This is a genomic window from Mesorhizobium sp. Ca11 (genome assembly GCF_020165275.1).
GTDB lineage: Bacteria > Pseudomonadota > Alphaproteobacteria > Rhizobiales > Rhizobiaceae > Mesorhizobium.
Genome location: NZ_JAIUHU010000001.1, coordinates 672228 through 782430, shown reverse-complemented (window position 1 = coordinate 782430; position 110203 = coordinate 672228). Strand labels below are relative to the sequence as shown.

Sequence of the window (110203 nt, the reverse complement as noted above, 5' to 3'; positions counted from 1 at the left end):
ACTCGATCGACCATCGCGAATCCCTCCTCGCCGGATATCCGCATGGAATCACCGATCCGATTCTGTGCAAAGCCCTTCTTGTGGGAGAAGGTGGCCGAGCGAAGCTCGGACGGATGAGGGGTGTTCCAGGGAATGCCAACGTCACACTCCGATGGAGCACCCCTCATCCGTCTCGGCGCTTCGCGCCGATCCACCTTCTCCCACAAGGGGAGAAGGAAAAGCCGCGCTACACCGGCCGATACACCTTCGCGGCCGTATTCCAGAAGATATCCGCCTCGGCCTTGGTGCCATGCTTCGCCACCGCCGCGCGGTGCGCTTTGATCAGCTCGGCATGGCTGGTCCACAGCTTCTCGATCGGGAAGTTCGAGCCGAACATCAGCCGGTCGCTGCCGAGGATCTCGATCGCGTTGTCGACGATGTAGGCGATGAGCTCCGGGTCGTTGCGGTGGACGAAGGTGCCGAGCCCCGAGAGCTTGGCGTAGACATTGGGCGCTGCCGAAAGCGTGCGGAGGCCCGCCTTCCAGGCTTCGGTGGTTTCCGGCTCCATGCCGGTCAGCATGCCGGCATGGGTGAGGATGAAATTCGTCTGAGGGTTTTCGCCGACTAGTGTCAGCCCGTCCTTCATCTGCGCGGGAAAGAGCTGCAGGTCGAAGGAGAGGCCGTAATCCTTCAAACGCGCCACGTTCTTCCGCACTTTCGGATCGATCACCTGGTCGGCCGAAGCGGCGAAGCGGAAGGCGGGCGTTTCATGCCAGTGAAGCTGCATGCGCACGCCGCGCAGCAGCGGATACTTTTTCAATCGGTCGATCTGCGGGCGGACGTCGTCGACCGTCATGTCGGCATAGCCGACGATGGCGTGCGGCCAGCCGGTTTCATCCGCGGTCTTCTGCAGGAAGGCGACTTCCTTCTCGAAATCCTCCTTGGCCCAGTTGGTCTGGACATAGACGGCCTTCTCGACGCCTGAGCCTTTCTGGTCCTCGAGGAACTCGGTGATCGGATAGTCGCGGCGGATCGGCTCGTAGGGGCCGAAGATGCGCGGCACCATCGGCCCGACCAGCCAGGGCTGATCCTTCTGGCGCCAGATGTGGAAATGCGCGTCGATGGCTTTCTGCATCACGATATCCTTTTCCAGATGGAAGCGGCCGCAGGCGCAGGACGGGCGAGCGACAGGATGAAATCGGTCAGGCTCTTGGCCGACGAGCCGTCGACCAGATCGTCAAGCGCCGGCAGGATGGCGCGGAGCGCCGCAGTTTCCGGGCGGAAGCGCGGATCGCCGGCGAGCGGGCTCGCCAGCGACAGCCGGAAGGCGCGGGCGCTCAACCGCCGCATCGCGATCTCCAGCTCGGCATGGCTGCCGCGTTCCAGCCCGTCGGACAGCATGACGACGCAGGCGCCGCGCGCGAAGGCGGAGAAGCGCGGCACCGACAGGAAGGCCAGCAATGTCGGCCCCATGCGGGTGCCGCCATCCCAATCCTCGACGAGTGCTGCGGCGCGGGCGAGCGCCTGCTCGCGGTCGCGGATGCGTAACGCCGAGGTGACGCGGGTAAGCCGCGTGCCAAAGGTGAAGACTTCGGCGCGGTCCGCGCCTTGCACCGCCGCATGCGCCAGCTTGAGGTAGTCGGCCGTGTGCAGCTTCATCGATCCGGAGACATCGATGAGCAGGAGCAGCTTTCGCGGCACTGGCTGCCGGCGGCGTAGCAGCGGCGAGGGGATGTCGCCATCGGCGCTGACGATTTCGCTGAGCGAGCGCCTGAGGTCGAGCGTGCCGCGCGAACGCGTGCGCATGGTGCGGAAAGAACGGCGCGCGGGGAGGGCGGAGGCGAGCTTGCGGCGGAACTGGCCGAGACCATCGGGATCGCGCTGGAAATCGCGACTGCTCAATCGCTCGAGCACCGAGGAGAGCTCGCCGCCTTTCCCCTGGCGGGCGATCTGCTTCTCTTCCTCGCGCGTGCCGCGATCGTCCTTGACGCGGGTCTCGTCGTCCTTCTCGCCTTCGATCGAAGGCTTGGCGTCGCCGTAGAAATGGGCGCGGAAATGCGCCTCGAATTCGTCGCGGCGATCGGGCGAGGGCGCAAGCGTCGCGAGCGCTGCTTCGCGGATGTCGTTCATCGAGCGCGGGCCGAGCAGGGTCACGGCCTGCATGAAGCTGGTGATTTGTTCGGGCGCGATGGCGAAGGCGTGATGACGGAGCAAACGGGCGAAGCCGAGGAAGAGTGCGGCGGCGCGAGGCAGGTTTTCCGGACGCCTCATTCCTTCGCGCCCCCCTCTGTCCTGCCGGACATCTCCCCCTCTAGGGGAGAGATTGGCAGCTTGGACGCTCTGCTCAATCCTGCGAAGTCGAGGATTGGCGAAAGCCGGCGTGACGTCTGATCTCCCCCCTTGAGGGGGAGATGTCCGGCAGGACAGAGGGGGGTGCTGTCCCGCCAGCGCTGCGCATTAGCCCTACAAGATAGCGCTAGCGCGTTGCGATTGCTCATCACCCTAGCGCCTCCTCGACAATCCTCCCCAGTTCCGGCGCAATGGCAGTCAAATCCTCCTCGTCCTTGATCAGCACGCCGATGGCCCGCCGGAAGGCCTCCGGCCACGGGCTTCCGCCTTTTTCGAGGATGGTCGCGGCATTCGCCCATTCGACCGCCTCGGCGATGCCGGGCGGCTTGGCCAGGGGCCGCGCGCGGATCTCCTGGACGGCATTCGCCACCGCTTTTGCCGTCGCTTCCGCAACATGGCCCGCGCGCAGCATGATGATCTCGGCCTCGCGCTGGGCGTCGGGATAGCCAATCCAATGATAGACGCAGCGGCGGCGCAGCGCCTCGGCCAGCTCGCGCGTGCGGTTGGAGGTGAGGATGACGATCGGCTGCGTCGCGGCACGGATCGTGCCACGCTCCGGGATGCTGATCTGGAAGTCTGAGAGGAATTCGAGCAGCAGCGCCTCGAACTCGTGATCCGAGCGGTCGATCTCGTCGACCAGAAGAACGCGCTGCTCCGGCGCTCGCAGCACCTGCAACAGTGGCCTGGCGATCAGGAAGCGGTCATCATAGATGTCGATCTCGTGCTCGCCGGCGTAGCGGATGGCGAGCAACTGGCGCTGATAGTTCCACTCGTAAAGCGCATGCCCGGCGTCTATGCCTTCGTAGCATTGCAGCCGCACCAGCTCGCGGCCAAGCAGTTCGGCGACCGCTTTGGCGGCCTCGGTCTTGCCGACGCCCGGCGTGCCTTCGAGCAGCAGCGGCTTGCCGAGGCGGATCGCGAGGAAGATCGCCGTCGCAAGGCTGTCGTCGGCCAGATAGCGCGAAGCGGCAAGGCGCGCGGCGATCGCCTCCGGCGAGTCCGCGACCGCAACGGCGTCGGCGCTGGTCATCTCCCCTCAGCCCGCCGCCTGCGCCTTCAGCGCGCGCAGGATGCGCTCGGGCGTGATCGGCAGCGTGTCGATGCGCACGCCGACCGCGTCGAAGACGGCATTCGCGACGGCCGGGATCTGCGGGTTGGCGCACATCTCGCCCGGTCCCTTGGCGCCGAACGGTCCATCGGCGGAAGGACGCTCCAAGACAATGATCTCGGTCTCCGCCAGATCGCCGGGACCGGGCATCAGATACTGGTTGAAGTCGGTGCCGCCATGGTCGCGGTTCGGATAATAGGGCTCCGTCGTTTCGTAGAGCGCGTGGCTGATGCCCATCCAGGAGCCGCCGACCAGTTGCTGCTCGACCATCTTCGGGTTGAGCGCACGGCCGATCTCGAAGACGTTCTTGACACTGAGCACCGTCACCTCGCCGGTCTCGTCGTCGACCTCGACCTCGGCCACCGTGCAGGCATGGGCGTAGCAGGTGGAGGGCTTCATCGCGCCGGTCTCCTTCTCCGGGTAGGAGCGCGGAATGAGAAACATGCCGCGCCCCGAGATCGAGCGGCCGCGCTTGAAATGCGCCGACAGCGCCACGTCGAAGATCGAGATCGATTTCTGCGGCGCGCCCTTCACCTGGATGTTGCCCTGACCGTCGGTCTCAAGGTCGGAGGCGTTTACCTCCAGCTCCTCGGCCGCCACTTCCAGCATGACCTGGCGCGCCTCCTTGGCCGCCTGGATGACGGCGTTGCCGGCGCGGTGCGTGCCGCGCGAGGCGAAGGTGCCCATGCAGTGCGGGCCGGTGTCGGTGTCGGCGGTGTCGATGACGACACGGTCGGTCGGCACGCCGATCGTCTCGGCGCAGATCTGCGCCATGATCTGCTTCATGCCCTGGCCCAGATCGACACTGGACAACGTCACCATGAAGTTGCCGGTCGGGGTCGAATGGACCAGCGCCTGGGTCGGGTCGCCGCCAAGATTCATGCCGGTTGGATAGTTGATCGCGGCGACGCCGCGTCCACGCCGGATCGCCATCTCAGGCTCCCTTCCTGTAGGAGGACATCGCCATGTACTTTTCCGCCACCGGCCAGTTGGCGACGCGCGAGGCCTCCTGCATGCATTCGATCAGCGCCGCACCCTCGGTCGGCTGGCGATGCGCCTTCATGTCGCCGTCGCGATAGGCGTTGATGAAGCGGAACTCGAGCGGATCCATGCCGATCAGCCGCGCCAGCTTGTCCATCTGCACCTCCAGCGCGAAGTCGCCGATGGTGACGCCGAAGCCGCGCATGGCCGACGAAGGGGTGCGGTTGGTGTAGACGCAATAGGTGTCGATCCAGACATTCGGGATCGTATAGGGGCCTGGATAGTGGGCCGCGCCCTTCTGCGCGCCATAGGGCGAGTGGCGCGAATAGGCGCCGGCGTCGGTATAGCCGGTCATCTTGCGCGCGACGATGCGGCCGTCCTTCATGACGCCGTCCTTGATGATCACCTTCTCGGCGGCGCGCGGCGAGGAGATCTGCATTTCCTCCTCGCGGCTGTAGATAAAACAGACCGGGCGTCCGGTTAGCTTGGCCGCGAGGATAGCGATCGGCTCGACGATGACGTCGACCTTGCCGCCAAAACCGCCGCCAACGGTGCCGCCGACGAAATGCAGCTTCGAGCCGGGCATCTGCAGGATGATCGAGGCGTTGTCGAGGGTGAAGAACATCGCCTGCGTGTTGGTGTAGCAGGTGAAGCGGTCATTGCCTTCCGGCGCCACCACGCAGCCCGTGGTTTCGGTCGGCGCATGCTCGATCGGCGAGGACTGGTAGGACTGTTCGAGGATGTGGTCGGCCTGGGCAAAGCCTGCCTCGACATCGCCGAAGCGCACCTTGCGGCACTCGCCGCTGTCATAGAGATAGTAATTCTGGCCGTGATATTCGTTGACCAAAGGCGCGCCGGGCTTCAGCGCCTCCTCCATGTCGAAGACTGCCGGCAACACCTCATAGTCGACCTTGACCTTGGCGGCGGCTTCCTGCGCGGCGCGCTCGGTCTCGGCCAGCACCGCCACCACGGCCTCACCCTTCCAGCGCACCTTGCCGTCGGCAAGCACGGTTTCGTCCTCGGGGCCGATCTGGATCAGGATCAGGATGGTGTAGACATTGTGCGGCACATCCCTGGCGGTCAGCACGCGTACGACGCCTGGATGCTTTTCCGCTTCCGACGTATCGATCGAGCGGATGCGGGCATGGTGGTGCGGGCTGCGCACCATCTTCAGATGCAGCATGCCCGGGAAATTGCGGTCGGCGAAATAGGCGGTCTTGCCGGTGACATGTCCAGGCGAGTCGAGCCGTGGGCGACCATGTCCGATCTCGTGCAGGCCGTCCTTGCGGACATCGGCAAAATAGTCCTTGCGCAGTTCCATGGCTCGTTCCCTCAGGCGGCGTTCTGCGAGTTGGCGCGCGCGGCGGCGAGCACCGCCTGGATGATCGGCTCGTAGCCGGTGCAGCGGCAGATGTTGCCGGACAGCGCCTCGACCACGTCTTCGCGGCTGGGGTTGGGCGTGCGGTCGAGCAGCACTTTTGCAGCCACGATCATGCCTGGCGTGCAGAAGCCGCATTGCGTTGCGAAGGCATCGAGGAAGGCGCGCTGCAGCGGATGCAGCACACCGCCTGCGGCGAGGCCGGCCGTCGTTTTGATGTCGGCGCCGCCGCAGGTCTCGGCCAGCGTCAGGCAGGAGAGCCGCAATTCGCCGTCGATGATGACCGAGCAGGCGCCGCAGGTACCTTGGTGGCAGCCGCCTTTCGGCGATGTGTCGCCAATCTTGTCGCGCAGCGCATTGAGCAACGTCGTGCCGCTTTCGACGAACTCGGCTTTCTCCGAGCCGTTGAGTGTGAATTGAACCGGGACCTTCGCCATTTTTCCTCCCTGCGCGCCTGCCCGGATCGGCCGGACAGACGCGCGTCCCCCACGGATATTAGTCAAGCAGCAGCCGGCCGAGATGGACCGGCAGAACCTCGGCGCGATACCAGGCACTGGCGATCGGGTCGGTGATCGGCGCGATGCCTTCGCTCGCGGCGGTCAGGGCCGGCGCGATCTCCTGCGGGGTGAGCTTGCAGCCGAGCAGCGCGTTTTCGGCCGCTAAAGCGCGCATTGGACGATCGGCCATGCAGCCCAGCGCGATGCGCGCCGAGGCCACCGTGCCGTCCGATGCGAGCTCCAGAAGCGCGGCGATGCTCAGCACGGACACACCCTTGGGCTTGACCCGCGATACTTTCAGGAAACGGAAGCTCTCGGCTTTAGGCAATGCAATATTCACCGCGGTCAGTATGGCTCGGCTGGTGTCCCGACCGGCCAAAAAAGTCTCGACCGGCACTTCGCCGTCTTCGATGACGACGGTCGCGTCCAGCGCCAGCAGCGCCACCGCGAAATCCCCATAAGGGGCAGGGGCGAACAGATTGCCGCCGACGGTCGCCATGTTGCGGATCGCCGGTCCGCCGACGGCGCGCGCGGCCGGCGCAAGCGCGGCGAGCTCGGGATGGCGGGCAATCGCGGCCATGGTGACCGAAGCGCCGAGCCGGACCTTGCCGCCGGAAACCGCGATCTGCGAGAGGCCGGGATCGTTGACGCGGATCAGGTTGGAGACGGTAACATCGCCTTCATTGGCCGCGCGGACGACAAGCGTGCCGCCGCCGAGATAGCGTGTCCCAGCGGCCTGCAACGCGGCGTTGGCGTCTTTCACGCTCGAAAAAGTCTGCAGCGCAAGCGACATGGCGCGCTCCCGTCAGCTCTGGCCGGCGAAATGGGCCTTCAGGGCGTTGAAACCGCCCTGGAAGACGTTGGCGCCCATGCCCTCGGCCAGCTTGTCGGCCTCCTCGGGCGCGGCGTCGAAGCTCGCTGTCCATTCGGCATAGGTGCGGTTGCCGTCGGTGACGCGCCGCAACTGCAGCGTCGCCTTGTGATTGGTGAGCGGCTGCGGCGTCTCGAGGATCGAATAGCTGACCAGGAAATTCTCATCCGAGAAATCGAGCAGCTTCTCGCGCAGCCGCGCGCCGCTGGCCAGTTGGAAGTTGCGCACGCAGCCGATCGCGGTGGCGTCCTTGCCGTCCTCGATATGGCTTTCCACCATGCGCGGATGCCAGCTGGGCAAACCATTGAAGTCGCGGATGCGCGCCCAGACCTGCTCGACCGGCGCGTCGATGACGCTGGAAATGGTGACTTTCGCCATAGACTGGTTCCCTTGCAAAGATCGGGAGCATGCTAGGGCGGCCGACGGGCCGGCGTTTATCAATGCGTCTTGAGCGCATATCAACCAGTCGGAAAACCGGCGCGTCGATATTTCAGGTGATGCCGGCCTGCAAATGGCGGCTTCCTGCGCTTCCGGTGCTCACGTACTTAAAGTACGCTCCGCTCCGGTTCTCGGAAGCCATCCAGTTTGGTCGCTTCGCGCCCGTCTTCGACTCCGGCTCGGCCTGACCTGAATCTCAAAGCGCCTTACGCTGTCGCCCGCGCGGCTTCGCGGTAGAGCGTCGGCGGCACGCCGACATGGTCGCGGAAGAAGCGCGAGAAATTACCCTGGGTGGTGAAGCCGAGATTGCAGGCGACCGAGATCAGCGGTTCCTGCGACCACTGCAGTTGCCGCACGGCTTCCTCCATGCGCAGCGTGTTCCAGTAGACGTTCGGCGTCAGATTGGTCTGTTCCTTGAACAGCGCGAAGAAATGCGGTCGGGAGAGCCCGACCGAACGAGCGACGTCGTCGAAGGAGATGCGCTCGCAGACATTGGCCTTCATCAACTGGATCGCCTTGCGGACACGGAAATCGAGCATCGTGTTGATGCGCGCGCGGGCTACCTGTGGCGCGGATGTGTCGGCCGCGTCGAGCACGCTGTCGATGAAACGCTCGATCTCGTAATTGGCGACGTCGTCGATGCTCTCATTGTCGGCGAGGTGATCGAGCAGGTTCGCCGCCGCCTGGTGCAGCCAGGGCTCCAGCGTGATCGCCGCTTGCGTGAACAGCGGCGCGGAGGAGGGCAGATCGCGGCGCCGGCGCGCCCAGTCCGGGTCGATGTAGAAGGCGAGGAACAGGCCGGGCTTGCCGTCGCGGGAAAGGGCGTGGCTATGCGGCTGGAACGAATTGATGCCGGCCGCGGTGCCAGGCCCAAGCCGCACCGTCTCGCGGCCGATGGTCATTTCGCCTGCCGTGCCTTCCAGCCAGATGATGAGATGCGCCTCGCCATGGGCATGGGTGACGAAGTCGTTGGCGACATTCAGCACGGAAACATGTCCGAACCGGCCCCAATAGAGCCTGATCGCGTCCGTCATGGGTATCGTTCCTCCCGCAGGCGACTGGCCTCCCTTCGCCTGCCGGGCAATAGTGCGGCTGAGTTTGCGGTTGCGTCAAGGCGCGCAATGATGACAGACGTTTGGAGGCGGCCGTCGGGGCGGATTTTCAGACTGGGCGATAGGAGCGCGTTCCCTTCTCCCCTTGTGGGAGAAGGTGTCGCCGAAGGCGACGGATGAGGGGTGCTCCAGGGAAAGCCAGCGTCTCACTCCGCTGGAACACCCCTCATCCGTCTCGGCGCTATCGCGCCGATCCACCTTCTCCCACAAGGGGAGAAGGCGAGGCGGCCCACTTCAGTCACTACGCCTGAAATTGCGGATGCGGTCGAACAGGACCGCCAGGATGATCGCGCCGCCGATGAAGGTGCCTTGCCAGAAGGCGTTGATGCCAAGCAGGCCGAGGCTGTTGCGGATCACCTCGATGAGGGCGGCGCCGACGATGGCGCCGAGCGCGGTGCCGACGCCGCCGGCGAGATTGGCGCCGCCGATGACGGTGGCTGCAATCACCTGCAGCTCCATGCCGTTGCCGAGATTGGTGGTGACGGCGCCCAGCCATCCGGTCTGGATGATGCCGGCAAGCCCTGCCGACAGCGCCGAGATCATGTAGACGACGACCTTGATCTGCTTGACGGGAACGCCGGTCAGCGTCGCCGCATGCTCATTGCCGCCGATGGCGAAGATGTGCCGGCCGAATTTGGTCCAGCGCAGGATGAAGCCGGTGATCCCCGCCAGGAGGATCATGTAGAGCACCGGATTGGCGATGCCGAAAACCCAGGCGCCGCCGCCCAATGACAAAAGCTTCTGGTGGTCCGGCCCGAACTGGAACACCACGGTGTTGTTCGAGGCGACCATGGCAAGGCTGCGCGCCACCGACAGCATGCCGAGCGTGACCACGAAAGGCGGGAAGCCGAGATAGGCGATGAGCAGGCCGTTGAAGGCGCCGATCGCAAGCGCGGTGGCGATCGAGGCCAGGATGCCCACCTCGATCGAATAGCCGGCATGCATGGTGACGGCGAGCACCATCGAGGATAGGCAAAGCACCGAGCCGACCGAAAGGTCGATGCCGCCGGTAATGATGACGAAGGTCATGCCGAGCGCGACGATGGCGACGAAGGTGATGTTGCGCGTGATGTTGAAGATGTTCTTCGACGTGGCGAAGGAATCGGTGGCGACGGACAGGAACAGGCAGGCCAGGATGACCGCGATCACCACCCAGAAAGTCTGGTTGGCAAAAAGCCGCGACAGGAAGGTGTGCTGCTTCTGCGCGATCGTCTGGTCAAGTGTGACTGCCATTATCGACCTTTCCTGAGTGGCGGGGCGCGGGGTTCCGCGCGACTACGCAACCTGTTCGATGGCGCCGGTGATCAGCCCGGTGACTTCCTCGGGCGAGCTCGAGGCGATTTTCTTGTCGGCCACCTTGCGGCCGCGCCGCATGACGATGACGCGGTCGGCGACGTCGAAGACGTCGGGCATGCGGTGGCTGATCAGCACCACGGCGATGCCCTGGTCGCGCAGGTGGCGGATGAGGTTGAGCACTTCGGCGACCTGCCTGACCGAAATCGCCGCCGTCGGCTCGTCCATCAGCACGATCTTGGCCTGCGACAGCATGGTGCGGGCAATCGCCACCGCCTGGCGCTGGCCGCCCGACATCTGCTTGACGAGGTCGCGCGGCCGCGTCTCGGATTTCAGCTCGGCAAAGAGCTGGCCGGCGCGCTTGTACATCGCGCCATAGTCGAGAATGCGCAGCGGACCGAAGCCGCGGCGCAGCTCGCGGCCGAGATAGACGTTGGCCGCGGCCGTCAGATTGTTGCAGAGCGCAAGGTCCTGGTGGACGATCTCGATGCCGTGCTGGCGCGCATCCGCCGGCTTGTGCATGACAAGGTCCTTGCCCTCCAGCCGCATGGTGCCGTGGCTCGGGTGGAAATTGCCAGCGATCATCTTCACCAGCGTCGACTTGCCGGCACCGTTGTCGCCCATCAGGCCGACGACCTCACCAGCTTCAAGCGAAAACGAGACATCGTTGACCGCCTGGATGGCGCCGAAATGCTTCGAGATGTTGGCGAGTTCCAGAACCGACACCAGCCTTAAGCCTCCCCGTTGTTGGCGCAACTGGCCACCGAACCCGGCGGCGCCGCTTGCGTCTTGCCCCGTCCATCTCCTCCCGAACGGTGCGTCCACGCATTTAGGCAAAAGCGGACGGGGGCGTCAATCAATTGTCTGACGATTAATTTCGAGACTCGACGAAAAATCGGTTTTGTAGGACAAATAGCAATTGACGCTGGCGAAAAGCCGATATTAGCTAAGCTTCGGAACAAGACTTTGCCAATCGTCCGTCTATCCGGCGGAGGCAGGCAGATGGTTTGAGGGTAAAGGATTCGGCTGCATCGGTATTCGGGCGGACGGATCGGCAAATGCTTATCAGCCCGGCGCGGGGCGCGAACATCATGAGATGCTCGTCGTGGTTCTTGTGTATCCGGGTTGATCAGTGTGGCGGGCACGCGGTGTCCGTCTGTTTCAAGGGAGGACTGACATGAGGAAAACACTTTTGCTTGCCGCCGTCGCCGCCATGGCGTTGGGCGCCGGGCCGGCTTTGGCCAAGAAACAGCTCGTCATCGTTGTGAAGGGTCTCGACAATCCGTTCTTCGAAGCCATCCATCAGGGCTGCGAGAAGTGGAACAAGGAAAACGCCAGCTCGGAATATGAATGCTTCTACACCGGCCCGGCATCGACTTCCGACGAGGCCGGCGAGGCGCAGATCGTGCAGGATATGCTGAGCAAGCCAGACACGGTGGCGATGGCGATCTCGCCGTCGAACGCGCCGCTGATCGCGCAGACGATCAAGAGCGCCAATCCGTCGATCCCGATCATGACGGTCGACGCCGACCTTGCCAAGGAAGACGCCGCCCTTCGCAAGACCTATCTCGGCACCGACAACTACCTGATGGGCAAGAAGATCGGCGAGTACATCAAGAAGGCCAAGCCGAATGGCGGCACAATCTGCACGATCGAGGGCAATCCGGCGGCCGACAACATCCTGCGTCGCGCGCAAGGCATGCGCGATGCGCTGACCGGGAAGGAAGGTCTTGCAGCACTTGCCGGCGAAGGTGGCTGGACCGAAGCTCCCGGCTGCCCGGTGTTCACCAATGACGACGGCGCCAAAGGCGTGCAGGCGATGACCGACATCCTCGCCGCCAACCCGAAGCTCGACGCCTTCGGCATCATGGGTGGCTGGCCGCTGTTCGGCGCGCCGCAGCCTTATCGCGACCTGTTCAAGCCGATGGCCGACAAGATCGCCAAGAACGAGTTCGTCATCGGCGCCGCCGACACGATCGGCGACGAGGTGGCGATCGCCAAGGAAGGCTTGGTGACCGCGCTGGTCGGCCAGCGGCCGTTCGAAATGGGCTACAAGGCGCCTTCGGTGATGATCGACCTCATCGGCGGCAAGAAGGTCGACGATCCGGTCTTCACCGGCCTCGACGAATGCACCAAGGAAACGGCCGATACCTGCATCCAGAAGTAGGCGCCGGCTGCATCCAGAAGTGACAAAAAGGGGCGCCCGGTGGGCGCCCCATCTTTTCCAGCGCCTGCTCCCGCCGTCGAACAGGGCAGGGCGGCTCCCGCCTAAATCTTCTGCTTCACGCCGTCCTTCGAAGGCATCAGGTCGACGCCGTTAAGCTTGCCGATATGCGTGGCGAGCATCGGCACGTACTGTTCCGTGGGACCGGCGGCGAAGGCTGTCGCAAAGGAATTCTTGGTCGCGTTGCCCAGAGGATTGGCGATGCCGGCCGCGCCCGCCATCGATTCCAGATAGGTCAGGTCCTTGAAGGCATTGGCGATGGTGAATTTGTGGGCGTCGCGGTCGCCCTCCAGCGTCCAGCGCATGAAGGTCTGGTAGAAGCCGCAATCCATGCGGCCGTTGCGAATGACGCTGTCGAAGCGGGGCGGCGAGATGCCGACCTTCTCGGCCAGCGCCAGCGCCTCGGAATAGATCGCGGCGTAGCCCAGCGAGATGAAGTTGTTGAGCAGCTTCATGCGGTGGCCGTCGCCGGTATCGCCGATATGAACGATGCGGCCGGCCCAGGTCTCGAGCACCGGCTTCAGCCTGGCGAACACGGCGTCCGGCGCGCCGACCATGGCGTCGAGCGTGCCTTCCCAGGCCTCCTTCGGCGTGCGGCTGAGCGGCGCATCGACATAGTCGACGCCGAGCGCCTTGAGTTCGGCGGCCAGGGCCACTGTCGAGACCGGATCGGAGGTCGAGCAATCGACGACGACCGAGCCTTGCTTCAGGCCCTCCTTCAGCCCGTCGGGGCCGCGGATGATCGCCTCCACCTCGCGCGAGCCGGTGACGCAGATGAAGACGATGTCGGAGGCCGCGGCCACCTCCTTGGACGTGGCAACTTCCTTGGCGCCGCGTCCGGCCAAGTCTTCCGCCGGCTTGCGGTTCTTGCGACCGAGGAAGGTCAGCGGATAGCCCTTGTCGACGATGTTCTTGGCGATGCCGTGCCCCATCAGGCCAAGGCCGATGAAACCGATGTTGTCGCGGGCAGCGGTGGTGCTCATGTCGTCTCTTCCCTGTCTTTCATGGTGATGGGCGCCCGCGCGGCGGGCGATTGTCCAGAAGGTTTCCGCGGATCGCGGGTGGCGGGCGATCGCGGAATGTCATATTGTCTGACAATACACATAATTACCTAGCATTGTGGAGAGCAAAATGACGAAGCGGATCATGTTCACCGGCGGCAGCGGCAAGGCTGGCCGGCATGTCGTGGAATATCTGGTCGAACATGGCTGCCAGGTGCTCAACATCGACACCAAGCCGCTCGACAATCCGAAGGTGCGCACTTTGGTCACCGACATCACCGACAGCGGCCAGGTTTTCAACGCGCTGTCGAGCTATATGGGTCTGCACGAGTTCGACCCGTCGTTGAGATCGCAGCCTGTCGACGCCGTGGTGCATTTCGCGGCGATCCCGCGCATCATGATCACGCCGGACAACGAGGTGTTCCGCATCAACGCGATGGGCACCTACAATGTCATCGAGGCGGCGGTGAAGCTCGGCATCCGCAAGGTTATCATCGCTTCCAGCGAGACGACCTACGGTCTTGTCTTCGCCAACGAGCCTCGCAATCCGACGCATTTCCCGCTCGACGAGGATTATGACGTCGACCCGATGGACTCCTATGCGCTGTCGAAGATCGTCAACGAGAAGACTGCGCGGGCTTTCGCGTTGCGCAGCGGCTTCGACATCTATGCGCTGCGCATCGGCAATGTCATCGAGCCGCATGAATATTCGCTATTCCCGAAATGGTTCGCTGATCCCGGTTTCCGCAAGCGCATCGCCTGGAGCTATATCGATGCGCGCGATCTCGGCCAGATCACCTTGCGCGCCATCGAGAAGGACGGCCTGGGCTATCAGGTGTTCAACGCGGCCAACGACGACACCTCATCGGACCTGCCGACGGCGGAGCTGTTGAAGCGCTTTTATCCGGGCGTGCCGGTCAAGGCCGAGCTTGGCGAATATGAGACGCTGCTTTCGAACCGCAAGGCGCGCGATGTGCTCGGGTTCCGGCCCGAGCACAGCTGGCGCAAATACGTCAAGACGGCGTGAGCCGGCGGCAAATGCCGGTTGATCTGTGCACATCCTCGCGCATTGCGGCAAAGCGGGCTTGCCCTGCTTGACAGCTTCTGAAAACGGGATTTTGTGGAACCATGCGGGACGCTAAGCCGAACAACGAAAAGAGGCCGACAAAAATGGCAGCGGCCGAGCGTCCGTCCGGCGTTCGCCGGGCCAACGCGTCACGCATCCCGGGTGCCAGCGTGCATGCTTCGCTTGCGAGCGAAATCGGCCTTCGGATCGTGCGCGGCGACTATCCGCCGGGCACCATCCTGCCCAATGAGGCCAAATGGTCGGAGACCTTCGACGTCAGCCGCTCGGCGGTGCGCGAGGCGATCAAGATGCTGATGGCAAAGAGCCTTCTGGCCTCGCGACCGAAGATCGGCAGCTGGGTCGAACCGAAGGAACGCTGGAACCTTCTCGACCGCGACGTGCTCGCCTGGTACGCGACCTCGCCGGACCGCGAGGTGTTCCTCAAGACCGTGCAGGAGTTCCGCCACATCATCGAGCCGGAGGCGACGGCCTTCGCGGCGATGCGGCGCACCCGCGAGCAGATGGCCGAGATCAGCCAGGCCTGTCGCGAGATGGGCGAGGCGACCAACCTGCAGGAGCGCACCCGGGCCGACACGCGCTTCCACCTTGCCATCCTCAGGGCTTCAGGCAACGACCTGCTGGTGCCGCTGGGCGTCTTGATCGAATCTGCCTTCGACCATCTCTTCACCTATACGACGCGCGAGCTCGACAATCTGCAGCACGCCCAGAAGCTGCATGAGGCGATCGAACGCAGTATCCGCCTGCAAAGGCCGGACGCGGCGCGCAATGCGGTGCGCAAGCTGCTGGCCAATACCGACGAAGTGATCCAGTCGCGTTAGGGTCTTGTACCGGACCAGTTCGCCAGCACAGAAACTTTGATCGCTGCCCGTGCGTGCGTTGGCAGATCCCATGCCTTGGCGATTGGCCAAGACGCCTATCGCGGTCGTCATCCACGGGCGGAGCAAGGAGCGAAGCGACGCGCGCAGACCCGAGGATCCATGCCGTGACTTGGAAGCGCCGCGGCGGTTCAGAATTCTGCACCGTTGCACACTTCGGTCGATGTAACGGCATGGATTCTAGGGTCTACGCTCCGCTTCGCGTAGCTCCGCCCTAGAATGACGAGGTTGGGGGGCTTCAGCTCATCGCCAGCGTTTGCGCTGAACACCCCAAACGGATGCTGATAGCCTTGCCCGACAAGCCTGCAATCTTTCCAGATCCCTGTGTTGAGGAACTGGTGCTAGCGCTCCCAGCAACCCTTAATCCTGCTTTTCGCGACCGAAGGCGACACGCAGCTCGTCCTTCGCCTTTTCCAGCACCTTCTTGCGCTCGTCAGGCAGATTCTTGCCGGCACGGTTGATGTAGAAATTCAACATCGACATGGCGGATTGGAACGGCTCTGCCTTGCGGCGGTGGCTGTGCTCGGCCGAGCGCTTGAGCGAGGCGGCGATCTTCTTCGCGTCATCGGATTCGAAGACGTGCTCCTCGAGATCGAGGGCGTCGCTGTGTTCGGTCACGTCGGCCGACCATTTCTTCTTGGCGGTCATGACAAACTCCTTCCTTCAGAGAAACCCCATGAGGTGAGGCGGGTTCCCGGTTCTGGAGCCACGGATTTGCCGGTCGTGGCGCTGCTCGGCTCAGGAAGTGGGCCGATAGTGCGCTCAAACGCGCGATCTCGAAGAAATCGCGAACAGGAGACGCCGTGACGACAGTTCCAGGAAACGCGGCAAACAACGCGGGCATAGACAGCTTCTACGCGTGGACGCGGCTCGGGATCTCCTTGCTGCTGGCGACGATCGGCGGCGTCGGCATGTGGGCCGTAGTCGTGGTCCTGCCCGCCGTGCAGGCCGAGTTCGGCGTCGATCGTGCCGCCGCCTCGATGCCTTACACCGCTACAATGGTGGGATTCGCCGCCGGCAATATGCTGGTCGGCCGCGCCATCGACCGTGTCGGTTACTGGATCCCGGCGCTGGTTTCCTCGATGGCCCTGGTTGCCGGCTTCGCACTGGCGTCGCTCTCCACTTCGATCCTGCAATTCACGCTCGCCCAAGGCTTGCTCATCGGGGTGGGGACATCGGCGATTTTCGGACCGCTGATCGCCGATATCTCGCACTGGTTCAACCGCCGGCGAGGCGTTGCCGTGGCTACGGCCGCGGCCGGCAGCTATCTCGCCGGAACGGTCTGGCCAGCAATCATACCGCCGCTGATGAAGGCGGAGGGTTGGCGCTTCACCTATGTGGCTATCGGCATCGCTTGCCTGGTGACTATGGCGCCGCTGGTCATAATGCTGCGACGTCGCGCCCCGGTGGTCGTCGCAGGCTCGCCAGGCGCACGCCCGGTCCAGCCGATCTCATTGTCGCCGGCCGCCCTTCAGGCGCTGCTCGTCATAGCCGGTCTTGGCTGTTGCGTGGCGATGTCGATGCCGCAGGTGCATATCGTCGTCTATTGCATGGACCTCGGCTATGGCGTCGCCCACGGCGCCGATATGCTGTCGATCATGATGGCCGCCGGAGTCGTCAGCCGCCTTGTTTCCGGCTTCGTCGCCGACCGTATCGGCGGGGTGAAGACCTTGCTGATCGGTTCGGTGCTGCAGTGCCTGTCGCTGTTCTTCTACATTCCCTTCGACGGTCTTGCCTCGCTCTATGTCGTCTCGCTGGTGTTCGGCCTGTCGCAAGGCGGCATCGTGCCCTGTTATGCGATCATCGTGCGCGAATACATGCCCGCCAAGGAGGCCGGCCAGCGCGTTGGCATCGTCATCATGGCGACCATTTTCGGCATGGCTATCGGCGGCTGGATGTCGGGCTGGATCTACGATCTCACCGGATCTTACGCGGCCGCGTTCCTCAACGGAATTGGGTGGAACCTGCTCAACATCCTGATGATGGTCGTGGTGTTCTGGAGGGCAAGGCGCAGCGGCGTCGTCATGGCCTGACGGCTCGCGCCGGCGCTTCTCCTGAAATGCCCTCAGCTTGACAACAAATCGCGGCTGCGCGACGCCAAGGGCAGGGAATGTGGTACAGGCCTGCGAGATGGCGACACCAGGGTCAATGGCATTGCAAGCGCGCAGCAGGCGGGATTTGACGCACGAGGCTCGCCCTTGACCAAGCCGCGCTCCCGTCGTGGCGGCGGCCGTCCGACCATTGCCGACGTGGCGCGCAAGGCCGGTGTCGGCGCGATCACGGTGTCGCGCGCCTTGCGTGAGCCCGGGCGGGTGTCGGAAGACCTTCGACGGCAGATACAGGCCGCGGTCGACGAGCTCGGCTACGTGCCCGACCCGAACGCCCGCGCGCTTGCCTCGGCGCGCGCGGAGGTGTTCGGCGTGCTGGTGCCATCGCTGACCAACAACGTCTTCGCCGAGGTGGTGCGCGGCATCTATGACAGTCTTTCCGACAGTCCGTTCCGCATCCAGATCGGCAACACCCATTATTCAGGCCTGGAGGAAGAGCGGCTGCTGCAGGTCTTCGGATCGCAACGCCCGGCGGCGCTGATCGTGGCCGGCATAGACCAGACGCCCAGCGCGCGACGACTGCTGGAGAATGCCGGCTGCCCGGTGGTGCAAGTGATGGAGACCGGGCCGGACCCGGTTGACATGATGGTCGGCTTCTCGCATCTCGACGGCGGCAGGACCGCCGCCGAACACCTGCTGCAAGCCGGATACCGCAAGATCGGCTTCATCGGCGCGCGGATGGATCCGCGTTCGCAGCGGCGCCTTGCCGGCTACCGCGCCGCGATGGAGGCCGCCGGCCTGTTCGACGCGCGGCTGGTCACCACAACGCCGGTGCCGTCAAGCGTGACGCTCGGGCGCGAGTTGTTCCGCGACGCGCTGGCCAAGATGCCGACGCTGGACGGCGTGTTCTGCAACAATGACGATATCGCGCTTGGCGTTCTGTTCGAATGCCATCGCGCATCGATCGACGTGCCGAAGCAGATCGGCATTGTCGGTTTCAACGATCTCGACATGATGCAGGTGTCGTTTCCTTCAATCACAAGCGTGCGCACGCATCGCTATGAAATCGGCACCCGTGCCGTCGCCATGGCGCTGTCAGCGATCGCCGGAAACCGGCCGGAACAGCGGATCGTCGATCTCGGTTTCGAGCTGATGCGGCGCGAGAGCACCGCGCGCTGACGCGGTACTGTTGGTTCCTTAAGATGATTCTTTACAGCCTGAGATGGTAGCGCTACCATTTGCATGCCGGTAAAGGCTCGGCGAGGCGGGAAGGCTGTTTATTATACATAAGCAACAGCTCGTACTTGTTTATTATGTATAATATGATAGTTTTCTAAATTGCCAGAGAGCTGAGGGGGACGAGGAGGATCTGGGCGGCGCGGCCGTCCTGTGTGGGTGTCTGGTTGGCCGGAGGGTTGCCGACCGTATCGCCAAAGATTCATAACAAGCAGAACTGCAACTGGGAGGAATATCGATGATCAAGTCACTCGTTGGCGGCGTCATTGCCGCCACCGCATTTGTCATGCTGAGTTCGTCGGCGATCGCCGGACCCGAGGTCGTCAAGGGGCCCGCGGCCGAGCCGGACTGCTTCGCGCCGTGGTCGGCCGACACGCAGTTTTTCAAGTATCCGAAGAAGGACGGTCCATACCGCATCGCGCTTGCCAACGGCTACATCGCCAACACCTGGCGCATCCAGATGATCCAGACGGCCAAGGCCTATGCGGCGCAGCCGGATGTCGCCAAGAAGCTCAAGGAATTCAAGGTCGTGTCGACCGGCGAGGATGTGCCGGCGCAGATCTCGGCGATCAACAACTTCATCGATTCCGGCTTTGACGCGATCGTCGTCAACGCGCAGAACCCGACCGCATTCGGGCCGGTCATCAAGCGCGCCAAGGAAGCCGGTGTCGTGCTGGTCGCCTTCGACAACATCCTCGACACCAAGGACGCCATCAACGTCAATGTCGATCAGAAGGGCCTCGGCGAGCTCTGGGGCAAGTGGCTGGTCGCGCATGTGCCGAATGGCGGCAAGGTGCTCGAGGTGCGCGGCGTCGCCGGTACTTCGGTCGACACCGACCGCCACAATGGCATCCACGAGGTGCTTGACGGTTCCGGCAAGAAGTGGGCCGTCACCGAGGTGGTCGGCAAGTGGGATGACGGCGTGGCGCAAAAGGCCACGGCCGACGCGATCGCCACCAGCGGCCCGTTCGACGGCATCACCGGGCAGGGCGGCGACACCGGCATCGTGCAGGCGATGATCGACGCCAAGCATCCGTTCGTGCCGTTCGGCGGCGAGACGGAAAACGGCTTCCGCAAATTCTGCGCCGCGCATGCGGCCGACGGGCTGAAATGCTCGTCCGCCGGTACCGGCCCGGCCCAGGTGGCGGTTGCCATCAAGACGGCGATTGCCGCGCTCGAAGGCAATGTCGTGCCGCAATCGGTCAAGCTGCCTTTGGCCATCGTCGAGGATCCGAACTTCAAGGCGGGTCAGGATTTCTTCCCCGACCAGTCCGACAATTTCTTCGTCGGCAATTCCTTCCCGACCTGCGGCATCAATTTCACCGCGCAGGAAATCATGGGCCAGACCAAGGAAAACAAATAGTCTGACTGGACAGTGCCGCGGCGAGCCCGCGGCACTGTCTCCTCAATCAAAACCGGCCGGGGAGGGCTGATGGACGGCACGGCTCCGCTCTTCCGCATGGAAGGCATATCCAAGCGCTATGGCGGCGTGCGGGCCTTGGAGAAGGCCGAGCTGACGGTCACCGCCGGCAGCATCCACGCCATCCTCGGCGAGAACGGCGCCGGCAAATCGACGCTGATCAAGGTCATGGCCGGCGTCGTGGCGCCGGACGAAGGGCGCATGACACTGGACGGAAGCGAGGTCACCTTCGCTTCGCCTGCCGCCGCCAACCAGGCCGGCATCGTCTGCATCTTCCAGGAGCTGTCGCTGATTCCGGAACTCAGCGTCGCCGACAACATCGTCATTTCCAATCCACCCAAGCGTTTCGGCATGATCGACCGCAAGGCGCAGCGGAAGATCGCTGAGGAAGCGCTGGCACGCGCCGGCGCTTCCGACATTCATCCCCGCGCGCTGGTCAAGGACCTGCCGCTGTCGCGCCGGCAGATGGTGGAGATCGCCAAGGCGCTGGCTCGGAAGCCGCGCATCCTGATCCTCGACGAGGCGACCTCGGCGCTGACGGCGGCGGACGTCGCCAAGGTCTTCGAGGTGTTGAAACGGCTGCGCTCGGAAGGGCTGGCGCTGCTCTACATCTCGCACCGCATGAACGAGATCGCGGAACTCGCCGACCATTGCACGGTGTTCCGCAACGGCCGCAACGTCGCCAGCTACCCCGCCGGCTCGAAGAGCGACAATGAGGTGGTCGAGCTGATGATCGGCCGCGAATACAGCCATATCTTCCCGCCGAAACCCGCTTCCGCCCCGGCCGCTGCGACGGTGCTCGAGGCGCGCAATCTCTCCTGGGCCGACCGGCTGGACAATATCTCGCTGAGTGTCAGGGCAGGGGAAGTCGTGGGCCTGGGCGGTCTCGACGGGCAGGGTCAGCGCGAATTGCTGCTTGCCTTCTTCGGCGTGCTGCGCGGCCTGCGCGGCGAGGTGCTGATCGACGGCAAGCCGGTTTCGATCGCCAGCCCGACCGCGGCCAGCCACGGCCGCATCGGCATGGCGCTGATCCCCGAGGATCGCAAGACCGAAGGACTGATGCTGCCGATGACGGTGCGCGAGAATCTCTCTTTCGCAGCCCTAGACCGGCTGACCAAGGCCGGCATCATCGACCGCGCCGCCGAGCAGCGCCTGATCGACGACATGGTCGGGCTGCTGGCGATCAAGACGGCGGGCCTGGACATTCCGGTCGGCGCGCTTTCCGGCGGCAACCAGCAGAAGGTGGTGATCGCCAAATGGCTGATGCGGCAGCCGCGCATCATCCTGCTCAACGATCCGACGCGCGGCATCGATGTCGGCACCAAGCAGGAGCTCTACCAACTGATGCGCAAGCTGGCGGATGCGGGTGCTGCGATCCTGTTCTATTCGACGGACTATGACGAGCTGATCGGCTGCTGCGACCGCGTGCTCGTGCTCTATGACGGCGCGGTCAAGCGCGAGCTGGTCGGCGCGGGGCTCACCGAGCACGCGCTTATCGCCAGCGCGCTCAACATCCACGGCGATGACGTCCGCATCGGGCAGGGAGAGCACGCGTGAAGGATTGGCGCTACCGGCTGGCCGAACAACGCGGAACGCTTTTGGCCTTCGGCATCTTCATCGTCATGTTCGCAATTTACAGCGCGAACCATCCGGCCGGCTTCACCGCCAATGTCGTGCAGACGGCCGCCAACAAGGGCGTGCTGCTCGCCTTCGTCGCGATGGCGCAGACATTGGTGGTGATCACCGCCGGCATCGATCTGTCGGTCGGCATGATCTTCACGCTGACCAACTGCATGGCTTCATGGCTGGTGGTCGGCACCGGCCTGGAAACGGCGTTCGGCGTCCTGGCGGTGCTGGGCACCGGGCTCATCTGCGGGGCGATCAACGGTGCCATCGTCATTTACGGGCGGCTGCAGCCGATCGTGGCCACCATCGCCACGGGCGCCGTCTATTTCGGCCTGGCCTTGCTTTTGCGACCCGTTCCGGGCGGATCGGTCAACGAGGATCTTGCCGATTTCCTGACCGGACGTTTCTTCGGCGTCGTGCCGGCGAGCCTCGTGGCGCTGCTCGTCATCGTGCTTGTCGTCTGGGTGCCGTTCAGTCGCTCCGAACTTGGGCGCGCCGCTTATGCCGCGGGCTCGTCGGAGACGGCGGCCTACATGTCCGGGGTGCCGATCCGCAGAGGCAAGTTGCTGGCTTATACGCTTGCCGGCCTGCTTGCGGCGATCGGCGGACTGTTCCTGACCTTCTTCACTTATACGGGCGAGGCGGCCTATGCCAGCGGCAATGCCTACACGCTGTTTTCGATCGCCGCCGTCGTGCTCGGCGGCGTGTCGCTGTTCGGCGGCAAGGGCAGCGCCATCGGCGCGATCTTCGGCGCGCTTGCCTTTCGCACCATAGGCGACCTCTTATTCGTCTTCGATTTCGATCCGCTCTGGCAGCCGTTGTTCCAGGGCGTTATCCTGTTGATCGCGGTCAGCCTTGGCGCCTTCGCGCTGTTTCGGGTACGCAACCGGCTGGAGTGGTTCCTGTGAGCGAAACGACGCATGGCGGCATCATGGGCGGCATCGCCGGCCGCATGCCCAAATTCATCCGGCGCGCCGACCCGGCGGTGCTGACGGCCTTTGCCTGCATCGTGGTCCTGCTCCTGCTCGGCAGCCTCTATTCGCGCAACTTCCTGTCGCCGGAATATCTCCTGCAGCAGTTGAAGGTCGCGTCTTTCCTCGGCGTCATCGCCACCGGCATGATGCTGGTCATCCTGCTTGGCCAGATCGACCTTTCCGTGCCATGGGCCGTGGCCGCCGGCGCCATGATGGCCTGCGCGGCCGCGGCTTACGGGCCGGTCGGCGTTGCTCTCGCCATCCCCTTCGGCGTCCTGTGCGGCGTGGCGGTAGGCATCGTCAACGGCATCGGTGTCGCCTATCTGCGCATCCCCTCGATGATCATTACTTTAGCCACCAATGCCGTGGCGCAAGGGCTGATGGTGGTCTACACAGGCGGCTTCTCGCCACAGGATTCGGCGACCGCCGCGATGCGCTACCTGGCAACCGGTTTCACCATCCCGGGCGTTCCCAATGCCGTCATCATCTGGGTGCTGATCGGCGCCGCGATGGTCTTCGCGCTGACCCGCACAAGCTTCGGCCGCGCCGTTTACGGCATCGGCAACCGTGAGCGCGCCGCCTACCTGTCCGGCATCGATACGCGTCGCATCGTCATGATCGCCTTCGCCGTCTCCGGCGGGCTGTCGGCCTTTGGCGGCGTGCTTCTGGCGGGCTATGCATCCAAGGCGGCGCAGTCCATGGGCGATGCCTATCTCCTGCCGTCGATCGCGGCGGTTGTCCTGGGCGGCACATCGATCCTGGGCGGGCGCGGCTCCTATCTCGGCACGGTGGCCGGCGTGATCCTGATCACGCTCCTGCAATCCATCCTCTCGGTCATGCAGATGCCGGAAGCGGGGCGGCAGATCATCTATGGCGTCGTCATCGTCGCCATGCTCCTGCTTTACGGGCGCGCGCCGGCAAGCCGCTGACGGTAAATGAGGCGAGCGCAAGACCGCAGACCCCGGAGCCTGGCATGAACGATCTTCGGACGGCGCCCGCCATCGTCGTCATGGGCGTTGCCGGCTGCGGCAAGACCGCCGTCGGCGAGGCGCTCGCCAAGGCGCTGGGCGCCGACTTCATCGAAGGAGACCTGCTGCATCCGCCGGAGAACGTGGCGCGCATGGCGCGCGGCGAGCCGCTGACCGATGCGTTGCGCGCCGGCTGGCTCGACGCCATAGGCGAGCGTATCGCGACTTCGGTTGCCGATGGGCGGAAGGCGGTGGCGGCGTGCTCGGCGCTGAAGCGAAGTTATCGTGACCGGCTGAGCCGCTTCTGCCCCGGTATGGTCTTCCTCTATCTCAGGATCGATCGGGAGACCGCCTGGCGGCGCGTCGCCGATCGCAAGGGCCATTTCATGCCCGCCAGCCTGGTCGACAGCCAGTTCGCCACGCTGGAGGAGCCTACGGCGGACGAACAGGCGGTAGCGGTCGACGGAACGCGAAGTGTAGCGGGAATCCTGCAAGAGATCATCCGCTAGATCAGTTGGTAATCAGGCTTCGTCGTTGCCGATCGCGGCTTCGGCTGGCTGGTCGGTCAGCCGCACGGCGCTCGACCAGGCCATCATCTGTTCAGGACAGAGTTTGAGCGTCTCCAGCATCCGGTCGCGCTTCGACAGGATAAATCCTGCCTGAACGACGAGGTTCTTCCCTGCCGTGTCCTTGGCAGGCGATGCGGGCGCCTCTGGCGTCGCGCTCAGTTCTTTGACGATCGCCCTATACTCGCGAAAGGGCGCCGTCTCGATGGTCGCCATATGAAACAGCGCAGCGCCGGCGCGCGCGGCGAAGTTTGCCGGCGCCGAGGCGAGGTGGGTCCAGCCGCGCTCGCCCATGGCGGCCTCGGTGAAGGCGGAGCCGGCATAGACGGTGTTGGTCATCAGCACCAAGCCGTTTGCTTTCAGCACCTTCTGGATACGCGTGGTGACCTGATAGGCGTCGGTGCGCTCAAAGACGATCCGGCTTTTCAGGAACCGGTTCTCGAGCCTGACCAGCGGCGGGTTGATCACGCGCAGGCCGAACTTGCTCGGCGAGAAGCCGTGGTAGCGCGCGCTCACCTGATGGGCATCGACGCCGGCCTCATGCAGGGCGCGCTTGCCCATGATCGTCTGCGCCGTGAACTGGTCGCACCACACGATGGCGCCGCGCCCGTTGCGCAGGGCTTGTTGCAGAGCCTCGAGGCCTTCGAGTCGGATCGCCGGCGACCAGCGCCAGCCGGCGACGAGATGCGCCGCAAGCGTCAGCCGCCGGCGGTGAACGGCGGCGAGTTGCGCCTCGAACATGCTTTTCGTGTCGACGGCATCGCCGAGCACGGCCTTCACCGCGACGTCGTAACGGGCAAACTCCTTGCGGAAGTGGCGCTTGCGCCTGAGCCTGGACACCCAGCCGCAGATCGAGCTCCACCAGGAGACCGGCAGCATCGCCGCGACGCCGAGATAGAAACAGGACAACAGGCTCTCGCGCGGATCCCGATTGGTGAAGCGACGCAATTTGCCGGGGCGCACAACCTTGCGGCTGAAGAAGCGAACGGACTCGCCGCGCTCCGGCACCGGCACGTCGGCCGTGATCTCGGTGTGATAGATGTCGTTCGACGATGGTTGCCGGCTGGCCTTACGGGAATTGCCAAGCCAAGGCAGCCTCATGCGTCAGAGCCCCGTTTCATCCTCCAGCCGCTTTACTGCGTGGAAAGCAGACAAGCAACCGACGGGACTGCCGTCAGGGCCGGGTCGCTTCAAATCTGAGACGTGAGCTCCGCCGGGAAATCGTCGTTGTCGGCGTCGCGCATGGCGGCGAGGCTGCGGTTGTCGAGCACCTCGGCGATCGCCTGGCGCACTTCCAGCATCATGTGGCGGACCTGGCAGGTTGCCTCGTCGCAATCCTCGCAGCGCTGGTATTGCGTGCGGCTGGCGCAAGGGATCGGCGCCAGCGGCCCGTCGAGCACGCGCACGACATGGCCGATCTTGATCTCGGAAGCGGGACGGGCGAGGCGGTAACCGCCTTCCTTGCCCTTGCGGCTCTGGACGAAACCGGCATTGCGCAACTCGCCCAGGATCGCATCCAGGAATTTCTTCGGGATGTTGTTGGCGACGGCGATGTCGTTGACGAATGCAAGCTGGCCAGCCGGCAGGCCGGAAAGATGCACGAGGGCCTTGAGGCCGTATTTGCCTTTTTTGGTCAGCATGCCCGATTCAGTTCATCAACCCCAATGCGCCTGCATCTGGCGGTTGTTTGTGTGCAAATCATGACAGTTTGACCGCCTGACGCCGCCTGGCCCAATAATTCGCACCACAGCTTAGGCACAAACGCGTTGATTCTTCGTAACGTTTTTCACATTGGGGGTTGGGATTTCCCCGCGAACTCATGCAGCCCCGCTTACATGAAGAAAGCCGGCAAAGCCGGCTTTCTTGCTCTTTCTGATTGCGGAGCTTTTCAACGGCTGCCGTAGGCCTGATCGAGCAGCCCGCCGGCGGCGAAATGCTCCTTCTGCACCTTGTCCCAGCCGCCAAAGACGTCCTCCACGGTCAGCAACCGGACATCGGGGAAGTCCGCCTTGTGCTTGGCGGAGACCGTCGCGTCGCGGACCCGCAGGCCGTTCCCGGCGGCGATCTCCTGGCCCTCGGGCGTATAGAGGAAGTCGAGATAGGTCTTGGCGAGATCGCGGCTGCCATGCTCGTCGGCAACCTTGTCGACGACCGCTACGGGGAACTCGGCCAGCAGGCTGACCGAAGGCGTGACCTGCTCGAACTTGTCGTCGCCATACTCCTTGCGAATGCCGCGCGTCTCCGACTCGAAAGTGATCAGCACGTCGCCGATCTCGCGCTGAACGAAAGTTGTGGTGGCGGCGCGGCCGCCGGTGTCGAAGATCGGCACGTTGCTGAAGAGCTTGGTGATGAACTCCTTCACCTTGGCGTCGTCGCCCTTGAAGGCTTCCTTGGCGTAGGCGGTGGCGGCGAGATAGGTGTAGCGCGCATTGCCTGATGTCTTCGGGTTCGGGAAGATCACCTGCACGTCGTCGCGCACCAGATCGTTCCAGTCCTTGATGTGCTTGGGATTGCCGGCGCGCACCAGAAAGGACGGCAGCGAATAGAAGGGCGAGGCGTTGTCCGGAAAATCCTTCTGCCAATCGGCTGAGATCAATCCCTTCTTGACCAGGAAGTCGACGTCGGTGACCTGGTTGAAGGTGACGACATCGGCGCCAAGACCTTCGGCGATTGCGCGCGCCTGCGCCGAGGTGCCGGCATGCGACTGATCGACTGTGACGCCGGGGTGCTTGGCGATGAAAGCCTTATTGATGTCGGCGAACAACTCGCGGCCGACATCATAGGATGCATTCAAAAGCTTGTCGGCCGACCAGGCTTGGGAGGACGCGAGGACGAGACCGGCAACAGCCGCGATGCCGAGCAACAGACGCTTCATGAAAACGGACTCCGAGGAAAATATGGCAATGGCCGATGATAGCCGTGGCGCTGTTGAGCGGCGAGACACGCGCGCCGGCTAGACGGCGTCAGGTGAAAAAAGTCACCGCCGGAACAGTCGGTTGTTAGTATTTATTTCCAACAAGAGTCATTGTGGAGCGATATCCATAGGCAAAAAGATTGCGCTTCGGCGCCTTGGCATATACATATGGCATATACAAGGGAATACCGTGATGAGCCAACAACGCCATGCAGCGACGCCGCCGAAAGAGGCAAAGCTGTTCCGCAACAACCGCAGCCAGGCGGTGCGGATTCCAGTCGAGTTCGAACTCCCCGGCGACAAGGTCCTGATCAGCCGCGAGGGCGACCGTCTTGTTATCGAGCCCATTCGTAAATCAGGTCTCACGGCACTGCTCGCCCAGTGGGCGAAGGAAGCCCCGCTGGGTCCTGAGGATGACTTCCCCGAGATCAAGGATAGTCCTGTCGGACCCGAGGACATTTTTTGATGCGGTTCATGCTCGACACAAACATCATTAGCGACATGATCCGAAACCCAGGCGGCAAAGCCGCCGGCGTCATGGCGCGCGAGGGAGACGCTGCCGTGTGCACCAGCATCGTCGTCGCTTCGGAACTGCGGTACGGCTGCGCCAGGAAGGGATCAGCCAAGTTGCTCAAGAAGGTCGAGGAACTGCTGGCCGAGATTCCGGTGCTGCCGCTCGATGTGCCGGCGGATGCCGAGTACGGCGCGCTGCGCGCCGAACTGGAAGGCAGGGGCGAGACCATCGGCCACAACGACCTCTTTATCGCTGCTCATGCCTGCGCGTCAGGTTCCACGCTGGTGACAGCCAACATGGCCGAGTTCAGCCGGATCGGCAAGCTGAAGCTCGAGAACTGGTTGGAGTAGCGCTCGACGCGACGATCACGACGCCGGAAAAAGCTTCCAGCGTCGCGGCCTGAAAGCCACCCGGCTCTTCTGCGCCGCAGGATGGTCTACGGGCAGCTCGATCTCGACGCGCTGGCGCTCACCGCCGATCTCGAGCTCGACGCGCCTGGTGCCGGCGACGCGGCGGCTGGCGGCAACGGTGCCGGCGATGCAGCCGCTGCAGCCGTCGACCAGGTCGACGTCATGCGGACGGAAGTGGAGGATCGCCTCACCGGAAGGCGCATGCGGCGCCGAGAGCCCGATCGGCCGGTCGGCGATCCACACCTCGCCGTTCTCGACCTTGACCGGCAGTGAGCTCGACTCGCCGATGAAGGAGTAGACGAAGGGCGAGTTCGGCGTGTCGTAGATATCGTCGGCGGTGCCGACCTGCTCGATGCGGCCCTGGCTCATGACGACGACGCGGTCGGCAAGCTCCAGCGCTTCTTCCTGGTCATGCGTGACGAAGACGGTCGTGTGGCCGGTGCGGTCGTGGATCTCGCGCAGCCAGCGGCGCAGCTCACGGCGAACCTGTGCGTCGAGCGCGCCGAACGGTTCGTCGAGCAAAAGCACCTTGGGCTCGATCGCCATGGCGCGGGCGAGCGCGACGCGCTGGCGCTGGCCGCCTGAAAGCTGAGCGGGGTAGCGTTTCTCCAGGCCCGACAGCTGGACGAGATCGAGCAATTCCAGGGCCCGGCGGCGGATTTCCTGCCCCGACGGCCTTGCGGCGCCGTGCCGGACCTTCAGGCCGAAGCCGATGTTGTCGGCAACCGTCATGTGGCGGAACAGCGCGTAATGCTGGAAGACAAAGCCGACATTGCGCTCCTGGATCGACTTCTGCGAGGCGTCCTCGTCGCCGAAGAAGATCGCGCCCTTGGTCGGCCGTTCCAGGCCGGCGATCAGCCGAAGCAGAGTCGTCTTGCCGGAGCCGGATGGCCCGAGCAGCGCGATGAGCTCGCCAGACCTGATGTCGAGCGATACGTCGTGGAGCGCTGGAAACCGCTCGAACTCCTTGCGCACGTTGACGACGCGAACTTCCATGCAAATCCCTCAGTCCGTTGATGCTGTCGTTGTTCCTAAAATTGCCAGGCACTCTTCGGCGACAGATAGTGTTCAGTGTCCGCGCGTCGCGGCGATCTCGGCGCCGTAGCGCATCTCGAGAAGCGTTTTCAAGACCAGCGTCACCAGCGCCAGACCGGCGAGCAGCGAAGCCACGGCAAAGGCGCCGACAGCGTTGTATTCGTTATAAAGGATCTCGACATGCAGCGGCATGGTGTTGGTGAGGCCGCGTATGTGGCCCGACACCACCGAGACTGCGCCGAACTCGCCCATGGCGCGCGCATTGCACAGAAGCACGCCGTAGAGCAGTCCCCATTTGACGTTGGGCAGCGTCACATACCAGAAGGCCTGCCAGCCGCCGGCGCCCAGCGATAGCGCCGCCTCCTCGTCGCCATTGCCCTGTTCCTGCATCAGCGGGATGAGCTCGCGGGCGACGAAGGGGAAGGTGACGAAGATGGTGGCCAGCACGATGCCGGGCACGGCGAAGAGGATGACGATGCCATGCGCCTTCAACCAGGCGCCGAGCAGCCCTTGCGCGCCGAAGAGCAGCACATAGACCAGGCCGGAAATGACCGGCGAGACCGAGAAGGGCAGGTCGATCAACGTGGTCAGGAACGCCTTGCCCTTGAATTCGAACTTGGCGATGGCCCAGGCGGCAGAGATGCCGAAGACGACGTTGAGCGGCACCGAGATCGCCGCCACAAGCAATGTCAGACGGATGGCGGAGCGCGTATCGGGGCTGGAAAGGGCTTCCGTGTAGGCGCCGATGCCTTTGGCAAGCGCCTCATGAAAGACGACGATCAGCGGCAAAAGCAGGAAGACTGCAAGGAAGGCGAAGGCGATTGCCATCAGCACGGCCTTGACGGGCCGGCTTTCGGTCACCGCAGCCGACTGGCTCTCGTGATGCGGCTCGTAGGATTTGATCTCGGGATCAGCCATAGCGCTTGCGGCTCCATGTCTGGACGAGATTGACCACCAAAAGCATCACGAAGGACAGCGCCAGCATGATCGCGGCGATCGCAGTCGCCGCCTCGTAATTGTATTCCTCGAGCCTGATCACGATGAGAAGCGGCGCGATCTCGGACTTGAAGGGCAGGTTGCCGGCGATGAAGATGACCGAGCCGTATTCGCCGACGCCGCGCGCGAAGGCGAGCGAAAAGCCGGTGATGATCGCCGGCGCCAGGCCTGGGAAAAGCACGCGGGTGATGATCTGGAAACGGCTGGCGCCGAGCGTGGCGGCTGCTTCCTCGACCTCCTTGTCGATCTCTTCCATGATCGGCTGTACCGTGCGCACCACGAAGGGCAAGCCGATGAACACCAGCGCGACGACGATGCCCAGTGGCGTGTAGGCGACCTTGAGGCCGAGCGGCATCAGAAGCTGGCCGATCCAGCCGTTCGGCGCATAGAGCGTGGTGAGCGCGATGCCGGCGACGGCCGTTGGCAGGGCGAAGGGCAGGTCGACCATCGCGTCGGCGATGCGGCGTCCAGGGAAGCGGTAGCGGACCAGCACCCAGGCGACGATGGTGCCGAACACGACGTTGACGACAGCCGCCAGGAAGGCGGTGCCGAAGCTTATCTTCAGCGCGTTGAGGGTGCGTCGGTCGACGGCGATCGCCCAGAAATCGGCCCAGCCGAGCGCTGCCGAACGCCAGACCAGCCCCGAAAGCGGGATGAGGATGATGAGCGTGAGGTAGGCAAGTGAGAAGCCGAGCGTCAGTCCGAAACCCGGAATGACACTCGGCTGCTTGAATCGCCACCCCGCCTTGACGGGTGCTGTGGTCATGCTGTCCTGGATCGTCCTTCTATTCAAACCGGAATGGCTCCGCGCAGTAGCATTCGGCCGGGACGCCCGTGAGGCTCCGGCCGTCCGTCCTCACTGCGCCGGTTTGTAGATCTGGTCGAATATACCACCGTCGCCGAAATGGTAAGGCTGCGCTTTCTTCCAACCGCCGAATTGCGGGTCGTCGATGGTGACCAGCTTGATTGCCGGCAGCTTGGCAAGGTCCTCGGCTGGCACCAGGTCGGGCTTGGCCGGGCGATAGTGGTTCTTGGCGATGATGGTCTGCGCTTCCTTGGAATAGAGCCAGCCCAGATAGGCCTCCGCGACCTTGCGCGTGCCCTTGGCCTCGACATTGGCGTCGACGACCGCGACCGGCGGTTCCGCCAGGATCGAGGTCGGCGGGTAGACGATGTCGAAATTGTCGGCGCCGAATTCGTCGAGCGCGAGATAGGCTTCATTCTCCCAGGCGATCAGCACATCCCCCAGGCCCTTCTGCGCGAAGGTCACCGTCGAGCCACGCGCGCCGGTATCGAGGACCGGGACGTTCGCATAGAGCTTGCCGACGAACTCCTTGGTCTTGGCTTCATCGTTGCCGTCATTGGCGTTTGCGTAGGCCCAGGCGGCAAGATAGTTCCAGCGGGCGCCGCCGGACGTCTTCGGGTTCGGCGTGATCACCTGGACGCCGTCCTTCACCAGATCGCTCCAGTCGTGGATGCCCTTGGGATTGCCCTTGCGCACCAGGAAGATGATGGTCGAGGTGTAGGGTGCGGAGTTGTTCTCGAACTTCGTGCGCCAATCCGGGTTGATCTTCTTCGTCTTTGAGACGATGGCGTTGATGTCGCCTTCGAGGGCCAGCGTGACGACGTCGGCGTCGAGGCCGTCGATCACCGCCCGGGCCTGCGCGCCGGAACCGCCATGCGCCTGCTGGATGGTGACGGTTTCGCCGGTCTCAGCCTTCCAGTGCGCGGCGAACGCCTCGTCATAGGCTTTATAGAGCTCACGTGTCGGGTCATAGGACACATTCAAAATGGTCGTGTCGGCAAACGCGAAACCGAGCGTGCCGAACTGGACAGACGTGGCGACCAGCGCGCCGAGCAGTTTCCTGAAATGAGGTTTGGTCATTCCGGCCTCCGTTGAACTGCTGCGAACTCTACCGAGTTTATAGAATTTAGATGCATTGAATGTTGCCTTTTTCATCTCCTCGAAGCAATTTTTCGCCGAGCTTGGGCCGGTTGAGGAAATAACTTCCTCAGCCAGCGGCCGCAGGGCTTCATCCGCGGGCCCTAATTAGAAGCGGTCAGGGTGATGACAACCCCGGGCGCCTCAATTGGCGTTAACCGGGAAATCGAAGCGCTGTTTTGGGAAAGGCTCTTTTGCCAGCGTGAAGTGCCACCATTCGCGCGCATAGTTGCGAAAGCCGGCGGCGCGCATTGCGGTCAGCAGCGTCTTGCGGTTTGCGGTGGCTTCGGCGCCGATCAAGGCGCTGGCGGTTTCGCTCTTTGGGTCAAAGCAGTCGAAACCGGTGCCGAAGTCGAGCGTGTCGCCGTCCGGCGCACCGCAGGCCGGATGAACCGCGCTTTTATTGCCGGGGTCGGCGATGGCAAGGTCCACCGTCGAACCTCGAGAATGGCTGGAGAACTCGCCGATATAGCCTTTGGCGATGAGATCGTTACGCTCGGCGGTCGGATACCATTTAGGGTCAGGCCGGCCGCCTTCTCTTGTCCACCTGCCCATATCGGCAACCGCTCGCGCGGGGCGGTAGCAGTCGAAGACGACCAGCGTCAGGCCTTTGGCGGTCATGGCTTTCTGGACGCTGGAGAGCGCCTTCGCGGCCTGCGCGGTCAGGATGCAGACCGGCGCCTCATAGCCATCGGCTTTGCGGTGCAGGAAATTTTCCAGGCCGGCGTAGCGGATATCCTGGCGAATGGTCGGGTCGATGTCGGCCAGCCTGACGAAGCCGGCGGGCAGGGGATCGGCGGCAGCGGGGGAGGTTGCTGGAAGGAGAGCCAGCATTGCGAGGAATGCAGCCGCTGACTGCGAACGTCGGTGCGAGGCACCCCCCTCTGGCCTGCCGGCCATCTCCCCCGCAAGGGGGGAGATTATTGGCTTCGCTGCCTTCGCTATCCTCCGACGTTGGAAAGATGGGCGCAGCGCTGAAACTGCCAATCTCCCCCCTTGCGGGGGAGATGCCCGGTAGGGCAGAGGGGGGTGCCTCGCGCCGTACATTAGGCAAAAAAGCGCAATCCCCTGAATCGTTTGCCGCATCCTATTCAACGAAAACCTTCACGCTTGCCGCTCGCCCCACAGCGTCGATCACCGTCAGCGTCGAATAGCCGGTGCCGTCGGGTTGCCAGGTCGCGGTGCGGCGGCGGTCGATGCCGGCGAGCGGCTTGCCGTTGGCGAGCCAGCGGAACGGCGCCCGGCCGCCCTGCAGTTTCAGCACCAGCGGCGTGGCATCGGCCGAATTGGTGCCGAGGTCGACGCGCGCGCCATTGGGCGGGAAGATGATGGTCGGCGCCGGCTCGGTGGCGGTGGCCTGCACCAGACCGTCGGCGCCGGCGCCGAAGCGGGCGAGCGTCACCGGCAATTCATCGCGCTTGGGGTTGAAGACGCCCGGCGGCCGGCCGGGCAGCGGCACGCCGGCAAGACCGGAACGGACGAAGCCTTCGAACAGGATGGGTGCTGCCGAGACATAGCCCGACAGGCCGGGGATCGGGCTGGCATCGGCGCGGCCGACCCACACACCCAGCACGTAGCGGCCGTCGAAGCCGACGGACCAGGCATCGCGATAGCCGTAAGAGGTGCCGGTCTTGTAGGCGATGCCGCGTTGCATGGCGCCTTCCGGCGGCTTCACCCCGGACAGGATGTCGTTGATCTGCCAGGCCGCCTGGTCTTCGAGGATGGTGGCGGTGATGCGCTCGGCATTGGCGGGCTCGGTGCCGTCATGCAGCGTATGCATCTTGCCGCCATTGGCGAGCCCTGTATAGAGCTGCACCAGGTCGCGCAAGGTCACGCCGACGCCGCCAAGTCCGATCGCCAGGCCCGGCGCTTCGTTGACCGGCAGGATCGGGTTGACGCCTGCCTGGCGGAAGCGCGCGGTGAGCCGCGCGGGGCCGACCGCGTCGAGCACGCGGATCGCCGGCACATTGAGCGACAATTGCAGCGCCTGGCGGATCGAGACGTCGCCCTGGTAGCCCATGTCGAAATTCTTCGGACGGTAGCCGCCGAAATCGGCGGGGCTGTCCTCGATGATCATCTCCTGCGCCACCAGCCCCTGCTCGAAGGCCAGCCCATAGATGAAGGGCTTCAGCGTCGAGCCGGGTGAGCGTACCACCTTGGTCATGTCGATCCAGCCGGAGCGGCTGGCATCGAAGAAATCGGCCGAGCCGACCTCGCCCAGAATGTCGCCGGTGCGCGCATCGGCCATGACCATGGCGACGGAAAGTTTCGGCCCGAGCTTCCTGGCGGCATCCCTTGCCACCTGTTCCAGCCCCTGCTGCACGCTTTTGCGGATGGTGAGCTGCAGCGGCTTGCCTGGCACGGCCCTGGGCAGCATGGCATAGGAAGCATGCGCGGCCAGCGCCGGCAATTTTCTGCGCAGGCCGGAGACGTCGTCCAGCGCGGCGCGCGCGGCTTCGCGTTCGCCGAGCAGACCGGCCGAGACCATGCGGGTGAGCACGCGGTCGCGTGCGGCGTGGGCGATGTCGAGGTTGCGGTCGGGCCGGCGCTTTTCCGGCAATTGCGGCAGGGCGACGAGCAGGGCCGCTTCCGACACGGTGAGCCGCTTCGGCTCCTTGCCGAAATAAGCAAGCGATGCGGCGCGTACGCCTTCGAGATTGCCGCCATAAGGCGCCAGCGTCAGATAGCGCTCGAGGATTTCCTGCTTGGTGAGCCGCCGTTCGATCTGGATGGCGCGCAGCATCTGCTTGATCTTGGAGTCGAGGCTGCGGCTGTCGCGCGGTTCGATCAGCCGGGCGAGCTGCATCGACAAGGTCGAGCCGCCGGAAACGATATGGCCGCTGGTGACGAGCTGGCCGGCGGCACGGCAAAGCGCCAGGACATCGACGCCGCGGTGATCCCAGAAGCGCTTGTCTTCGTAAGCCACTAGCATGTCAACGAATTGCCGGTCGACCTGGTCGAGGCGGGTTTCGAGCCGCCAGTAGCCGCCGGGCGTGGCGAAGGCGCGCAGCAGCTGACCGTCGCGATCCTGCACCTCCGTCGAGACCGTCAGCTTTGCCGGCAGCGGCGGCGGGAAAGCGCGGTCGAGCTCCCAGAGCGCGGCGACGGAAAGCGCTGCCAAGCCGGCGAGGCAAAGACCTGCGATCGCGGTGCGTCTGAGAAATTTCCTGGAAAGCATGGCGCTGACCCTCACCCGCCTGCCCGTCCTTCGCAGCAGCTACGCTGCAGCTTCGGAGGGTGAACCGGCCCCTTCTCCCGGTATGGAGACGGGGAGAAGGGAGATATCGGCGACCTTGTCATCGCTACTCGGCCTTCACCTCCATCACGCCGGTGGCGGTGCGGGCCGAGTATTGCGGCCGGTACATGTCCTCCACCGTCGCCGCCGGATGGGCGTAGGTGCCCGGCGTCACGGCGCGCACGACGTAGGCCAGCGTGATGTTGCGGTCGCCGTCGCCTTCGTTCGGATTGAAAGCGGCGACGAAGCGGTCGTTGCGGAACTCAAGATGTGCGGCGTCGGTTTGCGCCAGCCAGGAGAAGTTCGACAATTGCGCGCTGGAAACCAGGCTCGGATTGTCGATCTCGAAGCCGGCCGGCAACAGGTCGGTGATCAGGAGCCGCGACGGCCATTTGTTCTGCTCATAGACCTTGAGCACGACCACGTAGCGCTCGTTCTGCTTGGCCTCGGTGACATTGGCCTCGGTGCCGTCGAGCTTGTAGTAAGTGCGCGCGATGGTGAAACCGTCGCCGCCGGCCGGCAGCGGCTCGACCGGCGCGGCGACCGCGGTCACCACCGCCTGCAGCGGCGTCGCGCCGGTATTGGCGATGGTGAGCGGGCTGTCGACAAGGTTGCTGCCGGCGACCTGGTCGGAATAGCCGCCCGAGTGCGGCGCACCGTTGACGGAAAGCGTGATGGAATCATTGCCTTCCTTCAGCGCCCGCGCGGCCAGTAGCATCCAGGATTCGTCCTGCGTGCTCGTCCAGCGGGCGTCGGCGCGTGCCACTCCCACCAGCTTGATGAGCTGCGGCATGATGCTCGGCACCGGCTTCGATTCCGCCGCCAGCGCCAGCATCGCCGCGCCGTCACGCAACCGCGAGCCATAGTCCGAGCGGTAGTAGTCGTAGTCGGTTTCCGACTGCGCCAGCCTGAGCGCCGTCTGGAAGGTGGCTTCCGAACGCTGCGCGTCGCCGTAGAGCGCCAGGCTCGCCGCCAACTGGGCGACGGCCATCGGGCTGGAGAAGGCTTCGAGCTGCGTGTCGGCATAATAGCGCAGGTCGCCGATCGAGGCCTTCTTGTTGCGGGCGAGCACGTAGAGCGCATAGGCGATCTCGCTGCCCTTGTCCTGGACGTCCTGGTCGTAGCCGAGTGCGTTCTGCAAGTTGTTGAGCGCCTGGTTCATGGCCAGCGCCGGCACATCGTACTTCTGCTCACGCGCCCGGGTCAGGAACTCCGTGACATAGGCGTCGAGCCACAGATCGCCGGAGCCGGGGCCCCAGAGGCCGAAGCTGCCGCCTGCCGCCTGGTAGGACAGCACCTTGTAGATGGCATCCTGGATGCGCCCATGCAGGTCCGGATCGCTCTCCATGCCGATGCTCTTGGCCATGTCGTTGACGTAGAGCAGCGGCATGGCGCGGCTGGTGGTCTGCTCGGCGCAGCCATAGGGGTAGCGGTCGAGCGACATCAGAAGCGACGGCACGTCGAGCGCGGACGACTGCGAGACGCCGACGCTGACCGAAGCGCCGTCGAGCACGCTTGCGGCAAGCAGTTCCTTGTCGACGCGCAGCGAGCCGCCATTGGGCTTCAGGTCGACAACCATGCGGTTGGTGACCGGAAGCTGCGCCGGGCGCACCGGCAGATAGAGCGTCTGCTCGACTTCCGTGCCATCGGCATGCGCGAGCTTGACCGTGACCGAGGCGTCGCCCGCGGTCTTGGCGACCAGCGGGAAGCTGAGCGACTGCCGCTTGCCCTGGGCGAGCGTCAGCTTCTCGGGCAGTGGCGTGTCGCCGGTCGACAGGTCGCCGGTCGTGGTGACCGAGAGTGCATAGTCGCCGGCCGGGCCGTCGGTGTCGGCGATGTCGAGGCGCATGGTCGCCGCATCGCCCGGCGCCAGGAAGCGCGGCAGGCCGGCGGTGATCACCACCGGATCGCGAACGATGACGTCGGTCTGGGCATGGCCGACCGCATCCTTGGTCCAGGCGACGGCCATGATGCGCACGGTGCCGTTGAACTGCGGAATGTCGAAATCGACCCGGGCCTTGCCATTGGCATCGAGCTCGACCGGGCCGGAGAAGAAGGCGACCAGCTTTTCCGTCGGCGGGCTGCCTTGCGCCTGCATGTTCGCCCCATCGCCGCCGGTGCGTATCTTGCCCATGGCGCCGAGCGAGCCGTCGATCAGGCGCCCGTAGAGGTCGCGGATCTCCAGCCCCAGCATGCGCTGGCCGAAGAACCAGTCCTCCGGATCGGGCGCCTTGTAGTTGGTGAGATTGAGGATGCCGACATCCACGGCAGCCACCATCACATAGGCATTGCTGCCGGCCTGAGCGCCGCTGACGGCGACCGGGATCGACAGCTGCTGGCGCGGCACGGTCTTTTCCGGCGGCGTCAGGCTGACCGCCAGCTTCTTCGAGCCAGGATCGACTGACAGCCATTGGATGCCGATGGCGCGGGCAGGCATGCGCGATTCCTGCGCGTCGCCGGGCCGGAACAAGGTCGCCGTGACATAGGCGCCGGCGCCCCAGTCATCGCCGACGGGGATGTCTACGGTGCTGCCGCCGGCCGGCACCGAAGCGGTGACGGTCTTCAGCAGCTTTTCGGCACCGATGGTGACCAGAAGCTCGCCGGCAAAATGCGGCGAGACCTTCAGCTTGGCGACTTCGCCGGCGACATAAGTGTCCTTGTCCAGCGCGATCTCCAGGCCGTCCGGCGTCTCGGTGGTGGTGGAGGCGACGTACCAGCCGGCGTCGAACTCATAGCTGGTCGCTGGACCGTCGGGATCGGCGGTCTCGACCTCGAGCCGGTAGCGGCCCCAATCGACGGGCAGCGACACCGTCGCCTCGCCATCGGCCTTCAGGTCGACCGCGCCGTTGGCGACGGCCTTGGTGAGGCTGACCGCTTCGTAGTTCCACGAATTGTTGGAACGGTACCATTGATAGTTGCGCTCGACCTTGACCAGCGACCACTGCGCGCCCTTCAGGTCTTCGCGCTTGCCGTTCGGGTCGACGGCAATGATGCTGAACTTGGCGGTGCCGCCCTGCGGCACCTCATCGCCCTCGAAATCCGGGCGAATGCCGATGACGTCGCGCTGCGGGCGAACGCCGATGTCGAGCGAGCGCTCGACGGCGCGGCCGCCGGCCTCGCGCATGCGGACGGTGACCTTGGCGTTGACCAGCTTGGTGGTCGACGGCAACTGGGCGATCGTGACCGGGAAGGTCGCCTTGCCGTCGTCGCCGACCAAGGGAAGGTTGGCGAGAGGCGTGACGGTCGGCTCGCTCGACTGCTCGTCGGCCAGGCCGAAGGTGAAATCCTTGAAGCTGTCCCAACTGCTTGTGGTCGACAAAGTCAGCTCGCCTTCAAGCGCGAGGCCCGCGGCCGGCGCGCCATAGAGGAAGCGGCCGTCGACGGTGGCGTTGGCGGTCTCGCCCTGGGCGATCTCCTTCTTGTCGGCGGTCAGGTCGAATTCGATGCGATCCGGCACGAAGTCTTCCACCAGGAACATCTGGCTGGCGACCGGTGACTGCTTGGGATCGGTGTAGATCGACACCGTCCAGGTGCCGCGCATGGCGTTGGCCTCGAGCGGCAGGTCGACGGCGTGGCCGCCGGCGGACTCGCCATTGCTGATGATGCGGCGGTTCTCGACCCCGTCTGGACGCGTGAAGATGAAGGTGAGCGGCAGGTTCTCGACCGCTTTTGCCGCGCCGTCGCGGGCAAGGGCCGCGACGTGAACGTCCTCGCCGGCGCGGTAGATGCCGCGCTCCGTCCAGGCATAAACGTCGAGGGCGCCTGGCGAGGCGCGCCCCTCGACGCCGCGATCCGACAGGTCGAAGCCGGCCTTGCCCATGTCGAGGAAGACGAAGTCGTTGTCGCCCTGCTTGGCCATCAGCACGGCCGGCACCATGCCGTTCTCACCGCGGGTGAGGCCCGGATTGAAGACGGCGTGGCCCTCGGCGTCGGTCGTCGCCGTGCCGAGAATCTCGTTGTTCCTGGCAAGCAGCGTCAATTCGGCGCCGGAGATCGGCTTGGCCGAGCCCAGCGAACGGGCAAAGACGTTGAGGCCGTCCTGGCCGGTATAGGTGGAAAGGCCGATATCGGAGACGACGAACCACTGCGTGGCGCGTGAACCATAGTCGTCGCTCTTGTCGTCGACCGGCTGCGCGGTCAGCACATAGACGCCGGGCTTGCGCTGTGGGATCGCCTCATCCACCGGGAACGAAGTGGTAACCTCCTTATTGAGATCATTGGCGATTTCGAGCGTGCCCGACCAGACGGGCGCGCCCATCTGGTCGGAAATGGTGGAAATGTCATAGCCGTCGAGCTGATGCAGGAACTGATAGCCGGACAGAAGCTGCGCCAGCGAACGATCGCCGATACGGTAGAGCGTCATCTTGGCGGCGTTCATGTTGACAGTGACGACCGGGATGCCGCGGCGCGCCCCGGCCGGCAGCACGAAGCTGTCGCCGGTGAAGCGGGCGGAGGGAGCGCGGTCCTGGACGTAGATCGACAGCACGACGGGCGCGGCGATCGTCTCGCCGATCGCCGACGGCAGGCCGGCGCGGAAGGTCACGTCATAATGCTGGCCGTGTTCCAGGCCTTCGACGCAGATCTGCTTGTCCTTGGCCTCGACGGCCTTGGGCGCGGCGTTGTCCACCGTCACGAATTGCGAATAATCGACCCCGGTCTTGACCAGTCCCTCGGAAAACTGGGCGCAGATGCGCGGCGAGGAGGAATCGGCATCGACAGTGTGCTCGACGACGCGAAAGCCCTTGCGCGCCTTGAGATCGGCATAGTCGGCCTGGACGGCCGGCGAGCTCACCAGCGCAAGGCTCGCCTCATAGGCCTGCAGCGAGGGCCGGTAGAGGTCGCGCTTGTCGAGGCCGGCGCCAAGCAGCGCCAGCGCCTCGGCACGGGTCTTTGCCGTGCGCACCAGCTTGTAGGCGTTGAAGGCCGCCGAGGTGACATTCATCGGCAAAGTCGAAGGTTCAGTGGTGTTCGACGCCGGCTGCACGGCGAGCGTCTCGCGCGCCAGCGCCAGCCACAGCGCGCCGTCATCGGGCAGCACCGAGACCGCGGCCTGGTATTTCTGCATGGCAAGACGATGGTCGCCGGTAAGCGATGCCTGCTCAGCGGCGGCCTGCAGGGCGGCAAGCCCTTCGGTCGGCTTGTCATAGGCCGGATCGGTCAGCTTGTTGCGGAACTGCTGGGCCTGGTCGGCCATCCAGTTGGGGAAAAAAGCCAGTGCCGGCGGAGCGCCGATATCGGGATCGCCGTCGACATTGGCGACCTTGCCGGCGACTGCGCCGGTGAAGGATTTCAACTGGTTATAGTCGGATTTGAGAAAACACCATTTGGCCTTGGTGTTGTAGGTGAAGGCGCGGCAGGCGGGATCGCCGAGACATGCGGTCTTGCACTGGTCGAGGCTGACATTCTGCTCCGACCTCAGGTCGAAGCCGAAATAGTCGGAATTATCGGTCGTCACGATTCTCCGGGCTTCGGCCGCAAAGGCCGCTCCGCCCAGGGCGAAAAAGATGAGAAGAAGCAAAGAGAGACCACGAGCCGCGCGCATTGCCATACCACCCTCCAGACATCGCCAGCGTCCGGGCATGATCAAGCTTCGTGCAGGCTTGTCAACGCCGGAGCGCCGCAGGTTTACCACCCGCGAACGGTTTCCATGCCGGCCAAAGGCCGGTATTTCGACAGAACCTCTGTGAGACGGATCACACATTCTTGCGAAAATGCAAAAGGTGTGAATTCCAAGCCCGGTCTATTTCAGACAATTGGATTGTGGCCCCTTTACGAACGTTGCGGAACTTCATTCCAATTTTAGTTTTGTCGACTAGGTTGTCTTAATGCCGGCGCATGAAACGCAGATGTCAAAGGGGATCGCGCCAGGGCGCGGGCTCCCGCGCGCCCTGCTTTTCGCGCTCGTCTGCTCGACCGTGCTGACCGTAGAGGTACGGCAGGCGGCGGCTTTCGAGATTTTCGGCATCAAGCTTTGGGGCTCGTCCAAGGACGAGGATGCCGACATCGTCGATCCGCTGCGCTACTCGGTGACGATCAATGCGCCTGATGCCGACAAGGATCTGCTCAAGAGGCTCGAAAACGCCTCGGCGCTGAAAAATGACGAGGATCATCCGGTGTCGGGGTCGCTCGGCCTGATGGCCAAGGCACGCGGCGACCGCGAACAGCTCGTCGCCGCCCTCTACGCCGATGCTCGCTACGAAGGCGTGGTCACCATCACGATCGAGGGCAAGTCGATCGACGAATTGCCGCCGGATGCCGAGTTCAAAGGGCCACAGCCCATTCCGGTGGTCATTACGGTTTCCCCCGGGGCGAAATTCACGCTTGGCAACATCCGGCTGAAGGGCGATGCGGCGGGGTTGGCGGCAGCCGATTTCGGCCTGATCGCCGGCGGCGATGCCGGTTCAGGCGCGGTGCTCAAGGCCGAACTGCTGATCGTGCGGGCGCTGAAGGAAGAGGGCAGGCCGCTTGCCAAGGTCACGAACCGCGAGATCGTCGCCGAGCACACCAGCTCGACGCTGGACGTGACGTTGACGGTGGCCGCCGGCCCGGTCGCCGGCTATGGCGACACGACGGTCGAGGGCACGGAAAAGGTCGATCGCGACTTCACCGAATACATGACCGGGCTGAAACGGGGCCAGCAATATTCGCCGCAGGAGATCGACGATGCGCGCGACCGGCTGCTCGGGCTCGAGGTCTTCAACAGCGTGACGATCAAGGAAGGCGACAGGCTCGACGCCAACGGCAACATTCCGATCGGCGTCCAGGTGAGCGAGCGCAAGCCGCGCTATTTCGGCGTCGGCGGCAGCTTCTCGAATACGGAAGGCCTGGGGCTCGAGGGCTATTGGGGGCATCGCAATCTGTTCGGCCAGGCGGAGAAGCTACGCATCGACGGATCGATCAGCGGCATCGGCAGCAACAGCCTTTCCGCACTCAACTACAATGCCGGCGTCATGTTCGAGAAGCCGGGCGTGCTGGGGCCGACGTCGAAATTCTTCACCGGCGTAAAGACGGTGTTCGAACACCCCGATGCCTACGACCATTTCTCGGTCAAGGGCGACGTCGGCGTTTCCTACGACCTCGACAAGAAACAGCGGGTGTCGGCCGAATTCGATCTCGATTATTCGAGGATCACCGACGCCTTCGGCAAGCATACCTATCTGATCGCCAGCGTGCCGCTGCAATATGTCTATGACAGCCGCGACAACAAGCTGAACCCGACCAGGGGATTCCGCTTCTTAGCCTATGCCGAGCCGAGCTACGACATATTGAATGGCGCGACGTTCCTGAAGCTGAAGGGCGAGGGCTACACCTACCAGTCGCTCGACACGGCAAGCCGGTTCGTGCTCGCCGAGCGCGCGACGCTGGGCTCGATCGTCGGCACCGGGCTGCAGAACGTGCCGGCCGACCGTCGCTTCTATTCCGGCGGCGGCGGCTCGGTGCGCGGCTATGCATATCAGGGCATCGGCCCGAAGGATATCAACGGCCAGCCGATCGGCGGTCTCTCCTTCTTCGAAACCTCGGTCGAGATGCGCATCGGCGTCACCGACACGATCGGCATCGTGCCCTTCGTCGATGCCGGCACCGTCTCGACCAAATCCTTCCCCGATTTCTCGAATGTGAAGGTCGGCGCCGGCGTCGGCCTGCGCTATATTACTCCCTTCGGGCCGTTGCGCATCGACGCTGCCGTGCCGCTCAACCGCGATCCGGGCGATCCGCATTTCGGCATTTATGCCGGCATCGGCCAGGCGTTCTGACGATGAAGATGGTCTGGCGCATCCTCCGTATCTGCCTCTACGCGCTGCTTGTGCTGCTCGTGGTGGCGATCGGCGCGCTTGTCGTTCTGACCGACACCGAAGGCGGCCGGCAGAATCTTGCCGGCCTGATTTCGAAGGTGGCTTCGAGCGAGGACCGCAAGGTGACGGTCAGCGGCATCGAAGGCATCTGGTCGGGCGCGCTCAGGGTCGACCACATCGTGCTGGAAGACCGCGCCGGCCCCTGGATGGTGGCGCGCAAGGTAGCGCTCGACTGGTCGCCGGCGGCGCTGCTGTCCTGGAATTTCAATGCCGATCACTTAGCCGCCGAGCGCATCGAGCTGGCGCGGCTGCCGCAGCCGAGCCAGCAGCCATCGCAAGGTGGCTCATCCAGCCTGCCGGTGTCGATCGACGTGAAGCAGATCGACCTGCCGGAGATCGCGCTTGGACAGGAGCTTGCCGGCAGCGGCATCGCCGAACTGGCCGCCAAGGGTTCGCTCAAGGCCGATCCGTCGCCGCTGGCGATCGAAAGCGTGCTCAACGTCAGCCGCCATGACGGCAAGCAAGGCAATGTCGACGCCAAGATCCACTTTGCGCCGGCCGACAACAAGCTCGACCTCGACCTCAAGGCGTCGGAACCGGCCGGCGGCATCATCGCCAATTTGCTCAAGCTGCCGGATGCGCCGCCCGTCAACATCGTCGTGTCCGGCGGCGGGCCTTTGGCCAACTGGAGCGGCGTCGGCACCTTCATGGTCGACGGCCGGATCGTCAGCCAGTTGACCGGCCGGCACCAGCTCACTGACAAGGGCCACCGCATCGAGGCCAAGGGCGACGGCCAGTTCGAAGAGTTCCTGCCGGAGAAGATAAAGGCTCTGTTTGCCGGCAAGACGAGCTTCGACCTCGCCGGAACGGCGACCGCGTCGGGTGGGATCGATATCGAGCAGGCCATCATAGAGAGCGATGCGGTGCACGGCACTGCCACCGGCAATATCGATCCGAAGGGCGCCAGCGACCTTGCGGTCGAGCTCTCCGCAAAGGACAAGCCGGTCACCGTCGATGTCGGCAACAGCTCGGTTCCGATCCTGGTCGCGGTCGAAAAGGCCACGGTGCGCGCCTTCGGCGAGGGCAAGGCGCCGATGCTCGATATCGGCACGTCGCTTACTTCGGTCGCCGTCGGCGGCACGCAGCTCAACAATATTACGGGCGAGATCCATTCCGACGGCTTCGACGTCGAGACCGTTAGCGGCCCGGTCGCCATCAGGCTCGCGGCCGCCGGCCTGAAGACCGATGTCGCGACGCTGGCGCCGCTGGTGACCGGCAAGCTCGCCGCGGATCTTTCCGGCACGATCAGCCGCGAGACCGTGACCATCGACAAAGGCACCTTGCGCAGCGATGCGCTCAATGCCGGGCTGACGGCAAATGTGGCGCTGGCCGACCTTTCGATGACGCTGAAGATGAATGCCGACACCGTCTCGAAGGCATTGCCGCCGCAGATCAGCTCGCTGCTTGGCGAGCGGGTGAAATTCTCGGCCACCGCCACGCGCGATCCGCAAGGCGCGTTCGCCGCCAATTCGCTGGAGATCAGTTCCGGCTCGCTCAGCGCCAGCGGTACCGGCAGCATGCAAGGATCGGATATCCAGGCCAGCGTCAAAGGCACATTGGGCGATGTCTCGCCACTGTCGTCGCTCGCCGGCACGCCGCTTGCCGGCGGGGTCAATTTCGCGCTGACCACGAGCGGCCCGCGCTGGGCGCCGGATTTCTCCGTTTCAGCAGACAGCGCCAGCCTGACGGCCGCCGGCCGCACCGTGAAGGACATCAAACTCTCGGCCAAGGGCAAGGCCGACATCGCCAACCCGTCCGCCGAAATCTCGCTGACGGGCAGCGCCGAGGGGCAGGCGCTGGACATCGAAGCCTCGCTGGTGACGGCCGACGGCAAGCGCTCGATCAGGGGTCTCAGCCTGGCGCTGGGCGACAACAAGGTCTCGGGCGATCTCGCGCTCGACGACAAGTTCCTGCCGCTCGGCACGCTGACGCTTGCCGTGCCCGACATCGGACCGCTCGCGGCGCTCGCAAATCAGAGCGCGACCGGCGATATCAACGGCACGATCGCCTTCGCCAAGAACGGCGAGGCGCCGACCGTCACCGTAAATGCGACCAGCACGTCGATCGCCCGCGGCGATCTGGCGGCGAAAGCCATCACCGTCAACGCGCTGATCGCCAACTATCTGAAAGGGCCGGCGATCTCAGGCACGATCAAGGCCGATAGCGTGACCTCCGGCGGCACGGTCATCAGCGGCATCGGCATCGACTTGAAGCGCGACGGCGAGTGGACGAACTTTACCGGCGGCGCCACGGCGTCCGGCATTCCGGCCACTGCCACCGGCCGGGTGAAGATCGCCAACGGCACGACGAGCGTGGAAATCGCTTCCGGCGAGGCGACGGTGCGCGGCATCAAGGCGGCCATCGCCGAGCCTTCCAGCCTCTCCATCGCCAATGGCGTGACCGCCATCGAGAAGCTCGCGCTCAATCTCGGCGGCGGCTCGGCAACGGTTTCCGGGAGCGCCGGTCAGGCACTGGACCTGACGGCCAATCTCGCCAACCTCCCGTTGGCGCTCGCCAATGATTTCGTGCCCGGCCTCGACGGGGCCGGAACGCTGGAAGGCACGGCACACGTCACGGGTCCATCGTCCAATCCCGACATTCAGTTCGACGCGAAGTTGGCGGGCGCCGAGACCAGCCAGACCCGGCAGGCGGGGCTCGGGCCGCTGGATCTGGACGCTGCCGGTACCTACACGCTGGCGGGCGGCGTCGCCCTGGACCACGCCACGCTTTCGGGCGAAGGGATTTCAGGCAAGGCCGCCGGCACCCTCAACCCGAACGGCGCCAGCGATTTCTCTCTCGACCTTACCTCGTCCGGAGCCAGCCTGCCGTTGACGGTCGGCAGCGCCCAAAGCCCGGTCAAGATCGCTGTCCGGTCCTTGTCGGCAAAGATGGCGGGCGAAAGCACGCAGGCGCGGCTCGATGTGTCCGCGATCCTGCCTTCCATTGCCGCCAGCCAGGCGACGGTCGACGGCCTCACCCTAGCGCTGCATTCGGATGCCTTCGACCTCAAGGGGCGGGCAGGTCAGGTTTCCGGCACGGTGTCGGTGGACAGGATCGGCCTCGACAATCCGACGATCGCGCCGCTGATCGCCGGCAAGGTCACGGCCAAGGTCAATGGCCGCCTGACGACCGATGCTGTTGCCGTCGACAGCGGCTCCTTGAGAAGCGATGCGCTCAACAGCCAGGTCGCCGGCCGGATATCGCTGGGCGACGGTTCGGTCGACCTCAATATGAACGCCAATGTCGCCTCTTCAGCCTTACCGGCGACGGTGCGCGGCATGCTTGGCGAGAGCGCTGCGTTGAGCGCCTCGCTGAAGCGCGATGCCAATGGCAATGTCAATGTCGACGGGCTGAAGCTGAATTCCGGCGCGCTCAGCGCCGACGGGCAGGCGAGCCTTGCCGACGGCAGGTTGGCCGCCGGGATCAGAGGCGCATTGAGCGATGTTTCGGGGCTGTCGAAAGACGCCAAGGGCGCCATCGCCTTTGTCTTGAACGCGCAAGGCCCGGTCACCACGCCGGACCTGTCGATGACGGTGAGCAGCGACCGGCTTTCCGTGGCGGCGCGCGAGATCACGGGACTGAGGCTTACGGCCAGCGGCAAGGCCGATGCCGCCAATCCGGCGGCCAATGTTGAACTCACCGGCAATGTCGCCGGGCAGAATCTGCAAGGCAGCGCAGTGCTCGCCACGACCAATGGCAGCCGCGCGATCAATGGGCTTTTGCTGTCGCTCGGTCCGAACAAGATTGCCGGCGATCTCACTCTCGACGATGCCTTCGTGCCGGTCGGCACCGTTTCGCTCGACCTGCCCGATATCGGGCCGCTGGCCGCGCTGGCGCTGGAAAAAGCCGAGGGCAATGTGCGCGGCACGATCGCTTTTACCAAGGCAGCCAACGGGCCCAATGTCGCCGTCAAGGCGAACACCTCCGAGATCAAGCGCGGCGATCTTTCCGCCAGGAATGTCGCCATCGACGCGCAGATCGCGAATTACATGGCGGCACCGGTTATTGCCGGCACGGTACGCGCCGAGAGCGTGACTTCCGGCGGAACCGCCATCACCGGCATCGATGTCGACCTCAAGCGCGACGGCGACTGGACCGGCTTCTCCGGCGGCGCCACCGTCAAGAATATCCCGGCGAAGGCAGCCGGCCGGGTAAGGATCGCCAACGGCACGACGACCGTCGAGCTCGCGTCGGGCCAGGCGACGATGCAGGGCATCAAGGCCGCGATCGCGCAGGCCTCGACCGTGACCATTGCCAACGGGGTGACGACGCTCGACCGGCTGGTGCTGAATCTCGGCGGCGGCACGGCGACGGTGACTGGCAAGGTCGCGCAGACGCTCGACATCAACGCCAATCTGGCTCGGGTGCCGATCTCGCTCGCCAACAGTTTCTCGCCGGGTCTCGACGCGGTCGGCTCGGTCTCGGGCACGGTCAAGGTCACCGGCGCGCCGGCGACCCCATCGGCCGCCTTCAACATCGATGCGTCCGGCGTGCAGACCTCGCAGACGCGCGGCGCCGGCCTCGGCGGCATGAATGTGTCGTCGTCGGGAACCTTCGCCGGCAACAAGCTCGCCTTCGACGCCAACATCAGCGATGGCGCCGGCCTCGGCCTCAAGGGTGGCGGCACGGTGGCGACGACAGGCACGCCCACCTTGGCGCTCGACTTCAAGGGCAAGGTGCCGTTTTCCTTCCTTGCCGCCAAGCTCGCCGCGCAAGGTCTGGCGCTCAACGGCACTGCCAATGTCGATGTGCAGGTGCGCGGCCCCGCATCCGCGCCGGTGATCAGCGGCAAAGTCACGACATCCGGCGCGCGCCTTATCGATGCGCGTTCCGGCCTGGCGGTCAACGATATCGACGCCGACGTTTCGATCGGCGGCGGCATCGCCAGGATCAATCGCTTGACCGGAAAGCTGTCGACGCGCGGCAGCCTGTCGGCCAGCGGCACGGTGGGCATCACGCCGGCGCAAGGCTTCCCGGCCGACCTGTCGATCAAGCTCAGCGATGGCCGCTACACCGACGGCCGGGTGGTGACCGCCAATCTCGGCGGCGACCTGACCGTCAAGGGGCCGCTGGTCTCGGCACCGGTGATCGCCGGCACCATCAATCTGGCGAGGACGGTCATCACCGTTCCGGACAAGCTGCCCGGGTCACTCTCGGAACTCAACGTCAAGCACAAGAACGCGCCACGCGCCGTGCGGGCACAGGACAAGGCGCTGCGCCCGCCAACGTCCAGCGGCAGCAGCAAGGGCGGCAGCGGCCTGACGCTTGACGTGACGGTCAACGCGCCGAACCAGATCTTCATCCAGGGCAGGGGCGTCGACGCCGAGCTCGGCGGCTCGCTCAAACTAACCGGCCCGGCGTCGTCACCGCAGGCCGTGGGCACTTTCACCTTGCAGCGTGGACGGCTAACGATCCTTGCAAAACGGCTGACATTCACGGAGGGCACGGTCGGGTTCCAGGGATCGCTGGTGCCTTACCTCAATCTCACCGCGACCACCACGACAAGCAGTGCCACCGTGACAATCGTGGTTTCCGGCGAGGCGACCGATCCGAAATTCAACTTCTCCTCGGTGCCGGCGCTGCCCCAGGACGAGGTCCTGGCGCAGCTCATCTTCGGTCAATCCATGTCCAGACTGTCACCGCTGCAGATCGCTCAGCTCGCCGACGCCGCCGCGCAATTGGCAGGCGCCGGCGGCACGACCTCGCTGCTCGACAGCCTGCGCAACGCAATCGGCGTCGACGATCTCGACGTGACGACGGACGAGAAGGGCGGCACCGCGGTTTCGGCCGGCAAATACCTTAACGACCGCACCTATGTGACCATACAGAAGGGCGATAAGCCGGGCTCCGGCAAGGCCACGATCGACCTCAATGTCGGTCGCGGCGTGAAGCTGCGCGGCGAGGCCAATGATGCCGGCGAAGCCAAGGGCGGCGTCTTCTACGAACGCGAATATTGAGGCCGCGCCGGCGCTTCTGTGTCTGCCCAGCAGGCTGGCCGCCGCGAGGACAGGGCCGTTATCCGTATAAAATGTATTGATTTAATCGCCCGCAACGATTTTTTTGGAAATCCGCCTCGCGATAACAAATTTGCGTCAAGACTGTCGCTAACGCGCGAACCGGGTTGTAGCCAAAGATGCACATTCCCTGGCATGTTCCTACTCCACACCGTGTTTTGACATCACGGTCTGGATGCGGAATGTTAAAAGGCGGAAAGCCAACAATGGGAGTAAGTCATGGCAATCTATAAGAGCAATGGTGATCGTGTTCCCGATCACATCCTGAAAATGGCTGAAGAAGCCAAATCGGGCGGCGTGGACCGCCGCGAATTCCTGGCTATGGCCAGCGTCTTCGGCGCTTCGACGGCAATGGCCTATGGCATGCTCGGCCTCGCCGCGCCGACCCCGGCCCGGGCCGAGGACGTGCAGGGCAAGAAGGGCGGCGTGCTCAAGGTCGCGATGTCGATCAAGGATCCGAAGGATCCGCGCACCGCCGACTGGTCCGAAATCTCCAATGCCGAGCGCCAGGCGCTCGAGCCGCTGGTGAAATACACGAAGGAATATACTTTCGCGCCGTATCTGCTGGCGAGCTGGGACATCAACGACGACGCCACCGAATACACGCTGCATGTGCGGCCGGGCGTCGAATGGAACAACGGCGACAAGTTCACCGCCGACGACGTGATCTACAATTTCACGCGCTGGGCGGATAAGGGCGCGGAAGGCAACTCCATGCCTGGCCGCCTCGGCAGCCTCGTCGACGACACGACCAAAAAGCTGCGCGAAGGCTCCGTCGTCAAGGTCGACGACATGACCGTCAAGCTCAAGCTGACCAAGCCCGACATCGCCATCATCCCGAACCTTTGCGACTATCCGGCGCTGGTCGTGCACAAGACCTTCGACGAGAAGGGCGCCAACTTCAAGAGCTGCCCGATCGGCACCGGTCCGTTCGAGCTCGTCTCCTACGACGTCGGCCAGAAGGTGGTCTACAAGCGCCGCGAGACCGGCAAGTGGTGGCAGGGCGAGGCCTTCCTCGATGGCGTCGAGTTCATCGATTACGGCACCGATCCGGCCGCGACCGTCTCGGCCTTCGAGTCGGGCGAAGTCCAGACCAACCACGAAACGACCGCCGACTACATCAAGATCATCGCCGACGTCGGCGCTCCGGTCTCGGAAGTCGTGACGGCTGCCACCGTGGTGTCGCGCTTCAACATCACCCACAAGCCCTATGACGACCAGAAGGTTCGTCAGGCGATGTTGCTTGCCGTCGACAACGCCACCGTGCTGCAGCTCGGCTACGGCAATGCCGGTACGCCGGCCGAAAACCACCACGTCGCGCCGATCCATCCGGAATACGTCAAGCTGCCGGAGGTCAAGCGCGACATCGCCAAGGCCAAGCAGATGCTGACGGAGGCCGGCGCGATCGATTTCGAGCACGAACTGATCAGCAACGACGAGGACTACCACAAGAACACCACGGACGCGATCGCCGCCCAGCTGCGCGAAGCCGGCATCAAGGTGAAGCGCACCGTGCTGCCGAGCTCGACCTTCTGGAACGACTGGACGAAGTATCCGTTCTCGGAAACCAACTGGAACATGCGCCCGCTGGGCATCCAGGTGATCGCCATCGCTTACCGCACCGGTGAAGCTTGGAACGAGACGGCCTACGCCAATCCGGACTTCGACAAGAAGGTGAACGAGGCGCTCGGCATTGCCGATGCGGAGAAGCGCAAGGTTGTGATGAAGGATATCGAGCAGACCCTGCAAGATTCCGGCATCATCATCCAGCCTTACTGGCGCAAGCTCTACATCAACATCAAGCCCGAGGTGAAGAACCACTCGATGCACCCCACCTACGAGCACGACTTCGGCAAGGTCTGGCTCGAGCAGGCATGATCCATAGCGCGATGGATACGAGGGGCCGCGGCCCCTCGTATTTGCAGCTTCGTCGCCGTTGCATATCCTGCAGCGGCGGCGGGGCGTCATCCGCTTTTCGAAACAGGGTTGAGCGTATCTGACCCCAACCCGGCCGGCAGGGGGGCACATGTTCTCATTCATCGCCAGACGCATCGGCACGATACTGCTCACGATGCTGTGCCTGACGCTGGTCGTCTTCTTTCTCGTCAATCTCGAGCCCAATCTGAAGAAACTGGCGATCAGCCAGACCGAGATGCACACGCCAGCCGACCAGCTCGAAAGCTGGCTGGTCAATCATGGCTACCGGCAGAACTTCTTCGTGCGCTACGGCCAGTGGCTGGGGGTCCTGCCGAAGCATCCGATCACCGATCCGGCGACCGGCAAGACGACGCAGCGCTTCTCGTTCTGCAACGACCCGGCCGAGCCGCAATTCTCCGGCGTCCTGCAGGGCGATTTCGGCTGCTCGACCAAGTTCAAGACGACGGTCGCGGCCAAGCTGTTCCCGGCCCTCGGCGCCACCGGATTGTTGATGTTCTGGGTGCTGGCGGTGATGGTGCCGATCTCGCTGCTGATCGGCATTCTCGCCGGCATGCGCGAGGGCTCGCGCACCGACCGCGTGCTGTCGGTGGCCTCGATCGCCTCGACGGCGACGCCCGAATACGTGTCGGGCGTCATCTTCACCGTCATCTTCGCATCTTGGCTCGGTTGGCTGAACGGCTCGGCGGCGTCCGCCAGCCAGGGCATAACCTTCTACAATTTCACGCTGCCGGTGATCACCCTGGCGATCTACGGCATCGGCTATATCGCGCGCATGACACGCGCCTCGATGGTCGAGGTGATGACGCAGCAATATATCCGCACCGCCCGGCTGAAGGGCCTGTCCTTCAGCAGCGTGGTCATCAAGCATGCGTTGCGCAACGCGCTGATTGCGCCCTTCACCGTCATCATGCTGCAGTTCCCGTGGCTGCTCACCGGCGTCGTCATCGTCGAGGTGATGTTCCGCTACCAGGGTTTCGGCTACACGCTGGTCGAGGCCGCCGGCAACAACGACATCGACCTGCTGCTCGGCTGCTCGCTGGTCTCGGTGTTCATCGTGCTGATCACGCAGCTGATTTCCGACGTCGGCTACGCGTTTCTCAATCCGCGTATCAGGGTTCAGTAGAGGCAGGGGCCGATGCAAACCGAATATATCAGCGCCTTCAACGTGGTTATCGGCGTGCTCTGGCGGTTCTGGCCGGTGTGGGTCGGGCTCATCCTGGTGATGGGCGCCAGCTTTACCTACAAGAAGCGGCTCGGGCTCTACGGCCAGCTCTTCGACAGCGGCGTCGGCATTGCCGGCGTCTTCATCTGCCTGTTCTGGCTGTTCACGGCGATCTTCGCCTCCACCATCTCGCCCTTCGATCCGCTGGCGCAGGTCTCGGTGATGAAGGACACGCTGCCCGGGGCGATCGAGCCGGCGTCGAAGCTCGTCTATTATTTCGGCGGCGACAAGCTCGCCCGCGACGTGTTCTCGCGGATGGTCTATGGCAGCCAGATCGTGCTGATCATCGCGCCGGCCGCCACCGGCTTCGCGCTGATGGTCGGCATCACGCTCGGCCTGCCGGCTGGTTATTATGGCGGCAAGATCGACACGCTCTTGTCGTTCCTTGCCAATCTGGTGCTGGCCTTCCCGGTCATCCTCCTGTTTTACCTGCTGGTGACGCCGGGCATCATGGACACGCCGATCCCCTATGGGATGGCGGGACTGTTCTTCCTGTTCCCGATCATCTTCTTCTGCGTGCTGTTCTGGACCCGCTACAAGAACCGGCCGGACCGGCTCTATATCCTGCTCGGCATCACGCTGGTCCTAGGCGGCTGGATCTATACGGGCCTCGTCTTCGACAAGGATCCGCTGCGCATCGTCCATATCGATCCCAACCAGCTCAACATCTTCGTGGCGGTGGTGTTCGCCTCCAGCCCGGGCGTGTTCCGCATCGTGCGCGGGCTGACCATGGACATCAAGACGCGCGACTACGTGGCGGCGGCGCAGACGCGCGGTGAATCGCCCTGGTACATCATGCTGTGGGAGATCCTGCCCAATGCGCGCGGTCCGCTGATCGTCGATGCCTGCCTGCGCATCGGCTACACGACGATCCTGCTCGGAACGCTCGGCTATTTCGGCTTGGGCCTGGCGCCGGAAAGCCCCGACTGGGGCACCGCGATCAAGGACGCCAGCCGCCTCTTGCGGTCCTTCATCCACCCGGCGCTGCCGCCGACGATCGCGCTGATGTCGTTCGTGCTGGGGCTGAACCTGTTGGCGGATTCGCTGCGTGAACAGTCGATGAAAGATTGATGGCGGGGTTTTCGGCCCCATCTTCCAAGGACCAAGGATTGGAGCGACCCATGAACGAGGCAGTTCGAGATCCAGCCAAGGCGACCAGTCAGCCGATCATCGAGATCGAGAACCTCTCGATCTCCTTCTTCACCCGCAAGGGCGAGATCCCGGCCGTGATGGATTTTTCCTGCACGGTCATGCCCGGCGAGGCGATGGGCATCGTGGGCGAATCCGGCTGCGGCAAGTCGACCGTGTCGCTCGGGATCATGCGCGACCTCTCCAACATCGGGAAGATCGTCGGCGGAAAGATCAAGTTCCAGGGCAAGGACATGGGCGAGCTCTCCGAGGATGAGCTGCGCTCGATCCGCGGCAACAAGATCGCCATGATCTACCAGGAGCCGATGGCGAGCCTCAATCCGGCGATGAAGATCGGCCAGCAGCTGATGGAAGTGCCGCTGATCCACGATAAGGTGTCGAAGGAAGAGGCCTACAACCGTGCCCTGGAGATGGTGCGGGCGGTGAAGCTCCCCGACCCGGAGCGCATGATGCGCTCCTATCCGCACCAGCTGTCGGGCGGGCAGCAGCAGCGCATCGTGATTGCGATGGCGCTGCTTTCCAAACCGGCGCTCTTGTTGCTCGACGAGCCGACGACGGCGCTCGACGTCACGGTCGAGGCCGGCATCGTCGAGCTGGTCAAGGGTCTGGGCGAGAAGTTCGGCACCTCGATGATCTTCGTGTCGCACAATCTCGGCCTCATCCTCGAGACCTGCGACAAGATCACGGTGATGTATTCCGGCGAAGCGGTCGAGACCGGCAAGATCGAGGACGTGTTCGACCGGATGCGCCACCCCTACACGCAAGGGCTGTTCCGCTCGATCCCGCTGCCTGGCGCCGACAAGAACTCGCGGCCGCTGATCTCCATTCCTGGACAGTTGCCGCTGCCGCATGAGCGGCCGAAGGGCTGCAATTTCGGGCCACGCTGCCACCATTTCGTCGAGGGCGTCTGCAACGCCGCGGAAATCCCGATGATCCCGGTCGAGGGCCATGAGGGCCATTTCTCGCGCTGCGTGCGGTTCAACGAGATCGACTGGGAGGCGCTGCCGCCCGGTGCCAAGAAGGTCAACGAAAAGGTCGAGCCCGGCGCGCCGGTGCTCAAGATCGACGATCTCAAGAAATACTACAAGGTCGGCGGCAGCGAGGTGTTCGGCTCGAGCGAAGGCCGCGTCGTCAAGGCCAACGAGACGATCTCGTTCACCGCGCGCGAATCCGAGACGGTCGCGATTGTCGGCGAATCCGGCTGCGGCAAGTCGACGCTCGCCAAGGTGTTGTTGGGCCTCGAGACCGCAAGCTCCGGCACCGTGACGCTGGGCAACAAGGAGATCCAGTCGACCGGCATCGAGCGCCGCAATGTCGAGACGGTGTCTTCGATCCAGATGGTGTTCCAGAATCCGTTCGACACGCTGAACCCCAGCCACACGGTCGGCTCGCAGATCATCCGCACGCTGGAGAAGTTCAAAGTCGGCAGGACAGTCGCCGAGCGGCGCCAGCGGATGCTGGAACTGCTCGACCTGGTGAAGCTGCCGCGCGCCTTCGAAACGCGCAAGCCGCGCCAGTTGTCGGGCGGGCAGAAGCAGCGTATCGGCGTCGCGCGCGCTTTTGCCGGCGACGCCAAGGTGGTGGTGGCCGACGAGCCGGTCTCGGCGCTCGACGTCTCTGTGCAGGCGGCGGTGACCGAGCTGTTGATGGACATCCAGCGCAAGAACAAGACCACGATGCTGTTCATCAGCCACGATCTGTCGGTGGTGCGCTACATCGCCGACCGCGTCGTCGTCATGTATCTCGGCTACATCGTCGAGCAAGGCACGACCGATCAGATATTCTCGCCGCCTTACCATCCCTATACAGAGGCGCTGCTGTCGGCTATCCCGATCGCCGACACCAGCGTGGTCAAGAAGCACATCGTGCTGGAAGGCGACATCCCGTCGGCGATGAACCCGCCGACCGGCTGCCCGTTCCAGACGCGCTGCGGCTACAAGAGGCTGGTGCCCGACAATCTGTGCGAGACGAAGGTGCCGCCGGTGAAGAATCTCGGCAACGGCCATATGAGCCTGTGCTGGCTCTCGGACGATGTCCTGGCCAAGATGGAACCGGTCATCAAGTTCGACAAGGAACATGCCGCGCGTGAAGGCGTGCCGGATGATGCGCCGCACGGCGAGGGGCCAGGCTTTGCCGGTTCGCCGCCGCAGCGTCCCGACGGCAAAAACGCCAGCGCGGAGGCCGATGCGATCGGAAAGGGCATCGAGGAGAACGACGAGGTGCTCAAAGCCCGTCGCCACGAAGTGCGCGACGAGGATTCGGAAACCGGTGTCTCAAGGCCGAAGGACACGACAAGGCGGCACTAGACCCGGTTCCTTAACATAGAAGTTTTGACCGGTTGGTTATGTGTGCGTTGGCAAAGCCCATGCCTTGGCGATTGGCCGAGGCGCCTATCGCGATCGTCATCCACGGGCGGAGCAAGGAGCGTAGCGACGCGCGCAGACCCGAGGATCCATGCCGTGACATGGAAGCGCCGCGGCGGCCCAGAAATTCTGCACCGTTGCACACTTCGGTCTAGGTAACGGAATGGATTCTAGGGTCTGCGCGCGTCGCTACGCTCCTTGCTCCGCCCTAGAATGACGAGGTTCAGGAGCCTTCAGCTCATCGCCAGCGTTTGCGTTGATAGCCTTGCCCGACAAGCCTTCAATCTTTCAAAATCACCGTGTTGAGGAACTAGTTGCCGCACTGCCGCATCTGCGCGGCGTAATCGCGCGCCATCTGGTCGGTGGCGCGCGCGTAGTTTTGAACGCCGCCATCGCCCCGGTTGCCGCGGCCATAGGCGGTCCAGCCGAGATAATAGGCCAGATAGAGATTGTAGGTGTCGTTGCGGGCGACGCCGAACGTGTCGGCCGTCTTTGAGTGGTACCAGCCGACGAAATCGATGGCGTCGGCAAAGCGCGTACGGCGCGCCGCCCAGTTGCCGGTCTCGCTTTGATATTGCGACCATGTGCCGTCGAGCGCCTGCGAGTAGCCGGTGGCGCTCGAGACATGCGTCCACGGGATGAAGCCGAGCAGCTTGGTGCGCGGCGGGCGGGCATTGCTCTTGAAGCCGGATTCCTTGCGCACCGTCGCCATCAGCACGGGGACGGGAACGCCGTATTTCCGCTCGGTCCGTTCGGCGGCGGACTGCCAGTTGTCGAACCAGCCGTCATTCTGGTCGAAGACGGCGCAGACATTGTTGATGTGACTGGGCGCCGTCGCGCAGGCCGAAAGCGCCAGCAGCACGGAGACAGCGACAATTTTACTAAAACTCGACCTACGCATTGGAAGACGAATAGGCCGAAATCATAAAAGGAGTGTTGCGCGCTTTCTTAACGAGGGGTGGGAAGCGCGAAAAGCTAAGTATCGATATAACGACTACTCGTGTCGCTATTCTTTTCCTCGATTTTGAAAAATGCCGCCTTGGCTAAAATCACGCCGGCAAATGGCGAATTCCTGACAGCTCGCATGCGATGCCGGCGCTCTGATGCGCGCATGAGCGAACCAAGACGCAAGCGCGGCGCCGAGCGCACCAGCAACCGGGGACCAGCCGCCATCCCGCAACTGCCGGCGCGGCGGGTGGAGAATCCCTATCCGCCGATGGCGCTGCTGTCGGCCGAGCAGATCGAAGCCATCCACCAGGCATCGATGCACATATTGGAGAATTTCGGCATCGAGGTGATGAGCGCACGCGCCCTGTCGCTGTTCGAGCGCGCCGGCGCCAAAGTCGACCACGGCTCGATGAATGTGCGCATCGATCGCGGCATGGTCGAGGAGGCGCTGAAGTCGACGCGCTCGGCCTATACGCTGACGCCCCGAAACCCAGACCACGCCATCCATCTTGGCGGCAGCACCATCAACTTCACGCTCGTCGCCGGGCCGCCCAATGTGCATGACATGGAACGCGGCCGCCGCGCCGGCAACCTCGCCGACTACTCGGACCTCGTCCGGCTGGCGCAGCATTTCAACTGCATCCACATGCTGGGCAACCAGGTCTGCGCCCCGGTCGAGCTGCCGGCGAACACCAGGCATATGGATACCTATTTCGCCAATCTGACGCTGACCGACAAATGCTTCCATGTCTCGGCGATCGGGCGGGGCAGGGCGCTGGACGGCATCGAGATGATGGCGATCGCGCGCGGGCTGACGCTTGAGCAGATGGGAGAGGACCCCGGCGTCACCACCATCATTTCGGTCAACTCGCCGCGCCGCTTCGACGAGATGATGGCCGAAGGGCTGATGACCATGGCCGAATACGGCCAGTCGGTGGCGGTGACGCCGTTCACGCTGATGGGGGCGATGAGCCCGGTAACGCTGGCCGGCGCGCTGGCGCAGCAGAATGCCGAAGCGCTGTTCGGCATCGTGCTGACGCAGCTGGTGCGTCCGGGTGCGCCGGTGATGTATGGCGCCTTCACCTCCAATGTCGACATGAAGTCGGGCGCGCCCGCCTTCGGCACGCCGGAGAACACCAAGGCCAACATCGCTTCCGGGCAGTTGGCGCGGCGTTACAAATTGCCTTACCGCACGACGCCTGGCTCGGCCTCCAATGCCGCCGATGCGCAGGGCGCCTACGAGACGCTGATGGCGCTGTGGGGCGCGGTGCTCGGCAACGGCAATCTCGTCTACCACGCCGCCGGCTGGCAGGAAGGTGGGCTGACGGCGTCGTTCGAAAAGCTCATCATCGATGTCGAGATGATCCAGCACATGATGGAGTTCCTGCGGCCGATCGTCGTCGACGAGGCGGAACTTGCGGTCCAGGCGCTCGGCGCGGTGCCGACCGGCGGCCACTTCTTCGGCGAGCCGCACACGCTGGAGCGCTACGCCACCGCCTTCTACCAGCCGATGCTTTCCAACTGGCAGAATTACGAGGCCTGGCAGGAGGCGGGTGCGCTCGACACGACGGCGCGCGCGACGCGGCTGTGGAAGAAGGCGCTGGAGGAATATGTCCAGCCGGCCATGGATCCCGCGGTGCGCGAGGCGCTCGAAGCCTATATGGCGCGCCGCAAGGAAGCGATTGGGCAGGGTGAGCCGTGAGGGAACAGCTTCCCATCCTGATTCATTTCAATCTCTCAACTCACTGAACCAACGAGAAAAGTCCATGAAGTCGCATGCAAAGGTCGTGGTCATCGGTGGCGGTGTCGTCGGATGCTCGGTGCTGTTCCATCTTGCCCGCCATGGCTGGACCGACGTCGTGCTTCTGGAGCGCGACGAACTGACGTCGGGGTCGACCTGGCATGCGGCCGGCGGCATGCACACCATCAACGGCGACCCCAACGTCGCCAAGCTGCAGAAATACACGATCTCGCTCTACAAGGAGATCGAGGAACTGTCGGGGCAGGCCACCGGCGTGCACCTCACGGGCGGCGTGCTACTAGCGGCGACCGAAGCGCGGCTCGACTGGCTGCGCGGCGTGGTGTCCAAGGGCCGCTATCTCGGCATCGACCTCGAAGTGATCTCGGCCAAGGAAGCGGCGGAACTGATGCCGCTCATCGATCCCAGCCAGTTTGTCGGCGCCGTCCGCAACAAGGAGGACGGCCATCTCGACCCGTCCGGCGTGACGCATGCCTATGCCAAGGCGGCGCGGAAACTGGGGGCTGAGGTTGAGCGCTTCACCAAGGTCGAGGACATCGTGCGCCGTCCCGACGGGCTGTGGCGGATCATCACCAACAAGGGTGATATCATCGCCGAGCATGTCGTCAATGCCGGCGGGCTGTGGGCGCGGGAGGTCGGCCGCATGGTCGGGCTCGAGCTGCCGGTGCTGGCCATGGAGCACATGTATCTGATCACCGAGGACATGCCGGAGGTCGCCGACTGGAACAAGAAGACTGGCACCGAGATCATTCATGCCGTGGACTTCGACGGCGAGCTCTATCTGCGCCAGGAGCGCGGCGGCATGCTGATGGGCACTTACGAGAAGGCCAACAAGGTCTGGTCCGAGTTCCAGACACCCTGGAATTTCGGCCATGAGCTCCTGGAGCCGGACATCGACCGCATCGCGCCGTCGCTCGAAGTCGGCTTCCGCCATTTCCCCGCTTTCCAGAAAACCGGCATCAAGCAGATCATCAACGGCCCCTTCACCTTTGCGCCGGACGGCAATCCGCTGGTCGGCCCGGTGCGCGGTCTGCCGGGCTTCTGGGTCGCCTGCGGCGTCATGGCAGGCTTCAGCCAGGGCGGCGGCGTGGGGCTCGCGCTTTCCAACTGGATGATCGAGGGCGATCCGGGCGCCGACATCTGGGCGATGGACGTGGCGCGCTACGGCGACTGGGCGACGATGGCTTACACCAACGCCAAGGTGCGCGAGAATTATTCGCGCCGTTTCTCGATCCGCTTCCCGAATGAGGAACTGCCGGCCGGTCGGCCGCTGAAGACGACGCCGGTCTATGACACGCTGTCGGCCAAGGGCGCGCAATGGGGCGTGTCCTATGGGCTCGAAGTGCCGCTCTGGTATGCGCCGGACGGCACCAAGGACGAGTTCTCGTGGCGGCGCTCGACCGACTTCGAGCATGTCGCCAAGGAAGTCGCGTCGGTGCGCGACGGCGTCGGCCTGTCGGAGATCTCGAACTTCGCCAAATACAAGGTGACGGGCGAGGGCGCGGCCGCCTGGCTCGACCGCATGCTTGCCTGCAGGCTGCCAAAGCGCGGCCGCATGACTCTTGCGCCGATGCTGAAGGACGACGGCAGACTGATCGGCGATTTCACTTTGGCCAACATCGACGACGCAGAGTGGTTCATCGCCGGCTCCGGCATCGCCGAGCAGTACCACATGCGCTGGTTCGAGGCGCATCTGCCGAAGGACGGCTCGGTGCAAATCGAGGCGCTGGGACAGAAGCTCACCGGCCTTGCGATCGCCGGACCGAAGGCCAGGGAAGTGCTCGCCAAGGTCACCCGCGCCGATGTCTCCAACGCGGCGTTCCCTTTCATGGCGGTTGCGCGGATGGATATCGGCATGGCGCCGTGCCTGGTAGTTCGCGTCAGCTACACCGGCGATCTCGGCTACGAGATTTGGGTGGCGCCCGAATATCAGCGCGCCGCATACCAGGCGCTGCTGGCCGCGGGCGAAGCGTCAGGCATCGGCCTGTTCGGCTCGCGCGCGCTCAATGCGCTGAGACTCGAGAAGAACTATGGCTCATGGGCGCGCGAGTACCGGCCGATCTATGGGCCGCTTGAGGCCGGGCTCGACCGCTTCGTCGCCTATGGCAAGGACGCTGATTTCATCGGCAAGGAAGCAGCACTTACCGAGCGCAAAGACGGCGGCAAGCTCAGGCTGCGCAGCTTCATCGTCGACGCCACCGATGCCGATGTGATCGGTGACGAGGCGATCTGGCATGACGGCGTTGTGCGCGGCTGGGTCACCTCGGGCGGCTATGCGCATCATTCGAAGAAGTCGGTCGCTATGGGCTATGTGCCCAAGGAGATCGCCGACAGACCGGACGGTTTCGAGATCGAGATCCTCGGCAAGCGCCATGCGGCGCGCATCCAGGCGGCGCCGCTGTTCGACGCCAATTTCGAGCGGATGCGCGGCTAGAGCAGGATGACGTTTCGTTGAATCGTCATCCTGCTCTAACTCTTTGTTGGAGCATGATCTTTTCCGAAAACCGGTTCCCACTTTTCGGGATCATGCTCTAGAGCAATTCCAGGAAAAGTGCGAAGCGGTTTCCGATCCGGAATTGCGTCAAAACAAAAAACCTCCAGGCGCACACCCTTCGATGCTTCAGGCGCTGCGGCGGTTATCCAGCGCGAAGGCGCCGGCCCCGGCGAAGATCAGATAGAGGAAGATGAAGCAGAAGGAGATCGCCGAGTCGCCGCCGTTGTTGACGGGGAAGAAGTCGCGCGGCATGTGCGCCATGAAATAGGCGATCGCCATTTCGCCGGCCAGGAGGAAAGCGACCGGGCGGGTGAAGAGGCCGAGCGCCACCAGGATGCCGCCGGCGAATTCGAGAATGCCGGCAGCCGTCGTCAGCCCGGTGAGGACGTGCGGCTCGGCGCTGACCGGGAAGTTGAACAGCTTCTGCGAGCCGTGTTCGACGAACTGCAAAGCGGTCATGATACGCAACACACCCAGCGCCTGCGGGCTGTACTGAGCTAGGTTTTCGAAAAGCTTCATCTAGAACTCCGTTCTATCCCGCTCGGCCTTAGATTATCGCCCGGCGACGGACCACTCACTTCCCGTGGCCCTGCCATCAACAATCGGTGAGTGGAAATGGCTTCAATCCCCATATTTCTTCTCCCTATGGTTGCATATGTACCCTTATGGTTGTATGAATAGGGGTGACGCATCAAACCAGGCAGGTCCCTTAACCATGAGAAAAGTCGCCCTCAGCCTATTCGCAATCCTTGCAGGCACCAGCTTCGCCGCAGCCGCGGATACCGGCTGCGACGCCTTCAAATGGCCGGTTGAACGTGAGCAGGCCCTGTTTCCGGCCGCGCCCGCCGCCCAGTCCGGCGCCACCCTGACGGTCGGCCAAGCGGTGGATTTCTCGCTCGCGGCTGTCGACACGGTCAGCTTTGAAGTGCCGCCTGACCGTGCACCGAAAGCCGGCACCTTCGGCGCGACGGCAAATGTGACCGTGCCGCCTGAAGGCGAGCTGCAGTTCAGCCTGTCCGACGAGGCCTGGATCGATGTCGTGCAGGATGGCAAGATCGTGAAATCGGCGGCTTTCAGCGGCGTGAAGACCTGCCCGGGCATTCGCAAAAGCGTGCGTTTCAAGCTCCAGGGCGGAGCGGCCGTCGTCCAGCTCAGCGGCGCCAAGAAAGCCGATCTGAAGCTGGCGGTACTGACGCCGGAATGATCCAGCGCCAGACCGCCGAGTGGTGCTATTATCGAACCGGTGCCAGCAGCGCGAAATGCGCGCCTTGCGGGTCCTGGCACTGGATGATCCACTGGCCGCTCGGCACGTCCATCGGACCCATGATGACTTTGCCGCCATTATCGGTGACGCGCTTGGCGGCGGCGTCAATGGCGTCGACGTTGAAATAGAACTGCCAGACGGGAACCGGGATCTGCGGCGGCTTGTTCATGATGCCGCCGCCGGATTCGGGGCCGGCGCCAAAAGTCTGGTAGATGCCCATCTCGCCCATATCGAACTGGCCGGCGCTCTCCCAGCTGAACTGGCTGGAATAGAAATCGAAGGCGGCTTTCCAGTCCGATGTGTAGAGCTCATGCCAACCGACATGGCCGGGCGTGGTCGCCGGCACCGGCGGCTGCTCGGCCTGATTAGGCTGCAGGAACATGAAGGAAGCTCCTTGCGGGTCGGCGACGACGGCGAAGCGGCCGACGCCCGGAATATCGTCCGGCGCGCGGTGGACGGCGCCGCCGGCGTCCTTGAGCGCTTGCGTCGAGGCGTCGGCATCCTTGGTGTAGATGTAGCCCATCCAGGCTGGCGGCATGCCCATCTTGGCGGGTTCTTCCGGCATCGTCATCAGCCCGCCGACGCCGCGCATGGCGGAGTTCACGACGATGTAGCGGGGCATGCCGGGCGCCTTGTCGAAGGGCTCGGCCCGCCAGCCGACAACGGCGGTGTAGAAAGCCTCGGCGGCGTCGAGGTCGGTGGTCATCAACTCGTACCAGAAGAAAGGTTGCGGGGATTTCGGCATGGTCGGTCTCCTCACCGGTTCAGGCAGCGATCGTTGTTCGATCCAGTCCTAAGGTATGTTGATATTCAGGTGATGCCGGCCTGCAAACGCCGGTTTCCTGCGCTTCCGGTGCTCACGTACTTAAGTACGCTCCGCTCCGGTTCTCGAAAACCGCCGTTTTCGGCGCGGCCTGACCTGAATCTCAACACACCTTAGGACGATCCTGACGACAGGAATCCGACATCTGGGCCAGAATTCGAGGACGGCAAGCGGCTTAAATCGCGTCGCGCTGAAACGGATTCAGGCGGCGCGCTTTAAGTCCTTGTCTTGATGCATGTCGTTGTCACCCAGAACCGCTGCACACTTCTCGCTGACATGCATTAGGCCCACGATCTTGCGTATCCGGCGCTTTTCGACTTTGCTGGCCTCAAAAAGGGGGCTGTCTTCATGCGTCGAATGTCACTCACGCCTGAGCTCGTGGCCTTGTGCCATCGCGACGAGGTCGACCCTGGTCCCGATGGCAGCTGGACACAGCTAAGCGATGATGATTTCCGGACGCTTGCTATGCGCCTGTCCGGCGAAGCCGACGACGGTCCGCTGTGGGTGTTCGCCTATGGCTCGCTGATCTGGAAGCCGGCCTTCGAGTCCATTGAGCAAAGGCGCGCGGCCGCGCATGGCTGGCACCGCTCGTTCTGCCTCGACATAAAGCGCTGGCGCGGCAGCCGCGAGCAGCCTGGATTGATGATGGCGCTGGAACGGGGCGGGCGCTGCGACGGGGTCATCTATCGTTTGCCGGAGGGCGAGAAACCAGCCCAGATCGAGCGATTGCTGCGGCGTGAAATCGACGACCACGAAAGCGTCAGCTCGGTCCGCTGGGTTCCGGTAAGAACGGCGCAAGGGTCTTTGCGGGCGCTCGGCTTCTGGGTCGGCGTGACCGGCAAGGGCACTTCGCTCGGGCAGCCGCTGGAAAGCGTGGCAAAGATACTGGCACGCGCCTGCGGCCATGTCGGCTCCGGCGCCGAATATCTCTACAACACCGTCAGCCACCTCGAGACCTTTGGCATCCATGACCGCAATCTGTGGCGGCTGCAGGAACTGGTGGCGGACGAGATCCGGTCCATCCATGGCCACAGCGTCACAAGCCATGACACAGCAAAGGTTGCCGAGCCGGCTATAACATGACTACATTCATCATGTTTTTGCGCAAACAATACAGTGGCTTGGCCGAAAATTGACCAATTGATAAAAAAATAAAACGTGCTAGCCTTCCCCAAAACGACAACAAGGGGAACTGGAATGGCGACTGGTCATTTCATCGAAGGCATTGCCGGCGGCCGGCTGTCTTCCGAGCAATATGCCGACAATTTTTCCGACCTGCATCCGCCGCTCGATCATCACGAGGCGCTGGTCGAGTCCGATCGCTGCTATTTCTGCTACGACGCGCCGTGCATGAACGCGTGCCCGACGTCGATCGACATCCCGCTATTCATTCGGCAGATCGCGACGGGCAATCCGCTGGGTTCGGCCAAGACGATCTTCGACCAGAATATTCTCGGCGGCATGTGCGCCCGCGTCTGCCCGACCGAGACGCTGTGCGAAGAGGCCTGCGTGCGCGAGGTCGCCGAAGGCAAGCCGGTTCAGATCGGCCGCTTGCAGCGCTACGCCACCGATGTCGCGATGGGCGAGGGCAAGCAGTTCTACAAGCGCGCCGAACCGACCGGGAAGAGCATCGCCGTGGTCGGCGCCGGCCCGGCGGGGCTGGCGGCGGCGCATCGGCTTGCCCGCCACGGCCATGACGTAACCATCCTCGAGGCGCGGCCGAAGGCCGGCGGGCTCAACGAATACGGCATCGCCGCCTATAAGAGCGTCGACGATTTCGCCCAGGCGGAAGTGGACTATATCACCGCGATCGGCGGCATCGACATCCAGAACGGCAAGGCGCTCGGCCGCGACTTCCAGCTTGCCGACCTGATCCGCAACTATGATGCGGTTTTCCTCGGCATGGGGCTTGGCGGCGTCAACGCGCTGCGCGCCGATGGCGAGGACGCCGACGGCGTCGCCAACGCGGTGGAATTCATCTCCGAACTGCGCCAGGCGAGCGATCTTTCCAGCCTGCCGGTCGGCCGGCGTGTCGTCGTCATCGGCGGCGGCATGACGGCGATCGACGCCGCGGTGCAGTCGAAGCTGCTCGGCGCGGAGGAGGTGACGATCTGCTACCGGCGCGGCCAGGAACACATGAACGCTTCGGAGTTCGAGCAGGATCTGGCCGCCGCCAATGGCGTCACCATCCGCCACTGGCTGCAGCCAAAGCGCGTCATTGCCGAGAACGGCAAGGTGTCGGCCATCGAGCTCGAATACACGGCGATGAGCGGCGACAAGCTTGTCGGCACCGGCGAGACGCTGCGGCTCAATGCCGACCAGGTGTTCAAGGCGATCGGCCAGAGCTTCGTGCCGGCGCATCTCAACGGCAGCGCGGAACAGATCGAGCTCGAAGGCGGCCGCATCAAGGTCGATGCCGAAGGCCGCACCTCGCTGGCCAAGGTCTGGGCCGGCGGCGACTGCATCTTCGGCGGCGACGATTTGACTGTCTCGGCGGTGGCGCAAGGGCGCGACGCGGCCGAGAGCATCCACCGGGCACTGACCTCTAACGGGAGGGCATGAGCATGGCAGACATCCGCAACAATTTCGTCGGCATCAAATCGCCCAACCCGTTCTGGCTGGCCTCTGCGCCGCCGACCGACAAGGCCTACAATGTCGAGCGCGCCTTCAAGGCCGGCTGGGGCGGCGTGGTGTGGAAGACGCTGGGCGAAGAGGGCCCGCCGGTCGTCAACGTCAACGGTCCGCGCTATGGCGCGATCTGGGGCGCCGATCGCCGACTGCTTGGCCTCAACAACATCGAACTGATCACCGACCGCGACCTGCAGACCAATCTGCGCGAGATGAAGCAGGTGAAGATGAACTGGCCGGACCGGGCGCTGATCGCCTCGATCATGGTGCCTTGCGTGGAGGAGAGCTGGAAGGCGATCCTGCCGCTGGTCGAGGAGACCGGCGCCGACGGAATCGAGCTCAATTTCGGCTGCCCGCACGGCATGAGCGAGCGCGGCATGGGCTCGGCGGTCGGCCAGGTGCCGGAATATATCGAGATGGTCGTGCGCTGGTGCAAACAGTACACGCGCATGCCGGTCATCACCAAGCTGACGCCCAACATCACCGACATCCGCAAGCCGGCCCGCGCGGCGCATGCCGGCGGCACCGATGCTGTGTCGCTGATCAACACCATCAACTCGATCACCGGCGTCGATCTCGACAATTTCGCGCCGCAGCCGACCATCGACGGCAAGGGCTCGCATGGCGGCTATTGCGGCCCGGCGGTGAAGCCGATCGCCATGAACATGGTGGCCGAGATCGCCCGCGATCCGGAAACGCATGGCCTGCCGATCTCCGGCATCGGCGGCATCACCACCTGGCGCGACGCCGCCGAATTCATGGCGCTCGGCGCCGGCAACGTGCAGGTCTGCACGGCGGCGATGACCTATGGCTTCAAGATCGTGCAGGAAATGATCACCGGACTGGAGAACTGGATGGACGAGAAGGGTCACGCCTCGCTCTCCGACATCATCGGCCGTGCCACGCCCAATGTCACCGACTGGCAGTATCTCAACCTCAACTATGTCGCCAAGGCGCATATTGACCAGGATGCCTGCATCAAATGCGGCCGCTGCCACATCGCCTGCGAGGACACCTCGCATCAGGCGATCACCAGTATGGTCGACGGTGTCAGGCATTTCGAGGTGATCGAAGCCGAATGCGTCGGCTGCAACCTTTGCGTCAATGTCTGTCCGGTGGAGGGCTGCATCACCATGCAGCCGCTGGCCGCCGGCGTGCTGGACCAGCGCACCGGCTTGCCGGTGTCGCCGGTCTACGCCAACTGGACGACGCACCCCAACAATCCGATGGCCAAGGTGGCCGCGGAGTAGGATTGGTTCCTCGCCCCACGAAGTGGGGAGAGGTGGCCCGGCGAAGCCGGGACGGAGAGGGGCTTTCGCGGCGGTTGCACACCGCTGAGGCCCGTGATTGTCTTTTATCTTTCTTGCGCCAGTCCCTGACCGGTTTTGGCTTCACAGAAGGCGTCCCCCTCTCCGTCCCGGCTTCGCCGGGCCACCTCTCCCCCGCTTTGCGGGGTGCGAGGAACCCAAGTCCCGCGAAGCGCCAATTCTCCTCACTCTGTCATTGCGAATCGGCGGGCAATCTTCATTTTTCTATTGCAGATAAAAATTATCCAAGATAAAATATATCCATGATTAGGAGATCGGCGCGATGAAGCTCGGCGATGGCGTTGAGGCGGCAATCCATTGCGCGGCGACGCTGGCCAGCGTTGATGGCAACAGCACGATGCCGGGCGCGGCGTTGGCTGAGGCGTTTGGTCTGTCGCCGAGTTATCTGCTCAAGCATCTGAACCAGCTCACGGCGGCGCGCATCCTGGAATCGGTGCCGGGACCGGCGGGCGGCTACAGGCTGGCGCGGGCGGCCGAGCGCATCACGCTGCTCGACATTGTGCTTGCAGTGGAGGGCAGGGAGCCCGCCTTCCGTTGCGGCGAGATCCGCCAGCGCGGCCCGGTCAAGATCGATGCCTCCGCCTATGTGAAGCCCTGCGGCATCAATGTCGCGATGCTCAAGGCCGAGCGCGCCTATCGGGCGGCGCTCGCCGAAGTGAAGCTGTCCGACATCGTGGCGGAGTACGCGGCCGAAGGCGATCCGCGATCCTATGCCGCGAGTTGCGCCTTCGTCGAGCGCCACCAGCGGCCCCAGAAATCCGCTTCACCGAAGCAGATTTGAACCTCTAACCCACCAAAAACCCGGAAGGAAAAGACGATGAAACAGAGACTGCAGTTCTTTGCCAAGGCGCCGGAAATCATGAAGGCGGTGTCGGCGCTCAACAAGGCCGTCGACGAATGCGGGCTGGAGGTCAGCCTGCTGCACCTGATCAAGCTCAGGGCCTCGCAGATCAATGGCTGCTCATATTGCGTCGAAATGCACAGCCGTGAGGCGAGGCGCGACGGCGAGACCGAAACGCGGCTCTATCTCGTCGCGGCCTGGAAGGAATCGCCGCTGTTTTCCGAGCGCGAGCGCGCCGCCCTTGCCTGGACCGAAGCCGTGACGCTGATCGCGAACAATGGCGTATCGGACGAGCTCTACGCCCGCACGCTCGAGCATTTCTCGGAAGAGGAACTGGTCAAGCTCTCGGTCGCGCTCGGCATGATCAATACCTGGAACCGGCTGTGCATTCCCTTCCACGCCATCCATCCGATGCCAGCCGCCGAGGCTGCCTGATCGAACGGCTTGGCGCGCGGATAAGAGATCCGCGCGCCTGTTCACGCAGCAAAGCGCAGGCCTCCGTCGCAGGTCAGCACCTGGCCGGTCATGAAGCCGTTGGAGACCAGGAACGCGATCGCTTCGGCGACGTCCTCGGCGCGACCGATACGGCCGACCGGCGTCTTGCCGGCATATTCGGCAAACACTGCCTGCCGCTGGTCATTCGGCAAAAAATCCCACCAGGGCGTGTCGATGACGCCGGGCGCCACGACATTGACGCGCAACGGCTTCAGCTCGACCGCCAGGATCGGCGCCACGGTCAAGAGCATGCCGTTGATGGCGCCGATGCCGGCGACGCCGGGCGCGGCGATCTGCGCCGACACGGCCGAGATGAAAGTCACCGATCCAGCTTTATTCAAGGTCGGCAGGGCCGCCTGCAGGCAGGAGAGTTGCGGCCGGATCTTTTCATCGACGCCGCTGCCGATATCGGCGAGGTCGAGTGTCGCGAACGGTCCCAGTCCCTTGCCGCCGCTGGCGGCGAGAACAAGGTGATCGAACGGCCCGAGGCGCTCGAAGAAATTTCGGACCTCGTCCGGCTTGGTGGCGTCGAATGCGGCCTTGCCGACGGTGCCGTCGAGGCTTTTCCAGGCGCTTTTCAGCTTCTCCTCGTTGCGACCGGTGATCGTCACTTTCATCGTGGGGCTGACCAGCCTTTTGGCCGTGGCAAGGCCGATGCCGGACGAGCCGCCGATGATGACGCAATGTTCGATAGTCTCGCTCATGAATGCTTTTCCCTGGATGTTGCGGAAGATTGCCCGATCAGCTCGAGGCTAAGCGCGCGCAGCCGGCGGCGGGCTTTCTCGTCATAGGCCTGGGCGTCGGCGCGCGACTCCCGCTGGCCGTCGAAGTAACGGCCGCTGCGGCCTTCGAGCGCCGGCGATGTTGCCAGGTTGAGAATGGCGTCGGCGCCGGTCTCGACCGAGCTCCACGGCGTGACCCCGGCCTGCCGCACCATCGTTGTGTCCATGTAGCTTGCCGGGTGCAAAGCATTGACCGTGATGCCGGTGCCGTCGAGCTGCTCCGCCAGATCGACGGTGAACAGGATCTGCGCCAGCTTGCTCTGGCAGTAGGCGCGCACGCCGCTATAGCCATGCGTCAGCATCACGTCGTCGAAGTCGATCGCCTGCTGGCCGGCCGAGGCGACATTGACGATGCGCGCCGGCGCGCTTGCTTTGAGCAAGGGCAAGAGCTCCGACGTCAGCAGGAAGCCGGCGAGATAGTTGACGGCGAAGCGCAACTCGTAGCCGTCGGCACTGACCTGCCGGCTGGCGGCCTGGCCGCCGGTGCCGACGCCGGCATTGTTGATCAGGACGTCGAGCCGATCGGTCCTGGCGCGCACCGCTTCGGCGAGGCGGCGCACTTCGGCAAGCGAAGCGAGGTCGGCGGGAAGAAATTCCGCCTTGCCGCCTTTTGCCTCTATGGCGGCCACAGTCGCCTTGCCGCGGCTTTCGTCGCGGCCATGCACCAGCACGCGGGCGCCGGCGGCGCCGAGCCGCTCGGCGACCACGCGGCCGACGCCGTCGGTCGAGCCGGTGACGAGAATTGTTTTATCGTTGAGTTCCATGTCCGGAGCCTCCTTGCGCTGCTCTGAACGCAAAGATGGGACACCGCGCGGGCCGCAAACAGTTCAAACTTTATCCTGGTATCGGTACTGCTATAATAGGCGCATGGATGCCGTTACCCATTCCCCCGAAGATCATCGCCGGCGCGAGCTCGGCGCCTTCCTGCGTTCCCGTCGCGAGCGGCTTTCGCCGGATACCGCCGGTATCGCCTGCGGCGCGCGGCGGCGCACGCCGGGCCTGAGGCGTGAGGAAGTGGCGATGATCGCCGGCGTCGGCACGACCTGGTACACATGGCTGGAGCAGGGCAGGGACGTGCGGCCTTCGGTTGAGGTGCTCTCAGCGCTCTGCGAAGCGTTGCGGCTCGACGCCGCCGAGCAGCGGCATCTGTTCACGCTCGCCGGCCGCCAGCAGCCGGAGCGGCGCCGCATCGTGCAGGGCAAGGTCGAGGGGCCGCTGCTGCACATGCTGCAGAGCCTGGTCCTGCAGCCCGCCTATGTCGTCGGCCCGCGCTGGGACGTGCTGGCATGGAATGATGCGGCCGTCGCCATCTTCGGTGATTACGGCCTGCTGGAGGGCGATGCCCGCAACATCATCCATGGCGTGTTCACCGATCCGCACCGGCGGCATCTGCTGGTGGATTGGGAACAGCTGGCGCGCGCGACCCTTGCCGCTTTCCGCGCCGAAAGCGCGAAATACACCGGCGATCCGGATTTCGAGCGGCTGATCGAGTTGATGATGCGCTCAAGCCCCGAGTTCCGCGAATGGTGGCCGCAGCGCGATGTGGTGCATCGGCTCTCCGGCCTGAAGCATCTGCGGCATCCGATCGCCGGCGCGATGACGTTCGAGCATATGAGCCTGTCGATCGACGACGGCTCGGACATGCGGCTGATCGTCTACACGCCGCTGGCGGAGCAGAACTCGGTGGTGAAGCTGCGCAAGCTGCTCGAGGGGCTTCCAACCGAGCGGCGCAGCGCGTGAGGTCCCCTCGACTTCGTCATCCACGGGCGGAGCGGGAGCGAAGCGGACGCGGAGACCCGAGGATCCATTCCGTTACTTTTGCCGTGGGTGCAGCGGTGCAGAATTCTGGACGGTAGCGGCGCTCCGAGGTCACGGAATGGATCCTCGGGTCTGCGCCGCGTCGCTTCGCTCCTTGCTCCGCCCGTGGATGACGAAGTGATGGGCGCCGCGGCCAATCTCTAAGGTCAGCAAAAACAACACGGCGGACAAGTTGGCCCCACATACGGGTCCACCTGCTAAGCCATTTTGTCGGCGCTACCCCTTCGGTTTCAGTCCATCCAGGAACAGCTGCTCCAGAAACCGCGCTGCGTCCTCGAAGCGGCCGTCGCCGCCGCGGTCGGCGCCGAGCACGGCGCGGACCTGAACGTCGAAATCGGCATAATGCTGCGTCGTCGCCCAGATCGAGAAGATCAGGTGCCAGGGATCGGTGCGGGCGATCTTGCCGGCGCGCATCCAGCCCTTGATGACGGCGGCCTTCTCGTCGACCAGCGTCTTCAGCTCGCCCTCCAGCATCGGCTTGATGCGCGGCGCGCCCTGCAGGATCTCGTTGGCGAACAGCCGGCTTTCGCGCGGAAAATCGCGCGCCATTTCCAGCTTCCTGCGGATGTAGCTTCTGAGCTCCGTCAGCGGATCGCCGATGTCGTCCAGCTCGCGCAGCGGCGCCAGCCAGGTGTCGAGCAGGCGCTGCATCAACGTCTCGTGAATGTCTTCCTTGCGGCGGAAGTAATAGAGAAGGTTGGGCTTCGACATGCCGGCGGCTTCGGCGATCTGGTCGATTGTCGAGCCGCGAAACCCGTTGGCGGAGAAGACTTCGAGCGCGGCTTCCAGGATCAGCTCGCGCTTTTCCTGCTGGATGCGGGTGCGGCGGGGAGCGGAGCCTTCCATCGCCGCCGTCATCCTGGCCGGCCGTCTTCGCGCCGGCTCTCTGGACCAATTGTCTGGACCAGTTTTTCCTTGGGCTGTGGAGCGCGCTTTTTATGCCGCATTTCCGCTAGTAATCCCCTGACCGCCGACAGGCGGTGCTAACGTTTGTCCAACCGGTCAAAAATTTGCGTAGCACGAAAACGCAGCGAAGACCAAGCGTTGGCCGCACCGAAACACGCTTACAAGGGGAAGTCCTGGTCATGTCCAACCGGCTGAAAGTCACGCCGAACGATCTCAGCGCATTCTGGATGCCGTTCACGGCAAACCGCCAGTTCAAGCAGGCGCCGCGCATGTTCGTGTCCGCCAAGGACATGCACTACACCACCAGTGACGGCCGCAAGGTGCTGGACGGTACCGCGGGCCTATGGTGCGTGAACGCCGGCCACTGCCGGCCGAAGATCACCGAGGCCATCCAGAACCAGGCTGCCGAGCTCGACTACGCGCCGGCTTTCCAGATGGGCCACCCGATCGTGTTCGAGCTGGCGAACCGGCTGGTCGATATCGCGCCCAAGGGCATGGACCATGTCTTCTTCACCAATTCCGGATCGGAATCGGTGGACACCGCGCTCAAGATGGCGATCGCCTATCACCGCGTTCGCGGCGAGGGCTCGCGCACCCGCCTGATCGGCCGCGAGCGCGGCTATCACGGCGTCAATTTCGGCGGCATCTCGGTCGGCGGCATCGTCTCCAACCGCAAGATGTTCGGCACGCTGCTCGGCGGCGTCGACCACCTGCCGCACACCCATCTGCCGGACAAGAACGCCTTCTCGAAGGGCGTGCCGGAGCATGGCGCCGAGCTCGCCAATGAGCTGGAGCGTCTCGTCACCTTGCATGACGCCTCGACCATCGCTGCCGTCATCGTCGAGCCGGTCGCCGGCTCCACCGGCGTCATCCTGCCGCCGAAGGGCTATCTGCAGAAGCTTCGGGAAATCTGCACGAAGCACGGCATATTGTTGATTTTCGATGAAGTGATCACGGGCTTCGGCCGCCTCGGCACGCCGTTCGCGGCGGACTATTTCGGGGTCACGCCGGATATCATGACCACAGCCAAGGGCGTCTCCAACGGCGTCATCCCGATGGGTGCGGTGTTCGTCAAGAAGGAGATCCACGACGCCTTCATGACCGGCCCCGAGCACATGATCGAGTTCTTCCACGGCTACACCTATTCGGGCAATCCGATCGCCTGCGCCGCGGCGCTCGGCACGCTCGACACCTACAAGGAAGAGGGCCTGCTGACGCGCGGCGAGGAGCTGGCGCCTTACTGGGAAGACGCGCTGCATTCACTGAAGGGCGAGCCGCATGTCATCGACATCCGCAACATCGGCCTGATCGGCGCGATCGAGCTGGCGCCGATCGCCGGCAGCCCGACCAAGCGGGCCTTCTCGGCCTTCGTGAAGGCGTTCGAACGCGGCGCGCTGATCCGCACCACCGGCGACATCATCGCGCTGTCGCCGCCGCTGATCATCACCAAGGGCCAGATCAACGAACTCATCGACCATGTGCGTGAGGTGCTGAGGTCGATCGACTGACAAGCCGGAGCGGACACTCTGCCGTGGAGGGAGGGTGTCCGCGAAGCCGCCGGCTGAGGTCGACGCCGCAGCGCCGACCTTCGGTGCGATTCAGGCCGGCTGCGCGCCAATGCCGGTCAGGATCACCCGTTTGATGTTTTCCTTGGCTTCCCGCCATTGCCGGTCGGAGAGCGACTTGCCGCCGTTCAGCGTCTCGATCTGGTGGCCGAAATCGGCGTAATGCTGGGTCGTGGCCCAGAGCATGTAGAGGAGATGACGCGGGTCGACCGGGTCCATCTTGCCCTCCTCGATCCAGCGCCTGATGATCTCGACGCGACCGTCGGTCCATTCGCGCAGCGTCGATTCCATATAGTCCTGAAGCACGGGCGCGCCGTGCATGACTTCCGAGGCCCAGACCTTCGAGCCGTCCGGGTGGCGACGCGATATTTCCATCTTGGCGTCGATATAGGCGCTGATGCCGTCAACCGGGCCGCGCGCCGCGTCGAAGCAATTGGCCGCCTGCAGCCAGATCTCGAAAATGTTCTGGACGACGGACCGGTAGAGCTCTTCCTTGGTCGCGAAATAGTAGTGGAGATTTGCCTTTGGCAGTCCCGCCAGATCGGCGATCAGCTGCATCGTGGCGCCGCCGAACCCGGCTTCCGCAAACACCTTTTCGGCGGCGAGCAGAATTGCTTTTTCATTCTCCCGCCTTATGTCCTGTCGCCGCATGGGACGGCTGGATTCGCTCATGTCTCCCCCAAGATTCTCGTTGACCGCTTGGTCAGCTTGTGTAGTCTGAAAGCTGACCATACGGTCAGGATGCAAACCACTCAAGGGGCGACAAGACCCCTGGTGAAAATGGGAACTGCAAATGGCCGCACCCGGCGAAAATCTGCGCGTGAATTCAGATCGCTTGTGGGATTCCATCATGGAGATGGCGAAGATCGGCCCCGGCATTGCCGGCGGCAACAATCGCCAAACACTGACCGATTCCGACAAGCACGGCCGCGAACTGTTCAAGTCCTGGTGCGATGAGGCCGGGCTCACCATGGGCGTGGACCAGATGGGCACCATGTTCATGACGCGGGCCGGCACCGATCCGGACGCGCTGCCGGTCTATGTCGGCTCCCATCTCGACACCCAGCCGACCGGCGGCAAGTATGACGGTGTGCTCGGCGTGCTCTCGGGGCTCGAGGTTGTGCGTTCGCTCAACGATCTCGGCATCAAGACGAAGCACCCAATCGTCGTCACCAACTGGACGAATGAAGAGGGCGCGCGTTTCGCCCCGGCCATGCTTGCCTCCGGCGTGTTCGCCGGGGTGCATACGCAGGACTACGCCTATGCCCGCAAGGATCTGGACGGCCTGACCTTCGGCGACGAACTGAAACGGATCGGCTGGGTCGGCGACGAGAAGGTCGGCGCGCGCAAGATGCACGCCTATTTCGAATACCATATCGAGCAGGGCCCGATCCTCGAAGCCGAGAACAAGCAAATCGGCGTGGTGACCCACTGCCAGGGCCTGTGGTGGCTGGAGTTCACGCTGACCGGCAGGGAAGCGCATACCGGCTCGACGCCGATGAACATGCGCGTCAATGCAGGCCTTGCCATGGCGCGCATCCTGGAGATGGTGCAGACGGTCGCCATGGAGAACCAGCCCGGCGCCGTCGGCGGGGTGGGCCAAGTGAAGTTCTCGCCCAATTCCCGGAACGTCCTGCCAGGCACGGTGGTCTTCACCGTCGACATCCGCTCGCCGGACCAGGCCAAGCTCGACGGCATGCGCGCCCGTATCGAAAAGGAAGCGCCGAAGATCTGCGAGGCGCTTGGCGTGAAATGCTCGGTCGAGGCGGTCGGCCATTTCGACCCGGTGACCTTCGATCCGACGCTGGTCGGCCGCGTGCGCACAGCCGCCGAAAAGCTCGGTTACAGCCATATGAATATCATCTCCGGCGCCGGCCACGACGCCTGCTGGGCGGCCAAGGTGGCACCGGCGACCATGGTCATGTGCCCCTGCGTCGGCGGCCTCAGCCACAACGAGGCCGAGGAGATCACCAAGGAATGGGCGGCGGCGGGCGCCGATGTGCTGTTCCATGCGGTGGTCGAGACAGCTGGAATCGTTGAATGACCGCCTAGACCAGTCACCTCGCAACGCCGCTCGCAAAGAAGCGCGAAAGAACAGGGGAACAGATATGACCAAAGTCATCCGGAACGGCACCGTCGTCACAGCCGACCGTACCTGGAAGGCCGACGTGCTGATGCAGCATGGCAAGATCGTCGCCATCGGCTCCAACCTGCACGGCGACCATGAGTTCGACGCCACGGGGTGCTATGTCATGCCGGGCGGCATCGATCCGCACACCCATCTCGAAATGCCCTTCATGGGCACTTATTCGGCCGACGATTTCGAATCCGGCACGCGCGCCGCGCTCTCCGGCGGCACGACGATGGTGGTCGATTTCTGCCTGCCGGCGCCGCAGCAATCGCTGCTGGAAGCGCTGCAGATGTGGGACAACAAGACCTCGAAAGCATCCTGCGACTATTCCTTCCATATGGCGATCACCTGGTGGGGCAAGCAGGTGTTCGACGAGATGGCTCAAGTCGTCGACCGGGGCATCACCTCGTTCAAGCATTTCATGGCCTATAAGGGCGCGCTGATGGTGGATGACGACGAGATGTACTCGTCGTTCCAGCGCTGCGCCGATCTCGGCGCGCTGCCGCTGGTTCATGCCGAGAATGGCGACGTGGTCGCAGCGCTCTCGCAGAAGCTTTTAGCCGCCGGCAACAATGGTCCGGAGGGACATGCCTATTCGCGGCCGCCGGAAGTGGAGGGCGAGGCGACAAACCGCGCCATCATGATCGCCGATATGGCGGGCGTGCCGCTCTATGTCGTGCATGTCTCCTGCGAGCAGAGCCACGAGGCGATCCGCCGCGCCCGGCAGAAGGGCATGCGGGTGTTCGGCGAGCCATTGATCCAGCATCTGACGCTCGACGAGACCGAGTATTTCAACAAGGACTGGGACCATGCGGCGCGCCGGGTGATGAGCCCGCCTTTCCGCAGCAAGTGGCACCAGGATTCGCTGTGGGCCGGCTTGCAGGCCGGCTCGCTGCAGGTCGTGGCGACCGATCACTGCTCTTTCACCACCAGCCAAAAGCGCAACGGCATCGGCGACTTCACCAAGATCCCGAACGGCACCGGCGGGCTCGAGGACCGCTTGCCGGTTCTATGGACGAGAGGCGTCAACACCGGGCGGTTGACGATGAACGAGTTCGTCGCGGTGACCTCGACCAACATCGCCAAGATCCTCAACATGTATCCGAAGAAGGGCGCGATCGTCGAAGGCGCCGACGCCGACATCGTCGTGTGGGATCCGAAGCGCAAGAAGACGATCTCGGCCAAGAACCAGCAGTCGGTGATCGATTACAACGTCTTCGAAGGCGTCGAGGTGACCGGTCTGCCGCGCTTCGTCTTCTCGCGCGGCGAGCTGTCGATCGAGGAAGCGGAGGTGAAGGCCAAGACCGGCCATGGCGAGTTCGTCGCCCGCGAGCCGAACGCCGCGGTCAACCGGGCGCTGTCGACCTGGAAGGAGATTTCCGCGCCGCGCAAGGTCGAGCGAACCGGCATTCCGGCCACCGGGGTCTGACCATGCGGGCTCTTCATCTTGCGATCACGGCGGCCGCGATGCTTGCCGCCGGCCAGGCTCTTGCCGCCGGCATCGACCTCAGCAAGCCCTATGGCGACAAATATGGCTGCATCAACCGGAACGGCCAGCAGGTCGCTGCCGACAAGATGCTGCTTCTGACCGACAAGGAACTGATCACGGCGGCCAGCGCCTGCACCTTCAGCGACCGCCAAGCGCAGGCCGATGGATCACTGGTGGTGACGGCAAAATGCGAGGCTGAGGGCGAAGAGGGACAGCCGACCAGGTTCACCATCAAGCGCAGCGCGAAGAATGCGAAGAAGCTGGTGGTGGCCGACGAGGACGGCAATGTGATGGGCGAAGTCGCGCGATGCAAATGACGGCGATCCCGTCAGGATCAAGCGACGAGGCCATCCAGTTCCGGCAGCAGCACGACGCTTTCCTGCTCGTTCGGATCGGTGCGGGCGATGACCGCGGAGGAGGGCGCCCCGCTCAGATTGGCGGGCAGGTGCGGCACGCCCGCCGGAATGTAGAACAGGTCGCCGGCCTTGACGACGGTGTGGTGCTCGAGCCGGTCGCCGTACCAGGTGTGGACTTCGCCGGAGAGCACGTAGATGGCCGTCTCGTGGCTTTCATGCATGTGCGCCTTGGCGCGCGCGCCGGGCGGCATGGTGAGAAGATGCATGCAGATGCCGGAGGAGCCGACGGTTTCGGCGGCGATGCCGGCGAAATAGCTCAGTCCCTGCTTGCCCTGATAGGTGCTTTCGGGGCGAACGAGACGACAGGTGGGTTTAGGCGACATCGGCAAGGCTCCGGGCGGCGTCGATCGGGTGGGACAGGACGAGTGGAAAGCAACGCTATCATAAAATCAACCGGATTGCGGACAGCGCGGCAGCGGCTGCGAAAGGCAGGCTGCAGCCAATGACCGAACAGCCGCCAGCCGTCGTCTCGGCAAGCAAGCTCGGCCTCACCTTCCAGACCAATGACGGTCCGGTGCAGGCGCTGTCCAATGTCGATCTGACCATCCGCAAAGGCGAATTCGTCTCCTTCATCGGCCCGTCCGGCTGCGGCAAGACCACCTTGCTGCGCGTCATCGCCGATCTGGAGAAGGCGACCGCCGGGGCGATCTCCGTCAACGGCATGACGCCGGAGCAGGCGCGCGAGAAACGCGCCTATGGCTATGTCTTCCAGGCGGCGGCCTTGTTCCCGTGGCGCACGATCGAGCGCAACGTGGCGTTGCCGCTGGAGATCATCGGCCTCAGCCAAGTCGAGCAGGCCGAGCGCATCAAGCGCACGATGGAGTTGGTCAACCTTTCCGGCTTCGAGAAGAAATACCCTTGGCAGCTTTCCGGCGGCATGCAGCAGCGCGCCTCGATCGCGCGTGCTCTCGCCTTCGATGCGGACCTGCTCTTGATGGACGAGCCGTTCGGCGCGCTTGACGAGATCGTGCGCGACCATCTGAACGAGCAGCTCCTCGATCTCTGGGCGCGGACCAACAAGACGATCTGCTTCGTCACCCATTCGATACCCGAGGCGGTCTATCTGTCGACGCGCATTGTCGTGATGTCGCCGCGGCCCGGCCGCGTCACCGACATCATCGAATCGACGCTGCCGAGAGAGCGGCCGCTCGACATCCGCGAGACGCCTGAATTCCTGGCGATCGCCGCGCGGGTGCGGGATGGCTTGAGGGCAGGGCACAGCTATGATGATTGAGGGGCGGGAGGATGAGCTCTCTCCTCTCCCCTCCGGGGAGAGGGTGGCCGCGCAGCGGCCGGGTGAGGGGACGGCCACTCGCGCCTTCGTCATCCTAGGGCGGAGCAGGCGCGCCACCCCGCGTGTTAAGGAAGCCGGCCATCGCGATTTCGTCATCCTAGGGCGTAGCGACGCGAAGCGGAGCGCAGACCCTAGGATCCATTCCGTGACGCTGGTCGAAGGGCGTAAGCGGCTCAGAATACCCGACGAGCAGAGCGCGGCGCAGGAAGCTGTATTCTGGAACGTTGCGGAGCTCAGAAGTAACGGAATGGATCCTAGGGTCTGCGCCGCGTCGCTTCGCTCCTTGCTCCGCCCTAGGATGACGAAAAATACCCGCGCCGCAGCACTCCAGTCGAACGTGCCCGGCCTTCGCTTCGCTCCGGCCACCCTCTCCCCGTGGGGGAGAGGAGAAGGGCAGCGCTAGATGGACACCTTCCGCTCGAAAATCATCCCCGTCACCAGCATCCTCGCCGGCGTGGTGGTGCTCTGGTACGTCTTCGCCGTCATCCTCAATGCGCCGTTCCAGCGCGATCTCGATGCCAGGGCCAACGAGAAACCCGGCGCGGTCGAGTTCATCGGCAAGACGCTGTCGCAGCCGAAGCCGACGCTGCCGGCGCCGCATCAGGTGGCGGTGAATTTCTTCCAAAACACCTTCCTGCGGTCCGTCACGTCGAACCGCAGCCTGGTCTACAACGCCTGGGTGACGCTGTCCTCGACGCTGCTCGGCTTCGCCTTCGGCACGGCGCTCGGTATCGTCATTGCGGTGGGTATCGTGCATGTGGCGACGCTCGACCGCAGCCTGATGCCGTGGATCATCGCTTCGCAGACCATTCCGATCCTGGCGGTGGCGCCGATGATCATCGTGGTGCTGGCGGCGATCGGCATCACCGGGCTGATCCCCAAGGCGCTGATCTCGACCTATCTGTCGTTCTTTCCGGTCGCCGTCGGCATGGTGAAGGGCCTGCGCTCACCCGAGATCATGCATCTCGACCTGATGCATACGTATAACGCCAGCGCCTCGCAGACCTTCTGGAAGCTCAGGGTGCCGGCTTCGGTGCCGTTCCTGTTCACCTCGATGAAGGTGGCGGTGGCGGCAAGCCTGGTCGGCGCGATCGTGGGCGAATTGCCGACGGGCGCCGTCGCCGGCATCGGCGCCAAGCTGCTCGCCGGCGCGTACTACAGTCAGACCATCGACATCTGGTCGGCGCTGGTCGCGGGGTCCGTCGTCGCGGCGCTGCTGGTGATGGTGGTGGGCATCGCCGGACGCCTGGTCGACCGCGCCATGGGCGGGAGGCCGGCATGAATTGGCTGAAGCCATCATGGCAATCGGTGCTGGCAATCCTGCTTTGTCTCATCGCCTTTGCGCTTGGCGCAATGACGAAGCCGGAGGCAGCCGTGCTGGCGGAGCCGGCCGCAACGCTGGCCTATCCCTATATGGGCGCCAAGGGGCTGATCATCGGGCTGCTGCTCATTGCGGCGCTGGTCTCGACCTTAAGGCTGACGCCGGTCGTTGAGGCCATCGTGCTCTTCGTCGGCGCCCATGCCGCAGCCTGGCTCTTGGTCAAAGGCATAGCCGGTTTCGAGGGCACGGCGCTGGCGCCCTATTTCCTGCTGCTTGCCGCTGCCTGGCTGCTGGCCTGGCGCTGCGTTGCCTTGCTCGCCTGGTTGCGTCCGAGCGGGAGCGTCGCAAGGAACGCGCTGCGCCTGATCATCCCGGCGATCTTCGGCGCCTGGATCCTGATCATCTGGGAGGCGGTGACGCGCGGTGCCGGCATCCCGTTCATCCTCTTGCCGCCGCCCAGCGCCATCGGCGCGCGGATCGCCAACTCGCTGCCGATCCTGGGATCGGACGTGCGGCAGACGATCTTCAAGGCGGTGCTGATCGGCTATGTCGTCGGCAATCTCGCCGGCTTCGCCGTCGCCATCCTCGCCGACCGCGTGCCTTTCCTGCGGCGCGGCCTGCTGCCGATCGGCAATATGGTTTCGGCGCTGCCGATCATCGGCGTCGCACCCATCATGGTCATGTGGTTCGGCTTCGATTGGCCGTCCAAGGCCGCGGTCGTCATCATCATGACCTTCTTCCCGATGCTGGTGAATACGGTGGCGGGCCTTGCCGCATCCGGGCATATGGAGCGCGACCTGATGCGCACTTATGCATCGGGCTATTGGCCGACCTTGCTCAAGCTCAGGCTGCCGGCGGCCATGCCGTTCATCTTCAACGCGCTGAAGATCAACTCGACGCTGGCGCTGATCGGCGCCATCGTCGCGGAGTTCTTCGGAACGCCAGTGGTCGGCATGGGATTTCGCATCTCGACTGAAGTCGGGCGGATGAACATCGACATGGTGTGGGCCGAAATCGCAGTTGCAGCACTGGCGGGTTCGGTCTTTTATGGCGTGGTCGCTCTCATCGAGAGAGCCGTCACGTTTTGGCATCCCTCTGTCCGAGGTGGATAGGGGCGGCGGGTTTGGGTGCTAACTTCAGAGGGTAATAAGATGAAAAGACTGCTGATTTCTGCTCTGGCCGGCGCCATGTCGCTGGCCGCCTTCCAGGCGATGGCCGCCGACAAGGTGACACTGCAACTGAAATGGGTCACGCAGGCCCAGTTCGCCGGCTATTATGTCGCCAAGGCCAAGGGCTTCTATGACGCCGAAGGCCTCGACGTCGACATCAAGCCGGGCGGCCCGGACATTGCGCCCGAGCAGGTGATCGCCGGCGGCGGCGCCGACGTCATCGTCGACTGGATGGGCGGCGCGCTCGCGGCCCGCGACAAAGGCGTGATGCTCGTCAACATCGCCCAGCCGTTCAAGAAGGCCGGCATGGAGCTGGTCTGCCCCAAGAACGGCCCGATCAAGACGGAAGCCGACTTCAAGGGCCACACGCTCGGCGTCTGGTTCTTCGGCAACGAATATCCGTTCTACGCCTGGATGAACAAGATCGGCCTCAAGACCGATGGCGGCCCGGACGGCGTGACCGTGCTCAAGCAGAGTTTTGACGTGCAGCCGCTGATCCAGAAGCAGGCCGACTGCATCTCGGTGATGACCTATAATGAATACGGCCAGGTGCTGGACGCGGGCTACAAGCCGGAAGACCTGGTCGTGTTCAACTACTCCGCCATGGGTAACGACCTTCTGGAGGACGGGCTTTACACGCTCGAGGACAAGCTCAAGGACCCGGCCTTCGAGGACAAGATGGTGCGCTTCGTGCGCGCCTCGATGAAGGGTTGGAAATACGCCACGGAGAACACCGACGAGGCGGCCGAGATCGTCGTCGACGCCGGCGGCCAGGACGAGAACCACCAGAAGTTCATGATGAAGGAAGTGGCCAAGCTGGTCGACAATGCCGACGGCAAGCTGATCCCGGCCGCTTACGAGCGCACCGCCAAGGCGCTGCTCGACCAGAAGATCATCAGCAAGGAAGCGAGCGGCGCTTACACCACTGCGATCACCGACAAGGCGATCAAGTAAGGTCCGCTCTCAGCGCGGAAGTTGGAAAGGGGCGGGCGACCGCCCCTTTCTTGTTGCCCCGCGGTAAAATAACCGTGTGCGCCGGGATACATCGGGCCGCTCAGCCGTTGATTGGCGCATCCGCGCGCCGGGGAGCCGCGAAGGATGCTGCAATCAACGGAGGTTCTTCATGCGCATCCTATCCGTGCCGATGCTTTCGGCCTTGGCCGTTTCGACCGCCTTCCTTCTTGCATCGCCGGCCATGGCCGAGATGGTGAAGTACAAGGCGACGCTCGACGGCAGCCAACAGAGTCCGCCCGTCACCACCAAGGGCAAGGGAACCGCCACACTCACCTTCGACACCACAAGCAAGAAGCTCAGCTGGAACGTCAAATATTCCGGCCTTAGCGGGCCTGCCGTGGCCGCCCACATCCACGGCCCGGCGGACATGGGCGCGAACGCGGACCCGGTCATCCCGTTCAAGAAGCTGAAGAGCCCGATCAAGGGATCGGCGACGTTGACCGACGCGCAGGCAGCCGATCTGGAAGCCGGCAAATACTACGTCAACGTCCACACTGCCAAGAACAAGGACGGCGAGATCCGCGGCCAGATCGAGAAGGCGATGTAAAGACGCAAAAGGGGCGGTTCACCGCCGCTTTTGTCGTGCAGCCGGCAGAAAGGCAGCAGGCTGCCTTACGCCTTGTTGCGGATCTGCGTCAGCGTGCGGGTCGGCGTGATCGCTTCGGGATCGAGCTTGATCTCGACGATCGCCGGCTTGCCGCTGGCGCGCGCGCGTTCGAAGGCCGGCGCGAAGTCGGCGGTTTTTTCCACCGTCTCGCCATGGCCGCCATAGGCACGGGCCAGTGCGGCGAAGTCAGGGTTCTTGAGGGTGGTGGCGACGACGCGGCTTGGATATTCCCGCTCCTGATGCATGCGGATCGTGCCGTAAATGCCGTTGTTGACGACGATCACGACGATCGGCAGGTCATACTGGACAGCCGTCGCGAACTCCTGGCCGTTCATCAGGAAGCAGCCGTCCCCGGCGAAGGCAACCACAGTGCGATCCGGGAACAGCGACTTGGCGGCGACCGCCGCGGGCGTGCCGTAGCCCATCGAGCCGGACGTGGGCGCCGCTTGTGTACCGAAACGGCGCGAGCGGTAGAAGCGATGCACCCAGGTGGCATAGTTGCCGGCGCCATTGGTGAGGATGGCATCTTCCGGCAGAACCTTTCCGAGGTAGTCCATGATCGGGCCCATCTGGACGGCGCCCGGGCCGGTCTGCGGCGGCGTCGACCATTCGAGATAGGCGGCGTGCGCCTTTTCCGTCTCGGCCGCCCAGGCAGGCTTGGCCGTTGGCTTGCGCCTGGCGAAAGCCTCGACAAAAGCGGCGGGCGACGCGTTAATCGCTATCGTCGGCCGGTAGACGCGGCCGAGCTCGCCGGCATCGGCATGGACATGCACCAGTGCCTGATCGGGGTAGGGGCTCTTCAGCAGCGTGTAGTCGGAAGACGGCATCTCGCCCAGGCGGCCGCCGATCAAAAGCACGACGTCGGCCTGCTTGATCCGCTCCCCCAGCTTGGGATTGATGCCGATGCCGACATCGCCGGCGTAATTCGGATGCAGATGGTCGAAAAGCATCTGGCGCCGGAAGGAGCAGCCGACCGGCAGTGACCAGGTCTCGGCGATCTGGCGCATATGCGCCACCGCTTCCTCGTTCCAGCGCGTGCCGCCGAGGATGACGAAGGGACGCTTGGCATTGCTCAGCAACATCTCCAGCGCGTCTAGCTCGGCTTCACCGGGACGCGTCTCGACCGGCGTGTGCGGGAGCGCTTCCGGCGCCTCGACCTCGTCGGTCAGCATGTCCTCCGGCAGCGAGATGACCACCGGGCCGGGACGGCCGGAAGTCGCCACGGCGAAGGCGCGGGTCACGAATTCCGGAATGCGCGCGGCATCGTCGATCTCGACCACCCATTTGGCAATGTCGCCGAAGAAGCGCTTGTAATCGACCTCCTGGAAGGCCTCGCGCTCCTTGGCGTGGCTGGCGACCTGGCCGATGAACAGGATCATCGGCACCGAATCCTGCATCGCGATATGGACGCCGGCCGAAGCGTTGGTGGCCCCGGGGCCGCGGGTGACGAAGCAGATACCGGGCTTGCCGGTCAGCCTTCCTTGGCAGTCGGCCATCATCGCGGCACCGCCTTCCTGGCGGCAGACGATGGTGCGGATCGAAGAGTCATGCAGCGCGTCGAGGACGGCGAGATAGGATTCGCCCGGAACACAGAAGATGCGGTCGGTGCCGTTCGCTTCGAGCGCCTCGACGATCAGTTGTCCGCCGGTTTTCATTTTGCTGCTCTCTCCAGTTCGGCAAGGATTTCTTGCGTGTGTTCGCCAAGGCGCGGCGAGGGTCGTTCATAGACGAGCGGCGTGCCCGACATCACCATCGGCGCGCGCACCGAAGGCAGGCGATTGCCGTGGCCGTCGTCGAGATCGAGCCGCATGCCGCGCGCGATGGTCTGTGGGTCGTCGAACATCTGGCCAATCGTGTTGATCGGGCTTGCCGGCACACCGGCAGCCTCGAGCTTCGCCAACAGCGGATCGCGGTCCCAGGTGCTCAGCATCGCGATAATCAGCTCGCGCAGCTTCACCCGGTTGGCGACGCGGGCAGGGTTGGTGGCGAAATCCGGATTGGCGGGCAGATCGGTCAGCCCGACCGCCGCGCAGAACTTGCCGAACTGGCCGTCATTGCCGACCGCCAGGATGATGTGGCCGTCCCTGACCGGCAGCACCTCGTAAGGGGCGATGTTCATATGCGCATTGCCCATCTGCACCGGCGACTTGCCGGAAATCAGATAGTTGAGGTTCTGGTTGCCGAGCGCCGAGATCTGGCTGTCGAAGAGCGCCATGTCGATATGCTGGCCCTCACCGGTCTTTTCGGCGTGGCGCAGTGCTGCCTGGATGGCGATCACCGAATAGAGGCCGGTGAAGAGATCCGAGATGGCGACGCCGGCCTTCTGCGGCTCGCGGCCGGGCTCGCCGGTGATCGACATCATGCCGGCCATGGCCTGGATGATGAAATCGTAGCCGGCGCGCGGCGCGTAGGGACCGTCCTGACCAAAGCCGGTGATCGAGCAATAAACGAGGCGCGGATTGATCGCCTTCAGGCTCTCGTAGTCGAGGCCGTATTTCTTCAGGCCGCCGAGCTTGAAATTCTCGATCAGCACGTCGGCGGTGGCGACCAGCTTGCGCAGCGTCTCGGCACCGTCGGGCTTGGAGAAATCGACGGCGATGGAACGCTTGCCGCGATTGCAGGAGTGGTAATAGGCGGCCGACAGGTTCTCGCCGTCATGGCTCATGACGAAGGGCGGACCCCATTTGCGCGTATCGTCGCCGCCATCGGGGCTCTCGACCTTGATGACGTCGGCGCCGAGATCGGCAAGCAACTGCCCGGCCCAGGGACCGGCCAGGATGCGGGCGAGTTCGACAACGCGGATGCCTTTCAGCGGAGGTTCGGCCATGGATCACCGTAATGGGGTCGGAAACGCAGGCTCTATCAACAGCAGCGGTACCTGTCACGGCCCTTGCAGTGGGCCACGCCGGATCAGGATTTCAGCACGCTGTCCGCCCAAGCGACGAAATCATTCATGACGGCATTGCGGTTGATCTCGTTCAGGCTTTCATGGCGGGTTTGCGGGTAAACCTTTGAAACCAGATTCGAAAAGCCCATTGCCTGCATGCGCGTTGCCAGGTGATGGACCGCCTTGCCATAGTCCGATGCGGGATCCTTCTCGCCGCCGACAAGGTTGATGAAGAGATCGCGGCGGACGCCGGTGAAGCTGGAATCCTTGCCGGCGTGAAGCGCCATGTCGACTACGTCGCGCCACATCGAGACCGACGCATCCCAGCCGCAGAGCGGGTCGGCGATATATTTGTCGACCTCGACCGGGTCGCGCGACAGCCAATCGAACAGGGTCCGGTGATTGGGAACCGCCTTGCCCCAAGCCTGGAAGGTGAGCTTGGGCAGAAGCCGCGACGGCACGTCGGAGCCGAGCCGCATCCGCTCCCAGCCTAGAATGCCAAGCGCCAGTTGCCCGAGCCGGCCTTGCGAGAAATTGCCGTTCCAGATCGCGGCGGCATGGACACGCCCGGAATGGCGCAGGACAAAGTTCAGCGCGACCGAGGCGCCCAGCGAATGTCCAAAGGCGATCACCGGCAAGCCCGGATGCTCGGCCGCGATCAGGTCGTGCACGGCCTCGACATCGGCGATCACCTTGGCGATGCCGTCGCTATCGGCGAATTTGCCGAGCGGCGCGTCGGGCGCCTTCGTCGCGCCATGGCCACGATGGTCATGGGCATAGACGTGGAATCCGCGCGGCGCGAGATAATCGGCAAAGCGGGCATAACGCGCCGCATGCTCGGCCAGTCCATGGTTGATCTGGACCACGGCGCGTGGCTTCGCCTCCGCGTGTTTCACATAGAGGTTGAGGTCGGCCCCGGTCGGTGAGGCCAGGCTGGTCTTTCTGTCGAATGGCATGTGTCGCTCCCTCGGCAACGTTGGGCGCGGCGTTTGCCGGCGTCAAGAGGATGAGCGCGCTTGCGAACATGCCAATGGGAAGCGCTCAGCTGGGGATTGTTTTTTCGAGCGGCGAAAAAGATCGCAATTCTGACACGTCGACTGTTCTAGTGTGACGTATTCAATACGGTTCAATGATCGCCGGGAGAGCGGGATGCGGGTTTGGGCATTATGGGGTTCGATGGTGCTGGCTCTGGCCGGCGCCGGGGTGGCGCATGCCGACGTGAAGATGAGCGGCACGTTCGTTGCCGACAGCGCCTGCCCGGCGACGCAGGCCATCAAGAGCGGCAAGAACCCCGGCAACATCTCGACCGAAGCCGGCAAAAGCTACGACCTTCTTGCCGGCAACAAGGACGAGCCCACGCACTACCTTATCCAGGTGCCGGGCGCCGACCCAGAGCGGCGCTGGGTGAAGATCAGCTGCGGCCACGTCAACGGCGGCAGCGCTGCGACCATGCCGGCGCCTTCCGGCCAGGCCAAACCGTCGCCGTCAGCCTCCGGAAAACCCGAATATGTCTTTGCGCTGAGCTGGCAGCCGGCTTTCTGCGAGACCAAGGCGAGCAAGCCCGAATGCAAGGCACAGAGCCCGAGCGAGTTCGATGCCTCGCACTTCACGCTGCATGGGCTGTGGCCGCAGCCGAACGGCAATTTCTATTGCCAGGTCTCGGCGAACGACAAGGCCAATGACAATCCGGCGCATTGGGGAGACCTGCCGCCGGTCGAGCTCGACGCAGAGACGCGTGCCGAGCTCGACCAGGTGATGCCGGGCACTGCCTCCAAACTGGAGCGGCACGAATGGATCAAGCACGGCACCTGCTACGGCAAGAACCAGCAGGACTATTTCTCAGACGCGCTGAACCTGATGCGGGCGGTGAACGCCTCGGCGGTGCGCGATCTGTTCAACAGGAACATCGGCAAGCAGCTGACGTCGGATGCGATCCGCGGCGCCTTCAGCCAGGCTTTCGGTCCCGGCGCCGGGGATCGCGTACGCGTGTCCTGTCTGGTCGACCCGTCGAGCGGCAGGCGTATGATCGGCGAGATCACGCTCGGCCTGTCCGGTCCGATCGGCCCGGACAGCAAGCTGGCCGATCTCCTGATGGCATCGGCGCCGACAGCCAAGGCCGGTTGCCCGAAGGGCACGGTCGACGCGATCGGTTTTCAATAGGCGAGAATTTTGGTCAGCCCGTTCTTTGTCAGGCTGATCGGGAGGCCGTCTGCAGGATGATAGCCTCGCTGCCAGGTTCGCCGACCACGCGGTCGCGGCCGCTCAACTTCGCCTTGTAGAGGCGCTGGTCGGCCAGCGCGAAAATGTCGGCAAGACAGCGCGTCGTCTCGCTGACGGTGGAGACGCCGGCACTCACGGTGATGTTGTAGCGGCCGGTATGCGCCGACGTCTTCGTGGCGTTCCTGATAGTCTCGCCGAGCAGCCTGGCCGGCGCGTGCGACTGTTGCGTCAGCACGGCGAATTCCTCGCCGCCGATGCGGAACACCTGATCGTTGCCGCCGACGGTCTCGGCCAGCAGGGCAGCCATCGATTTCAGCACCTTGTCGCCCTCGGCATGACCGAAGCTGTCGTTGATCGACTTGAAATGGTCGACGTCGACGATGAGCAGGCTGAGCGGCTTGCCGATCCTGATGGCGGACGACACCGCGGACTCGCCGTCGGCATCGAAACTGCCGCGATGCAGCAGGCCGGTGAGGCCGTCGCGGTCGACATATTTGATCAGCGCTTCGTAGCGTTCGCGATAGGTGAGGGCGTCGAAAATGTCGGAGAGGCCGCGTGGCACGGCGACATCGTGGTCTTCGATCCATTTCAGATAGGCGACGAGCATGCCGCTATAGGCAAGCGCGGCGCCCATCTTGGCGAACCAGCCGCCGAAGAAGACCTCGAGCGGCGCGCCGGCGACGAAATGCAGCGCGGTGAAGAAGCCGGCCTGATCGAAGGTGAGCACGCAGGCGACCGATGCGAGGATGCGCATGAATGGCCTAGCGCGCAGATAGCTGCCGAGCTTCTCGTAGAGCAAGATGATCAGGATGGAGTCGACGAAGAGCAGCGAGGTGCCCCAGACCATCAGCCAACCCATCTCGTCGATGAAGGCGATATCGGGAAGCTTGCCGCTTGGAAGTGGAGCGATCGCGTGCAGGCGCAGGACCAGCACCAGCCCTATCATCACGGCGTTGCCAAGCAGCAGGCCGTAGATCGGCTGGCGAACCGTCGCCGCATCCTCCTTCATGTAGAGCAGAAGCAGCATGACGAGCTTGCCGGAGAAGAGCACGGCGGAGCCCGGCGACACCAGCCCGAACGGCAGCGCGACATAGAAGACGCTGGCAAGGTAGGTTTCGAGGAAGTGCATGACGCCGAGCGCGCAGATGAACACGCCAAGCCCGATGCGGCGCCGGAAACGGAAAAGCGTGACCATGGCGCCGAAATAGAGAACCGCTTCGGCAAGGAGCAGGGCACCGTTCAGCACGTCGTCGATCCGATCCTTCCCCGAAACCGCAGCATGACCGCGATTTCCCAACCTAACATCGTTTTGAAGGCGAATGGTTAAGCTCTGATTTCGCACGATCGCGAGAGCGGCGAAAAAGCCCTGAGTGAATTTGGGCGCCGCAAACCGGCGAATCCGCGCGGATTGGCGCGTTTCGCGCCGAAAGCGATTGCCGTTCGACGCTTCATCGCCTACATAGCGCCCAACCCCCATCCACCTTGACACTTCAGTTTCCAGGGAAAGCGCGCGTGGCTCGCCAGTTCATCTATCACATGTCCGGCCTGTCAAAGGCCTATGGCACCAAGAAGGTGCTCGATAACGTTCACCTGTCCTTCTATCCGGATGCCAAGATCGGCATTCTCGGCCCCAACGGCTCGGGCAAGTCGACGATCCTGCGCATCATGGCCGGGCTCGACAAGGAGTTCCAGGGCGAGGCATGGCTGGCCGAGGGCGCAACCGTCGGCTACTTGGCGCAGGAGCCGCAGCTCGACAACACCAAGACCGTGCGCGAGAACGTCATGGACGGCGTCGCCAGGAAGACCGCCATCATCGAGCGCTATAACGAGCTGATGATGAACTATTCCGACGAAACCGCGGACGAGTCGGCCAAGCTCCAGGACGAGATGGACCGGCTCAATCTTTGGGACCTGGAGCAGCAGGTCGAAATGGCGATGGACGCGCTGCAGTGTCCACCGCCCGACTCCGAAGTGACCAACCTGTCGGGCGGCGAGCGCCGCCGCGTGGCGCTGTGCCGGCTGCTGCTCGAGCAGCCCGACCTCTTGCTGCTCGACGAGCCGACCAACCATCTCGACGCCGAGACCACGCAATGGCTGGAAAAGCATCTGCGCGACTATCCGGGCTCGGTGCTGATCATCACCCACGACCGCTACTTCCTGGACAACGTGACCGGCTGGATCCTCGAGCTCGATCGCGGCCGCGGCATCCCTTACGAGGGCAATTACACCAAATATCTCGACGCCAAGGCCAAGCGCCTGATCCAGGAAGGCCGCGAGGACGACGCCCGCCAGAAGTCGATCTGGCGCGAGCGCGAGTGGATCCAGTCCTCGCCCAAGGCGCGCCAGACGAAGTCCAAGGCGCGTATCAAGGCCTATGAGGAACTGGTCGAGCAGTCGCAGAATCGCAAGCCGACCGACACGCAGATCGTCATCCCGTCGAGCGAGCGCCTCGGCAACCTCGTCATCGAGGTCGAAGGCCTCAACAAGGGCTTCGGCGACGAGCTCTTGATCGAGGATCTGTCGTTCAAGCTGCCGCCGGGCGGCATCGTCGGCGTCATCGGCCCGAACGGCGCCGGCAAGACGACGCTGTTCAAGATGATCACGGGCCAGGAAACACCGGATGCCGGCTCGATCCGCAAGGGCGAGACGGTGCGGCTCGGCTATGTCGACCAGAGCCGCGACGCGCTCGACCCGAATAAGACCGTATGGGAAGAGATTTCCGGCGGCGCCGAGGTCATCAAGCTCGGCAAGCACGAGGTCAACAGCCGCGCCTATTGCTCGTCGTTCAACTTCCGCGGCGGCGACCAGCAGCAGAAGGTCGGCAACCTGTCGGGCGGCCAGCGAAACCGCGTCCACCTGGCCAAGATGCTGAAGGGCGGCGGCAACGTGCTTCTGCTCGACGAACCGACCAACGACCTCGATACCGAAACGCTGGGCGCTCTGGAAGACGCGCTCGAAGCCTATGCCGGCTGCGCCGTCATCATCAGCCACGACCGCATGTTCCTCGACCGCATGGCCACCCACATGCTCGCCTTCGAAGGCGACGCTCATGTCGAATGGTTCGAAGGCAATTTCGAGGAATATGAGAAGGACAAGCTGAGGCGCCTGGGCGCCGAAGCGGCGACTCCGCACCGCATGACCCACAAGCGGCTGACGCGGTAGGATCAGTCCCCAAGGGCGGCGAACAAAGCAAGGTTCTCACATGGCTGACTGGTCCGCCGCCCAATATCTGAAGTTCGAGGATGAGCGCACACGGCCCGCGAGGGATCTGGTGGCGCAGGTGCCGGTCGATTTTCCGCGCCGCGTCGTCGATATCGGCTGCGGTCCGGGCAATTCCACCGAGCTTCTGGTCGAGCGCTGGCCGGATGCCCAGGTGAGCGGCTTCGACACCTCGCCCGACATGATTGAGAAGGCGCGGGCGCGGCTGCCGAATGTCAATTTCGAGCTGGCGGATGCCGCCGGATGGCAGCCCGAGCATCCCATCGACGTCATCTTCGCCAATGCCGTCTTCCAATGGCTGCCGGAGCATCCGGCGGTGTTCCAGCGGCTGATGGGATTGCTGGCGCCAGGCGGCGCCCTCGCCATTCAGATGCCCGACAATCTCGGCGAGCCTTCGCACCAGCTGATGCGCGAAACCGCGGCCGAGATGCCGTTCTCGGCGAAGCTCGAGGGTGCCGCGCGCGGGCCGCTGCCGCCGGTGTCCTTCTATTACGATCTTCTGTCGCCGCTCGCCGACCGGCTCGACATCTGGCACACCATCTACAACCATCCGCTGGCCGATGCCGAGGCGATCGTCGAATGGGTCAAGTCGACGGGCCTGAAGCCCTTCCTCGATCCGCTCGATGCGGATGAGAAGAAGCTGTTCCTCGACAGCTACACCGCCAAGATCGCCAAAGCCTATCCGAAAACGGCTACCGGCAAGGTGCTGCTGCGCTTCCCGCGCATCTTCATCGTGGCCAAGCGCGCTTGAGCATCCACCACCTGAATGCCAGCGGTGGTTGTCGAATTAAGCTGGAATAAACCGGGCAAATGCGACAAGTGTAGCGCCTCGCCTCGGCACAACTTGGCGCCCCCTCGGACGGATTGGACATGCATCGCGTCATCATCAGCGGCATCGGCGCCGAAATCCCTGAACCCGTCATCACCAATGAAGAGCTGGTCGCAAGCTTCAACAGCTGGGTCGATACCGAGAATGCGCGCCGCGCCGACACCGGGGAGCCGCTTTTGCAAAAGTCGGATAGCGACTTCATCGTGCATGCCTCGGGCGTGAGAAGCCGTCATGTAATCGAGCGCGAGGGCATCCTCGACCCGACCCGCATGTCGCCGCGCATTCCGGCGCGGCCAGACGACGCGCTGTCGCTGGAGGCGGAGTTCGGCCTCGCCTCTGCCAGGAAGGCGCTTGCCCATGCCGGGGTCGACGGGTCGGACATCGACCTGGTGATCTGCTCGGCCTCGCACCATCAGCGGCCCTATCCGGCCATCGCCATCGAGATGCAGGAGGCGCTGGGAACCAGGGGCGCCGGCTTCGACATGGGGCTTGGCTGCTCTTCCGCCGCGGCGGCGCTGCATGTCGCGGTCAATCTGGTGAGAGCAGGGGCGCACAAGCGCATCCTGGTGTCGACGCCGGAGATCATCACCGGGCATCTCAACTTCCGCGACCGGCAGACGCATTTCATCTTCGGCGACGCCTCGGTCGCCATGGTCGTCGAGGGGCTGGCGCAAGGCGAGAAGCGGCCAGGACGTTTCGAGGTGCTCGACACGCGCACCTGGACGCAGATGTCGAACAACATCCGCACCAATCTCGGCTATTACACGCGCACCGCCCAGAACGATCCCTACATGATCAACCTGGAAGGCAACCTCATCAAGCAGGTCGGCAACAAGGTGTTCAAGGAAGTCACCGTCGCCGGCCAGAAATTCATCGTCGAGTTCCTGGCCGAGCACGGGCTGACGCCGGCAGGCATCCGCCGCTTCTGGCTGCATCAGGCCAATGCGCGCATGAATGCGATGATCCTGAAACTGTCCTTTGGCCACGACGTCGACCATGACCGCGCGCCGATGGTGCTGGAGCGGCTCGGCAACACCGCCGGGGCCGGCGCGATCGTGGCGCTGTCGGAGAACCATGCCGACATGAAGGCCGGCGATTTCGGCCTGATCTGCGCCTTCGGCGCCGGCTATTCGATCGGCGGCGCGCTGCTCAGGATGCTTTAAGCCGGTGCGAAGGGCACCAGCATCGGCACGCGCCTGGCGTAATCGTCATAGGCCGGGCCGAGCTCACCGCGCAGGAAGCTCTCTTCCAGCCGCGCCTTGACGACGACGCCGACGAGCAGCAGCGCGGCGCCGGCGATGCCCCAGACCGTGCCCTTAACGGCCATGGTCGCCAGGACGGACAGCAGCAGTCCGGTGTAGATCGGGTGGCGGACCAGGCCATAGGGGCCGGTATCGATGACGCGATGATCAGCCTTGGCGGTGACGTTTGCCGACCACAGCCGGCCGAGATGCAGGCGCGCCCACCAGGCGAAAGCGATGCCGATGGCGATCAGGGCGACGCAGATCCAGGCTTCGGCAAGCGTCGGCGTCCACAGCCGCAGCCTGCCGGCATAGCCGTGCGCCGGCACGAACAGCAGGATGGTGCCGGCGAGCCAAAGGACCCGATAACGCGCCTCCGACTTGAGATCGGCGCGCTTTTGCGCTGGGTCTGCCCAGCCAGCGGCAAGGATCCAGGATACCACCCAGAACAGCCAAAGCGCCGCTACAGCGTGTCCGACCTGCATGATCGAGCCTCCTCCCTCCCGATATAGCGCGCATCGTTTATGACGGCCGCACGGCGGCAATGCGACCCGTGTGCAGCGGGGCGGCGTTTTCTGGTAATAACGTCGTGATCGCCATCAAACGATGTGATCGGATCATCAGCGCTTTCGACTGGACCGCCTTCTCAGCGGCCTTTAGACCAGCGGCATGCAGGAAACGAACCTAGAGCTTTTTCCAGCGGCCGAACCGACAATCGACATCGTGCCCGGCCGCAAGCTGACGGCAAAGGCGGCGGCGCTCTATGCCGCTCCGCACGATCATTTCGAGACAAAACGGGTGGAGGAACTGCGGCTCGGCTTCGACGGCATCGAGGGCGATTTCCATGCCGGCGCAACGCGGCGGTCGGGCGGGCGCGAGCCTTGGTATCCGCGCGGCACCGAAATGCGCAACGAGCGGCAATTGTCGCTTGTGGCCGCGGACGAGCTCGCCATCATCGCGCAACGCATGGGGATCGAGCAGATCAAGCCGGAGTGGATCGGCGCCAATCTTGTGGTCGAGGGCGTGCCGCATCTTTCGATGCTGCCGGCCGGCTCGCTGATGTTCTTCAAGGGCGGCGTGACGCTCAAGGTCGACGGCCAGAACAAGCCGTGCCGGTTCGCCGGGCAGTCGATCGCCGAGCATGTCGGCGCAGCGGATCAGGAGGCCACCGCGCTGCTCTTCCCAAAGGAGGCGAAACGGCTGCGCGGCCTTGTCGCCTGGGTCGAGAAGCCGGGCGTCATAAGAGCTGGCGAAGAGATTTCCATCCGGGTGCCCGAGCAGTGGACCTATCGAGCCTGAACAAAGAGGCCGCGCCGCTTTCGCGGCGCGGCGTTCGCGGTTAGGCCGCCTTGCGGTTCTTGTTGGCGCCCTGCGCCATTACCGAGACGTGATCCCATTTCTCCCAAGTGGCGATGCGGTTGGCATATTCCTGCCGGATCATCGGCAGTCCGCCGTCGCCGAAGAAGACCCTGAGCGGCGGCTCGGCGGCATCGACGATCGCCAGCATCGCCGGGCCGGTCGCTTGCGGATCGCCAGCGACGGAACGGCTGCGGCGCTCGGCCATCGCTGCGCGGACCGGCTCATAGGCGTCCAATGGTTTGGAGACCCTGGCCGACGGCCCGGCCCAGTCCGTGGAGAAGCCGCCCGGCTCGACCAAGGTCACGTGAATGCCGAACTCCGCGACCTCGAGGCTGAGCGACTGGCTGAAGGCTTCCAGCGCCCATTTTGAGGCGTGATAAAGGCCGAGCGAGGCAAAGGCGTTGACGCCGCCGATCGAGGAGATCTGGATGATGTGGCCTGAGCGTTGCGCCCGCATGACGGGAAGCACGGCCTGGGTCACCCAAAGCGCGCCGAAGACGTTGGTCTCGATCTGGTCGCGCGCCTCCTGCTCCGTGACCTCCTCGATGGCGCCGAAATGGCCGTAACCGGCATTGTTGACGACCACGTCGAGCCGGCCGAAACGCCTGTGCGCCTCGGCAACAGCGGCGTCGACGGCGTGCTTGTCGGTGACATCGAGCTTCATGGCAGCGACCTTGTCGCCATATTTCTCGACGAGATCGGCGAGTGTGCCGGCATCGCGCGCAGTTGCGGCGACGCGATCGCCGCGGGCGAGCGCGGCCTCGGCCCAGACGCGGCCAAAACCCTTCGACGATCCGGTGATGAACCAAACCTTATCAGTCATGATCTGCTATCCTTGCCCAGAGGGCGATGAATTCGGGGGGTAAACGGAGGAATCTCCGTTTATCCCCATGTACGGCGCCGCCGCCGTTTTTCCAGAGGCGGCACCCGAATTAATTGGCGGGATGCGGCGTAGAGGGCGCAGACGCCTATTCGTCCTCGTCGTCTTCCTGAAGCAGGCGTGTAGCGCGCCAACGGGTGAGCACCTCATTGGTCCGCCCGATGACGAAGAAGCGCGCCGAATCCCGGTCATAGCCCTCGGCGAGCAACTTCTCATAATCTGTGTGGACATGGCGGACATGGGCGATGGTGGCCAGCCATACCGCGATCGTCGGGGGCAGGGTCTTCATTTGCACGGAACCGGCGTCAGCGCGGATCTTTTCCATGTCGGCATAGGGCGCAAGCGGCAAAAGTGCGGTCAGCGCCTTGGCGATGGCACGGCGGCGGCCGGTGGGGGCGCTCATTTCTCGTCTCGCCCGGCAATCGTCGCTTCCGGGAAGGCATCCGTGGAAGCGTAATAAGGCTTGATGTCGATGACCGGTGTGCCGTCGAGCACATCGATGGCGTCGATCTCGATCCGACCGGCCTCGATGTCGAGCGCGGCGAGCTTCGCTACATGCAGGCCGACAGGGTTGGGCCGGGCAGGGGAGCGCAGCGAGAAAACGCCTTTCGCTTCAGCCGCGTGGCGCGGTTTCTGCACAATCAGATTCCGCGGCGCGTGATGGAGCCAGGACAGGATGACGACGTGGCTGGCGCGTTCCAGGTTTTGCAACCCCAGGCGATAGGGCTGGTCGATCAGGACTGTCGCGGTTCGCCCGGTTTGCCGGGCGGCGAGCATGTTCTTGGGGCAATCCTCGCGACTGGTCCATGGTGAGACGATGCGGCCGATGAAGACCACTTGGCCGTCCGGCGGCAACTGCGCCGGGTCGGCAGCAAGAAGCATTTCACCTTGGCGTGTCTCAAACATCCTGTTCATCCCGCCCAGAAACCGCCTGCCGGCGCGGATCGCGGCTGCGCCATTTTCTTGTCCGGAAGCGACATAGCGCTTGCCAGGGTATCAAAATCGACATAAACATATCTTTATATCTTTCAACGAGAGCCCGCTCATGCATGTCTCGCTCGACACAATGGTAGATACATTGAAGGCGGCGGCCGAATCCAGCCGGCTGCGCATCCTGGTGCTGCTTTCACGCGGGGATCTCACCGTCTCCGACCTCACCGAGATCCTCGGCCAGTCGCAGCCGCGCGTCTCGCGGCACCTCAAGCTGCTGCTCGATGCCGGGCTGATCGGCCGCTATCAGGAAGGGTCCTGGGCTTTTTTCAGGCTGACCGACATCGATAATTCGCGCGATTTCGTCCAGCGTCTGGTCTCGGCCATAAGCGAGGCCGATCCGCAGGTGGTGCGAGATCTCGAGCGGCTGGCGGCGGTCAAGCGCAAGCGGCAGGACCGGGCTGCCGAGTATTTCTCCGAGAATGCCGCGAGTTGGGATCATATCCGCTCGCTGCATGTGCCGGACCGCGCGGTGGAAGCGGCACTCATCAAGCTCGTCGGCAAGCGGCCGTTCCAGTCGATGCTCGACCTCGGCACCGGCACGGGCAGGCTGCTCGAAATCTTCGCGCCGCTCTACCGGCGCGGCGTCGGCATCGACATGTCGCGCGAGATGCTGAGCGTGGCGCGCGCCAATCTCGACAAGGCCGGCATCGCCAATGCGCAGGTACGCCAGGGCGACATCTTTTCGCCGCCGGTCGAGCGCAACGCCTTCGATCTCGTCACAATCCACCAGGTGCTGCACTATCTCGACGATCCCGCGCGCGCCATCGCCGAGGCGGCGAGGCTGCTCAGGCCATCAGGCCGGCTGATCGTCGTCGACTTCGCGCCCCACGCGCTCGAATTCCTACGCGACCAGCACGCCCATATGCGGCTGGGCTTTTCCGACCGGCAGATGTCCGACTGGTTCGCCGAGGCCGGCCTCGATCTCGAGGACAGCCAGGAATTCGAGCCGCGTGGCGGTAACGAGGCAAGGCTTACGGTGAAGCTCTGGCTCGGCCGCGATCGGCGACTGCTGATCGCCGATCCATCCAATGACTCGCTACCCGCCAAGGCATATCCAATGGGGGAAACAGCCTGATGAACCAGTTCCGCTTTTCCCGCCGCCCCGACATCGGTGACAAGGTCCGGGTCTCGTTCGAATTCTTCCCGCCGAAGACCGACGAGATGGAAGCAAGGCTGTGGGACACGGTTACAAAGCTGGAGCCGCTCAAACCGAAATTCGTCTCGGTGACCTACGGCGCTGGCGGTTCGACCCGCGAGCGCACGGCGCGCACGGTCAAGCGCATCTTGAACGAGACGACGCTGACGCCGGCGGCGCACATGACTTGCGTCGATGCCGCGCGCGATCAGGTCGACACGGTCATTCGCGAATTCGCGGATATGGGCGTCAAACGTTTCGTCGCGTTGCGCGGCGATCCGGCGGCCGGTGTCGGCGCAAGTTACCACCCGCATCCCGACGGCTATGCCAATGGCGCCGAACTGGTCGGGGCGCTGAAGAACGCCGGCGATTTCGACATCTCGGTCTCGGCCTATCCGGAAAAGCATCCGGAAAGCCCGGATTTTGCCACCGACATCGATATGCTGAAGCGCAAGGCCGACAATGGCGCGACGCGGGCGATCACCCAGTTCTTCTTCGACAACGACCTTTACGAGCGCTATGTCGAGCGGGCGCGCCGCGCCGGCATCTACATCCCGATCGTGCCAGGCATCCTCCCGGTGCATAATTTCACCCAGGTCGCCAATTTCTCGTCGCGCTGCGGGGCGCTGGTGCCGGCCTGGCTGGCCGAGCGGTTCGAGGGGCTGGAGAACGACCCGCAGACGCATGCCCTCGTGGCCTCCGCCGTGGCCGCCGAACAGGTGCTCGACCTTGTCGAGCGCGGCGTCGGCGACTTCCATTTCTACACGATGAACCGCGCCGATCTCGTCTTTGCCGTCTGCCACATGATCGGCATCCGCTCGCATGAGACGGAGGCGGCGGGTTCGGCCGCCGCATAGGGCAGGCTGCAACGGAAAAGGCCGGGTAGAACCCGGCCTTTTCGAACTGTTTGGACTATATCTCGGTACTGGTCTTCCCGGTTTTGGCGGGTCAGGGAAGAACACCTATGATAAGGGCACCGATGAATGCGAATGCGGCACAAATCATCAACGCGTTGATCGGCCTCGTCAGTCCCATGCCATAGCCTCCTCTTCAGAGCTATGGCCGGAATCTAGAGTCATTTGGGTTACAGGCAAGCGGAAAACGTGCTGCAATGCGACATGATTGTGGGATTTGCGACTTCCGATTTATCGTTAGCCGTTGAAACTCTTCGGCAAAAGCCGCCTCAAGCGTTGTGAATAAATTGTGGCGGAGCCGTGGCATGACACCGCTACCATCGGCCAAACAAGCGACCGTCTATGGTGACCAGGCCGAGTCCGATCAGCGTCATGCCGCCGATCTCGAACAGGGCCAGCCGTTCGCCGAGGAATAGGAAGCCGAGCAGCACCGCACTGACCGGCACGACCAGGGTGACCAGCGAGGCATTGGTGGCGCCGGCCGAGGCGACGAGGTTGAAATAGAGGATGTAAGCAAAGGCGGTTGAAAGCAGCGCCAGGCCCAAAACCGCGGCCCAGACGGGCGGCGAGACCGAGAAAAGCCCCGCGGGGCCATACGCAATCAGCACGAGCGGGATCATGATGATGGTCGATGCGGTCAGCTGTCCGGTGGCGACGACGGGTGACGGCACGCCTTTGAAGCGGCGCGCGATCATCAGGGCGATGGCGTAGGAGATCGAAGCGCCGATCAATGCGAACTTGGCCCACACCGGTCCGCCAAGCCCGGCAAGCAGGCCGGGTCCGATCATCACCGCGGTGCCGGCGACACCGAGCGCGATGCCGGCGAACTTGTTCCAGGATAGCTTCTCGTCGGTGGTGAGCGCATTGGCCAGGATCAGCGTCCAGAACGGCGTCGTGGCGTTGAGTACCGAAGCGACGCCGGCGCCGAGCTGCGTCTGGCCGGCGAAGATCAGCGAGAAGGGCACGACATTGTTGGTGAGCGCCAGCAGGAAGAACAGGCCGGCATGCGGGAAGGCGAGCCGGAACGAAGGGCCGCGGGCTGCCAGATAGAGGTGAAGTGCCGCCGCGGCGATGGCGACGCGGAACAGCACCAGCGCCAGCGGATGGATCTCGGAAACGGCGATGCGGGCAAAGAAGAACGAACCGCCCCAGATCGCGCCGAGCAGGAGAAGCTGCGCCCAATCCTTGAGCGTCATCGCTCCGCGCGTCGGCGCGGCGCCGGCCGTAATCGACATGTCCTGTTCCTCCCCGGGGCCGATCGCAACCTCGGCCCGTAAAGCATCTCAAGAACCGATATCGGGTTCGGCGGCAAGAGCCACCCGAAACATGACCGCTGGTTTAGCGTCGCCAAAATGTGCAGCAGGCCGCTCCGGATCGCCAAGACACAGAACTGTTTTCTTTGGCGGCTAGCTAGGATTAATTGTGCGCGCTCCAGACCTGAGGATTCGTCCATGCAGCGATTCGAAAATGCCCGTGAGGCGGCACTGGCGCTTCGTCCCGACGACCCGGTCTACTGTTTCCGCCCGCAGGTGCTGAAGGAGGATGCCCTGCAGTTCATGGGCATGTTTCCCGGCAAGACCGCTTATGCGGTCAAGACCAATGGCGAGCAGATCGTTCTCAAGACGCTGGTCGAGGCCGGCGTCAGCGCCTTCGATGTCGCCTCGCCAGGCGAGTTCGCCGCCGTGCGCGCCGTCTCGCCCGACGCCGAGATGCTCTACATGCATCCGGTCAAAGCGCAGTCGGACATCAAGCTGGCGCTTGAAAAATACGGCATCCGGGTGATCTCGCTCGACCATGAGGACGAGATCACCAAGCTGACGCGCGTCGTGCGTGCGCTCGATATCGACCCGGGCGCTCTCACCGTCTTCGTGCGCATCCAGACCAAGGGCCACGCGGCTTACGAGCTGTCGAAGAAGTTCGGCGCCGGGCCGGCCAATGCGGTCGAGCTTGCCGAGCGGCTGAACCGCACCGGCTACAAGGTCGGCCTCTGCTTCCATGTCGGCAGCCAGATCGAGGATCCCGATACCTATGAACGTGCGCTCGCCTCGGCCGACTGGGTGCGCAACCGCCTGACCTTCGACATTGCCGGGCTGGATGTCGGCGGCGGCTTTCCCGCCGAATACGGCCACGACCCCAATCGCAGGCACATCGAGATGCCGTCGCTCGGCCAATTGATGTCGCGGCTGGCCGGCGACCTGAAAGAATATCAATTCGACCAGATGCCCTTGGTGGCCGAGCCCGGACGCGTGATCGTAGCGCGATGTCTCTCGCTGATCGTGCGTGTGCTGTTGCGCAAGGGCAAGCGGCTCTACATCAATGACGGCATCTGGGCGTCGTTGTCGGATTCATGGACCGGCAAGATCACGCTGCCGGCGCGCTTCATTCCCGATCCCGCGATCCGTACCCGCAACGGCAACGAAAACACCATCGTGCCGTTCAAGGTCTGCGGCGCGACCTGCGATTCCGTCGATATCCTGTCCAGGCCATTCTGGCTGCCGGAAACGGTCGACACCGGCGACTGGATCGAGATCGGCCATATCGGCGCCTACTCGCTGTCGCTGAGAACCCGCTTCAACGGCTTCTTCCCCGATACGTTCGTCGAGGTGACGACGCCCTTCGACGAGGGCGATGCGCCGCAGGGCTTTGCCAGCCTGGAGACGATGGCGGATTGAGCTCCCCTTCTCCCGCAAGGGGAGAAGGACAGGGCGCTACAGCTTTGCCAAAAGCTCGGGTGTCGGCCAACCGTCTACCGGCAGGCCAAGGCGCATCTGCTCCTTGCGGACCGCTTCGCGCGTGTTGGTGCCCAGGATGCCGTCGACGGTGCCGACGTCGTAGCCCTTGGCCTCGAGCTTGGTCTGCAGCGCCTTCATCTGGTCGCCGTTCAGGCCTTGCTCGGGCGTGCGCGGATCGAATTGCGGCGCGCCGGCAAGGCGGCTCGCAAGCACTGCCGCCGTCAGCGCGTAGGTGAAGGACTGGTTCCATTCCAGATAGACGTCGAAATTGTCATAGGTCAGGAAGGCGGGACCCTTGCGGCCCATCGGCAGCGCCAGGCCAGCCTTGAGACCATTGTCGATGAGCGGGTTGCCGTTGGGTCCGGTGACGCCCCACTGCGCCCATTGCGACAGCGGCAGCTTGTTGGTGCGGCCGGTCTGGTCCCATGGCATTTCGTCGGGGACACGCACTTCCTGGACCCAGGGCTGGTCGCGCTTCCAGCCGCGCGACATGATCTTGTCGGCCGTGGTCATGATGACGTCCGGCACGCTGTTCCTCAGATCGACCTTGCCGTCTCCGTCGCCGTCGACGCCGCGCGCCAGATAGTCGGTCGGCAGGATCTGCGTCTGGCCGATCTCGCCGGCCCAGGCGCCCTTGACGTCGGCGGGCAGCACGCCGCGGTCGATCAAGGTAAGCAGCGGCACCAATTGCTGCCGAAACAGCTGGGGACGGCGGCAATCATACGAAAGCGTCACCAGCGCATTCAGCGTATGGAAGTCGCCCTGGACGGCGCCGAAGTCGGTCTCCAGCCCCCAGAAAGCAGCGATGATGGCCGGCTGGACGCCGAACTCCTTGTCGGCGCGGTCGAAGATTTCGGCATATTTCTTCAGATTGGCCGCACCCTGCTTCAGGCGGTAGGCCGAAATCATGCGGTTGGCGAATTCGGTGAAAGTCTGGGTGAAGACACCCTGGGCGCGGTCGCGCGCCAGCGCCCGCTGATCGATGGTGGCGTCCTCCAGCGCGTCGAGCCCGACGGCGCCGACGCCGGCTGCCTTGGCTTCTGCCGCGACGCCCTGTTTCCAAGCCTCGAAATCGCCGCCGCATTCCTGCGCCGCCGCGGGCATCGCAAGCGCGCCGACGAAGAGCGCCGCCAGGATTTCAACGCGCAATCGCATCGCTTTCCTTTCGAGACCGGCGCATGACCCGATCGCGACCCCGGACGGGATCGGACGGGCGCATGCGAGGATTTCAAAGCTCCGGAGCCTCGCCAGGCACTCGCACGAGTACGCCGCTCCAGATTACCAGCGGTTGCATGTTTCGCCGCCCGCCGTGTCGAAAAGCAGGCGCGGCGGCCGATGTCAACGGGTGTTCTGCCGCAGCCACTTCTTCCAGGCAGCTTCCGAGCCGTTGAAGACGTTGATGTCGGACTTGCCGGTCATGCCGGGCACGATGCCGGTGCCGGTGTACTGCCAGAAGGTGAAGGGGTGGCTGCCGTATTTCTCGCGCGGATGGCCGGCGACCGAGCGCAGCCAATAGGGATAGCCGCGGAAGGTCGCCAGTTGGTTGTCGTCGAAGAAGTCGACCGAGGTGTAGATGATCGGCTTCTTGCCGTAATAGCGCTCGACCATTTGCAGGAAGACGGTCATCTCGCTGCGCACCGTGGCCGGGTCGGGGCGCAGCCTGCAGGTCGGCGATTTCGGGTTCCATTCCATGTCGAGCACCGGCGGCATTGCCGACGGGTCTCTCGGGACATTGGCGATGAACCAGCGCGCCTGGGTTTCGGCCGGCGTGCAGAAATAGAAGAAATGATAGGCCGCGCGCGGGACGCCGGCGGCCCTTGTACGCGCCCAGTGCTCGTTGAAATAGTCGTCGAAACGATCGCCGCCCTCCGTCGCTTTGATGAAGGCAAAGGAGATGCCGCTGGCCTTGGCGGTCGGCCAGTCGATCGAGCTCTGGTATTTGGAGACGTCCGTGCCGTGGATGGCGTAGGTCCATGGCGCGCCGCTGTCCCACTCATGCGGCTTGGAGTCCTCGAATTTGGGCGCGCGCACGGCAACCGCCTGCGACGACGGCGACAATGGTGAGAGGTCCTCCACAGTCGAGCAGGCGCCCAGCAGCGTAAGCATCAGGATGGCCGCAAGACGGCGCATGATATTCCCCGAGCCGGGATCAGCCGGCCGCTGATGGGTCCTTCATCGATGGTGGTCGCTTACGCGGGCCCCCTCCAGACGATCGCCCCACAAGACCGTCCTAGTTGCTCATTTGATCGCCGAACATGGTTGATAATCCATTGACGGCGCTCGACGATGCTGGCGATTTTGCGGAAGCAATGGCGGCAAATCGATGACATAAATCGAGCCGGCGAATCTAAAAGGCGGGGAAAGATGCGGGCCGTCGTGAAGTTCATCAAATGGCTGCTTGGGCTTGTGATCCTGGCGGTGGCGGCGCTCTTCGCGTGGCTCTATTTCGCGCCGCCAGAACTCATCCGCGTCGGCTCCGGCTACTCGGCCAAGATCGTCTGCTCGAACGTCTTCATCGCCGGCCGGGACGCCAAAGAGGTCCTGGCCATCGATGTGCAGGCACCAGGCCATCCGCTGCTGAAGCTAATGAAGGTCTCCGTCGATAAGGAAAGGGGACTGGTTTCGGCCGGCCTGCTTTGGGTTTTCGGCAAGAGTGTCGCGGTCGAGCGCGACGGCGTCGGTTGCGCGTCGGTTGCCGACGGCGACACCGGCAAGGCAAGGCAGACGTCGCTGCGCGCCGCGCCGCCGACCGCGGCGCAACCCGACGCGCTCTGGCCCGATGGCGAGCGGGTCGATGCTTCGCAGCACCCCGAAGTCGCGAAGATCGTCGACGATGTCGCCATGGCCGGCACCGGCATGCGCGCCATCGTGGTGGTGAAGAACGGCCGGATCATCGCGGAGCGTTATGGCGAGGGCTTTTCGGCCAAGACGCCGCTGCTTGGCTGGTCGATGACCAAGACGGTGAATGCCGCGATCGTCGGCACGCTGGTTAGGGACGGCAAGCTGGCGCTCGATAACAAGGGGCTCTTCGCACCGTGGAAGGCCGATGGCCGCGCCGCCATCAGCCTTGCCGACATGATGGCGATGTCAAGCGGGCTGGCGTTCAACGAGGATTACGGCGACGTCGCCGACGTGACGCGCATGCTTTATCTCGAACCGGACATGGCTCACTTCGCCGCGGCCCAACCTCTGACCGGCGAGGTGGGAAAAGTGTTTTCCTATTCGAGCGGTACGGCGGTGATGCTGTCGCGGCTGTGGCAGGACGCGATCGGCGACAAAGCGAAGGCGTTGGCATGGCCGCGTACGGCGCTGTTCGATCCGCTCGGCATGAAGAGCGCGGTGCTCGAGACCGACGAGCAAGGCACCTTCGTCGGCTCGTCCTATCTCTATGCCACGGCGCATGACTGGGCTCGCTTCGGCCAGTTCCTGCTGCAGGGTGGCGCCTGGAACGGAAACCAGATCCTGCCTGCCGGTTTCGTCGACTGGATGCGCGAGGCCGCACCGGCCTCAAAGGTGTATGGCAAAGGCCAGGTCTGGATCGAGGGGCCGGGCGATGAGGAAAATCCCGGCGCGGGCGTCACTGCAGGCCTGCCCAAGGACACCTATTGGATGGAAGGCCATGACGGCCAGACGGTGGCGATCATTCCGTCCGAGCAGTTGGTGGTGGTGAGGCTAGGTCTGACGCCGCGCAAGTTTGGCTATCGGCCACAAGCGATGGTCAGCGCGCTGGTGAAGGCGCTGCGCTGATCGCGTTTTTTTATTTGCGGGATCCGATCACGCCGAGCCAGGCGTACCCGCGATAAAGCGTTCTGAAACGGAAGGTTGCGCCAGTGCGCTGCGATTCCGATTCAAGCACGTCGCGCAGCGAGGCGCGCGGCGCGACATGGAATTTCCGCAGCCAGCCGCGCAGCAGGGTGCGGAACCAGCGCGGCAGGCCTTCCTGTTGGCCGAAATCGACGACATGCAATGAGCCGCCGGGCGCAAGCGCGGCGAGTGCGGCCGAAACCGTCTTTTCCCAGCCGGGGATCATCGACAGCGAATAGGACACGAAGACGCGGTCGAACTGCGCGATGCCGAAGAGCGCCATGGCATCGAAGTCGGTTGCGTCGCCACGCGACAGCCTGACTTTGTCGGACAGGCCTTCGCGAGCAATGGCCGCGCTAGCCGTCTCCAGCATCTCGGCCGAGATGTCCAAACCGAAGAAGCGCGCATCCGGATAGCGGCGGGCGGCAAGCGCAATGTTGCGGCCGGTGCCGCAGCCAAGCTCCAGCACGGTGCCGCCTTGCGGCACGTCCAGCCCGTCGATCAGCCGGTCGCGGCCGAGCAGGTAGTATTTGCGGGTCAGGTCGTAGATATGGCGCTGCCAGCGGTAGACGCCGTCCATCAGTTCGGCATGGCTGGCGGGCAGCTCCGTCGTGCTCATGCGGGACGCTTCACATAAAGGTGGAAGCCGCCATAGATCGCCGAGCGGTCTTTTGCCGAATATTCGCGCGAGGCGTCGGCCTCGTAGGTCCACTGGTCGAGCAGCGAACTGGAGACACGGCCGGGCAGGAGGCTCGGTTCGGCCGCGGTGCGGAAGATGACGCGGGCGCCGGCCGAGGCCGTGCGGGTGATCTCGGTCCACAGCGCGTTGAGCAGGTCGTCGGTCATCCAGTCCTGCGCGTCGAGCAGGACGAAGCGGTCGACGGTGCCGGCATCCTTGGCGGCCAGGAACTTGATCAGATTGGCGTGGTGGATGGCGACGCGATCGATGTTGTCGCGGATCGTTTTGTAATTGCGCTCTTCCAGATAAGCAGGCAGCGCGGCCTCGCCGGGCTGCGGATAGCGGCGGGCAAAGGCCTGCCAGGCGAAGTAATTGTTCTTGATCGGGAAATCGCAGGCGAGCTTTTCAAGGCGCGCCTTGAGCACGCTCGCCATCGAGCCGTCGCCGGATGTGATCAGCGAATCATACTGTGCCGGCGGGATGCCGAGGCCGAACAGCGAAGCTTTGCGCGAGGTCGCCCAGCGCAGCAGCTTCTTGTCGAAGACCGGTGCCAGTTCCTCATTGAAGAAGCGGCGCTGCTCGCCGATGTTTCCGGCCTTCATGATGCCGGCGGGATCGACGCCGAACAGTTTTGCGACGCGATGGCCCATGGCGATGAAGAGGCCGAGCAGGCCGGTCTGGTAGAAGTTACGGTCGAAAACCGAGATGCGGCGCCGGCCGCGCCAGTTGCGGCGTTCCCAGTAATGGCGGCTGACCGGATCGAGATGCGGTGCGATGAAGCGATCATAGGCATCGGAATTGTGGCTGGTGCCGGCGGCGCCGAAGAAACGGAACAGGTCGCCCTGCGACGGCAGGTGGCGCACCGCTTCCAGCTTCATGCGGTTCAGCGCGACATGCGCGGCATTGAGATCGACGGCGTCGATCCGGGCCGGCGTGCGGGTCAGGTAAGCCAGGATGTTGCAGCCGCCCGAGGCGATCGTGACGACTCGGTGCCCGGCGCCAAGTTGCATGGCCTCCATGTCGACATCGGGATCTTCCCAGATCTGCGGATAGACGAGGCCGGAGAACAGGAAGGCGAAGAGCCGCTCGGAAATGCCGTCCTTCGACAATGCCCGGTTCTGGTAGACGGCCTTTCCGACTTCCTTGCCTCGACGATAAACGAGTTCTCCGGATACGTCCGACATGGAAAGGTGATTCCCCGTTTGCGTTGGCGCAAGCGGGTAGCGCAGCGGCATGACAGGCAGGTGACAGCCTGTTGACGCTGTTCTTACGCTTTTCCGAACGCTCCGGGTGTCGGCGTGGTGACGATGACGGCCTCGCCGGCATCGAGCGTGGTCTGGTCGCAGGCCTTCAGGACGTCGACCGAGCCGTCATTGCGCCTGACCTTGGTCGAGCCCGCCTCGCCGTCACCGCCGCCGTCGAGGCCCTGGGGCGGGCGATTGCGGTGCGAGGACAGGATCGCGCATTCCATCTTTTCGAGGAAGCGGATGGTGCGCCTGGTGCCGTCGCCGGCATTCCACTTGCCCTTGCCGCCGGAATCCTTGCGGATATGGAAGTCTTCCAGCACGACGGGGAAGCGCAGTTCCAGCACCTCCGGATCTGTGAGGCGCGAATTGGTCATATGGGTATGGACGCCGGACGTGCCGGCAAAGCCCCGGCCCGAATTCATCCGGCCGGCCGGCGAGCCGGAGCAGATCGTCTCGTAATACTGGTATTTCTTGTTGCCGAAGGTGAGGTTGTTCATCGTGCCTTGGGCGTTGGCCATCGCGCCCATCGCGCCGAACAGCGCGTTGGTGACATGCTGCGAGGTTTCGACATTGCCGGCGACGACGGCGGCGGGATAGGACGGCTTGAGCATGCAACCATCCGGAATAACGATGTTGATCGGCCTGAGGCAGCCGGCATTCATCGGGATCATGTCCTCGACCATGACGCGGAAGGCATAGAGCACCGCGGCGCGGGCGACGGGCTCCGGCGCATTGAAGTTGTTCTTCATGACAGGCGACGTGCCGGTGAAATCGACGGTCGCCTCGCGCCTTTGCCGGTCGACGGTAATCTTCACCTTGATCACCTGGCCGGTGTCGGTGGGATATTCGTACGCCGCGCTGTCGGGAAGCCGCTCGATCACGCGGCGCACGCTCTCGGCGGCATTGTCCTGTACGTGGCCCATATAGGCCTCGACCACATCGAGCCCGAAATGCGCGACCATCTTGCGCAGCTCCGCCACGCCCTTTTCGTTGGCGGCGATCTGCGCCTTCAAGTCGGCGATGTTCTGGACGGGATTGCGGGCCGGATAAGGATGGTCGGTCAGCAGCGTCTCCAGCTCCTTCTCGCGGAAGCGGCCGCGATCGACGATGCGGAAATTGTCGAACAGCACGCCTTCTTCGTCGACCGTTGTCGCAAGCGGCGTCATCGAGCCCGGCGCGGTGCCGCCGACATCGGCGTGATGGCCGCGCGAGGCCGCCCAGAACAGGATTTCCTTGCGGGCGTCGTCAAACACCGGCGTCACTACGGTGATGTCGGGCAAATGCGTGCCGCCATTATAGGGCGCGTTGAGCGCGAAGACGTCGCCGGGATGGATATCGCCGGAGTTCAAGCGGATGATTGTCTCCACCGAACGGTCCATTGAGCCCAGATGCACCGGCATATGCGGCGCGTTGGCGACCAGCGCGCCATGGCGGTCGAACACGGCGCAGGAGAAGTCGAGCCGTTCCTTGATGTTGACCGAATAGGCGGTGTTCTGCAGCGTCACGCCCATCTGTTCGGCGATCGACATGAAGAGGTTGTTGAAGACCTCCAGCATCACCGGATCGGCCTCGGTGCCGAGTGCCGCGGCACGCGCCTTTCTTTCTGTCCGGCGTATCACAACGTGATTGAGACCGGTGATTTCCGCGCGCCAGCCCGGCTCGACGACGATGGTCTGGTTCGGCTCGATGATAAGCGCGGGCCCGGCGACAGTGTGCGACGGCCGCAGGCCTTCGCGGCGATAGACGCCGGCCTCGTGCCAGCGGCCTTCGGTGTAGATGCGCCGGCTTTCCAAAGGTTTGGGGTCAATTCCTGCCGGTCCGGCGGGCACAGGGGCTTCAGCCTTGTCCTGTCGGGCGGCTTCCATGCCTTCGACGGCGACGGTCTCGACGACGATCGGCTTATCGTCATAGACGAAACCGAACTGCGCCTTGTGCGCGGCCTCGAAATCGCTTCTGGCGCGGAAGATCGAGCCATGCTCGAAATTCACCGGCAGCGCCGTATCGGTGCCGTCATAGCGGATATGCAGGACAGGCCTCGTTGAAACCGCGTCCCCGGCAATGCCTTGCTCGCCGAGCTCGGCAATGACGTCGCCGCGCAGCGCCGCGATGAGCGCCTCGATCGCCGCGCGGGATTCTTCGGCAAGCGGCTGCAGCAGACCCTGTTGGCGCGAGGCGAAGACCGACGAGAGGCCGATGCCGTAAGCCGAGAGAAGGCCGGAGAAGGGATGGATGAGCACCGCCTCCATGCCGAGCGCATCGGCGACCAGGCAGGCGTGCTGGCCGCCGGCGCCGCCAAAACAGTTCAAGAGATATTCGGTGACGTCATAGCCGCGCTGCACCGAGATCTTCTTGATGGCGTTGGCCATGTTCTCGACGGCGATGGTGACAAAGCCTTCAGCGACCGCCTCGGGCGTCCGGCCGTCGCCGATTTCGGCGGCAAGCGCCGCGAATTTTTCGCCAACCGTGCCGATGTCGAGCGCTTGGTCTTGGCCCGCGCCGAAAATCGCCGGAAAGAAATCGGGCTGCAATTTGCCGAGCATGACATTGGCATCGGTGACGGCGAGCGGGCCGCCGCGCCGGTAGGCGGCAGGCCCGGGATTGGCGCCGGCAGAATCCGGGCCGACGCGGAAGCGGCCCGCCTCATAGTGCAGGATCGAGCCGCCGCCGGCGGCGACGGTGTGGATGCGCATCATCGGCGCGCGGATGCGAACGCCGGCGACCTCGGTGTCGAAAGCGCGCTCATATTCGCCGTCATAGTGGGCGACGTCGGTCGACGTACCGCCCATGTCGAAGCCGATGACCTTTTCGAAGCCGGCGAGCTTCGCCGTCTCGACCATGCCGACGACGCCACCCGCCGGTCCCGAAAGCAGCGCGTCCTTGCCCTGGAACATGTCGGCGGCGGTGAGGCCGCCCGACGACATCATGAACATCAGGCGCGGTCCGGCGCCCAGTTCGCCGGCCACCCGCTGCACATAGCGCGACAGGATCGGCGACAGATAGGCGTCGACCACGGTGGTGTCGCCGCGGCCGACCAGCTTGATGAGCGGAGAGACCTCGTGAGAGACCGAGATCTGGCTGAAGCCGATCTTGCGGCAGACTTTCGCCACGGCCTTTTCGTGGTCCGGGTATTTCCAGGCGTGCATGAAGACAATGGCGACCGCATCGATGCCGTCGGCCTTCGCCTGCTCGATCGCGGGGCGGCAGGCCGCGATGTCGAGCAGGCGCTCGACGCAGCCGTCGGCGCGAACGCGTTCATTGATCTCGATCACCCGCTCGTAGAGCTGCTCCGGCAGGATGATCTCCTTGGCGAAGATATCCGGCCTTGCCTGATACGCGATGCGCAAAGCGTCGCGGAA

90 protein-coding genes (1 of these 90 running past the window's edge) are annotated in these 110203 nt (G+C 64.1%); 45 read left to right on the top strand and 45 right to left on the bottom strand.

Translation table 11 applies throughout. The features are described from left to right. Positions 1-226: 226 nt before the first annotated feature. The 11 genes from LB538_RS03700 to LB538_RS03650 all read right to left on the bottom strand — a co-directional run bounded on the left by LB538_RS03700 (position 227) and on the right by LB538_RS03650 (position 10732). Entirely contained in the window at positions 227-1114 is an 888-nt protein-coding gene (locus tag LB538_RS03700; protein WP_224532774.1) for an amidohydrolase family protein, read from the bottom strand. Further along, entirely contained in the window at positions 1114-2250 is a 1137-nt protein-coding gene (locus LB538_RS03695; RefSeq protein ID WP_224532772.1) for a vWA domain-containing protein, read from the bottom strand. The genes LB538_RS03700 and LB538_RS03695 overlap by 1 nt, the downstream gene beginning before the upstream one ends. A 226-nt stretch (positions 2251-2476) precedes the next feature. Continuing rightward, positions 2477-3358, bottom strand: a complete 882-nt coding sequence (locus tag LB538_RS03690) for an AAA family ATPase (protein ID WP_224532770.1) — start codon at positions 3356-3358, stop codon at positions 2477-2479. Between the two features lie 6 nt (positions 3359-3364). Continuing rightward, positions 3365-4369: a xanthine dehydrogenase family protein molybdopterin-binding subunit gene (locus LB538_RS29145; protein ID WP_263482296.1), complete on the bottom strand. Its 1005-nt coding sequence runs from the start codon at positions 4367-4369 to the stop codon at positions 3365-3367. A 1-nt stretch (position 4370) separates the two neighbouring features. Continuing rightward, positions 4371-5738 carry a xanthine dehydrogenase family protein molybdopterin-binding subunit gene (locus LB538_RS29140; protein ID WP_263482297.1) on the bottom strand — a complete coding sequence of 456 codons (1368 nt, stop codon included), beginning with the start codon at positions 5736-5738 and terminating at the stop codon, positions 4371-4373. Positions 5739-5749: 11 nt separating this feature from the next. Next, the gene (locus LB538_RS03675; RefSeq protein ID WP_224532768.1) at positions 5750-6232 is read right to left on the bottom strand and encodes a (2Fe-2S)-binding protein; all 483 of its coding nucleotides are present in this window, start codon (positions 6230-6232) and stop codon (positions 5750-5752) included. A 58-nt stretch (positions 6233-6290) separates the two neighbouring features. Beyond that, positions 6291-7085 carry an FAD binding domain-containing protein gene (locus LB538_RS03670; protein WP_224532766.1) on the bottom strand — a complete coding sequence of 265 codons (795 nt, stop codon included), beginning with the start codon at positions 7083-7085 and terminating at the stop codon, positions 6291-6293. A gap of 12 nt (positions 7086-7097) precedes the next feature. Next, entirely contained in the window at positions 7098-7541 is a 444-nt protein-coding gene (locus LB538_RS03665; RefSeq protein WP_224532765.1) for an SRPBCC family protein, read from the bottom strand. A 266-nt stretch (positions 7542-7807) separates the two neighbouring features. Continuing rightward, entirely contained in the window at positions 7808-8635 is an 828-nt protein-coding gene (locus LB538_RS03660; protein ID WP_224532763.1) for an AraC family transcriptional regulator, read from the bottom strand. Between the two features lie 312 nt (positions 8636-8947). Further along, positions 8948-9946, bottom strand: coding sequence for an ABC transporter permease (locus LB538_RS03655; protein ID WP_224531877.1), 999 nt, complete (start codon positions 9944-9946; stop codon positions 8948-8950). A 42-nt stretch (positions 9947-9988) separates the two neighbouring features. Further along, complete coding sequence (locus LB538_RS03650; protein WP_095768909.1) at positions 9989-10732, bottom strand: ATP-binding cassette domain-containing protein; 744 nt, start codon at positions 10730-10732, stop codon at positions 9989-9991. 451 nt (positions 10733-11183) lie between these two features. On the opposite strand from LB538_RS03650, the gene LB538_RS03645 reads away from it, so the two are divergent. After that, the gene (locus LB538_RS03645) at positions 11184-12173 is read left to right on the top strand and encodes a sugar-binding protein (RefSeq protein WP_095768910.1); all 990 of its coding nucleotides are present in this window, start codon (positions 11184-11186) and stop codon (positions 12171-12173) included. 101 nt (positions 12174-12274) lie between these two features. Here LB538_RS03645 and LB538_RS03640 read toward each other — a convergent pair whose 3' ends face one another. Next, on the bottom strand, positions 12275-13264 hold the full coding sequence (locus tag LB538_RS03640; RefSeq protein WP_224531881.1) for an NAD(P)-dependent oxidoreductase: 990 nt from the start codon (positions 13262-13264) through the stop codon (positions 12275-12277). A gap of 97 nt (positions 13265-13361) precedes the next feature. Here LB538_RS03640 and LB538_RS03635 point away from each other — a divergent pair, with 97 nt between their 5' ends. Both LB538_RS03635 and LB538_RS03630 read left to right on the top strand, forming a co-directional pair. Further along, positions 13362-14258: an NAD-dependent epimerase/dehydratase family protein gene (locus LB538_RS03635; protein WP_224531872.1), complete on the top strand. Its 897-nt coding sequence runs from the start codon at positions 13362-13364 to the stop codon at positions 14256-14258. 101 nt (positions 14259-14359) lie between these two features. Next, entirely contained in the window at positions 14360-15136 is a 777-nt protein-coding gene (locus tag LB538_RS03630) for a FadR/GntR family transcriptional regulator (RefSeq protein WP_224531870.1), read from the top strand. Between the two features lie 417 nt (positions 15137-15553). Here the strand turns inward: LB538_RS03630 and LB538_RS03625 are convergent, their stop codons facing one another. Then, complete coding sequence (locus LB538_RS03625) at positions 15554-15841, bottom strand: DUF3175 domain-containing protein (protein WP_140544432.1); 288 nt, start codon at positions 15839-15841, stop codon at positions 15554-15556. Positions 15842-15996: 155 nt separating this feature from the next. Here LB538_RS03625 and LB538_RS03620 point away from each other — a divergent pair, with 155 nt between their 5' ends. The 7 genes from LB538_RS03620 (at position 15997) to LB538_RS03590 (ending at position 23974) form a co-directional block, all read left to right on the top strand. Continuing rightward, entirely contained in the window at positions 15997-17226 is a 1230-nt protein-coding gene (locus tag LB538_RS03620; RefSeq protein ID WP_224531868.1) for an MFS transporter, read from the top strand. 165 nt (positions 17227-17391) lie between these two features. Further along, the gene (locus tag LB538_RS03615) at positions 17392-18420 is read left to right on the top strand and encodes a LacI family DNA-binding transcriptional regulator (protein WP_224531865.1); all 1029 of its coding nucleotides are present in this window, start codon (positions 17392-17394) and stop codon (positions 18418-18420) included. 295 nt (positions 18421-18715) lie between these two features. Then, positions 18716-19840, top strand: a complete 1125-nt coding sequence (locus tag LB538_RS03610) for a sugar ABC transporter substrate-binding protein (RefSeq protein WP_224531863.1) — start codon at positions 18716-18718, stop codon at positions 19838-19840. A gap of 69 nt (positions 19841-19909) precedes the next feature. Further along, the gene (locus tag LB538_RS03605; RefSeq protein ID WP_224531858.1) at positions 19910-21454 is read left to right on the top strand and encodes a sugar ABC transporter ATP-binding protein; all 1545 of its coding nucleotides are present in this window, start codon (positions 19910-19912) and stop codon (positions 21452-21454) included. Next, positions 21451-22431: an ABC transporter permease gene (locus LB538_RS03600; RefSeq protein ID WP_224531857.1), complete on the top strand. Its 981-nt coding sequence runs from the start codon at positions 21451-21453 to the stop codon at positions 22429-22431. The genes LB538_RS03605 and LB538_RS03600 overlap by 4 nt, the downstream gene beginning before the upstream one ends. A gap of 23 nt (positions 22432-22454) precedes the next feature. Then, positions 22455-23426, top strand: a complete 972-nt coding sequence (locus LB538_RS03595; RefSeq protein ID WP_263482307.1) for an ABC transporter permease — start codon at positions 22455-22457, stop codon at positions 23424-23426. Positions 23427-23470: 44 nt separating this feature from the next. Continuing rightward, on the top strand, positions 23471-23974 hold the full coding sequence (locus LB538_RS03590) for a gluconokinase (RefSeq protein ID WP_224531855.1): 504 nt from the start codon (positions 23471-23473) through the stop codon (positions 23972-23974). 12 nt (positions 23975-23986) lie between these two features. On the opposite strand, the gene LB538_RS03585 is transcribed toward LB538_RS03590, so the two are convergent. The 3 genes from LB538_RS03585 to LB538_RS03575 all read right to left on the bottom strand — a co-directional run bounded on the left by LB538_RS03585 (position 23987) and on the right by LB538_RS03575 (position 26906). Then, positions 23987-25132, bottom strand: coding sequence for a hypothetical protein (locus LB538_RS03585; RefSeq protein WP_224531853.1), 1146 nt, complete (start codon positions 25130-25132; stop codon positions 23987-23989). An 89-nt stretch (positions 25133-25221) separates the two neighbouring features. Next, positions 25222-25671, bottom strand: a complete 450-nt coding sequence (locus LB538_RS03580) for an RrF2 family transcriptional regulator (protein ID WP_040984137.1) — start codon at positions 25669-25671, stop codon at positions 25222-25224. Between the two features lie 248 nt (positions 25672-25919). Further along, positions 25920-26906 (bottom strand): sulfate ABC transporter substrate-binding protein, encoded by a 987-nt coding sequence (locus LB538_RS03575; protein ID WP_224531847.1) that lies wholly within the window; start codon positions 26904-26906, stop codon positions 25920-25922. 232 nt (positions 26907-27138) lie between these two features. Here LB538_RS03575 and LB538_RS03570 point away from each other — a divergent pair, with 232 nt between their 5' ends. Both LB538_RS03570 and LB538_RS03565 read left to right on the top strand, forming a co-directional pair. Then, a complete protein-coding gene (locus LB538_RS03570) occupies positions 27139-27411 on the top strand; it encodes an antitoxin (protein ID WP_095768922.1) in 273 nt (90 codons plus the stop codon). Further along, positions 27411-27809, top strand: coding sequence for a type II toxin-antitoxin system VapC family toxin (locus LB538_RS03565; RefSeq protein ID WP_224531845.1), 399 nt, complete (start codon positions 27411-27413; stop codon positions 27807-27809). The genes LB538_RS03570 and LB538_RS03565 overlap by 1 nt, the downstream gene beginning before the upstream one ends. A gap of 15 nt (positions 27810-27824) precedes the next feature. Here the strand turns inward: LB538_RS03565 and LB538_RS03560 are convergent, their stop codons facing one another. From LB538_RS03560 to LB538_RS03530, 7 genes are all read right to left on the bottom strand, one after another. Next, positions 27825-28865 (bottom strand): sulfate/molybdate ABC transporter ATP-binding protein, encoded by a 1041-nt coding sequence (locus LB538_RS03560; RefSeq protein ID WP_095768924.1) that lies wholly within the window; start codon positions 28863-28865, stop codon positions 27825-27827. A gap of 72 nt (positions 28866-28937) precedes the next feature. After that, positions 28938-29822, bottom strand: coding sequence for a sulfate ABC transporter permease subunit CysW (cysW, locus tag LB538_RS03555; RefSeq protein ID WP_095768925.1), 885 nt, complete (start codon positions 29820-29822; stop codon positions 28938-28940). Further along, complete coding sequence (gene cysT, locus LB538_RS03550) at positions 29815-30666, bottom strand: sulfate ABC transporter permease subunit CysT (protein WP_224531843.1); 852 nt, start codon at positions 30664-30666, stop codon at positions 29815-29817. Before cysT ends, cysW begins: the two co-directional genes overlap by 8 nt. Before the next feature lie 90 nt (positions 30667-30756). Continuing rightward, the gene (locus tag LB538_RS03545) at positions 30757-31785 is read right to left on the bottom strand and encodes a sulfate ABC transporter substrate-binding protein (RefSeq protein ID WP_224531841.1); all 1029 of its coding nucleotides are present in this window, start codon (positions 31783-31785) and stop codon (positions 30757-30759) included. 201 nt (positions 31786-31986) lie between these two features. Further along, entirely contained in the window at positions 31987-32676 is a 690-nt protein-coding gene (locus LB538_RS03540; RefSeq protein ID WP_224531839.1) for a M15 family metallopeptidase, read from the bottom strand. A 253-nt stretch (positions 32677-32929) separates the two neighbouring features. Next, positions 32930-35020 carry a penicillin-binding protein 1C gene (gene pbpC / locus LB538_RS03535; RefSeq protein WP_224531838.1) on the bottom strand — a complete coding sequence of 697 codons (2091 nt, stop codon included), beginning with the start codon at positions 35018-35020 and terminating at the stop codon, positions 32930-32932. 124 nt (positions 35021-35144) lie between these two features. After that, the gene (locus LB538_RS03530) at positions 35145-40625 is read right to left on the bottom strand and encodes an alpha-2-macroglobulin family protein (RefSeq protein WP_224531837.1); all 5481 of its coding nucleotides are present in this window, start codon (positions 40623-40625) and stop codon (positions 35145-35147) included. Positions 40626-40902: 277 nt separating this feature from the next. Here LB538_RS03530 and LB538_RS03525 point away from each other — a divergent pair, with 277 nt between their 5' ends. The 6 genes from LB538_RS03525 to LB538_RS03500 all read left to right on the top strand — a co-directional run bounded on the left by LB538_RS03525 (position 40903) and on the right by LB538_RS03500 (position 55559). Further along, positions 40903-42831, top strand: a complete 1929-nt coding sequence (locus LB538_RS03525) for an autotransporter assembly complex protein TamA (protein WP_224531836.1) — start codon at positions 40903-40905, stop codon at positions 42829-42831. A 2-nt stretch (positions 42832-42833) separates the two neighbouring features. Beyond that, positions 42834-48887: a translocation/assembly module TamB domain-containing protein gene (locus LB538_RS03520; protein ID WP_224531835.1), complete on the top strand. Its 6054-nt coding sequence runs from the start codon at positions 42834-42836 to the stop codon at positions 48885-48887. A gap of 276 nt (positions 48888-49163) precedes the next feature. Continuing rightward, a complete protein-coding gene (locus LB538_RS03515) occupies positions 49164-50822 on the top strand; it encodes an ABC transporter substrate-binding protein (protein ID WP_140839585.1) in 1659 nt (552 codons plus the stop codon). A gap of 148 nt (positions 50823-50970) precedes the next feature. Then, positions 50971-52005, top strand: a complete 1035-nt coding sequence (locus LB538_RS03510; protein WP_095768933.1) for an ABC transporter permease — start codon at positions 50971-50973, stop codon at positions 52003-52005. 12 nt (positions 52006-52017) lie between these two features. Continuing rightward, positions 52018-53175, top strand: coding sequence for an ABC transporter permease (locus LB538_RS03505; RefSeq protein ID WP_140839587.1), 1158 nt, complete (start codon positions 52018-52020; stop codon positions 53173-53175). Between the two features lie 50 nt (positions 53176-53225). Beyond that, positions 53226-55559 carry an ABC transporter ATP-binding protein gene (locus LB538_RS03500; protein ID WP_224531833.1) on the top strand — a complete coding sequence of 778 codons (2334 nt, stop codon included), beginning with the start codon at positions 53226-53228 and terminating at the stop codon, positions 55557-55559. Between the two features lie 367 nt (positions 55560-55926). Here LB538_RS03500 and LB538_RS03495 read toward each other — a convergent pair whose 3' ends face one another. Continuing rightward, positions 55927-56517 (bottom strand): hypothetical protein, encoded by a 591-nt coding sequence (locus LB538_RS03495; RefSeq protein WP_095768936.1) that lies wholly within the window; start codon positions 56515-56517, stop codon positions 55927-55929. Between the two features lie 210 nt (positions 56518-56727). Between LB538_RS03495 and LB538_RS03490 the strand changes: the two genes are divergently transcribed. Together LB538_RS03490 and LB538_RS03485 are read left to right on the top strand one after the other, a co-directional pair. Further along, positions 56728-58266, top strand: a complete 1539-nt coding sequence (locus LB538_RS03490) for a trimethylamine methyltransferase family protein (RefSeq protein ID WP_224531830.1) — start codon at positions 56728-56730, stop codon at positions 58264-58266. Positions 58267-58330: 64 nt separating this feature from the next. Further along, the gene (locus LB538_RS03485; protein WP_224531829.1) at positions 58331-60757 is read left to right on the top strand and encodes an FAD-dependent oxidoreductase; all 2427 of its coding nucleotides are present in this window, start codon (positions 58331-58333) and stop codon (positions 60755-60757) included. Between the two features lie 186 nt (positions 60758-60943). Here the strand turns inward: LB538_RS03485 and LB538_RS03480 are convergent, their stop codons facing one another. Continuing rightward, positions 60944-61336 carry a DoxX family protein gene (locus LB538_RS03480; protein WP_224531827.1) on the bottom strand — a complete coding sequence of 131 codons (393 nt, stop codon included), beginning with the start codon at positions 61334-61336 and terminating at the stop codon, positions 60944-60946. 64 nt (positions 61337-61400) lie between these two features. On the opposite strand from LB538_RS03480, the gene LB538_RS03475 reads away from it, so the two are divergent. Next, positions 61401-62021, top strand: a complete 621-nt coding sequence (locus LB538_RS03475; RefSeq protein WP_318011900.1) for a hypothetical protein — start codon at positions 61401-61403, stop codon at positions 62019-62021. 28 nt (positions 62022-62049) lie between these two features. On the opposite strand, the gene LB538_RS03470 is transcribed toward LB538_RS03475, so the two are convergent. Next, positions 62050-62826: a VOC family protein gene (locus LB538_RS03470; RefSeq protein WP_224531825.1), complete on the bottom strand. Its 777-nt coding sequence runs from the start codon at positions 62824-62826 to the stop codon at positions 62050-62052. Positions 62827-63252: 426 nt separating this feature from the next. On the opposite strand from LB538_RS03470, the gene LB538_RS03465 reads away from it, so the two are divergent. The 5 genes from LB538_RS03465 (at position 63253) to LB538_RS03445 (ending at position 68136) form a co-directional block, all read left to right on the top strand. Beyond that, positions 63253-63987 carry a gamma-glutamylcyclotransferase gene (locus LB538_RS03465; RefSeq protein WP_224531823.1) on the top strand — a complete coding sequence of 245 codons (735 nt, stop codon included), beginning with the start codon at positions 63253-63255 and terminating at the stop codon, positions 63985-63987. Positions 63988-64101: 114 nt separating this feature from the next. Further along, a complete protein-coding gene (locus LB538_RS03460) occupies positions 64102-65466 on the top strand; it encodes an NAD(P)-dependent oxidoreductase (RefSeq protein ID WP_224531821.1) in 1365 nt (454 codons plus the stop codon). Between the two features lie 2 nt (positions 65467-65468). Then, on the top strand, positions 65469-66782 hold the full coding sequence (gene preA / locus LB538_RS03455; RefSeq protein ID WP_224531819.1) for an NAD-dependent dihydropyrimidine dehydrogenase subunit PreA: 1314 nt from the start codon (positions 65469-65471) through the stop codon (positions 66780-66782). 340 nt (positions 66783-67122) lie between these two features. Beyond that, positions 67123-67641, top strand: a complete 519-nt coding sequence (locus tag LB538_RS03450) for an RrF2 family transcriptional regulator (protein ID WP_224531817.1) — start codon at positions 67123-67125, stop codon at positions 67639-67641. Positions 67642-67677: 36 nt separating this feature from the next. Continuing rightward, positions 67678-68136: a carboxymuconolactone decarboxylase family protein gene (locus LB538_RS03445; RefSeq protein ID WP_224531815.1), complete on the top strand. Its 459-nt coding sequence runs from the start codon at positions 67678-67680 to the stop codon at positions 68134-68136. A 41-nt stretch (positions 68137-68177) separates the two neighbouring features. Here LB538_RS03445 and LB538_RS03440 read toward each other — a convergent pair whose 3' ends face one another. Together LB538_RS03440 and LB538_RS03435 are read right to left on the bottom strand one after the other, a co-directional pair. Then, a complete protein-coding gene (locus LB538_RS03440) occupies positions 68178-68900 on the bottom strand; it encodes an SDR family oxidoreductase (RefSeq protein ID WP_224531813.1) in 723 nt (240 codons plus the stop codon). After that, a complete protein-coding gene (locus LB538_RS03435) occupies positions 68897-69742 on the bottom strand; it encodes an SDR family oxidoreductase (RefSeq protein WP_224531811.1) in 846 nt (281 codons plus the stop codon). The genes LB538_RS03440 and LB538_RS03435 overlap by 4 nt, the downstream gene beginning before the upstream one ends. A 103-nt stretch (positions 69743-69845) precedes the next feature. Here LB538_RS03435 and LB538_RS03430 point away from each other — a divergent pair, with 103 nt between their 5' ends. Next, the gene (locus LB538_RS03430; RefSeq protein ID WP_224531810.1) at positions 69846-70718 is read left to right on the top strand and encodes a helix-turn-helix transcriptional regulator; all 873 of its coding nucleotides are present in this window, start codon (positions 69846-69848) and stop codon (positions 70716-70718) included. Between the two features lie 294 nt (positions 70719-71012). On the opposite strand, the gene LB538_RS03425 is transcribed toward LB538_RS03430, so the two are convergent. Then, positions 71013-71642: a TetR family transcriptional regulator C-terminal domain-containing protein gene (locus LB538_RS03425; RefSeq protein WP_095769027.1), complete on the bottom strand. Its 630-nt coding sequence runs from the start codon at positions 71640-71642 to the stop codon at positions 71013-71015. Positions 71643-71881: 239 nt separating this feature from the next. Here LB538_RS03425 and LB538_RS03420 point away from each other — a divergent pair, with 239 nt between their 5' ends. After that, complete coding sequence (locus LB538_RS03420) at positions 71882-73210, top strand: aspartate aminotransferase family protein (protein WP_224531808.1); 1329 nt, start codon at positions 71882-71884, stop codon at positions 73208-73210. Between the two features lie 90 nt (positions 73211-73300). Here the strand turns inward: LB538_RS03420 and LB538_RS03415 are convergent, their stop codons facing one another. Next, positions 73301-73939: a TetR/AcrR family transcriptional regulator gene (locus tag LB538_RS03415; RefSeq protein WP_224531806.1), complete on the bottom strand. Its 639-nt coding sequence runs from the start codon at positions 73937-73939 to the stop codon at positions 73301-73303. Positions 73940-74060: 121 nt separating this feature from the next. Between LB538_RS03415 and LB538_RS03410 the strand changes: the two genes are divergently transcribed. The 3 genes from LB538_RS03410 to LB538_RS03400 all read left to right on the top strand — a co-directional run bounded on the left by LB538_RS03410 (position 74061) and on the right by LB538_RS03400 (position 77204). Continuing rightward, positions 74061-75311, top strand: a complete 1251-nt coding sequence (locus LB538_RS03410; RefSeq protein ID WP_224531804.1) for a Zn-dependent hydrolase — start codon at positions 74061-74063, stop codon at positions 75309-75311. 64 nt (positions 75312-75375) lie between these two features. Next, positions 75376-76827 carry a dihydropyrimidinase gene (gene hydA / locus LB538_RS03405; protein ID WP_224531803.1) on the top strand — a complete coding sequence of 484 codons (1452 nt, stop codon included), beginning with the start codon at positions 75376-75378 and terminating at the stop codon, positions 76825-76827. 2 nt (positions 76828-76829) lie between these two features. Next, complete coding sequence (locus LB538_RS03400) at positions 76830-77204, top strand: hypothetical protein (protein ID WP_224531801.1); 375 nt, start codon at positions 76830-76832, stop codon at positions 77202-77204. 17 nt (positions 77205-77221) lie between these two features. On the opposite strand, the gene LB538_RS03395 is transcribed toward LB538_RS03400, so the two are convergent. Beyond that, positions 77222-77626 carry a cupin domain-containing protein gene (locus LB538_RS03395; protein WP_140839621.1) on the bottom strand — a complete coding sequence of 135 codons (405 nt, stop codon included), beginning with the start codon at positions 77624-77626 and terminating at the stop codon, positions 77222-77224. 119 nt (positions 77627-77745) lie between these two features. On the opposite strand from LB538_RS03395, the gene LB538_RS03390 reads away from it, so the two are divergent. From LB538_RS03390 to LB538_RS03370, 5 genes are all read left to right on the top strand, one after another. After that, entirely contained in the window at positions 77746-78537 is a 792-nt protein-coding gene (locus LB538_RS03390; RefSeq protein ID WP_224531800.1) for an ABC transporter ATP-binding protein, read from the top strand. Between the two features lie 463 nt (positions 78538-79000). Continuing rightward, on the top strand, positions 79001-79879 hold the full coding sequence (locus tag LB538_RS03385; RefSeq protein WP_224531798.1) for an ABC transporter permease: 879 nt from the start codon (positions 79001-79003) through the stop codon (positions 79877-79879). Further along, on the top strand, positions 79876-81030 hold the full coding sequence (locus LB538_RS03380) for an ABC transporter permease (RefSeq protein WP_224531796.1): 1155 nt from the start codon (positions 79876-79878) through the stop codon (positions 81028-81030). Before LB538_RS03385 ends, LB538_RS03380 begins: the two co-directional genes overlap by 4 nt. A gap of 39 nt (positions 81031-81069) precedes the next feature. Further along, a complete protein-coding gene (locus LB538_RS03375) occupies positions 81070-82041 on the top strand; it encodes an ABC transporter substrate-binding protein (RefSeq protein WP_095768959.1) in 972 nt (323 codons plus the stop codon). A 169-nt stretch (positions 82042-82210) separates the two neighbouring features. Further along, positions 82211-82648, top strand: a complete 438-nt coding sequence (locus LB538_RS03370; RefSeq protein WP_140839627.1) for a CHRD domain-containing protein — start codon at positions 82211-82213, stop codon at positions 82646-82648. Between the two features lie 65 nt (positions 82649-82713). Here the strand turns inward: LB538_RS03370 and LB538_RS03365 are convergent, their stop codons facing one another. The 3 genes from LB538_RS03365 to LB538_RS03355 form a co-directional block, all read right to left on the bottom strand. After that, positions 82714-84363 (bottom strand): thiamine pyrophosphate-binding protein, encoded by a 1650-nt coding sequence (locus LB538_RS03365; RefSeq protein ID WP_224531794.1) that lies wholly within the window; start codon positions 84361-84363, stop codon positions 82714-82716. Continuing rightward, entirely contained in the window at positions 84360-85535 is a 1176-nt protein-coding gene (locus tag LB538_RS03360) for a CaiB/BaiF CoA transferase family protein (protein ID WP_224531792.1), read from the bottom strand. The genes LB538_RS03365 and LB538_RS03360 overlap by 4 nt, the downstream gene beginning before the upstream one ends. Before the next feature lie 83 nt (positions 85536-85618). After that, positions 85619-86551: an alpha/beta fold hydrolase gene (locus LB538_RS03355; RefSeq protein WP_224531790.1), complete on the bottom strand. Its 933-nt coding sequence runs from the start codon at positions 86549-86551 to the stop codon at positions 85619-85621. Between the two features lie 193 nt (positions 86552-86744). On the opposite strand from LB538_RS03355, the gene LB538_RS03350 reads away from it, so the two are divergent. After that, positions 86745-87755 carry a ribonuclease T2 family protein gene (locus LB538_RS03350; protein WP_224531788.1) on the top strand — a complete coding sequence of 337 codons (1011 nt, stop codon included), beginning with the start codon at positions 86745-86747 and terminating at the stop codon, positions 87753-87755. 28 nt (positions 87756-87783) lie between these two features. Here LB538_RS03350 and LB538_RS03345 read toward each other — a convergent pair whose 3' ends face one another. Continuing rightward, complete coding sequence (locus tag LB538_RS03345) at positions 87784-89061, bottom strand: sensor domain-containing diguanylate cyclase (protein ID WP_224531786.1); 1278 nt, start codon at positions 89059-89061, stop codon at positions 87784-87786. Between the two features lie 266 nt (positions 89062-89327). Here LB538_RS03345 and ettA point away from each other — a divergent pair, with 266 nt between their 5' ends. The 3 genes from ettA to LB538_RS03330 all read left to right on the top strand — a co-directional run bounded on the left by ettA (position 89328) and on the right by LB538_RS03330 (position 93026). Next, positions 89328-90977 carry an energy-dependent translational throttle protein EttA gene (gene ettA / locus LB538_RS03340; protein ID WP_224531784.1) on the top strand — a complete coding sequence of 550 codons (1650 nt, stop codon included), beginning with the start codon at positions 89328-89330 and terminating at the stop codon, positions 90975-90977. A gap of 40 nt (positions 90978-91017) precedes the next feature. Next, complete coding sequence (gene tam, locus LB538_RS03335) at positions 91018-91785, top strand: trans-aconitate 2-methyltransferase (RefSeq protein ID WP_224531783.1); 768 nt, start codon at positions 91018-91020, stop codon at positions 91783-91785. A gap of 119 nt (positions 91786-91904) precedes the next feature. Continuing rightward, a complete protein-coding gene (locus LB538_RS03330) occupies positions 91905-93026 on the top strand; it encodes a beta-ketoacyl-ACP synthase III (protein ID WP_095768967.1) in 1122 nt (373 codons plus the stop codon). On the opposite strand, the gene LB538_RS03325 is transcribed toward LB538_RS03330, so the two are convergent. Then, the gene (locus LB538_RS03325) at positions 93023-93589 is read right to left on the bottom strand and encodes a methyltransferase family protein (protein WP_140839651.1); all 567 of its coding nucleotides are present in this window, start codon (positions 93587-93589) and stop codon (positions 93023-93025) included. The two genes, LB538_RS03330 and LB538_RS03325, sit on opposite strands and share 4 nt — an antisense overlap. Positions 93590-93773: 184 nt before the next feature. Here LB538_RS03325 and LB538_RS03320 point away from each other — a divergent pair, with 184 nt between their 5' ends. Continuing rightward, positions 93774-94403, top strand: coding sequence for an MOSC domain-containing protein (locus LB538_RS03320; protein ID WP_224531781.1), 630 nt, complete (start codon positions 93774-93776; stop codon positions 94401-94403). A 40-nt stretch (positions 94404-94443) separates the two neighbouring features. Here the strand turns inward: LB538_RS03320 and LB538_RS03315 are convergent, their stop codons facing one another. From LB538_RS03315 to tsaA, 3 genes are all read right to left on the bottom strand, one after another. Next, on the bottom strand, positions 94444-95286 hold the full coding sequence (locus tag LB538_RS03315) for an SDR family oxidoreductase (protein ID WP_224522888.1): 843 nt from the start codon (positions 95284-95286) through the stop codon (positions 94444-94446). Positions 95287-95431: 145 nt separating this feature from the next. Continuing rightward, positions 95432-95746, bottom strand: a complete 315-nt coding sequence (locus LB538_RS03310) for a DUF2293 domain-containing protein (RefSeq protein WP_224522887.1) — start codon at positions 95744-95746, stop codon at positions 95432-95434. After that, positions 95743-96249 (bottom strand): tRNA (N6-threonylcarbamoyladenosine(37)-N6)-methyltransferase TrmO, encoded by a 507-nt coding sequence (gene tsaA / locus LB538_RS03305; RefSeq protein ID WP_224522886.1) that lies wholly within the window; start codon positions 96247-96249, stop codon positions 95743-95745. Before tsaA ends, LB538_RS03310 begins: the two co-directional genes overlap by 4 nt. Before the next feature lie 139 nt (positions 96250-96388). On the opposite strand from tsaA, the gene LB538_RS03300 reads away from it, so the two are divergent. Both LB538_RS03300 and metF read left to right on the top strand, forming a co-directional pair. Then, entirely contained in the window at positions 96389-97411 is a 1023-nt protein-coding gene (locus LB538_RS03300; protein WP_095768972.1) for an ArsR/SmtB family transcription factor, read from the top strand. Next, entirely contained in the window at positions 97411-98328 is a 918-nt protein-coding gene (metF, locus tag LB538_RS03295; protein ID WP_224522885.1) for a methylenetetrahydrofolate reductase [NAD(P)H], read from the top strand. Before LB538_RS03300 ends, metF begins: the two co-directional genes overlap by 1 nt. 371 nt (positions 98329-98699) lie before the next feature. Here the strand turns inward: metF and LB538_RS03290 are convergent, their stop codons facing one another. Continuing rightward, entirely contained in the window at positions 98700-99620 is a 921-nt protein-coding gene (locus LB538_RS03290) for a DMT family transporter (protein ID WP_224522884.1), read from the bottom strand. A gap of 216 nt (positions 99621-99836) precedes the next feature. Here LB538_RS03290 and LB538_RS03285 point away from each other — a divergent pair, with 216 nt between their 5' ends. Beyond that, on the top strand, positions 99837-101057 hold the full coding sequence (locus LB538_RS03285) for an alanine racemase (protein WP_140839667.1): 1221 nt from the start codon (positions 99837-99839) through the stop codon (positions 101055-101057). A gap of 36 nt (positions 101058-101093) precedes the next feature. Here LB538_RS03285 and LB538_RS03280 read toward each other — a convergent pair whose 3' ends face one another. Continuing rightward, complete coding sequence (locus tag LB538_RS03280; protein ID WP_224522883.1) at positions 101094-102272, bottom strand: lytic murein transglycosylase; 1179 nt, start codon at positions 102270-102272, stop codon at positions 101094-101096. Between the two features lie 183 nt (positions 102273-102455). Further along, positions 102456-103247, bottom strand: a complete 792-nt coding sequence (locus LB538_RS03275; protein ID WP_140839671.1) for a GH25 family lysozyme — start codon at positions 103245-103247, stop codon at positions 102456-102458. A 234-nt stretch (positions 103248-103481) separates the two neighbouring features. On the opposite strand from LB538_RS03275, the gene LB538_RS03270 reads away from it, so the two are divergent. Beyond that, positions 103482-104864, top strand: a complete 1383-nt coding sequence (locus LB538_RS03270) for a serine hydrolase domain-containing protein (protein ID WP_224522882.1) — start codon at positions 103482-103484, stop codon at positions 104862-104864. 10 nt (positions 104865-104874) lie between these two features. Here LB538_RS03270 and LB538_RS03265 read toward each other — a convergent pair whose 3' ends face one another. The 3 genes in view from LB538_RS03265 to LB538_RS03255 are tightly spaced (at most 32 nt apart) and all read right to left on the bottom strand, a layout consistent with a single transcriptional unit that may run on beyond the window. After that, entirely contained in the window at positions 104875-105540 is a 666-nt protein-coding gene (locus LB538_RS03265) for a class I SAM-dependent methyltransferase (RefSeq protein WP_224522881.1), read from the bottom strand. Further along, on the bottom strand, positions 105537-106835 hold the full coding sequence (locus LB538_RS03260) for a DUF3419 family protein (RefSeq protein ID WP_224522880.1): 1299 nt from the start codon (positions 106833-106835) through the stop codon (positions 105537-105539). The genes LB538_RS03265 and LB538_RS03260 overlap by 4 nt, the downstream gene beginning before the upstream one ends. Positions 106836-106867: 32 nt before the next feature. Further along, a protein-coding gene (locus tag LB538_RS03255; RefSeq protein ID WP_224522879.1) for a hydantoinase B/oxoprolinase family protein crosses the window boundary here: on the bottom strand, positions 106868-110203 show its 3' portion. Its footprint extends 297 nt past the window's final position; the window shows 3336 of its 3633 coding nt (coding positions 298-3633); its start codon lies beyond the right edge, outside the window; the stop codon is at positions 106868-106870.

What these genes read in the sequence shown, in the direction of transcription:
- LB538_RS03410 (WP_224531804.1), top strand. Translation starts at nt 74,061, where the DNA reads ATGGCCGCACCCGGCGAAAATCTGCGCGTGAATTCAGATCGCTTGTGG.
- LB538_RS03460 (WP_224531821.1), top strand. Translation starts at nt 64,102, where the DNA reads ATGGCGACTGGTCATTTCATCGAAGGCATTGCCGGCGGCCGGCTGTCT.
- LB538_RS03670 (WP_224532766.1), bottom strand. Translation starts at nt 7,085, where the DNA reads ATGTCGCTTGCGCTGCAGACTTTTTCGAGCGTGAAAGACGCCAACGCC.
- LB538_RS03440 (WP_224531813.1), bottom strand. Translation starts at nt 68,900, where the DNA reads ATGAGCGAGACTATCGAACATTGCGTCATCATCGGCGGCTCGTCCGGC.
- LB538_RS03530 (WP_224531837.1), bottom strand. Translation starts at nt 40,625, where the DNA reads ATGGCAATGCGCGCGGCTCGTGGTCTCTCTTTGCTTCTTCTCATCTTT.
- LB538_RS03655 (WP_224531877.1), bottom strand. Translation starts at nt 9,946, where the DNA reads ATGGCAGTCACACTTGACCAGACGATCGCGCAGAAGCAGCACACCTTC.
- cysT (WP_224531843.1), bottom strand. Translation starts at nt 30,666, where the DNA reads ATGACCACAGCACCCGTCAAGGCGGGGTGGCGATTCAAGCAGCCGAGT.
- LB538_RS03545 (WP_224531841.1), bottom strand. Translation starts at nt 31,785, where the DNA reads ATGACCAAACCTCATTTCAGGAAACTGCTCGGCGCGCTGGTCGCCACG.
- LB538_RS03665 (WP_224532765.1), bottom strand. Translation starts at nt 7,541, where the DNA reads ATGGCGAAAGTCACCATTTCCAGCGTCATCGACGCGCCGGTCGAGCAG.
- LB538_RS03375 (WP_095768959.1), top strand. Translation starts at nt 81,070, where the DNA reads ATGAAAAGACTGCTGATTTCTGCTCTGGCCGGCGCCATGTCGCTGGCC.
- LB538_RS03435 (WP_224531811.1), bottom strand. Translation starts at nt 69,742, where the DNA reads ATGGAACTCAACGATAAAACAATTCTCGTCACCGGCTCGACCGACGGC.
- tsaA (WP_224522886.1), bottom strand. Translation starts at nt 96,249, where the DNA reads ATGTTTGAGACACGCCAAGGTGAAATGCTTCTTGCTGCCGACCCGGCG.
- LB538_RS03465 (WP_224531823.1), top strand. Translation starts at nt 63,253, where the DNA reads ATGCGTCGAATGTCACTCACGCCTGAGCTCGTGGCCTTGTGCCATCGC.
- LB538_RS03290 (WP_224522884.1), bottom strand. Translation starts at nt 99,620, where the DNA reads ATGTCGATTACGGCCGGCGCCGCGCCGACGCGCGGAGCGATGACGCTC.
- LB538_RS03645 (WP_095768910.1), top strand. Translation starts at nt 11,184, where the DNA reads ATGAGGAAAACACTTTTGCTTGCCGCCGTCGCCGCCATGGCGTTGGGC.
- LB538_RS03485 (WP_224531829.1), top strand. Translation starts at nt 58,331, where the DNA reads ATGAAGTCGCATGCAAAGGTCGTGGTCATCGGTGGCGGTGTCGTCGGA.
- LB538_RS03560 (WP_095768924.1), bottom strand. Translation starts at nt 28,865, where the DNA reads ATGGAAGTTCGCGTCGTCAACGTGCGCAAGGAGTTCGAGCGGTTTCCA.
- LB538_RS03380 (WP_224531796.1), top strand. Translation starts at nt 79,876, where the DNA reads ATGAATTGGCTGAAGCCATCATGGCAATCGGTGCTGGCAATCCTGCTT.
- LB538_RS03700 (WP_224532774.1), bottom strand. Translation starts at nt 1,114, where the DNA reads ATGCAGAAAGCCATCGACGCGCATTTCCACATCTGGCGCCAGAAGGAT.
- LB538_RS03330 (WP_095768967.1), top strand. Translation starts at nt 91,905, where the DNA reads ATGCATCGCGTCATCATCAGCGGCATCGGCGCCGAAATCCCTGAACCC.
- LB538_RS03285 (WP_140839667.1), top strand. Translation starts at nt 99,837, where the DNA reads ATGCAGCGATTCGAAAATGCCCGTGAGGCGGCACTGGCGCTTCGTCCC.
- LB538_RS03575 (WP_224531847.1), bottom strand. Translation starts at nt 26,906, where the DNA reads ATGAAGCGTCTGTTGCTCGGCATCGCGGCTGTTGCCGGTCTCGTCCTC.
- LB538_RS03625 (WP_140544432.1), bottom strand. Translation starts at nt 15,841, where the DNA reads ATGACCGCCAAGAAGAAATGGTCGGCCGACGTGACCGAACACAGCGAC.
- LB538_RS03355 (WP_224531790.1), bottom strand. Translation starts at nt 86,551, where the DNA reads ATGCCATTCGACAGAAAGACCAGCCTGGCCTCACCGACCGGGGCCGAC.
- LB538_RS29145 (WP_263482296.1), bottom strand. Translation starts at nt 4,369, where the DNA reads ATGGCGATCCGGCGTGGACGCGGCGTCGCCGCGATCAACTATCCAACC.
- LB538_RS03425 (WP_095769027.1), bottom strand. Translation starts at nt 71,642, where the DNA reads ATGGAAGGCTCCGCTCCCCGCCGCACCCGCATCCAGCAGGAAAAGCGC.
- LB538_RS03390 (WP_224531800.1), top strand. Translation starts at nt 77,746, where the DNA reads ATGACCGAACAGCCGCCAGCCGTCGTCTCGGCAAGCAAGCTCGGCCTC.
- LB538_RS03515 (WP_140839585.1), top strand. Translation starts at nt 49,164, where the DNA reads ATGGCAATCTATAAGAGCAATGGTGATCGTGTTCCCGATCACATCCTG.
- LB538_RS03260 (WP_224522880.1), bottom strand. Translation starts at nt 106,835, where the DNA reads ATGCCGCTGCGCTACCCGCTTGCGCCAACGCAAACGGGGAATCACCTT.
- LB538_RS03520 (WP_224531835.1), top strand. Translation starts at nt 42,834, where the DNA reads ATGAAGATGGTCTGGCGCATCCTCCGTATCTGCCTCTACGCGCTGCTT.
- LB538_RS03595 (WP_263482307.1), top strand. Translation starts at nt 22,455, where the DNA reads ATGGGCGGCATCGCCGGCCGCATGCCCAAATTCATCCGGCGCGCCGAC.
- LB538_RS03580 (WP_040984137.1), bottom strand. Translation starts at nt 25,671, where the DNA reads ATGCTGACCAAAAAAGGCAAATACGGCCTCAAGGCCCTCGTGCATCTT.
- LB538_RS03660 (WP_224532763.1), bottom strand. Translation starts at nt 8,635, where the DNA reads ATGACGGACGCGATCAGGCTCTATTGGGGCCGGTTCGGACATGTTTCC.
- LB538_RS03415 (WP_224531806.1), bottom strand. Translation starts at nt 73,939, where the DNA reads ATGAGCGAATCCAGCCGTCCCATGCGGCGACAGGACATAAGGCGGGAG.
- LB538_RS03430 (WP_224531810.1), top strand. Translation starts at nt 69,846, where the DNA reads ATGGATGCCGTTACCCATTCCCCCGAAGATCATCGCCGGCGCGAGCTC.
- LB538_RS03270 (WP_224522882.1), top strand. Translation starts at nt 103,482, where the DNA reads ATGCGGGCCGTCGTGAAGTTCATCAAATGGCTGCTTGGGCTTGTGATC.
- LB538_RS03610 (WP_224531863.1), top strand. Translation starts at nt 18,716, where the DNA reads ATGATCAAGTCACTCGTTGGCGGCGTCATTGCCGCCACCGCATTTGTC.
- LB538_RS03280 (WP_224522883.1), bottom strand. Translation starts at nt 102,272, where the DNA reads ATGCGATTGCGCGTTGAAATCCTGGCGGCGCTCTTCGTCGGCGCGCTT.
- LB538_RS03300 (WP_095768972.1), top strand. Translation starts at nt 96,389, where the DNA reads ATGCATGTCTCGCTCGACACAATGGTAGATACATTGAAGGCGGCGGCC.
- LB538_RS03265 (WP_224522881.1), bottom strand. Translation starts at nt 105,540, where the DNA reads ATGAGCACGACGGAGCTGCCCGCCAGCCATGCCGAACTGATGGACGGC.
- LB538_RS03395 (WP_140839621.1), bottom strand. Translation starts at nt 77,626, where the DNA reads ATGTCGCCTAAACCCACCTGTCGTCTCGTTCGCCCCGAAAGCACCTAT.
- LB538_RS03505 (WP_140839587.1), top strand. Translation starts at nt 52,018, where the DNA reads ATGCAAACCGAATATATCAGCGCCTTCAACGTGGTTATCGGCGTGCTC.
- LB538_RS03500 (WP_224531833.1), top strand. Translation starts at nt 53,226, where the DNA reads ATGAACGAGGCAGTTCGAGATCCAGCCAAGGCGACCAGTCAGCCGATC.
- LB538_RS03470 (WP_224531825.1), bottom strand. Translation starts at nt 62,826, where the DNA reads ATGCCGAAATCCCCGCAACCTTTCTTCTGGTACGAGTTGATGACCACC.
- LB538_RS03565 (WP_224531845.1), top strand. Translation starts at nt 27,411, where the DNA reads ATGCGGTTCATGCTCGACACAAACATCATTAGCGACATGATCCGAAAC.
- LB538_RS03275 (WP_140839671.1), bottom strand. Translation starts at nt 103,247, where the DNA reads ATGCGCCGTCTTGCGGCCATCCTGATGCTTACGCTGCTGGGCGCCTGC.
- tam (WP_224531783.1), top strand. Translation starts at nt 91,018, where the DNA reads ATGGCTGACTGGTCCGCCGCCCAATATCTGAAGTTCGAGGATGAGCGC.
- pbpC (WP_224531838.1), bottom strand. Translation starts at nt 35,020, where the DNA reads ATGCTTTCCAGGAAATTTCTCAGACGCACCGCGATCGCAGGTCTTTGC.
- LB538_RS03690 (WP_224532770.1), bottom strand. Translation starts at nt 3,358, where the DNA reads ATGACCAGCGCCGACGCCGTTGCGGTCGCGGACTCGCCGGAGGCGATC.
- LB538_RS03370 (WP_140839627.1), top strand. Translation starts at nt 82,211, where the DNA reads ATGCGCATCCTATCCGTGCCGATGCTTTCGGCCTTGGCCGTTTCGACC.
- LB538_RS03445 (WP_224531815.1), top strand. Translation starts at nt 67,678, where the DNA reads ATGAAACAGAGACTGCAGTTCTTTGCCAAGGCGCCGGAAATCATGAAG.
- LB538_RS03450 (WP_224531817.1), top strand. Translation starts at nt 67,123, where the DNA reads ATGAAGCTCGGCGATGGCGTTGAGGCGGCAATCCATTGCGCGGCGACG.
- cysW (WP_095768925.1), bottom strand. Translation starts at nt 29,822, where the DNA reads ATGGCTGATCCCGAGATCAAATCCTACGAGCCGCATCACGAGAGCCAG.
- LB538_RS03315 (WP_224522888.1), bottom strand. Translation starts at nt 95,286, where the DNA reads ATGACTGATAAGGTTTGGTTCATCACCGGATCGTCGAAGGGTTTTGGC.
- hydA (WP_224531803.1), top strand. Translation starts at nt 75,376, where the DNA reads ATGACCAAAGTCATCCGGAACGGCACCGTCGTCACAGCCGACCGTACC.
- metF (WP_224522885.1), top strand. Translation starts at nt 97,411, where the DNA reads ATGAACCAGTTCCGCTTTTCCCGCCGCCCCGACATCGGTGACAAGGTC.
- LB538_RS03490 (WP_224531830.1), top strand. Translation starts at nt 56,728, where the DNA reads ATGAGCGAACCAAGACGCAAGCGCGGCGCCGAGCGCACCAGCAACCGG.
- LB538_RS03675 (WP_224532768.1), bottom strand. Translation starts at nt 6,232, where the DNA reads ATGGCGAAGGTCCCGGTTCAATTCACACTCAACGGCTCGGAGAAAGCC.
- preA (WP_224531819.1), top strand. Translation starts at nt 65,469, where the DNA reads ATGGCAGACATCCGCAACAATTTCGTCGGCATCAAATCGCCCAACCCG.
- LB538_RS03605 (WP_224531858.1), top strand. Translation starts at nt 19,910, where the DNA reads ATGGACGGCACGGCTCCGCTCTTCCGCATGGAAGGCATATCCAAGCGC.
- LB538_RS03325 (WP_140839651.1), bottom strand. Translation starts at nt 93,589, where the DNA reads ATGCAGGTCGGACACGCTGTAGCGGCGCTTTGGCTGTTCTGGGTGGTA.
- LB538_RS03695 (WP_224532772.1), bottom strand. Translation starts at nt 2,250, where the DNA reads ATGAGGCGTCCGGAAAACCTGCCTCGCGCCGCCGCACTCTTCCTCGGC.
- LB538_RS03525 (WP_224531836.1), top strand. Translation starts at nt 40,903, where the DNA reads ATGCCGGCGCATGAAACGCAGATGTCAAAGGGGATCGCGCCAGGGCGC.
- LB538_RS03385 (WP_224531798.1), top strand. Translation starts at nt 79,001, where the DNA reads ATGGACACCTTCCGCTCGAAAATCATCCCCGTCACCAGCATCCTCGCC.
- LB538_RS03420 (WP_224531808.1), top strand. Translation starts at nt 71,882, where the DNA reads ATGTCCAACCGGCTGAAAGTCACGCCGAACGATCTCAGCGCATTCTGG.
- LB538_RS29140 (WP_263482297.1), bottom strand. Translation starts at nt 5,738, where the DNA reads ATGGAACTGCGCAAGGACTATTTTGCCGATGTCCGCAAGGACGGCCTG.
- LB538_RS03540 (WP_224531839.1), bottom strand. Translation starts at nt 32,676, where the DNA reads ATGCTGGCTCTCCTTCCAGCAACCTCCCCCGCTGCCGCCGATCCCCTG.
- LB538_RS03630 (WP_224531870.1), top strand. Translation starts at nt 14,360, where the DNA reads ATGCGGGACGCTAAGCCGAACAACGAAAAGAGGCCGACAAAAATGGCA.
- LB538_RS03495 (WP_095768936.1), bottom strand. Translation starts at nt 56,517, where the DNA reads ATGCGTAGGTCGAGTTTTAGTAAAATTGTCGCTGTCTCCGTGCTGCTG.
- LB538_RS03400 (WP_224531801.1), top strand. Translation starts at nt 76,830, where the DNA reads ATGCGGGCTCTTCATCTTGCGATCACGGCGGCCGCGATGCTTGCCGCC.
- LB538_RS03585 (WP_224531853.1), bottom strand. Translation starts at nt 25,132, where the DNA reads ATGAGGCTGCCTTGGCTTGGCAATTCCCGTAAGGCCAGCCGGCAACCA.
- LB538_RS03320 (WP_224531781.1), top strand. Translation starts at nt 93,774, where the DNA reads ATGCAGGAAACGAACCTAGAGCTTTTTCCAGCGGCCGAACCGACAATC.
- LB538_RS03570 (WP_095768922.1), top strand. Translation starts at nt 27,139, where the DNA reads ATGAGCCAACAACGCCATGCAGCGACGCCGCCGAAAGAGGCAAAGCTG.
- LB538_RS03350 (WP_224531788.1), top strand. Translation starts at nt 86,745, where the DNA reads ATGCGGGTTTGGGCATTATGGGGTTCGATGGTGCTGGCTCTGGCCGGC.
- LB538_RS03480 (WP_224531827.1), bottom strand. Translation starts at nt 61,336, where the DNA reads ATGAAGCTTTTCGAAAACCTAGCTCAGTACAGCCCGCAGGCGCTGGGT.
- LB538_RS03360 (WP_224531792.1), bottom strand. Translation starts at nt 85,535, where the DNA reads ATGGCCGAACCTCCGCTGAAAGGCATCCGCGTTGTCGAACTCGCCCGC.
- LB538_RS03590 (WP_224531855.1), top strand. Translation starts at nt 23,471, where the DNA reads ATGAACGATCTTCGGACGGCGCCCGCCATCGTCGTCATGGGCGTTGCC.
- LB538_RS03510 (WP_095768933.1), top strand. Translation starts at nt 50,971, where the DNA reads ATGTTCTCATTCATCGCCAGACGCATCGGCACGATACTGCTCACGATG.
- LB538_RS03635 (WP_224531872.1), top strand. Translation starts at nt 13,362, where the DNA reads ATGACGAAGCGGATCATGTTCACCGGCGGCAGCGGCAAGGCTGGCCGG.
- LB538_RS03310 (WP_224522887.1), bottom strand. Translation starts at nt 95,746, where the DNA reads ATGAGCGCCCCCACCGGCCGCCGCCGTGCCATCGCCAAGGCGCTGACC.
- LB538_RS03365 (WP_224531794.1), bottom strand. Translation starts at nt 84,363, where the DNA reads ATGAAAACCGGCGGACAACTGATCGTCGAGGCGCTCGAAGCGAACGGC.